The following is a 113,244-nucleotide window of genomic DNA, read 5'->3' as shown; positions in this document are numbered from 1 at the left end:
TGCCGGCGCAGCGGCATGACGGTCAGCGTGCGGGCCGGACCGGGCCCGTGCGGGTGGAACTGGGCGATGGCGGTGCCGTAGACGACGGCGAGGGCGGCCATGAGGCGTTCGCCGGGCTCCCATGTGGACAGTGCCATGTCGGACACGATGCCGCCGTCGGCGTTGGCCGATCTCACCATGTCGTGGAACCGGCGGCGGGCGTCGGCCCGGACCTTGTTGATCAGCGCGGTGTACAGGTCGACCTCGGTGTTGCCGGCGTAGAACGAGGTCTGCAGCTGGACGCCGTAGCCGGTGAAGATGGTGTGGGCGGCGCCGGCCCATTCGACGTGCACCGGGACCCAGCCGCTCTGCATCAGCTTGGCCACGTCGCTGCCGGACAGGTCGGTGGTGAACAGCGACCGCGGCCGGACGCCCGCCTGAGCCCGCACGGCCGTGCCCATGGCCAGGAACTCCTCGCCGCCGCCCAGCCCGTTGGTGCTCAGCCGGATGTCGACGACGCCGTCGGCGCCGAGGGCCTTGGCTTCCTCGCGCAGCCGGGCCAGGGCGGTGGCGTAGCCGGTGTTCAGGGCGTCCAGGAAGGGCTGGGCGATGTTGCCGATGTTGTAGCTCGGCGCGTACGTCTGGTAGCGCGGCACCATGCTCTGGACGACGCAGCCCATCACCTCGCCGACCGGCTCCAGGCCGACGGCCTTGATGCCGGCCGCCGAGGAGGCGGACAGCAGCGAGGTCCGCACGCCGGAACGCGCGGCTCGGGCCAGTCGTTCGACGGCGGCCGGGGGCAACCCGTGCATCGTTGACCTCCTCGTCTACCCACCATCGTGTCACTGCCGGGCGTGAGGGCAACGTGATCCAGCAGACTGACGCGATGCTGATCGTGTCGGATGTCCTTGTTGCGCTGGTCGCCCTGATTCACGTCTACATCCTGGTCCTGGAGATGTTCCTCTGGACGGCGCCGCGGACCCGGGCCGCCTTCGGCGTGTCGGCCGAGCTGGCCGAGCAGACCAAGGCCCTGGCGGCCAACCAGGGCCTCTACAACGGCTTCCTGGCCGCCGGCCTGATCTGGGGGCTGATCGGCAGCCGGCCGGCGGAGATCTTCTTCCTGGCCTGCGTGATCGTGGCCGGCATCTACGGCGCGATCACCGCCACCAGGCGCATCCTGTTCGTGCAGGTGCTGCCGGGGGCACTGGCCCTGCTGTTCGTTCTGCTGGCCGGTTGACCTCGTTCGGCGCTGGCACACCCGGCCCGCTCCGGCGATACTGCCGGAACACGATGAGGGGGTGGCGGGGCGTTGCTGGTGCGGCCGGCGCAGTGGGCCATCCGCCGGCTGCCGCCCGGCCTGATCGCCTTCACCCTGCTGGTCGAGCTGGTGGCGGTGGTGCTGCCGTTCCTCTTACCCGGGCGGCCCCCGACCAGCGGCGACTGGCTGCGCTTCGGGGTGCTGCTGGTGGTCGGGGTGGCGCAGGCCGAGCTGTCCCGGCGCACCGAGCGGCAGCGCCGCTTCCTGGCCAGCACTGTGCACGTGAACATGACCTCGGTGTGGCTGTTCGCCGGGGCGGTGGACCTGCCGATGGGGCTGGCGGTCGCCCTGACGGTGCTGGTCTTCGGCCACCTGTGGGAACGGATCTGGCGGCAGCTGGAGAGCCGGCCCGCGCACCGGGTGATCTACACCGCCACCACGGCGGTGCTGTCGGTGCTGCCGGTGCGGCCGGTGATCTCCGCGGCGACCGCCGGGCTGCCGTTCCTCGACCCTGACCTGCGCCGCCTGGTCGCCATCATGGCGGCCATGGCCGTGTTCTTCGCGACCAACAGCGTGCTGGTGACGATCGCGCTGAAACTGCGCTATCCGGACCTGACCGTCCGCGAGCTGTTCGGCGGCTGGGACGTCAACGCCCTGGAGCTGGCCACGCTGTGCCTGGGCGCCCTGACCGCGATCGTGCTGATGGCCCACGTCTATCTGGTGCCGCTGGTGGTGCTGCCGATCGTGGTGCTGCACCGGGGTGTCCTGATGCGACAGTTCCAGGAGGCGGCCACCACCGACCACAAGACGGGCGTGCTCAACTCGGTGGCCTGGCACGACGCCGCCGCCCGGGAACTGGACCGGGGCGCCGAGTTCGGCGTGCTGATGATCGACCTGGACCACTTCAAGCGGATCAACGACACGCACGGGCACCTGGTGGGCGACACGGTGCTGCGCGAGGTCGCGGACACCGTGTGCGACCAGGTCCGCGAGGTGGACGCGGTGGGCCGGTTCGGCGGCGAGGAGTTCGTGGTGCTGTTACCGGGGGCCGCGCTGCCAGATGCGATCCGGGTGGCAGAACGGATCCGGACCGCGATCGCGGACCTGACCGTCTCCGAGGGCAGCGCGGCCGTCTCCGCGCTCTCGGCGTCCATCGGCGTGTCCGTGCACCCGACCGCCGGGGCGGTGCTGGAGCAGGTGTTGCTGGCTGCCGACAACGCCTTGTACGAAGCCAAACGCGGCGGCCGCAACCGCGTGGTCAGCCTGCTCGACCCGGCGTGAGCAGCCCGACCAGCTCGGCCACCAGGCGCGGCGGCCGCTTGCGGTGCACGACGAAGATCTCCCGCGCCGGCTTGGCGCCGGACAGCACCCGCACGGCCAGCCGCTCGCAGTCCACGTCCCCGAGCACGGTCACCGGCACCAGCGAGATGCCCAGGCCGGCCGCGACCAGGGCCAGCGTCACCTCGTAGTCCCGCGTCTCGTACGCCACGTGCGGGCGGATTCCGGCCTGCTCGGCCAAAAACTCCAGGCAGACCCGGTTGGGAATGCCGTGCGCGCCGGAAATCCAGTCCTCGTCCTGGAGATCCCGCAGGGTGATCTTGCCGTCGGCCTTGGGGTGACCGGCCGGCAGCACCACCCGCAGCGGGTCGGCCAGCAGCCGGCTGCGGTGCAAACCGTTGTCCGGCGGCAGAGTTCCGCCCGGATATCGGTGCGTGATCAGCACGTCCAGGTCGCGCGAGGTGACCAGGCCGTAGCCGTCGGGCGGCTCCATGTCCACGAGGGACAGACGGGCCCGCGGGTGCCGTTCCCGCAGCGCGGCAAGGGCTTCCGGCACGAGCACCTTGCCGGCCGAGGAGAAGGTGCCGATGGCCAAGGACTCCGGCTCGGCCTCGATGGCGGCCCGCACGGCCCGTTCGGCGTCGCGCAGCTCCCCGAGCACGCGTTCGCCGTGTCGCAACAGGACCTCGCCCTGTCTGGTCAGGGTGACGCCGGTCGGGCCGCGCTCCACCAGCCGGCAGCCCAGTTCCCGTTCCAGCTTGGCCAGTTGCTGCGACAGCGCCGACGGTGTGAACGCCAGCCGGGCGGCCGCCGCGGTGATCGAGCCGGCGTGGCCGATCTCCACCAGCACACGCAGCCGGGCCGGGTCGAGCATTAAGCGCTCCTAAAGTCGGCTCTGAAATCCTCGCTGGCGATTATGGCCCCGGCGGGTCAGGGTAGCGACATGACTACGTTCGCTGGCCTGCCGACCGCCGCCGACGTCACCACCGCGGCCAAGACGATCCGCCCCCACGCGCGGCGCACGCCGATCATGCGGGTCTCCCGGCACGGCCGGCCGATGCTGCTGAAGCTCGAACATCTCCAGCTCAGTGGCTCGTTCAAACTGCGCGGCGCGGTCAACGCCCTGTCCCGGGGCGAGCGGCCGGCTCGGGTTGTCACGGCCTCGGGCGGCAATCACGGGCTGGCCGTGGCCACCGCCGCACGGCTGCTCGACGTCCCGGCGACGGTGTACGTGCCGGAGTCGGCGCCCGAGTCCAAGACCCGCCGGATCGAGGCCGCCGGGGCCAAGCTGGTCCGGCATGGGGCGACCTACGCCGAGGCCGCGAAGGCGGCCATGGGTGCGGTGACGGGACAAGAGCGCTACTTGCCGGCCTACGACCACCCGGACGTGATCGCCGGTCAGGGCACCATGGGCGCCGAAATCGTCGCCGACGTGCCCGAGGTGGACGCCGTGTTCGTCGCCGTCGGCGGTGGCGGGCTGGCCGCCGGCACCGCGCTGTCGATCGGCGACCGGACAACCGTCGCGGTGGAACCGGAGGGCTGCAACGCCTTGCAGGCCGCACTGGCCGCCGGCCGGCCCGTGGACACCGAGGTGCGCAACTCCGTCGCGTCCTCCGCCCTCGGCGCGACCCGGGTCGGCGACCTGCCGTTCGCCATCCTCAACTCGCCGCGCACCCGGTCCGTCCTGGTCAGCGACCCGGAAATCATTGCCGCACAAGAACTTCTGTGGGAGGAGTATCGACTGGCGGTCGAGCCCGCGGCCGCGGCGCCGCTCGCGGCCTGGCTCGCCGACCGGGTGCCGGCGCAGTTGCCGTGCATCGTGCTGTGCGGCGCCAACAGCGCGTGGACTACTGCACCGTGACCGTCACGGTGAAGCTCTGCAAGGACTTGCAGCTCATGCCGCCCGGCGGCGTCGAGGGGCATACCGGCCGGCTGGCCGTGAGCTTGGCGGTTCCCTTGTGCCGAGCCACGAAGTCGGCCTGGGTGCCGCTGATCGGCGGCGAACCGGTCAACAGCAGCACGTCCACCGCGTCGGAGTCGCTGACGATGGCCGACCAGTGGCCCTTGCCGTCGTCCGGCAGCTTCACGGAGAACTTCGAGCCGACCATCGCGCAGACGCTGTGACCGTTGTCCGCCATGGAGATCTCCCCCGGCGGCTGGCAGGCGGCGGGGGTCTGGGCCGGCGGTGACCCTGGCTGCACACGCGAGCCACAGCCGGCGACGAAAATCGCTGAAACCGCTAGAACCACAAAGGCTGCTCGCATGTCTCCAGGACGATGCGAGCAGCCTCGGTGGTTGCATCAGGCAGCGGTTGCGGCTACTTGAGCGTTCCAGCCGTCAGACCGGCCTGCACCTGCCGCTGGAAGATGACGTACACCACCAGCATCGGCAGCATGGCGATCGTCATGCCGGCGAACAGGCCCGACCAGTCGGACTTGTAGCCCTGGGCGACGGCCAGGTTGAGCAGGCCCTCCGCGAGCACCGAGTGGTCGGTGTCGAAGCTGGACTGCGGCTGCAGCAGCACCAGCGGCAGCAAGTACTGGTTCCACTGGCCGATCACGTTGAAGATGCCGATGCTGATCAGGCCCGGGCGGGCCATCGGCAGCATCACCTTGGCGAACAGCGTCCCGTGCCCCGCCCCGTCCAGCAGCCCGGCCTCGGCGATCTCGGTGGGCAGCGTGCGGAAGAAGGAGTGCAGGAAGAACACGGTGAACGGCAGCGAGAACGCCACGTACACCAGGATCAGCCCCAGGTAGGAGTTGAGCCCGAGGTACGGCCCGATCACCGGGATGTTGCCCATGTTGCCGACGATCTTGAACAGCGGCACCAGGGCCAGGAAGATCGGCAGCGTCAGGCCGGCGACAAACGCGTAGTAGATGACGCGGTTGCCCGGGAACGAGTAGCGCGCCAGCACGTAGGCCGCCATCGAGCCGACCACCATGGTGATGGTGACGCCGCCGGCCAGCACGATCACCGTGTTCAGGAAGAACGTGCCGATGTGGCCGGTGGTCCAGGCCCGGGCGAAGTTGTCCCACTGCGGCGACGCCGGCAGCGTCCACGGGCTGGTCAGGATCTCCTTGTCCGTCTTGAACGAGGACATCACCGCCCACAGCAGCGGCAGCACCACCATCGCCGCCCACAGCAGCAGGAAGCCCTGGGAGAAGAAGTTCACCACGCCGAACTGCCCGCGTGGCGGCTTCGCCGCCGGCTCGGGCCCCGGTTCGTCCGCGGTGGCCGGCACGGTGGCCATGGCCGCGATTGCCCTTGGCATGTGTCAGCCTCCCTCAGAACTCGATGCGGTCGCGTCGGGTGATCCGCAGCTGCACGATGGCCAACAGCAGCGAGAACACCGCCAGCGCCACACCCATGGAGCAGGCAAGACCGAACTTGCCCTGGGTGAACGCGGTCCGGTACAGCACGTTGGAGATCAGCTCGCTGGCGTGGTTGGGACCGCCGCCGCCCGACTCCGGGGTCAGACCGGTGACCAGGGCGAAGCCGTCCAGCGCGATGAAGCCCAGGTACACCCAGGCCACCGAGATGTTCTCCCACAGCAGCGGCAGCGTGATGCGGAAGAACGTCGGCCCCCGGCTGGCCCCGTCCAGCAGCGCCGCCTCGTAGATCTCCTTCGGGATCGACTGCATGGCCGCCGAGAACAGCACCATGTAGAAGCCGACCCCGCTCCACACCATCACCGCGAGCAGGCACCACAGCACCAGCGTCGGGCTGTTGAACCACTGCACCGGCTGGTTCGGGTCCACCAGGCCGACCGCGATCAGCAGCGCGTTGAGCAGGCCGCGCCCGTCGGTGCGGAACACCGCCTGGAACAGCACCACGATGATGGCGACCGAGAGCACCTGGGGGAAGAACAGCACGATCTTGTACACGCCGGAGCCGCGGACACCTCTGATGCCCGCGCTGTCCCCGCGCCCACCGACGTTGAGCATGAACGCGAGGAACAGCGCGAGCAGGATCGTCACCAGCGGCATCAGCAGCAACAGGAACGCGTTGTGCAGGATCGCGCTCAGGAAAATGTCGTCCTGGAAGATCCGCACGTAGTTGTCGATGCCGATGAAGTTCTGGGTGTCGGTCAGGCCGCCCCAGTCGGTGAACGAGTAGAAGATCGTCTGCACGAAGGGCGAGACGACGTACACCACGTACAGCACGACCGGGACGACCAGGAAGCCCGCGACGAAGGGCAGACGGCGAAATTTCATCAGTTACTTGTCCCGGTGGAACTTCTCGATGGAGCTGTCGGCGGCGACCTTGTCCGCGGCCGCCTGGACCTTGTCGATCCACTGGTCGGCGGTGAACCGGCCGGCCATCAGCTCGCCGGTGGCCGCCTGCCACTCGTTGATCAGGGTCGGGTACCAGTCGGTGACCGAGCGGTAGGTCACCAGGTTCGTGCCGGCCGCCTGCACGGCCTTGTTGGCCGAGGTCAGCGCGGTCGAGGTGGTCACGCTGTCGGCGGAGCCCTTGACGATGGACAGCGAGCTGGTGACCTTGGCGAAGTTGGTGGCCGCGTCCTTGCTCAGCATCACCCGCAGGAACTCCAGGCCGCCGGCCTGGTTCTTGGCCTTCGCCGGCACCACGAACGGCTCGCCGGCCTCGGCCCGCAGCGTGCCGTAGGGCAGCTTGTCCGAGGAGGTGAGGTCGGGCATCGGGATCAGGGTCAGCTCGGTGCCCTGGGGGATGGTCTTGCGCATCTCGTTCTCGAACCAGCTGCCGACCGGGATGAAGGCGGCCTTGCCGTCCAGGAACGCCTGCTGCGACTCGATGTGCGTCATGCCCTCGGCGCCGGGCAGCACCCAGCCGTTGTGCACCATCTCCAGCACCGCGTTGAGCGAGGCCTTGACCGCGTCCACCCGCCAGGCGTTGGGCTTGAGGTTGTCGATGTCGATCAGGACCTGGTTGCCGCCGGCCTTGCCGATCCAGTCCATGATCGGCACGCCCTGGTAGTACGGGTACTTGCCAGCGTGCACCCACGGCGCGATGCCGGCGGCCTTGATCTGCGGGGCCAGCGTCTTGAACTCGTCCCAGGTCTTGGGCGGGGTCCAGCCCTTGGCGTCGAACAGCTTCTTGTTGTACCAGATGCCGTACACCGTGTAGCTGTAGTTGAGCAGGTACACCTTGTTGTTGTACGTGCCGATGTTCAGCACGCCCGGCAGCAGCGTGTCGCGGACCTTCACGTTCGGGTCGTCGTAGCTGGGGGCGTCCAGCAGCTGCCCGAGGTCGGTCAGCGCGTTGCTGTTGACCAGCGTGCCGGGCTTGATCTGGTTGTCACCGGAGTCGTCGATCACGTCCGGCGGGGTGCCGTTGGCGAAGCGGGGCTGGAGCTGGTCGGAGATCTTCTGGGTGGTGGACAGCGCGGCCTTCGACTTGGGGAACGCCTTGGTGTACAGGTTGAGGTCGTACTGGGCGTAGTCCTTGCCGAAGCCGCCGTCGAAGAGGACCACGTCCAGCGGGGCGTCTTCGACCACGCCGAACGGGTTGGTCGTGCTCTTGGCCCCGGTCTGGGCGGGACCGGTGCCCCCGCCACCGGCGCAGGCGCTGAGCACGCCGGCCGCGGGGCCGGCCAGCACCGCCAGGGCCGCGGCACGCTGCAGCAGCTGGCGACGTGAGAATTCGGAACCCGATGGGTTTGGCATTGGATCTTCCCCCTGCTGGTCAGGTGGACGGTTGTCCCTGGTTGAACCGGCCCCGACCCGGTCCAGACCAGTGACCGTAACGCTCCTCACACTTCGACGGGAGGACCTTCCGGCGGTGACCTACACATCGTGACGCTCTCGTGTCCGATGGTCTCTCGACGCGTCCGTTCGGCGGATGAAGCGAACGTTTGCGACTTTTTCGTCGCGGGAGGGCGGTCCGTGCGTGTTGGATGGGGTGCATGGAGTCGGACGAGGAGTGGATCGCACGGCTGCGGCGCACGGCCCTTCGGGACGCCGAGGAGATCGCGCCCAGACCGTCCTTCCCCGTGTTCGGCCTGTCCGAACCGGAGCTCGGGCTCGGCGTGCTCACGTCGCTGTCCGACTCCTCGGCCGAGGAGATCACCCTCGCCTACGGCGACCCGCTGGCCCAGGGCGGCCCGCACCTGTCGATCAACACCGCGCTGCCGGTCGACGACGAGACTGCCGGGGCGCTGCGCCGGATGCTCGACGACGAGCACAACCGGATCGTCGACCACGCCGGCGTCGAGGACCCCGACGACGGTGAGCCCGCGGAGCTGTCCGACACCATCACCACCGTCGACGGGGTCGAGCTGACCGGGCCCATCTACCGGGAGGGTCCGCTGTGGACCGCCCGGTTCACCGTCTCCGACGTCGTCGTCACCGTCGTCGCCCGCGGCGTCGCCCCCACCTCGCTGCGCCTGGCCACCGTCGGCGACCTGCGGCCGTACCTCGAACGGCGCGGCGAGTGGATCGCCCGCCTCATCGAGGCCCACCGCCGCCGTCCCACACCCGACCTGCCCGCCGCCGCCGGCCTCGACGTGTACCGCTCCCTGATCGGAGAACTCCTCGGCTTTCAGTCCCGGCACCGCCTCGCCGCCCGCGAGGGCCGCCTGCCCCGCCGCCGTGTCGGCGACGGCCGCCTCTACGGGCCCATGTGGCAACGCGCCGTGCGGGAACTCGAACGCTCCGGCCGCCTCAGCCGCGAGGCCGCCAACCGCACCGTCACCTCCATGGTCAACCAGCTCACCCGCCTCGCCGAGCGCGCCGACTGGTTCGCCGACACCCGTCTCGCCGACCTCGCCGTCGACGAGACCATCCGCTACGCCGTCCTCGGTCAGCCCGTCTCCAGCCGCGACGCCCAGCTGGCGTGGGAACGGGTCACCCTGGACGGCCGTCCCGAGGACACCAAGGTGTGGCTGGAGACCTGGGACAAGTGGGCCACAGCCTGATTCGGTGAAGCCCGAGGACATCGCCGAGACCGCCTGGACCCGGTATCGGTGGCGCAAGGTCAACACCGTGCACGACCAGGCCACCGAGTGCGCCGGCGAGGTCAGGCACCACACGTACCGGTTCTACATGCCGGATTCGCCACGGTACGAACGATGTGTGGGGCTGGGCTGGTGTTCCCGGTGCCGGCGGTGGCAGGCGACCATGGTGCACGTGCCGCGTGCGGTCGACCTGCCGGATCCCTTGGCCGGTCTCGACCCCGACCAACGCGACCGGCTCCGTCGCAGTGAGTACGCCCTCGTGCGCCACCTGGACCGTGTCGACCGCCGCAACGCCAAGCCCTGACCAGCGAACGTCACCACTGCGGAATCCCGGGGACACTCGCCCACACCGACGGCCCGAGGCGACCGCCCGACTCCAAACCCCCACCCACCCGGGGGCCGGCCCCGCTGCCAGTCTACCCGCGGCGGCGTCTAGATGATCTTGTGCGAGGTCGGCCTGTGGACAGGTTGGCCCCTGTGGACAAGGCGGTCCACCAGGTCCAACACCGGGGCGCCGCCATCTTCGTCCTGAATCTGGTCACGGAGTTGACGGCTGCGGGTGCGGTAGGACGGATTGTCGATGGCCGCGCGGATGGCGGCGGCCAGGCGGTCGACGGTCAGCTTCGGCAACCGGATCGAAGCCGGGGAGGCGCCCAGCTGCACCAGGCGGCGGCCCCAGAAGTGCTGGTCGACGATGACGGGAGTGGTCACGGCGGGCACACCGGCCCAGAGGCCGGCGGCGGTGGTGCCGGCGCCGCCGTGGTGGACGAGGGTGGCCATCTGGGGAAAGAGCCAGTCGAAGTCGACGTTGCCGATGCCGAGCACGTCGTCGCCGGAGACGGGCAGGCCGGAGACGACGGCCCGGACGCCGGCCTTGCGGGCGGCGGCGACGGTGAGCTCGATGAGACGGTCGGAGCGACTCAAAGCGCCGCTGCCGTAACCGAAGTAGACGGGAGGCTCGCCGGAGTCGAGGAAGTCTCGCAACTCGGCCGTGGGCTCCCAGTCGGGTTGCAGCGGCGGCCACCAGTAACCGGCGATGTCGAGCCCGGGGCGCCAGTCGGACGGTCGGGCAACGACGTGCTGACTGAAGCCGTAGAGGATGGGCCAACGCTGTTCGTGCTGTTCCCGGCGGATGGCGCTCAGACTCGTCGGAGCGAGACCCAGGTCGCGCCGAAGGTCGTTGAGCCCGGCCAGGAAGATCCGCTCGCCCTGCATGGCGATCGTGTGGACGAGGCGGTTGCCCCAGCGCCCCAGCGACGGCATGGGCAGCGGGGCGGGCGGGAAGTCGCCGGTCGGGGCGGTCGGCAGCAGGAACAGGCCGGCGGTCGGAATCCCCAGCCCCAGGCCCACGTGATACGCGGGCAGCGCCGCGCCGAAGCCGGTGAGCAGGAGGTCGGCGTCCTCGGTGGCCTCGACCAGCGCCGGACCGACCTCGCGCAGGCCCTCGACCAGGGTCGGGATGATGCCCTTGCGCGTACGGCGCGAATGCCCCTTGTCGAAGTACTGCTGGAATTCCTCGCTCTGCGCCCCGGCCTCCGGATCGCCGGGCAGCGGCCGGAACTCCAGACCGGCGTTGGCGACAAGATCCGCGTACGGCGCCTGGGCGGCGATCACCACCCGATGGCCGGCCCGTCGCAGACGTGGCCCGAGGCCGCAGAACGGCGCGACATCCCCCTGGGTGCCTAACGCGGCGATGACCACAGTGCTCATGGTTCCCCCTTGCTGGTAGCCAAATCGAAGATCGTGACGATTTCCTCGCAGTAGCCGATCACGTCGAATTCCTTGTCACGCGAGAGAAGCAGCACCGCGCCGTCGATGGACTGCCGCAGCGCGGTGGCCATCGGCACGATCGGGAAGTCGCGGAACTCCCCGGTCCGCTGCCCGAGATCGAGAATCGCCGCCGGGTCGAGGGCGGCGAGGTCCTCGGCCGGCGGGTTGGCCGTGATCGAATCGAACATCACCTGGTCCAGCCGTTTGCCCTCGGGCGAGCGGTAGCTGGTCCACATGCTGAGCATGGCCAGCGCGTTGTTGGGCCGGCTCGCGATGGACGCGCCGTTGGCACGGGTGTAGGCCGCCAATTTGCCCTGGGCGGTGGACTCGGCCTGGATGGGCGGCACCATGTCCAGCGCCCCGGCCAGGAACACCTCCAGCACCAACGACTTCACCAGCTCGTCCTTGCCGGCGAAGTGGTACAGCACCACGCTCTTGGCCACCCCGGCCCGCTCGGCGATCTTGCTCAGCGAAGCCTGCGGGTAGCCGACCTCCGCGACCAGGTCGATCGCGCACGCCACCAACTGCGTCCGCCTCGCCTGCTCGGTGAAGGTCCGACCGCTCGATTCATCTTTCGACCGCACGGTCAGATCATAGATCGAGCGGTCGAGAGCCGCAATCGCCTTGCCGCCACCGTCCCACCGCAGTACCGTTCGTTCAGAATGTTCTGAACGATGCGAATAGCGAGAACAATGTCCCCGGAAGAGGCGGAGCTGGTCGATCGGCTCGGACTGCTCATGGAGACCCTGGGCGCGCCGCGCACGATGGGGCGGATCTATGGGTGGCTGATGGTCTGCGACCCGCCGCACCAGTCGCTGACGGAGCTGGCGGCGGAGCTCAACGCGAGCAAGGCGTCGATCAGCACGATGATCCGGCCGATGCAGGAGGGCGGCCTGGTCGAGCGGCTGCCGTCGGCGGCCCGGCAGCACTACTACCGGCTCGCCCCGGGCGGCTTCACCCGCCTGCTCCAGGTCCAGTTCGGCCGGATGCAGGCCGGCGTGGACGCGGCCGAGTTCGGGTTGTCGGTGATCGGCGAGGACCGCCCGGAGCAGCGCGAGCGGCTGAAGGACTTCGGGGATTTCTGCCGATTCTCGGCGACGGAGGTCGCCAGCGACTTCATCCGGCGGTGGGACAACTACCGCGCGGCGAACAGGGGTGAGCGATGAAGACCGGCCGGGTCGACCTCAGAGACGTGCAGTCCACGATGCTGGTGACGCTGTACCTCAGGGCGTTGGAGAGCCGCGACGCCAACCCGATTCTCGGCGACCGGTTCGCGGCCGATGCGGTGCGGCGGATCGACTACGACTGGACGAGGCTGAGCAAACGGTCGGTCACCAACAGCCGGTACGGGGTCGCGCTGCGCGGCCGGCAGCTCGACGACTGGGCCGCCGACTTCCTCAGCCGTCACCCGGACGCCACGGTGCTGCACATGGCGTGCGGCCTGGACAGCCGGGCCTTTCGGCTCGACCCGCCGGCCGGGGTGCGCTGGTTCGACGTCGACCTGCCCGACGTGATCGAGCTGCGCCGCAAGCTCTACGACGAGTCCGGCAACTACCGGATGATCGCCTCCTCGGTCACGGACAGCGCATGGCTGGACGAGATCCCCACCGACAAGCCGGGGCTGATCATCGCCGAGGGCCTGCTGATGTACCTGCGCGAGAACGAGGTGCGGGAGCTGCTCAAGCGGCTCACCGACCACTTCCCCAGCGGCGAGCTGATCTTCGACGGGGTGGCGCCGTGGATGGCCAAGGCCACGCAGCTGCTGAAGAAGAACTTCGGCCGCTGGTACGGCGACTACCCGGCGTACTGGACGCCGATGCGCGACGAGTCGGACGTGGAGCGCTGGAACCCACGGCTGCGCCTGCGCGAACACGTCGCCCTCGTGTCGCGGTACGAGCGGATCCCCGACCCGGGCCTGCGCCGGATGTACGGGCTGGGCTCTCGGTTCGGGTGGTTCCGCAACTTCCTGCGGGTGTTCCGCGCGGAGTTCTGAGCCACCAACTCATGCGGGGAAGGACGCCTTACCTGCATTGGGGTGGATCTCAGTCGAGGTGGAAGACCTCGTCGAGGGGCTTCATGGCCTCGTCGGGGCGGGAACCGTCCAGGGCGACGAAGAACTCGGCCATCTCGGCCTGCCAGCGGGCGTTGACCTCGCGGGCCTCCATGCCGGCGCGGGCGGCGTCGAAGTCGTCGGTCTCCAGGTAGCCGACGAGCAGGCCGTCGGGGGCGAGGAACAGGGAGTAGTTGCCCCAGCCGGTTTCCCGCAGGGCGTCGCGCATCTCGGGCCAGACGGAGGCGTGCCGTTCGCGGTACTCGTCGAGGCGGTCGGGCCGCACCCGCAGCAGGAAGCAGATCCGGCGCATCAGCGGGTCCCGGTGATGGTGGCGCTGGCCAGCACGACGTCGTCCCGGTACAGCACGACGGCCTGACCGGGGGCAACGCCACGAAGGGGTTCCCGCAGGGTGACCTGTACGGAGCCGTCGACGACCTCGGCGACGGCGGGGGCGATGCCGCCGTGGGCCCGAACCTGGGCGGTGCACTCCACCAGGCCGTCCCAGTCGACGTGGACGACCGGTTGGGCGGCCTCGATCCCGGTGACAGCAAGCTTTTCGGCCGAGCCGACGCGGACGGTGCCGCTGACCGGCTCCAGGGCCAGCACGTAGCGGGGCCGGCCGTCGGGGGCGGGGGCGTCGATGCCGAGCCCGTGCCGCTGCCCGACGGTGAAGCCGTGCACGCCGGTGTGCCGACCCAGCACGGCGCCGGTCTCGGCGTCGACCAGGTCGCCGGCCTGCTCGCCGAGCCGCTTGGTGAGGAACGACCGGGTGTCGCCGTCGGGGATGAAGCAGATGTCGTGGCTGTCGGGCTTGGCCGCGACGGCCAGGCCGCGCTCGGCGGCCTCGACGCGGACCTGCTCCTTGACGGTGTCGCCGAGCGGGAACATGGCATGCGCCAACTGATCCTCGGTCAGCGAGGCCAGCACGTAGGACTGGTCCTTGCCGTCGTCGACGGACCGGCGCAGCTCCGGCCGGCCGTCCACAGTGGACAGCTGGGCGTAGTGCCCGGTGCAGACGGCGTCGAAGCCGAGCGCGATGGCCTTGTCCAGCAGGGCCTCGAACTTGATCTTCTCGTTGCACCGCAGGCACGGGTTGGGCGTGCGCCCGGCCGCGTACTCGGCGACGAAGTCCTCGATCACGTCCTCGGTGAAGCGCTCGGCGAAATCCCAGACGTAGAAGGGAATTCCGAGCACGTCGGCGGCCCGCCGGGCGTCGTTGGCGTCCTCAAGGGTGCAGCAGCCGCGGGCCCCGGTGCGCAGCGTGCCGGGCTTGGCCGACAGCGCCAGGTGCACGCCGACCACCTCATGTCCGGCCTCGACCGCCCGCGCCGCGGCCACGGCGGAGTCCACGCCGCCGCTCATCGCCGCCAGTACCCGCATGCTCACATCCTCACCCTGGAAGCCGACCGCCGTCGCAGACCGGCGATGCCGGCGTTGCGGGCCCGTTCCACCGCCGGCCCGATCGCCTCGGCCAGCGCGGCGACGTCCTCGGCGGTCGACGTGTGGCCGAGCGAGAACCGCAGCGAGCCGCGGGCGGCCGCGGGCTCGACGCCCATGGCCAGCAGCACGTGGCTGGGCTGCGCGACGCCGGCCGTGCAGGCGGAGCCGGTGGAGCACTCGATGCCCTTGGCGTCCAACAACATCAGCAGGCTGTCGCCCTCGCAGCCGGGGAACGTGAAGTGCGCGTTGCCGGGCAGCCGGTCCACCGGATCGCCGTTCAGCACGGCGTCCGGCACGGCCTTGCGCACGGCGGCGACCAGCTCGTCCCGCAGCGCCCGCACCCGCGCCGAGTCATCCTCGACGGAAGCCCGCACCGCGGCGGCCAGGCCGACGATCGCCGGCACGTTCAACGTCCCCGAGTGCACGTCGCGTTCCTGCCCACCGCCGTGCAGCAGGGGCGTGCACTTGACGTCCCGCCTGAGCAGCAGGGCTCCGATCCCGTACGGGCCGCCGAGCTTGTGGCCGGTCAGCGTCAGCGCGGACGCCCCGGACTCGGCGAAGTTCACCGGCACCGACCCGACCGCCTGCACGGCGTCGGTGTGCAGCGGCACGCCCGCCGCGGCGGCGACCTCGGCCAGCTCGCGGATCGGGTTGACGGTGCCGACCTCGTTGTTGGCCCACATGACCGTCACCAGACCGACACTGTCGTCCAAAGCGTCCGACAGCACCTCAGAAGTGACCCGGCCGCCGGAGTCGACCTCCAGCCAGCCCACGGTGTCCTCGCCGAGCCACTGCACGGCGTCCAGCACCGCGTGGTGCTCCACGGTCGAGGCCAGCACGCGCGGCTTGTCCCGAGCCCAGTAGATGCCCTTGACGGCCAGGTTGTCGCTCTCCGTGCCGCCGGCGGTGAAGATCACCTCGGACGGGCGGGCCCCCAGCGCGTCGGCGATGTCCTCCCGGGCCTCCTCGACGGCACGCCGGGCCCGGCGGCCGGAGGTGTGCAGCGACGAGGCGTTGCCCAGGGTGGACAACGCCTCGGTCATCGCCGCCACTGCCTGCGGGAGCATGGGAGTGGTGGCGGCATGGTCGAGATAAGCCATCGCAGGGCTAAGGGTAGCCCGTCCGCGTGACGGTTCACGAATGGCTTGCAGCCCGACGGCTCAACACCAGCGCCCCGAACAGGGTGCACGCGGCCAGCACGGCGTTGAGCGGCGACCAGCCCAGCGTCGGCCCCAGCTGTGCCACCAGCACGCCGCCCAGCCCCACGAACAGGGACTGCCCGAACAGGTCGGACAGCTGCAGCGCGGCCGAGTTGAAGCCGCGGTCCTCCTCCGGCGACAGCTTCAGCACCAGCACCGACACGCTGGACACGGCCAGCCCCATGCCCATGCCGGCGAACACCCAGGCCGCCGCGGCCAGCCACGGCGGCCCCCACACGGGTGCGACGAACGTCACCAGCACCAGCCCCAGCGTGATCAGCAGGAAGCCCCGCCGCATCAGCAGCGGCCGGGCCAGGTCCGGGTGCCGCCCCTGCCACCAGGACGCGGCCGACCAGCCCAGCGCCGAGATGGTCAGCGGCACGCCGGCCAGCGCCGGCGAGAAGCCGTGCACCTGCTGCAACACCAGCGGCAGGAAGATCTGGCTGCCGAAGAACGCGCCGGACAGCAGGCTGCGGGCCAGGATCACGCTGGGCAGGCCGGCCCGCACGACCAGGGTGCCCTTGGGCAGCAGCACCCGCAGCGCCGGCACCACCACGGCCAGGCCCACCAGCACGACGACCAGGCCGACCAGGTCCGGGTGGTCGCCGGCCCAGCTCAGCACGGCCAGCCCGACCGCGGCGGCCACGGCGGCCAGCGGCAGGCCGCGGCGGCGTTGGCCGGTCTCCGAGGGCACGAACGCCGGCAGCCGGCGCAGCACGATCACCACCAGCGCCCAGCCGATCAGCACCAGCGGGGCCAGCCCCAGGAAGATCCACCGCCAGTTCAGGTACTGGGTGACCAGGCCGGCGATCGTCGGCCCGACCAGCGACGGCACGACCCAGGCGGCGGACAGCGCGCCGAACGCGACCGGCCGGTCCCGCTCCGGGAACACCATCGCGATCATCACGTACAGCGCGACGACCTGGGCCCCGCCGCCGATGCCCTGCAACGCGCGGCCGACCAGCAGCTGCGCCATCTCCTGCGAGGTGCCGGCGACCACCAGGCCCAGCGCGAACAGCAGCGGGCCGATCATCAGCACCGCCGCCGGCCCGCGGCGGTCGCACAACCGGCCGCCCAGCACGTTCCCGACCACCTCGGTGGCCAGGAACATGGTGAACGGCCAGGAGTACAGCGATTCCCCGTGCAGGTCGTGCACGAGCGTGGGCAACGCCGTGCTCACACCCATCTGCTCGAACGCGGCCAGCGTCACCAACAACAACAAGCCAGTAGTGGCTGCTCGACGATCCGGCGCCCACAGCGCGCTCGGCTTCCTCGCCGTCCCCTCCGCAACACTCACCTTGATACTGTGCAACCTCAGGCGCGCTGGAAGTCCAGTTCTTTGTGCAAAGCAACTGTCGTTCCGAGCGCTTCGGCCACGTCGGCCTCGGCAATGAGAGCCAGATCACGCCGGTTGTCGGCGCGGCCGGGGGCGATCTCGGGCAGCACGTGCACCTCGACGACCAGGCCGCGCAGCCGCAGCACCCGGCGCATCGCGGTGACCAGGTCCTCGGTGCCGACGAACGCCGCTGGACGGGCGGTCGTGCCGTCGGCCACGCGGTAGCGCAGCGCCACCGGGCGGACCGGCACACCGGCGTCCAGGGCGGCCTGGAACAGCGCCGGGCGGAACCGGCCGGAGGAGATGCCGCACCAGGTGGTGCCCTCCGGGTTGGTGCCGATGGCCAGGCCGTTGCGCAGCGCCTCGCCCAGCTCCGACACCGTCTCCGGCAGCCTGGTCAGCCGCTCCCGGTCGATGAACACCGAGCCGGCGGCGGAGATCAGCTTGCCCAGCAGCGGCCAGCCCTTGATGTCGAGCTTGGCCACCATGGCCATCGGCTGCACGGCGTTGAGCGTCAGCGAGTCCAGCCAGGACACGTGGTTGCTGACCACCAGCACACCACGGCCGGGCGTGGCCTGGAACCTGGCGTCACCGTGCACCTCGACACGCACCCCGAAGGCCCGCACCAGGCTGGCGAACCAGCGACGGATCGCGTGCCGGGTGTTGGACCGCAGCACCGGCTTGGCCACCACGATCAGCAGGCCGCTGAGCAGCACCACAAGCGCGGTCAGCACCCGCAGCATCACCCGAACGATCGACACCCGGCGGAACGTGCCGCCGGTGACGCAGCTCGTGTCGCACGGGGAGTTCGGCATCCACGCGTGCGCGCTCATGCGGTCTGCCCCAGGAAGAACTTGAGGTAGCGCTGGTCGACCCGGTCCATGGACAGCAGCACGAACAGGTCGGCGACGCCGAAGTCCGGGTCGTGGGCGGGGCGGCCGCAGACCCAGGTGCCCAGCCGCAGGTAGCCCTTGAGCAGCGGCGGCAGCACCGTGCGCGACGGTGCCTCGACCGACTCCGGGTTCCACGGGTTGAGCGGCGTGACCCGGAACTCCTCGGGCGAGAGGTGCTTGGCCGCGACGGCGTTCCACACGCCCGCGGCGTACGAGCCGCCGTCGGCCAACGGCACGGAGGCGCAGCCGGCCAGCCACTTGTGGCCGGACAGCAGCATGTAGCGGGCGATGCCGGCCCAGACCAGGCCGACCACCGAGCCGTTGCGGTGGTCCGGGTGCACGCAGGAGCGGCCGGTCTCGACCAGCGCCGGGCGCAGGTCGGAAAGATTGCGGAGATCGAACTCGGTCTCGCTGTAGAGGCCGCCGTCGGCGTACTCCGGCGGCAGCATCCGATACGTGCCGACGATCTCGCCGGTCTCGTCCTCACGGACGACCAGGTGATCGCAACGGTCGTCGAACTCGTCGGCGTCGACGCCCTCGGCGATGGAATGCAGGGTGGCGCCCATTTCCTCGGCGAACACCAGGTGCCGCAGCCGCTGGGCGGCCCGCACCTCCTCGTTGTCGCGTGCCACGAGCAGCGAGTAACGGGGCGTGCCCGGAGCCGTTTCCGGGCTGCTGACCAGCAGTTGCGACCGCGTCATGGCATCTGGTCTACCCGGCGTGACCCGTACTGCGAAGGGTATGTCCGTTTACGCGAAAATGACGCTTGAGCTAATTGCCGGCCGACGTGAATTTAGCGTTAAGTGGATATGAATCACGGGGGTCTGGGGGCTGTCCCCCAGATATAACAACGGGCGACGTGGTCCGCGCTTTCCGCGGACACACGTCGCCCGAGCTCGTCCGGTGCCCATGTTAATGGGAACCGCCCCCGTACTCAAAAACGGTCAGCCCTTGCGCTTCTGCACTTCCTCGGTGAGCTGCGGCGCGACCTTGAACAGGTCGCCGACCACACCGAAGTCGGCGATCTCGAAGATCGGCGCCTCCGCGTCCTTGTTGACCGCGATGATCGTCTTCGAGGTCTGCATGCCGGCCCGGTGCTGGATGGCGCCGGAGATGCCCAGCGCGATGTACAGCTGCGGGGACACCGTCTTGCCGGTCTGGCCGACCTGGAACTGGTGCGGGTAGTAGCCGGAGTCCACCGCCGCGCGGGATGCGCCGACCGCGCCGCCCAGGGCGTCGGCCAGGGCCTCGACCACGGCGAAGTTCTCCGCGCTGGCCACACCGCGGCCACCGGAGACGACCACCGAGGCCTCGGTCAGCTCGGGGCGGTCGCCACCGGCCAGCGGCTCACGGCCGGTGATGGTGACGACGGCGCTGCCGGCCGGCACCGCCACGGTCTCCTCGGCCGCCGCGCCCTCGGCGTTCTCGGCCTCGACCGCGCCCGGACGCAGCGAGATCACCGGCACGCCCTTGGTGGCCTGCGCCTTGACGTTGTACGCGCCGCCGAAGATGGACTGGCCGACGGTGCCGTCGCCGTTGACCTCGGTGGCGTCGACCAGCACGCCGGAGCCGACGCGGATGGCCAGCCGGCCGGCGATCTCCTTGCCGCGGGCGGTCGCGGCGACCAGGACGGCCGCCGGGGCGGCCGAGCCGACCAGCGCGGCCAGCACGTCCACCTCGGGGGTGACCAGCTGGTTGGCGGCGTCGTCGGACTCGGCGACGTACACCTTGGCGGCGCCGTGCGCGGCCAGGGCGTCCTTCAGCTTGGCCGCGGTGCCGGGGGCGCCGACGACGACCGCGCTGGCCTCGCCGAGGCGGCGGCCCGCGGTGAGCAGCTCGTGGGTGACCTTCTTGACCTCGCCGTCGACGTGGTCGACGAGGACCAGGACCTCTGCCATGTCTGTTTCCTCCTCGTCAGTTCGTCAGATCAGCTTCTGGCCGACGAGGTACTCGGCGACCTTCGTGCCGCCGTCGCCCTCGTCCTCGACGCGCTGGCCGGCCGAGCGCGGCGGCTTCGGCGCGGACTCCAGCACCTTGCTCCAGGAGCCTTCGATGCCCAGCTCAGCGGCGTCGACGCCGAGGTCGGCCACGGTCAGCGTGGTCACCGGCTTCTTCTTGGCCGCCATGATGCCCTTGAACGAGGGGTAGCGCGGCTCGTTGATCTTCTCGTTGACGCTGATCACCGCGGGCAGCGCGGCGGTCAGGTGCAGCACGCCTTCGTCGGTCTCACGCTCGACCTTGACGCTGGAGCCGTCCACCTCGACCTTGCGGGCGTGGGTCAGCGCCGGCAGGCCCAGCAGCTCGGCGACCATCGCCGGCACCGCGCCGACGCGGCCGTCGGTGGCCTCGTTGCCGGCCAGCACCAGGTCGACGCCCTCGATCGTGCCGACGGCCTTAGCCAGCACCTTGGCGGTGGCGATCGCGTCCGAGCCGTGCAGCGCCTCGTCGCTGACGTGGACGGCCTTGTCGGCGCCCATGGACAGCGCCTTGCGGATGGCGTCGGTGGCGCGGTCCGGGCCGACGCTGACGACGGTGACCTCGCCGCCGTGCGCGGACTGGAGCTGCAGCGCTTCTTCGACGGCGCGCTCGTTGATCTCGTCGAGCACCGCGTCAGCCGACTCCCGGTCCAGGGTGTGGTCGGAGTCGGCGAGCTTGCGCTCGGAGTAGGTGTCAGGCACCTGCTTGACCAGGACGACGATGTTCATCGGTCTCCTTCGACCTCCTGAGCGCTGGGGTGTTCAACCACCAGAATGTTACCGGCGGGTAGCACAGGCGCAAACGCGGGCAAGCACTCCGGTGGCGTGAGAGTTCTCACGCGCATCCTCGCACTACACGGGCACGCGTGGGCACCGACGGTGCGGCCGATTGGTCGTCACCCATATGCAGGCATGCGTCAGCCCGGATAGCCTGCTGGCCCATGAGGCGTCGTGTAGCCGTCGTGACCGACTCCAGCGCCTGTCTGCCGCCGCAACTGGCCACTACATCGGGAGTGGCCGTTGTTCAGTTACAGCTTCAGGTGGGAGATCGGTTCGACGAGGAGGCGTGGGTCGCGCCAGAGGATTTGATCAAGGCCATGCAGGCCGGGAGCTCGGTGTCCACCTCGCCCCCGGATCCCGGCGCGTTCTTCTGGACCTACCAGGACGCCGCCGCGCAGGGCGTGGACGCAGTGGTGTCGCTGCACATCTCGGAGAAGTTGTCGCAGACCTGCGAGGTGGCCAGACAGGCGGCCGCCCAGGCCAGCGTGCCGGTGCACGTCGTGGACACCTCGGCGATAAGCATGAGTCTCGGCTACGCCGCGCTGGCCGCCGCTCAGGCCGCCGGGGCCGGCTGGGACGTTCGACAGGTGATCGCCGCCGCCCAGCGGCGATACTCCACCGGCACCGAGCTGATCTACGTGGACACCCTGGAGTACCTGCGCAAGGGTGGGCGGATCGGGGCCGCGCAGGCGCTGCTGGGCACCGCCCTGTCGATGAAGCCCCTGCTGACCGTGAAGAACGGCCAGGTGGCGCCGTCCGGCCGCGCGATGGGCACCGACCGTGCCATCAAGAAGCTGGTCGACGCCGCCGTGAAGCGGGCTGGCAACGACCAGGTCGACGTGGCCGTGCAGCACTACGGCCCGGACGAGCGGGCCGTCACCCTGCTGGACACCCTCAAGAAGCGGATCCCCCGCGCCCGCAACTTCGTGCTCACCCAGGCCAGCTCCGCGGTCTTCGCGCACCTCGGCCCGGGAGCGATCGGCGTGACGGTGTCGCCGGTCTAGGCGCCAGGCATTACCCTCCCGGGGAATTCGGTGCCACGGGGGGAATCTGTAATGCGCACACGTGTGCTCGGTCTTGTTCTGGCACTGGCAGCTCTGGGGGGCTGTCAGTCCACGCCGTCGGCCTCGGAGCCGACGCCGACGACAACGACGTCGTGGACTCCGACGCCCTCGCCCGTGATCACACCGAGGCCCCACGCCGGCACGCCGCACAAGACGGTTCTCCTCCGCCCGGTGGTGGCCACCCCCGCCGCGGGCGGCTCCGGGACGCCGATCACGGATTTCGATCGAGCCCTCAATGTCCGCCGGGCTCCAGGCATCAACTACGACCCCGCCGCGCGGCAGGCCGCCCTCGCCGGCACCGACTGCACCAAGCGGACCCGCTCAACGGACACGATCTCCAGGCCCTGCCGCTTGCCGCGTGCAACGACTATGGCCTGGTGTACCTGCTCGCGCAGGCGCTCCTGGATGGCAAGTCGATCGACCACGCCGGCTACCAGCACGTCTCCGGCGACGAGTGGAACCTCATCCTGACGTTCACACCCGAGGGCCTGAAGACCTGGACCGCCTACTGCACGTCCCACCCCTCCGAACTCGCGCTCGTGGTGGACGGCCACGTCCAGGTCAACATCCCGGTCACCAACACGATGGACCACGACATCAAGGTCTTCTGCACCGGGCAACAGGCCCGCGACCTGGCCGCCATGATCAACAACCACTGAGTCAGCGGTTGTCGATGACCGCCGCCACCTGCCGGGCGTCGTCCTCCTTGCCGAAGGTGAACTCGAGCGTGCCGGCGGTATTCGCGTCCAACCCCGTCGCGGCCACCGTCTCGCCGTCGAACAGCATCATCAGCAGCACGTTCGCGTTCTTCGGCGCGGTGTCGACCATGATCTTCCCGCCGGCCGGGGTGAGGGTGACCGTCACGTCCCAGCGGTCCGGCAACGGGCCGCCCGGGCCGTAGGTGGCGTTGGCGATCATGCTGCCGTCGAGCAGGACCCGGTCGAGCAGCTCCATGAACTCCGTGCCGCCGCAGGTGGCCAGCGGCAGGTTCGGATCGTCCTTGCCCTGCAACGGGTCGGCGTGGTCGCAGTCCAGGCTGGCCGCCGCCCGTTCCTGGGCCGCCCGGTCCGAGACCAGCGCCGGGTCCTGGCGGATCTGCGCGGCCGACTTCGGGTCGCGGGCCGGGTTCGGGTTGGACGTGGCCGGGATGTTCACGGCGTCGTGGTTGGCGTCGTGGATCTGCATCCGGAACCGCACCGTGTGATGCGGGGTGCTGGCGTCCGGCTTCGGCGTGGTCCGCGGCGGCGGCGTGGTCGTCCGCACCGGTTTTCGGGACGTGGTCGTGGCTGTCGTCGTGGACTCGGCGCTCGGGCTCGGGCCGCCCTGGCAGCCCGCGACGACAACCATCGCGGCAATGATCAACAACAGTCGGACACGCATGGCGAATCCCCCTTGTGAGGCGTTTCGCCGCGGTGGTCCGGGCCGTTACTCAGGTGGCGACCCAGTACCGCCGAATGCCGTCGCCCCGGAACTCCAGCTCGCCCCCGTTGGCCTCGATCACCTTCCGCGAGGCCACGTTGTCCTCGTCGCACGTGATCAACACCTGGGCCAGCCTCCGCTCTCTGGCCTTCGGCAGCACCGCCGCCAGCATCGCCGTGGCGTGCCCCTGCCGCCGGGCCGTCGGCCGCACGTCGTAGCCCACGTGGCCGCCTTTCTTGCGCAGGCTCTCCGTCAGCTCGTGCCGCAGCGCGATCCGGCCCAGGTAGGTCGTGCCCTCGCACCACCACCAGGTCGTGCCCCGAACCTTTCCCGGCGGTGGCGTCCGGACCGCCTTCGCGTTCAGGTCCGCCGCGTAGGCCTCGAACCCCTCCGCCGTCTCCCAGCGGCCGTCCCGGATCTCGTCGCCCACCATCGACTGGTCATGCTCCTGCCCGCGCCCCTCGGCCTGGAACTCCCGCATCGCCTCGACGAACGAGGCCCGCAGCTCGACTCCCGGCAGCACCAGACGTGGCATGCGCACCAGTGCAGCAGGACGATGGCGGCCATGCATCCGAATAACAGCGAGGCCATCTTCGACTGCCGGCCGAACCTGCTGGTCGACAGCGTCGCCGCCAGCCTGCGGTTCTACGTCCAGGTGCTGGGCTTCCGGGCGGGGTGGCGGTGGTCGGACGCCGAGGGCCGGTTCCTGATCGACGACGAGCCCGACCAGCCCGGGACGGCGATCGTGGGCCGGGACGCGGTGCAGATCATCCTGACCCAGAAGCCCGGGGAGCACACCACCTGGCTGCACCTCGACGTGCACACCGCCGACCAGGTCGACGCCCTGTTCCAGGAGTGGACCGACCGCGGCGCGCGGGTGGCGGAGCCGCCGGTGGTGCGGCCGTGGGGCAACTACGAGATGCGCCTGCACGATCCCGACGGCAACGTGCTCCGGGTCAGCGCGCCGGCTACCGGCAGGTAGGGTTCGCGGGGTGACAGCCGAGCCGCTGCCCCTGACCGGGGAACGAACAGTCCCGGGCATCCCGGAGGAGAACTACTGGTTCCGCCGGCACGAGGCGGCCTACCTGGCCCTGGCCCCGCACTGCGCGGGGGCGACGGTGCTGGAGGCGGGGTGCGGCGAAGGCTACGGCGCGGACCTGCTGGCGGGGGTGGCTCGCCGAGTGCTGGCGCTGGACTACGACCGGTTGACGGCGGAGCACGTGCGCCGGACCTACCCCAGGGTGCACACGGTCCGGGGCAACCTGGCGACGCTGCCGCTGGCCGACGCGACGGTGGACGTGGTGGCGAATCTCCAGGTGATCGAGCACCTGTGGGACCAGCACGGCTTCCTGGTCGAGTGCCGGCGGGTGCTGCGGCCGGGCGGGCGGCTGTTGGTGACGACACCGAACCGGATCACGTTCTCACCGGGGCGGGACACGCCGCTGAATCCGTTCCACACCAGGGAACTCGCACCGTCCGAATTGGACGAACTGCTGCGGGAGGCCGGGTTCGAGGTGGCGAGCCTGGCAGGGCTGCGACACGGGCCGGGCATCGACGAGACGATCATCGAGCGGCAGGTCGAGGTGGTGCTGGGCGACGGCGGCTGGCCGGATGACCTGCTGACCGAGGTGACAGCGGTGACGGCGGACGACTTCGTGATCACCGGGGACGACGTGGACGGCAGCCTGGACCTGGTCGCGGTGGCGGTGAAGCGGTGACCGAGGAGGGGACCTTCTGCCTGGTGGTGCACAGCCACCTGCCCTGGCTGGCCCACCACGGCTCCTGGCCGGTCGGCGAGGAATGGCTCTACCAGGCCTGGGCGCACTCCTACCTGCCGGTGGTGGACCTGCTGGAACGCTATGCGGCGCAAGGAAAGCACGACGTGCTGACGCTGGGCGTCACGCCGGTGCTGGCGGCGCAGCTGGACGATCCCTACTGCCTGCGAGCCTTCCACGACTGGCTGGGCAACTGGCAGCTGCGGGCGGACTTCGCGGCGACCCGGTGGACAGATCCGCTGCTGAAGGACCTCGCGGCGGCGGAGCACCGGGCGTCGGCCAAGGCACTGAACGACTTCGAAACCAAGTGGCGGCACGGGTTCTCGCCGGTGCTGCGCCGGCTGGTCGACTCCGGTGTGATCGAACTGCTCGGCGGCCCGGCGACACATCCCTTCCAGCCGCTGCTGGACGAGCGGATCCGCCGGTTCGCGCTGAACACCGGGCTGGCCGACACCGAGCACCGCATCGGCACGCGCCCAGCGGGCATCTGGGCCCCGGAGTGCGGCTATTCCCCTGGCATGGAACAGGGTTACGCCGAGGCCGGCGTGCAACGGTTCCTTGTGGACGGTCCGGCCCTGCACGGCGACACCTCGGCCGCGCACCCGGTCGGCGACAGCGACGTGGTCTGCTTCGGCCGGGACCTTGAGGTGACGTACCGGGTCTGGTCACCGAAGGCCGGCTACCCGGGCGACGCCGTCTACCGTGACTTCCACACCTACGACCACCCGTCCGGCCTGAAGCCGTCGCGGGTCACCGGAAAGAACGTGCCGCCGGAGCAGAAACGGCCGTACGAGCCCGAATTGGCGGCCGTCGCCGTGCAGAAGCACGCCGCCGACTTCGTGGACACGGTGGTGCGCAGGCTGCGTTCGCTGCCGAAGCCGGGCCTGGTGGTCGCCGCCTACGACACCGAGCTGTTCGGGCACTGGTGGCACGAAGGGCCGGCGTGGCTGGACGCGGTGCTGACGGCGTTGCCGGAAGCCGGCGTCCGGGTGACCACGCTGCGGGGCGCTCTGGAGGCCGGGCACCTGGGCGCACCGGTGGAGCTGCCGGCGTCGTCCTGGGGGTCGGGCAAGGACTGGCGGGTCTGGGACGGCGAGCAGGTGCAGGACATGGTCGACGCCAACGCCCGGTTGCAGCGGACCCTGCTGGACACGTTACGCCCCAGCGATGTCCGCGACCCGGTGGCCGACCAGCTGCTGCGAGAGGCGCTGCTGGCGCTGTCCAGCGACTGGGCGTTCATGGTCACCAAGGACTCGGCGGCCGACTACGCCCGGCACCGCGCGTCAAGCCATGCCGACGGGTTTTCCCACCTGGCGGACCTGATTCGCCTTGGCGCACGGGACAAAGCGGTCGATGTCGCCGCCGAGCTGCGCGTTCGGGACGGCTTGTTCGGGACTCTAGACGCAAGAGGGTGTTGACAACCCGACGTCGCCGCTAGGTTCACCGTTCGTGTCGAATCCCGCACGTACGGTTCTGATCGCCGCCCTCGTCGCGGCGACGCTGCCCGCCACCGGAGCGGCCGCGGTCGCCGTGACGCCCATGACCCCGTTGCAGCACACCGCGGTCCAGCCCGCGCCGCTGCCCACCGACCAGTGCCTGGCCCAGCTCAAGACGCACTGCTACTCGCCGCAGCAGCTACAGGCCGCCTACGACGTGAACCCCTTGTATGCCAAGGGAATCACCGGCAAGGGCCGGACGATCGTGATCGTCGACTCGTTCGGCTCGCCGACCGTCCAGCACGACCTGGAGGTGTTCGACAAGCAGTTCGGGCTGCCCGACACCCCGGTCGAGGTGCTCGAGTGGGGCGAGGTGCCGCCGTTCGACCCGACGAACGCCGACCAGAACGGCTGGGCCGGCGAGAGCACGCTGGACGTCGAGGCCGCGCACGCCGTCGCCCCCGGCGCGAAGATCGTGCTGGTCGAGACCGGGATCGCCGAGACCGACGGCCCGGTCGGCGTGCCGGAGATGATGAGCGCGGTCAACCACCTGGTCAACGCCGGCGAGGGCGATGTCGTGTCGATGAGCTGGGGCACCGGCGAGCGGCACTTCCCCGGCTACGACGTCGGCGACTACACCTCGCTGACCACGCTGCGCTACGCCTTCCAGAACGCCGCCAGGCACGGCGTGACGTTGGCCGCCAGCTCCGGCGACGGCGGCGGCGCGAAGGCCGGCACCGGCGGGTTCTGGCCCTCGTCCGACCCGCTCGTCACGGCCATCGGCGGCACCCACCTCGACCTGGACAACTCGGGCAAGCGGCTGTCCCCCGACAGCGCCTGGACCGGCAGCGGCGGCTACGTCTCGCAGGTCTTCGACCGGCCCGCCTACCAGAACAGCGTCAAGTCCGTGGTCGGCGCCAAGCGCGGCACCCCCGACGTCAGCATGGACGCCGACCCCGACGGCGGCCTGTGGATCTACTCCAGCTACGACCCGAAGGCCCCCGGCTGGTGGCTCGGCGGCGGCACCAGTCAGGCCTCGCCGCTGTTCGCCGGTGTGGTGGCACTGGCCGACCAGGCCATCGGACACCGGCTCGGCCAGATCGACAACGACCTCTACCGGCTGAACGCGCAGCACGCCAAGGGCATCGTGGACGTCACCGCCGGCAACACGGGCAGCACCGGATACCCGGCCGGTCCGGGCTACGACCAGGCCACTGGCGTCGGCACCCTCGACGCGGCCAAGTTCATCGCCGAGTTGCGCTGAGGAGGCCCACCCATGTCCAGAGTCTCGCGTGTCGCACTGGTGGCCGCGCTGGCCGTCGCCGTGCTGCCGGTCAGCGGCCCGGTCGCCGCCGCGATCACCGTCGCCCCGCTGAAGCCGTTGGCCGACGTCGGTTTCCAGCCGGCGCCGCTGCCCACCAGCGAATGCGTGGCCAAGTTCCAGACGCACTGCTACTCGCCGGCCCAGCTGCGGTCGGCATATGACCTCGATCCCTTGCACAGCAAGGGAATCACCGGCAAGGGTCGGACCATCGTGCTGCTGGAGGCGTTCGGCTCGCCGACCGTGCAGCACGACCTGGACGTGTTCGACAAGCAGTTCGGGCTGCCCGACACGCAGGTCGACGTGTTCAAGTGGGGCAACGTCCCGCCGTTCGACCCGACCAATGACGACCAGGTCGGCTGGGCTCAGGAGACCGCGCTCGACGTCGAGGCCGCGCACACGGTCGCCCCCGGCGCGAAGATCGTGGTCGCCGAGACCGCCGTGGACCAGACCAATGACGGCGTCGGCGTGCCGGAGATGATGAGCGCGCTGAACCATCTGGTGAACCAGGGCGGCGTCGACGCCGTGTCGATGAGCTGGGGCGCCCGGGAGGCGCACTTCCCCGGCTACGACCTCGGCGACTACACCGCGCTGACCAGCCTGCGCTACGCCTTCCAGAACGCCGTCAACCACGGCGCCACCCTCGCCGCCAGCTCCGGCGACGGCGGCGGCATCCCGAACGTCGGCGGCTTCTGGCCGGCCTCCGACCCGCTCGTCACGGCCGTCGGCGGCACCCACCTCAACCTGGACGACGCCGGCAAGCGGCTGACCGTGGACAGCGCCTGGATCGGCAGCGGCGGCTACCGGTCGAAGGTGTTCCAGCGCCCCGCGTACCAGAACGGGGTGAAGTCGGTGGTCGGCGCGACCCGTGGCACGCCGGACATCAGCCTCGACGCCGATCCCGACGGCGGCCTGTGGATCTACACCAGCTTCGCGCCGGCCCAGACCGGCTGGTGGCCCGGCGGCGGCACCAGCCAGTCGGCTCCGATGTTCGCCGGCCTGGTCACCCTGGCCGCCCAGGCCGCGGGGCACCGGTTCGGCGTGATCGACAACGACATCTACCGCCTCTACGCCGAACACGCCCGCGGCCTGGTCGACATCACCGTCGGCAACACCGCCGACACCGCCGCCACGCCCGAGTCCACCGGTTTCGACGCCGTGCCCGGCTATGACCAGGCCACCGGCGTCGGCACCGTGGACGCCGCGAAGTTCGTCGCCGACCTGGTCCACCTGCACTAGAACACGTTTCAACGACGTGCGCCGCGGTTCCGGGGCTACCGCCGAGTAGCCCCGGGGCCGGGCATGGCAGGATCACCAGGTCATGCGGATCCTGATGCTGTCCTGGGAGTACCCGCCGGTCGTGGTCGGCGGGCTGGGCCGGCACGTCCACGCGCTGGCCCGCAAACTCGGCGAGCAGGGCCACGACGTGGTGGTGCTGTGCCGGCAGCCCACTGGCAGCGACGCGAGCACCAACCCGACCTCGGACTTCGCGTCCGACGGGGTGCGGGTGATCAGGATCGCCGAGGACCCGCCGCACCTGGTGTTCGAGCGCGACCTGGTGGCGTGGACGCTGGCCATGGGGCACGGCATGGTGCGCGAGGGCCTGCGGCTGCTGCGCAGCTGGCAGCCGGACGTCGTGCACGCCCACGACTGGCTGGTGACCCATCCGGCCGTGGCGCTGAGCGAGACGGCCGGGGTGCCGCTGGTGGCCACCATCCACGCCACCGAGGCCGGCCGGCACAGCGGCTGGCTGTCGCAGCCGCTGAACCAGCAGGTGCACTCCGTGGAGTGGTGGCTGGCCAACCGGGCCGACAGCCTGATCACCTGCTCCGCCGCGATGCGGGCCGAGGTGACGCACCTGTTCGACGTCGATCCCGACACGATCACCGTGCTGCACAACGGGATCGAGCCCCGACGCTGGCGGGTCCGGCCCGCCGACGTCGCCGCCGCCCGTGACCGGCACGGCTCGCCGAACGCGCCGCTGCTGCTGTTCTTCGGCCGCCTGGAGTGGGAGAAGGGCGTCCAGGACCTGATCGCTGGCCTGGCCCGGATCCGCCGCAGCCACCCCGGCGCGAGGCTGGTCGTGGCCGGCACCGGCAGCCACGACCAGTGGCTTGCCGACCAGGCCCGCAAACACCGGGTGCTGCGGGCCGTCGAGTTCGCCGGCCACCTCTCCGACCGTGAACTGGCGGCCGTGCTCGCCGCCGCCGACGCCGTCGTGCTGCCCAGCCGCTACGAGCCCTTCGGCATCGTCGCCCTGGAGGCCGCCGCCGCCGGCACTCCCCTGGTCGCCTCCACCGCCGGCGGCCTCGGCGAGGTCGTCGTGGACGGCAAGACCGGCTCCTCGTTCGCCCCCGCCGACGTCGACGGCCTCACCGCCGCCGTCCGCGGCGTCCTCAACGACCCCGACGCCGCCCAGCGCCGCGCCCGCGCCGCCAAGGCCCGCCTGGGCACCGACTTCGACTGGGGCCGCATCGCCGAGGGCACCGTGGCCGTCTACACCGCAGCCGAGATCCGCGACCACGGCGTCCTCGCCCGCCCCAAGATCGCCACCGGCAACGCCTTTCACTAAAAACCGCGAGTCCCGCTCTCGGGCAACTGAATGTCGAGTTCCGGCAGTCCGAAACTCGACACATGGTTGCCTGAGCGCGGGACTCGCGAGTTTTAGGGGGTGTCGGTCAGGGCCTGCTTCAACGCTTCGTCGGCCTTGCGGGCCATGTCGGCGACGGCGGCGCGGCGGTCGGCGTCGGCGTCGTAGTCGGCCCGGCGGTCGCGGACGACGCGGGCGGGGGTGCCGACGGCGATGGCGTAGTCGGGGATGTCGCCACGGGCGACGGCGTGGGCGCCGAGCACGCAGCCGCGGCCGATGCGGGTGCCCCGCAGCACGGTGGTCTTCACGCCGAGCCAGCAGTCGGGACCGATCCGCACCGGTGTCTTGACGATGCCCTGGTCCTTGATGGGCATGGTGATGTCGGCCACCACATGATCGAAGTCGCAGACGTAGACCCAGTCGGCGACCAGGGTGGCCGCGCCGATCTCGACGTCCAGGTAGCAGTTGACGGTGTTGTCCTTGCCGAACACGACCTTGTCGCCGATGCGCAGCGAGCCCTCGTGGCAGCGGATCGAGTTGCCGTCGCCGATGTGCACCCAGCGGCCGACCTCGAGCCGGCCGTAGCCGGGCCGGCAGTGCAGCTCCACGTTCTTGCCCAGGAACACCATGCCCCGCAGCACCACGTGCGGGTTGGCCAGCCGGAACTTGAACAGCCGCCAGTACCGCACGAGGTACCACGGTGTGTAGGCCCGGTTGCGCAGCATCCACCGCAGCGACGCCATGGTGAGGAAGCGGGCCTGCTCGGGGTCGCGCCTTCGGGCGCGGCGCCGCGAAGCCAGCGATGCGCCCCACATGCTCGTCATAGGCTGCACACTATGACGCCGCTGATCATCGACACCGACCCGGGCATCGACGACGCCTTCGCCATCGCGCTGACCGCCGCCAGCCCCGAGGTCGACCTGCTCGCGGTGACCACCGTCTTCGGCAACGTGGGCCTGGAGAACACGACCGCCAACGCGTTGCGGCTGCTGGAGCTGTGCGGACGCCCGGACGTGCCGGTGGCAGCCGGGGCGGACCGGCCGCTGGTGCACCCGACCCCGCACCGCGCCAGCGAGGTGCACGGCGGCGACGGCTTGTCCGGGGCGGCGGACACGCTGCCCAAGGCGTCCAAGGACGTCGACGGCCGGCACGCCGTGGCGCTGATGGCGGACCTGCTGCGCACGGCCACCGAGCCGGTCACGATCGCCCCGATCGGACCGATGACCAACGTCGCCCTGCTGCTGGCGCTGCACCCGGAGCTGAAGCCGAAGATCGGCCGCATCGTGGCGATGGGCGGCAGCGCCAAGGGCGGCAACACGACCGCGGCGGCCGAGTTCAACATCTGGAGCGACCCCGAGGCCGCGCACCGCGTGCTGGCCGAGGAGGACGTGCCGACCGTGCTGGTGCCGCTGGACCTGACCCACCGCTGCGCAGTCGACGCCACGTGGCTGGAGCGTCTGGCCGCCGGCGGCACGGTGGCTCGCGGCCTGCACGCTCTCACACCGTCCTACCGGGCCACCTACCGACGCGTGCTCGGCATCGACGGCATGGTGCTGCACGACGCGATCGCCCTGGCCGAGGCCATCTCGCCCGGCATCCTGCGCACCACTGCCTGCCCGGTCGAGGTCGACACCTCGCACGGCCCCGGCCGCGGGGCGACGATCGTCGACCAGCGCCGAGGCCGGAACTCGCATCGGCGGCTCGTGGACGTGGCCCTCGATGCCGACGTCACCGAGCTCGGGGAGTTCGTGCTCAGTCGCGTCCTGCGCTGAGGGCCAGGTCCAACGCCGCCGCGCAGTGCAGCGTGGTGGTCGGGAACACCGGCACGTCCAGGTGTTCCTGGCTCACGCTGAGCTCCAACTCGGTGCAGCCGAGCACGATGCCCTCGGCGTCCAGGCCCCGGGCGATGGCCAGCAGCTCGTCCCGGGACGACGCCTCGACCCGCCCGACGCACAGCTCGTCGTAGATGATCCGCTGCACAGCGGCCCGCCCGGCTTCGTCCGGGACCACCGTCTCGACCCCGTGCGCGGCCAGCCGGTCGCGGTAGAAGGCCTGCTCCATCGTGTACTTGGTGGCCAGCAGCCCGACCCGGGTCAGGCCGGCCTCCAGCACCGCGGCGGCGGTGACGTCCCCGAGATGCAGCACGGGGATCGTCACCGCCGCGGCGACCTGGTCGTAGACCTTGTGCATGGTGTTGGTGGCAATGAGCGCGAACGCCGCGCCCGCCGCCTCCAGCGACCGAGCCTCCTGCGCCAGTGCCTCGCCGGCCGCGGCCCAGTCGCCGTCGGCCTGCATCCGCTCGATCGGCGCGAAGTCCACGGTCGCGACCCGCAGCCGGGCCGAGTGCAGCCCGCCGAGACGGTCCCGCACGCCCTCGTTGAGCAGCCGCAGGTACTGCGCCGTCGACTCCCAGCTCATGCCGCCGATGACCCCGATGAGTTCCATCACGGCAGGTAGTACATCGGGTTGGGCAGCTTGACCGGCCGCTCGGCGTGGCCGCCGTTGAGGTCGCTGAACTGGTCCCCCAGGTTGAGCACGATGTCGTTGCCCTGGGACTCGATGTACGCCCTGGTCAACGACTTGTACTGGGTCGTGGTGCAGGTCGGCGCGCACGAGGACAGGTAAGCCGGCCACTGGCCCTCGGGCTTGAGGAACGCGCCGGCCGGCGCCGGGTAGCCGTCCTTGGCCAGGTCGGCCAGGGTGGCCGCGCGCTGGTGCTCGGGCCGGCCGGTGAGGAAGAAGACCTGCACGCCGTGCTGGAAGGCCCACTGGGCCAGCTCCAGCGTCGGCTTGATGGCCGGGAACTGCCCATTGTTGATCCACTGCTCGGCGACGGCCGGGTTGTAGGCGAACTGCTGCGCCACCTCGTAGCCGAACGTGGTCTCGGACGTGTCGTCCACGTCCAGCACGATCGCCGGGTGCTGGACCCGCTGGGCGAGCCGGCGGGCCAGGAACGACTTGCCGTCGGCCACGGCCTGCGCCGTCTGCCGGGCCCACTGCCCGGTCGGCGACGGTTGGTGCACGCCGTTCGCGTCCACGGTGTCGCCGTAGTAGGCCTTCACGTCGTTCTCGACCTGGCCGATGTTGGCCGGCTCACGGCCGAAGTCGGGGGACTGCCGCGAGCCGAGGGCAACGCCCCCGCCCGCGAGCAGTCCCACCGCCACGACCACCAGCGCGGTGTTCGCCCACCTGGCCACGGGACTCCAATCACAGGGTGCAACGAAGTCCCGAACCTACCCCGGCTACTGGGCGTTGGTCCCCGCGACCATCGGCTTGATCTGCAACGGCGTCTGGTTGGGCACGTGGGCCGAGCAGCCCTGCACGCCGCCGGACAGCGGCACGAACACGGCGGCGGTGTTGTTCGGCGGGTAGACCCGCAGTCCCCGCACGCTCACCGGCTTGCACTGCGACGCGTCGTACACGCCGACGTTGGCGACGCTCAGCGCGGCCGAGGCGGCCTGGCCGGGCTGCAGCGTGATCGTCGGCGCGCTCGCCGACACCCGGGTGGCCGGGTCGCCGACCTGGTGCCCGTCGTCACCGGCCACAAAGGACACACCGGGGTAGGCCGCGATGGTGCACGGCTTGGCGCCGGCGTTGGTGAACACGATCGGGATGAACTGGTGCCCGGCGCCCGCGTTGCCGTCGCCGGCGGTGACCTTCAGGTTGGCGCTGATGCACTGGCCGTTGGCCGCGCTCGCACCGCCGGAGCCGTCGCCGCCCGCGCCGGACGCGGTGTTCGTGCCGGTGTCCGTGCTGCTGGTGGCCGGCGCGGAGCTGGCCGTGCTGGTGGCCGTCGTCGACGAGGGCGTGGTCGAGGTGTTGGACGACGCGTTGGTGGAGCTCGGGCTGCCGCAGGCCGCGGTGAGCAGTCCCACCGCCATCACGCCCGCGACCGCCACGATGCCGAAAGACCTGGTCATGGACTTCGCCTCCAGTCGCACTCAGCGTTTCGAGTACCCGATCAGAGGACGTGTGACACCTCAGGTGGTTGCGTGCGCCCGGCAGAGCACCGCCGTCGGGGTGTGACCGATCCTCGTCAGCACGACGGTCGCCTCGGCGTCACCGGCCAGCTTCAATCGGGGCCGCAGCGTGTTCGGGTCAACGTTAAGCCCTCGGACGAGGATCTCCAGTCGCCCGATCCGGTGGCGTCGCAGCACCGCGCGCAGCGCCTTCTCACTGTAGTGGCCGTGCTCGATCACCTGGAAGGCCCGGATTCCCGGCGGCGGCGTGTCGCCGGTCAGGTAGGCGATGTGCGGGTCCAGCTGGGTCAGACCGTGCCGGGCCGCGTAGTGGCGGACAAGACCGGCTCGCACCACCGCCCCGTCCGGGTCCACGATCCAGGCGCCGACGGCCGTGACCGGGCAGTCGTCCGGCTCGTCGAAGGTGATCGTCCACTCGGGACCGTTCGTGCGCAGAACCGTTGCCCGTCTTGCCGTCGTGGCCAGCGACCCGGTCCACAGACAGGCCTCTCGCACCTGGCCGTCCAGTGAGACCAGCTCGATCTCGTCGGCCCAGGGCGCGGCGTCGAAGTCCATGCCCGGCGAGCACTTCACGGCCAGCTCCCGGCCGCGGTAGGCGTCGACGAGGTCGTCCAGCGGCGGCACCAGGTCGGCGGCGCGCCACTTGCGCTGCCCCGAGGTGTCCCGCCGCGCCGGGTCGGCGACCACGACCGTGTTCGCAGTGGACGGTCGCAAGGCGTCTGCTCGAATCAGCAGCGGATCGACACCGGCGACGGATGCGTTGTGGCGGGCCATCTTCAGCCGCACAGCGTCCACATCGGACCCAACGCACCGATTGGCCACCCTGGCCACCACGGTCAGGTCGGCGCCGATCGAGCACGTCACGTCGTGCACGTCGCGGTCACGCAGCCGCCGGGCCCGGTGTTCGGCCACGAGCGACGGCGTCGCCTGTTGCAGGGCGGCGTCGGTGAACAGCCATTCGTCCACACCGGACAGTTTGGCCACGGACTTTCGGCGCAGCACAGCCGTTTCCAGCACGGCGGCGGCGAAATCCGGCACGATCTTGCGGGCCGTGGCCACGTCGGCCAGGCGCGAGGCGGCGGTCAGGGGCAGCGCGCCGACCTCGGCCAGCGCGGCCCGACCCGCCGCCGACGTCAGGAAAGCGACGTCGGCGGCGGAGAACTCATACCCCACCCGGCTTGGTCCCGGTCACCAGCACGTTGTAGAACAGCTCCCGCGGCATCACCTTGGACAGCAGGTTCTCGTCCAGCCAGGACAGCCGCTGCCAGGTCTTGTAGGCGAACATCGCCCAGCCCCAGCCCAGCTTCTCACGCGGCACCGCCGCCTCAAAGGTGCGCACCGGCCAACCGAACAGCGCCGCCGACAGCTCCTCGGTGACCGCCTTGACGTTGCGGGCGCCGGCGGCCCGGGCGGTGCGCTCCAGCTCCAGCGGATCGAACGTGTGAATGTCGACGACCGCCTCCAGGGCCGCCGCGCGGGAGGACTCGTCCAGTTCCTCCTGCGGCCGCCGCCACGAGTTCAGCGGCTCGAACTTGGTCACGTTGGTGGTCAGCCACCAGGTGATCTGCCCGAGCTTGCGGGCGTAGAAGTCGCCGATCTTGGTCGGCTCGCCGGCGAACACGAAGCGCCCGCCCGGCTTGAGCACCCGCAGCACCTCGGCCAGCGCGGCCTGCACGTCCGGAATGTGGTGCAGCACCGCGTGCCCCACCACCAGGTCGAAGGTGTTGTCCTCGTACGGGATGCGCTCGGCGTCGGCGACCCGGCCGTCCACGTCCAGGCCCAGGTTCTCGGCGTTGCGCAGCGCCACCTGCACCATGCCCGGCGACAGGTCGGTCACCGAGCCCTTCTGGGCCACCCCGCCCTGCATCAGGTTCAGCAGGAAGAACCCGGTGCCGCTGCCCAGCTCCAGCGCTCGGCCGTAGGGCCAGCCGCGGTCGCCGGCCACCATCCGGAACCGGTCGGTGGCGTAGTCGATGCAGCGCTGGTCGTAGGAGATGGACCACTTCTCGTCGTAGGTGCCCGCCTCCCAGTCGTGGTAGAGCACGTTGGCCAGCTTGGGGTCGTCCCAGGCGGCCTGCACCTGCTCCTCGGTGGCGTGCGGGTTGGGGGCCGGGTCCTGCACGTCACTTGCCACTGAACTTCGCCTTCCCCGGGCCGTTCTCGATGAATGACTGCATGCCGGCCGCCTGGTCCTCGGTGGCGAACAGGGCCGCGAACAGGTGGCTCTCCAGCTTCAGGCCGCTGGCCAGGTCCCCGTCCAGGCCGCCGTCGATGGCCGCCTTGGCCGCCGCCAGCGCCCGGGCCGGGCCCTCGGCGAACTGGGACGCCCAGCGCTTGGCCGCCTCGAACACGTCGTCCGGCGCGACGACCTCGTCCACCATGCCGATGGCCAGCGCCTCGTCGGCGGCCACGAACCGGCCGGTGTAGATCAGGTCCTTGGCCTTGCTCGGGCCGACCAGCCGGGCCAGCCGCTGGGTGCCGCCCATGCCCGGGATGATGCCGAGCAGGATCTCCGGCTGGCCCACCTTGGCGTTGTCGCCGGCGATCCGGCGGTCGCAGCACAGGGCCAGCTCGAAGCCGCCGCCCAGGGCGTAGCCGGTGATCGCGGCCACCGTGGGCTTGGGGATCTCGGCCACCGCGCCGACCGCCGAGGACAGCTGCTGGGCCCGCTCGGCCATCTCGACGTAGGAGAGCGTGGCCATCTCCTTGATGTCCGCGCCGGCCGCGAACACCTTCTGCCCGCCGTAGACGATCACCGCGCGCACGTCCTCGCGCCGCGACGCCTCGGCCGAGGCGGCCCGGATCTCCTCCTGGACCTGCATGTTCAGCGCGTTCATCGGCGGCCGCTCCAGGCGGATGACCCCGATCCCGCCGTCCACCTCTAGCCGGACGAACTCAGCCATCTGTCCTCCTCGACTCCAGGCCTCGCAGGCTACCCGCCGGTAGCACCCCACGTTTGGAAAGGACCATTCCTCTCGTTCAACGCGCGGAAACGCGCTTTCACGCACCAGAGCCGGTGCGGCGGCGGGCGAAGTAGCGGTCGCCGACCTTGTCCAGCTCCAGGTCCTGGCCGAAGGCCGCGGACAGGTTCGGGGCGGTGATCACGTCGTCGACCAGGCCCTGGGCCACGATGCCGCCCTCGCGCAGCAGCAGCGCGTGGGTGAAGCCCGGCGGGATCTCCTCGACGTGGTGGGTGACCAGCACCATCGCCGGCGCGTCCGGGTCGAAGGCGAACTCCGACAGGCGGGCCACCAGGTCCTCGCGGCCGCCCAGGTCCAGGCCGGCCGCCGGCTCGTCCAGCAGCAGCATCTCGGGGTCGGTCATCAGGGCCCGGGAGATCAGCGTGCGCTTGCGCTCGCCCTCCGACAGCGTGCCGAACATGCGGTCGGCCAGGTGCTTGATGCCCAGCGCGGCCAGCAGCTCCTCGGCCCGGCCGGTGTCCATGCTGTCGTACTGCTCACGCCAGCGGCCGATGACGCCGTAGCCCGCGCTGACGACGACGTCCACCACCTTCTCCTCGGGCGGCACCCGGCCGGCCAGCGCGGCCGAGCAGACGCCGATGCGGGTGCGCAGCTCGAACACGTCGGTGCGGCCCAGCTTCTCGCCGAGCACGTGCACCGCCCCCGTGGTCGGGTGCATCTCGGCGCCGGCCAGGCGCAGCAGGGTGGTCTTGCCGGCCCCGTTCGGGCCCAGCACCACCCACCGCTCGTCCAGCTCGACCCGCCAGTCGATGCCGCGCACCAGGGTGGTCCTGCCGCGCCGCACGCTGACCTTCTCCATCGCCACGACGAGATCGACATCCGCACTGATCGGCTCGGTCACCGGTCCATTGTTCACAACCCACCCGTCGTGGCCTGGCACCGGGGCACCCGGTCGGGGAAGATCGCGATGTGGTTGCCAACCCTGCCCCGGACCCGATGATGCTGGCCGGACGCCCCTTCCCCCTCGGGTCGCACCCCGAGGCCGGCGGGGTGCGCTTCGCCGTCGCCTCCTCCACGGCCGAGGCGGTGGAGGTGTGCTTGGTCGACAACGGGCAGGAGAAGCGCGTTGAGCTCACGGAACGCACCTTCGGGGTGTGGCACGGCGTGGTGCACGGCGTGCTGCCCGGACAGCAGTACGGCTACCGCGTGCACGGTCCGTACGATCCGGCACGTGGCCTTCGCCACAATCCGGCCAAGCTGCTGGTCGACCCCTACGCGAAACGCATCACCGGCGGTCTGACCAACCTCGAGGCGGCGCTGGGCTACGTCGACAACGCTACGACCGGGCCGGCCTCCACGGTGGATTCGCTGGGCAGCGTGCCGCTGTCGGTCGTCACCTCGCCCGGCGGGCCGGACACCGGCGTGAAGCCCGAGGTGCCGTTCGAGGAGTCCGTGTTCTACGAGCTGCACGTGCGCGGCTACACCAAGCGGCACCGCGACGTGCCCGAGCACCTGCGGGGCACCTACCTGGGGCTGGCCCATCCGTCCGTGGTCGAGCACCTGGTGCGGCTGGGCGTCACCGCCGTCGAGCTGATGCCCGTACACACCTTTGTGGACGAGCCGTCGCTGATGACCGCCGACCGCCACAACTACTGGGGATACTCGCCGCTCGGCTTCTTCGCCCCCTACGCCGGCTACGCCAGCGAGCCCGGGCGCGAGGTCGAGGAGTTCCGCACCATGGTGGCGTCGCTGCACGCCGCCGGCATCGAGGTCGTCGTCGACGTGGTGTTCAACCACACCTGCGAGTCCGGCTTCGAGGGGCCCACGCTGAGCTTCCGCGGTCTGGACGCCCCGGCGTACTACGCGCACGGCGACGGCGGCCGGGGGCTGGACATCACCGGCTGCGGCAACACCTTGGACGCCGGGTCGCCGACCGTGGTGCGGCTGGTCACCGACTCCCTGCGGTACTGGGCCGGTGAGCTGGGCGTGGACGGCTTCCGCTTCGACCTCGCCTCCGTGCTGGGGCGGCCCGGGGCCGGTCCGTTCGATCCCAACGCCGCGCTGCTGACCGCCATCGCCTGCGACCCGCTGCTGGCCAGCTGCAAGCTGATCGCCGAGCCCTGGGACGCCACCGGCGACGGCTACCGGGTCGGCGCGTTCGGCGTGCAGTGGGCCGAGTGGAACGGGCGCTACCGGGACACCGTCCGCGACTTCTGGCGCGGGGCCGTGGGCGTGCGCGATCTCGCCTACCGGCTGACCGGCTCCAGCGACCTCTACTCCGACGACGGCCGGCGGCCGTGGGCGTCGATCAACTTCATCACCGCGCACGACGGTTTCACCCTGCGCGACATGGTCTCGTACAACGACAAGCACAACGAGACCAACGGCGAGGACAACCGGGACGGCACCAACGACAACCGGTCCTGGAACTGCGGGGCCGAGGGCGAGACGTCCGAACCCGACGTGCTCGCGCTGCGGGCCCGCCAGGCCCGCAACCTCATGTCCAGCCTGCTGCTGTCCATGGGCACCCCCATGATCACCGCCGGCGACGAGATGTGGCGGACCCAGGACGGCAACAACAACGCGTACAACCAGGACAACGAGATGTCCTGGGTGGACTGGGACCTGTCCGCCGACGCCTCCTCGCTGCTCGAGTTCACCGGACGGCTCGTGGCGCTGCGGGCCGCCTCCCCCGCGCTGCGGCAGCCCCAGTTCTTCGACGGCCGCATCACTCCCAGCGGCGAGCCCGACCTGGTGTGGCTGCGCCCCGACGGGGCCGAGATGGCCGAGACCGACTGGTTCGACGACGACCGCCGCACCCTCGGCGTCTGGATCGACGGCGCCAACTGCCTGTCCCGCACCAAATCCGGCGAGCTCGTCTCCGACCATTCGTGGCTCATCGTCCTGCACGCCGGCGGCGACCCCTGCGCCTTCACTCTGCCCCCGGCCGAGTTCGGCCCGCTGTTCGAGCCCATGCTGGACAGCGGAACCCCTGATGGCACCCCGGTCGACCAGACCCCTTTGGCCTCGGGCAGCCAGATCCAGCTCCCCGGCCGCACCACGTTGCTGCTTCGGGCACCCCGCAACAGCAAGTGACCGGGGTCAGCTCAGCCGCACCGGGAGGGTGTGGAGCCGGCTGCCCATGATCGATCCCGGTGCGCTGTGGCGTAAGGCTTTGAGCGGCGTGGTGAGCCGGGCGTGCGGGTAGGCGTCACGGACGGTCTCGGCCAACGCCCGGAGTTCGAGCCGGGCCAGTTGGGAGCCCAGGCAGTAATGCGGGCCGGCGCCGAAGGTGAGGTCACTGACAGCGTTGATCCCCCGAATGTCGATGAGCACCGGGGAATTGGCCGGCAGCCGGACACCGGCCAGATCGACCTCGACCGTTGTGAAGCGCCAAAGCGTGAACGGCGCCGGCGGATGCTCGCGGAGAGTTTCCCGCACCAGTTCGTCATTGTCGCGGGGCGCTGCGGGATCGCCGAGCAGGCGGGCCAGCAGGAAGCCCACCGTCAGATCAGTCGTGAGCTGTCCGGCGAACAGCAGCGTGAAAACCTGGTATTCGAGGTCCTTCCGTGTGCTGTCCGGCGGCATGCGCCGGGCCAGTTCGGCCGCCAGTCCGTCGGCGTTCTCCAACGCGGCTTGGGCCAAAGTGGCAAAGGCCGCCATGGCTCGGCCCACGTTGGCCGGGTAGTCGACGTGCATCAGCCGGCAGGCGCTCATCACCGTGTCCACCTGGTCGTCCGGAATGCCGAGCAGGTCGCACAGGATCGTCAGCGGATACCTCGTGGTGAAGTCCTCGACCAGGTCGACCTCACCCGGCCCTAAGCGGGCCAGGAGCCGTTCTGCCCTGGCCTTCATCCGTGGGTAGGCCGCCTGCATCCTCGCCGCGCTGAACAACGGCGCCAGTGCGCGCCGCAGGCGTGCGTGCGGCTCGCCGTCCAGCGTCGTCACCGACATCTGCTCCGCCGCACTCGGCTCCAGGCCCGCCGTGGCCCGATTCCAACTCGGCGGGGCCAGCGCCGGGTCCTTGGCGAAGCGCCCGTCGGCCAGGACCTCTCGGGCCAGGTCGGCCTCCGTGACGATCCACATCGGCCCACCCGCCGGGGCCTGCGTCCGGACCACGACGCCGGCCTCTCCCAGCCTCGGATCGGGGGCGTTGGCTTCGGTGGAGAACGGGCAGCTGACCGTGGGGGCGTCCGACATCGGCAGGCCTTCCTCGTATCGGGATGCCTCCGACATTAACTGCGTAACGCAGCTACTGCAAGACGCAGAGACTGTTCGACGCAGTAGGCTGTCGTGATGGCGGAGTCGCACGAAGTCCTTCGGGCCATTGCCCGGTGGCAGATCCCGGTCATCCAGCTGAACGGCATGATCGCCGAGCACCTGGGCCTGAACTGGACCGATCTCCAGGCCCTTTACGTGCTGGCCAACCAGGGGCCCGCCACCGCCGGCGAGCTCGCCCGGCGCGTCACCCTCACCAGTGGCTCCGCCTCACGGATGATCGAACGCCTCGTCCAGGCCGGCTACGTCCGCCGCGTGCCCGACCCCCACGACCGCCGCCGCGTCCTCATCGAGCCCGACCCCGAGGCCGTCCACCGCGTCGGCAGCCTCTACGAACGCCTCAACGCCAGCCACCTCCGCGACCTCTCCCACCTCGACGACACCGAGCTCTCGGCCCTGCTCCGCTTCATCACCGCCGCCACCGAGCGAACCGAGGAGGAGATCCAGCGCTTCCCCCAGTGACTCCCCGCACTCGGCCCGCCATGGGAGCCTGAGCGGCGTGTCGGACAGCGAGGATGCTCGGAGGTTCTTGGCTTCGCTCCAGGTCGGCGACGTCTGTTCGGGCACCGTCACGTCGGTCGCCCGTCACCGCCAGTGGGCGGTGACTCTCGACGACTTCCCCACGCGCCCGCTGGGGATGGTCGGCCGTTGGAGCAGAGCTGGTCTCCGTCTCCGAAGGTGGCGGTCGGCGACCGCGTCACCGCCGGAGTCGTCGCCGTCGACATGGACCGCGAGGAGGCTCGGCTGTCGCTTGCCCCGGCCGAGAACCCGAAACTGTGGGCTTTTCTCAGCCGACGCCGTCCTGGCGAGGTTCTGTCCGGCGTGGTCGCGGCCATCGAACGGTTCGGCGTGTTCGTGGCGCTGGATGACGGTCCCAGCCACCCGCTGTTTCCCGGCGTCGGCTTCATCACGATCCCCGAGCTGTCCTGGGGCCGCATCGACTCCGCCGCTGATGTCGTCCAAGTCGGGCAGCGGATCGCGTGCGAGTTCCTCCAGTTCGACACGTACAACGGCGAGGCCCACCTGTCCCTGCGGGCATTGCGGCCCGACCCGTTCCAGGCCTTCGCCGAAACCGTCGCCGTAGGCCAGACCTTGCGCGGGCCGGTCACGAAGCTGGTTCCTTTCGGCGTGTTCGTCCGCGTTGCCGACGGCATGGCAGGGCTGGTCCACAGCAAAGAGCTGACCTCGCCCACCGACGACGTCCTGCGGATCGGTGACGAGATCACGGTGGCGGTCACCGAAATCGACCGAGCGCAACGTCGACTGGCCCTGTCTCAGCGGCCGGCACGCCCAGACACCACCACAAGCCGACACTCACATTCCGCCACCCCGGGCACCCACAGCCCCACCCACCCTGGGGGCTGACCCCGTTTCAGCCTATCGGCGGTACCCCGAAGTTGACCTTGAACGGGGACAGCCTGTGGACAACCGGGAAAGCTGCCCACAGGCTGTGGATGGATCAGAGTTGGCCCAGGTAGAAGGGCACTCCCTGGTCGTCGACGCAGTCCGAGGTGATGCCGTAGGGCATCTGCACGGGGTCGGTGGCGGTGCCGCCTGCGGAGCGGACGCGGGCGACGGCGGCGGAGACGTCGGTGACGACGTACATGGGCAGGACGGCGGCCTCAGCGTGACCGCCCTGCAGGCCGAAGCCGAGGGCGGGGCCCTGGACCTGCCAGCCGTCGGCGACGCGGCCGGGGGTGAAGGTCCAGCCGAAGACGGAGCCGTAGAACGCCCGGGCGGAGGCGGAATCGCGGACGTGCATGGTGAAGTAGACGATCTCGCCCTGAGCGAAGGTGGACGGCTGCGGCCCGGGCGAGGAGAGGTGCAGGGCGAAGGGCAGGCCCTGGTTGTCGACGCACTGGGCGCTGAGACCGTACGGCTCCTCGACGGCATCGCCGGCAGTGCCACCGGCGGCCCGGACGCGGGCGATGGCGGCGTCCATGTCGGTGACGGCGTGGCTGAGGAAGGTGGTGCGCCGGGAATCCGACCACAGCCCGAGGTGCTGCCCCAGCCCCTCGACGCGTCGGTGGTCGGCGGAGATCCGCCAACCCAGGACGGAACCGTAGAAGGCGGCGGCACGGGCGGCGTCGGGCGACCACAGGGACGCGTAGACGACATCGCCCTGAACGGCGGTGACAGGCATAGAACCTCCAGACATGGGACGGACAAATGCGGCCTCGAGCAGGGCACGCAGACCGGCGGCGAACCGCGGGTCGGGATCGACGGGAACCACCGGCTCGAGCAGGTCCTCGAACGGATCGGTCATCGGGTGCCCTCCTCACGGCTCTGGTAGTGGGCCCGAAAAGCGCCGCGGGCCCGGACGAGCAGGGCCTCGGTGGCGTGCACGGTCCGCCCGAGGCAGCGAGCGACCTCGGGCACGGGCAGGCCGTCGAGATAGCGCAGGGTGAGCACCGACCGGTGCGGGGCGGACAGCGAAGCCAGAACCTCCCGAGCCAGCAAGGCATCCAGCCGCTCATCCCACGGGTCCTCGGGCTCGCAGGCGAGTCCGCCGAGGACGCGGAGGCCACGGCGTTCGCGTTCGGCCCGCCGCCAGTGGTCGACGAGCTTGTGCCGGGCGATGCCGATCAGCCAACTAGTGCTGACCTCGGTCGCCTTGCCGCGACGGCAGGAATCCATGGCCGCCAGGAAGACCTCGGTGGTGAGGTCCTCGGCCACCGGCCGCTGCCCGCAGCGGGCCAGCAGGTAGCCGTAGACCTGGGGCAGCGCCTGTTCGTACAGGTCGAGCAGGGTGAGCCCCGGGTCCGGCCGCACCCCGGACGGTTGGTTCATGCCTACTCATCGTTCCGGCTCCCCGAACTCCGACGGAAAAAACCACCCTTCACGGGGAGCGACCATTCGCGTACAGCCAGCGCACGATGCTGGCGCCCTCTGACACGATGACGCCATGCAGCAGCCGTGGGGCACCGACCCCGAGCTTCGCGACCAGCTGGTCTCGCGGTTCGTGGAGTGGGCCGAGCACCGCCGGGCGCAGCCGGTGGAGCACGTCGAGGACGCCATCCTGGCGCTGGACTGGAGCAGCCTCGGCCCGAACGACAGCGCCTTCCGCTGGACGGTCCGCGACGTCGAGCGGTTCCTGCTGGAGTACCTGCCGGACCGGCTGAACCTGCCGGAGACGGTGTGCGCGAGCGGGGCGCCGACGCTGGGCCTGCTGGTGGAGTTCCTGGCCGCCAGGGGCATGTTGTCGCCGGACAGCGACCATCCGGACGACATCGTCGAGCGGTGCGAGGGGGTGTTGGAGGCGGCGGAGCACCGGTCGTCCTACGACGTGCGGGCCAAGGCGCTGATGCACCACGTGCGCGGCGACGAGGAACTGACGTTCGCCGAGCTGGTGTCCCGGGTGCGCACGATGCCGGCCGACGAGGTGGCCAAGGCGCTGGTGGGGATCGAGCGGCGCACAGTGGGCCCGCTGCGGCTGCCAAACGAGCGGGAGCAGTGGTTCGCGGCGGAGCGGGCGCCGGTGTTCGTGTGGTTCGCGCAGCTGCGGCAGGCGTGCGGCGAGGACGGCATCGAGCTGGTGGACAAGCGCGAGCTGCCGGCGGAGCTCGCGCTGGTGCTCGGCGTGGACGCCACGGAGCTGCCGCGGGTGCTGGCGTGGGCGCTGGCGGCTGGTGCCGTGCGGCGGTTGAAGGGCCGCCTGGTGCAGGTGGCGGCGTGGCGCAAGGTCGAGAAGCATTCGCTGAACCTGATCCGCAAGGTCTTCGAGGCGCACCCGAAGCTGCCCGGCCGCAGCCTGGTGCAGCTGAGCGTCGAACTGGTGCAGGCGGCGGTGGCGCGCCGGTCGCTGGACCTGGCCGAGTTGCCGGTGTCCAGCGAGGTCGTGGACTTCCTGATGGACAGCGGCCTGATGTTCGCGCTGGGCAGCGAGGCCCGGCTGACGGCCTGCGGCATGCCGATCCTGGTGGACCTGGCCGAGCGCAACGGGCTGCTGGTGCGGGTGCTGCCGGATCCGTTGTGGGCCACGGTGGACGAGCTGATCGACGCCGTCGCGGCGGCCGGCGACGAGTGGGCCGAGGACGTGCGGGAGTGGAGCCTCGGCGAGCCGGACCAGCACAACCCGCGCGCGTTGATCAGCCGCATCGCGACCCCGGACCGGCCGACAGCCGAGGTGATGGTGGCGATCCGGACCTGCGGCGAGGTGTTCGGCGACCGGGCCACGGTGCCGCCGGTGCGGCTGCTGCTGGGCGGCCCGCACGACGGCCCGGCGCTGCTGTGGTTGTTGCGGCACAAGGCGTTGGACGAGGGCGACGTGCCGGCGGTGCGGGTCGCGGACGCGAATGTCGTTGAGCTGTCGGGACTGTTGGACGCCGGCGGGGTGTCGCGGGTGCTGGACGCGGTGGCCGAGCACGGCGACACGGCCCAGACCATCGAGTTCCTGAACCTGGTGTGGCGGTCGGATCATCCCAGGACGTGCGAGGTGCTGCTGGTGACGGCCGAGCACTACGGCGACGAGACGGTGGCCGCCCACGCCCGGAAACTGGCCGAGCGCCACCGCGGCTGGCACACCCGCGGCTAACCCGAACCCCCGCGAGTCCCGCTCTGGAGCAACCGAAAAGCAGGTTCCGGCATTGTCCGAAACCTGCTTTTCGGTTGTCTGAGAACGGGACTCGCGGGGAGGTGGGAAGCGTCGGTGATCGACAGAATTTCACCAGGTGGAAGCGGGTGCCGGGCCCTGGCCGGACATGCCAACATGGAGACATGATTCGGCGGCGAACGACTTGGTCAGACCTCGTGGTCGACCTCGTTCGCGTGGCGTCCTGCGGGTGTACCGGGACGCGACGCAGCCGCTGATCGCCCACGTCACAAGCGAGCCGCCGGCCCGTCGCGTACGCACACGCCCGTCCCAGCGCCGCGACACCTGGAGTAGCCGTGACCCTCGCCTTCGACCTCGACGTCCATCCCGACCTCGACCAACCGCTGCTGCGGGACCTGATCCAGCCCGACCGTCCGCTGTGGACGCCGTCGCAGCTACGGGACCTGACCAGCACGTTGGCCACGGAGCTGACCACGCCGCTGCTGGGCGTGCTGCGGTTCGAGGAGCAGCAGCGCTGGTGGGCACGGCTGGCGCTGACCGGCGGCGTGGAGGTCTGGCTGCTGTCGTGGCTGCCGGGACAGGGCACGCATCCGCACGACCACGGCGGCGCGGCGGGCTCGTTCACGGTGCTCAAGGGCGAACTGACCGAGGACTACCGCTACCCCGGCGGCCCGATCCGGAGCATGCGGCGCGAACTGGGCGCCGCCGTCGGCTTCAGCGGCGGCCGGGCCCATCAGGTGCGTAACTTGGGTGTCGCCCCGGCGGCGAGCGTGCACGCCTACTCGCCGCCGCTGCTGCCGACCCGCGAATACGCCAGCCTGGAGGACGTGAAGTGACCGTCGACGACTACCTCGACCAGGCCCGCGCCGAGTTGGAGCGGGTGACCCCGGCCGAGGCCGACCGGTTGCGCCGCGAGGGTGCGCTGCTGGTCGACATCCGTCCCATCGCCGACCGGGCCGCCGAGGGCGAGATCCCCGGCTCGGTGCCGGTGGAACGGATCCACCTGGAGTGGCGGCTGGACCCGAGCAGCGACCACCGGCTGCCGCAGGTCGACCGGGACACGAAGGTGATCGTGCTCTGCAACGAGGGCTACGCGTCCAGTCTGGCCGCGCGGGATCTGCACCGCCTGGGCCTGAAGACGGCGACCGACCTGGAGGGCGGCTTCCGGGCGTGGGCGGCGGCCGGGCTGCCGGTGGTGGCCGGCGGCCGGCCGGCGGTGCCGTAGCGGCATCACGGCGGGCGGTCGTGGCCGAGCAGCGGACAGCTGTCCCTACTGCGGACGGTCTTCCTCGGAGAAGCGGTTGTCCCGGATGGTGCTGCCGTAGGCCGGCGGGTAGCCGTACTTGCGGAGCTTGGCGTCGTTGGCCTCGGAGGCGTAGCTGAGCGAGTAGTACAGGCCGACGATCAGGCCTAGGGCCAGCGCCATCAGGATGATGTAGAGCGGCCCGCCGAACTGGGACAGCACCGCGAACAGGATCGCCAGCGGGATGAGCAGCCGTAGGAAGGTGCGCAACAGGTGGCGGACCAGCCAGGTCTTGCTGATCACGTCCTTGAGCACCCACTCGCGGTAGCCCTGCGGCAGACGTCCGCCGAGGGAGTACCACAGCCACAGTGCGGGGTTGGGACGCTTGACGGCCATGGGTGAACTTTAGGCGCGTTCGACCGGTCGGCCGGAACCGCCCGGTAGGGGGTAGCGTCTGTAGGTTTCGTGCCCCGTGTACGCCCCTGGACGGTGCTGGCCATCGCCGCGCTGATCGTCGTCGCCGCGCTGGAGCGCGCCCCGGCGCCGGTCCTGGTGGCGCTGCCGGGCCTGCTGGTGGGTGCCCTGATCGGGCTGGCGGCGATGCAGCTGGGGGTACTGGCCGGCGGCCTGGCCCTGCGACCGAGGATGCCTCGCGTTGTGATCGGCGTGGGGCCTCGGCTACGCGACTGGTCGTCCCCCGGTCGGACGATCACACTACGGGCGGTGCCGATCATGCTGTCGGTGACGATCGGCCCGGGCCGGGCCCCGGTGCGGCCCCGGGTGTGGGGCACCTACCTGGTGTCGACGATCTTCGGCCTGGCCGTGACGGCCACGCTGATCGTGGTCGAGTCGGGCCCGTTCTGGCTGGGCGCGGCGGTCGGCTGCACGGCGGCGGTGATCTACGTGCTGCTGCCGCGCCGGGACACGGCCGTGACCTCGACGGGCTGGGTGCTGCTGCACTATCTGCGGCTGGATCCCCGGGAGGCGGCCGAGATCGACGCGGCGCCACTGGTCGCGGCGGTGACCAGGGCGGTGCAGGCCGGCGACCTGCCGGCGGCGCAGGCGGCGTGCGACGCGCTGGCCGAGATCCAGCCGGACGGCCAGTCGTCGACCATGGCCCGGGTGATCGTGCTGGAGGCGCACGGCCGCTACGCCGAAGCGTTGCAGCTGGTGCTGGGCATGCTCACCGAGCCGGGACTGCCGGAGCGGGACTTCGCGCTGATCTCCGCCGGGCTGGCCGGACTGGCCGCGGCGGCGGTGGAGGCGGAGCAGCTGGAGCCGGAGCTGGGCCTGGGCTGGGCCGAGCGGGCCATCACCGACGCCGAGCAGCTGGCCTACCCCTCGTACAAGCTGAACGGGGCCAAGGCGCTGGTGGAAGTGTTGCGCGGCAACGTGTCCGTGGCGATCACCCTGGCCAACACGGCCATCGAGCTGGGTAACGACGCCCTGGGCCGGGCCGACGACCTGGCCACGCTGGCCCGGGCCCACATGGCCGCCGGCGACAACGCCACCGCCCGGCTGACCCTGGTCGAGGCCGAGCGCATCGCGCCCTGGTGGCCCCGGGTCGCCCGCATCCGCGCCCGCCTCGACATCTCCTGAACGCATGTGAGTGGCCCACTTGACCTCAGGAGCCAAGTGAGCCACTCAGGTAGCTGAAAAAAGCGGCCCACCTGACCGGAGCCAGGTGGGCCGCTGACGGTGAGCGCGCTGCTCAGGTGCCGGGGATGGTCGGCGGTGCCGGCACGCCACCGGGCGGGGCGGGCAGACCACCGGGCGGGGTTGGCAGGCCACCGGGCACGGGCAGCTTGATCGGCAGGCAGTTGTCGGTGTTGAACTTGGTGATCGCGGTGCCGATCGCGGTCGTCGCGGCGGTGATGCCGGCCGGGTCCGGCGGCGTCTTGAGCACGGCGGCGAGCAGGCCGAACAGCGCCGCGCCCATGCCCTGCAGATCGTTGAGGCAGGCCTGCGGATCCTGGATCCGGGCCGGCGCGGCGGGCAGCTGGAGGCAGCCGGCCTTCTGCAGCGCGACCAGCTCATTGATCATGTCACCGACGATGCCCTGCACCTTGGCGGTGTCCGGCGGCGTGGCGGCGATGGCGGCCATGAAGTTCGACATCGACGTGGTCAACGCCTTGACTTCGGGGGTGTCGGCGGTGCACGCGGCGCGAGGCGCCGGCGGCGCGGACCGGGACACGGGGGCCGCGGAGGCTGTGCCTACGGTGGCGGCGACCATCGCCAGTGCCGGCACGACGACCAGCAGTTTCCTGAGCATGAATGACGTCCTCTCCTGCTTTCCCTCCAACCAGGAGAACACGAGGGGAATTCGGCACGCGCCAATTCCACCCGCGGCTGGTTGAACACGAAAAACGTGCAGCCGGATCCGACCGTATCCGGGTGATGCGTCAGCACCGGGCCCTGCGAACACAGTAAGCACGTTTCGCCCGGTAGGGCCCGCTGAGCGGCGGTGATTCACCAATACGAGCGAGATCACGAGTGGCGGTCGGCGACCGGATCTATATTCCGCAGAGGGGGCCTCGTGAGTAAGGAGCGCTCGACCATGCCGATCGCCATTACCGGCGCGACCGGGCTGCTGGGCACCCGGTTGCTGGAGATCCTCGCGGAACGGCACGACTCGGTGATCCTGCTGAGTCGTCCCGGCGGCATTCCGGCCCGCGAGCGGATCGTGCGCTACCTGCGCGCCAGCGGCCGCCCGGAGGAGGCGATCGCCGCGATCGCCGCCCGCCTGCGCACGGTGGTGGTGGAGCTGGAGCGGCCGATGCTGGGCCTGACCCAGCAGCGGTTCCGGGCGCTGGCCGACGAGCTGGACGAGATCTGGCACTGCGCGGCGTCCATCGACCTCAACTCCGACCCGCAGCGGCTGCACCTGACCAACACGGTCGGCACGCGGCGGATCATCGAGCTGGCCGAGGCGGGCGCCCGCCGGCCGATGCTGCACCACGTGAGCAGCATCGGGGTGGCCGGCCGCAAGCCGGTCGGCCGGATCTACGAGGCCGACCTGGACGACTCGTACGGCTTCACCACCCGCTACGAGGAGTCCAAGTTCCAGGCCGAGGTCGCGGTCCGGGAGTGGTCGGCCCGCACCGGCCGGCCCGCGGTCGTGCACCGCCCCTCGGTGCTGGTCACCGACCAGCGGCCGCACCCGCACCTGCCCACCCACCCGCTGCTGACCGGCATGCAGCTGACCCGCAAGCTGGTCAACACCCTGGCGATGACCGGCGAGAGCCGGGAGCGGCTGGTCGTGCGCATCCCCGGCGACCCGCACGCGCTGATCAACATGCTGCCGGTGGAGGAGGCGGCGCGGCTGATGGTGGAGGTCGCCGACCGGCCGCCGGTGTCCCGAGTGGACACCTATCACATCGTGCATCCCCGGGACGTCCAGGTTTCCCTGATCGCCGACGTCTTCGAGGAGCTGTTCGAGGACGTCCTGCCGATCACCTGGCGGTTCGTGCCGAGCGCCCCGCAGCAGCCGGCGCCGTGGGAGTCGATGGTCTACCAGACGATGGGCACGTTCATGCCGTTCATGTCCTACCGGCGGCGGTTCGACGACCTGGGCCTGCGCCACCTGGGCCTGACCGGCGACTTCACCCCGCCGGTGGACCGCGACTACCTCATGCGCACCTTCGGCAGCGAGCGCTACACCCTCACCGCCTAGCACCCCCGCCTCCCCGGGCCCACCCGCCCGCGCACCCACCCAAATTTTTGCCACATGTGGACCACATTCGACTTCTGGAGTCGAATGTGGTCCACATGTGGTTTCAAGGGGGTGGTTAGAGGGCGAGTTGGTCGAGGAGGTGGTCGCCGAGGGCGGCGGGGGTGGGGTGGGTCCAGACGGCGGTGGCCGGGATCTTCAGGGCCAGGTCGGCCTCCAGCTGGTTGCGGAGTTGCAGTGCCGTCAGGGAGTCGAAGCCGAGGTTGGTCAGCGGCACGTCGGCCTCGACGCTGGCCGAGCTGAGTCCGAGGATGACTCGGATCTGGTCGGCCAGGTAGCCGATCATGAACTTGCGGCGGTCCTCCTCCGGCAGGGCGGCCAGCTCGGCGCGCACCTTGCCGCCGGAGGCGGGGGTGTCGCCCTGGGCCGACCGGGGCATGGCGGCGAAGAACGACGACTCCATGGCCGAGGGCAGCATGCCGAACCACTGGTCGGCCTCGAAGGCGAAGACGCCGGTGCGCACGCGTTCGTGGTCGAGCAGGGTGGTCAGCGCGTCGACACCGTCCTTTGTCGACAAAGTGCTGAATCCACGATCCTTGAAGCCGGTGGCCCGGCCGGCCTCGCCCCAGGCGCCCCAGTTCACCGACAGCGCCGGCAGCCCACGGTGGTGCCGCCACTGGGCGAACGCGTCCAGCCAGGCGTTGGCGGCGGCGTAGTTGGCCTGCCCGGGGTTGCCGAACATGGAGGCGCCAGAGGAGAACAGCACGAACCAGTCCAGGTCATGACCGGCCGACGCCTCGTGCAGGTGCCAGGCGCCGTCGACCTTGGGCCGCCAGACCTGCTCCACCCGGGAGCGGTCGAGGTTGAGCACCATGCCGTCGTCGAGCACGGCGGCGGCGTGCAGGATGCCCCTCAGTCGGAACGGACCGCAGGCCTCGACGAGACGCGAAGCCGTGTCGCCCGTGGACACGTCACCGCGGACCACCTCGACCTGGGTGCCAGCGGCGCGGAGCCCGGCGATGACCTCCTCGGTGTGCACGGAAGGAGTGGACCGGCCGTTCAGCACGAGCCGGCCGGCGCCCAGGCCGCCGAGCCACTTGGCCATCTCCAGGCCCAGCCCGCCGAGACCACCGGTGATCACGTAGGCACCGTCGGAATGAGCGATGGGCACGATGCCTTCGGGCACCACAGCCACCGCCGACCCGGTCTCCGGCACGGTCAGCACGAGTTTGCCGACGTGCTTGGCCGCAGCCATCAGCCGGAACGCGTCGGCGGCCTGGTCCAACGGGAACTCCATGCGCGGCAACGCGTCCAGCCGGCCGGCGGTGAGCTCCTCGGCCACCTCGCCCAACAGCGTGCGGGCCAGGTCGGGCTTGGTGCGCAGCACCAGGTCCAGGTCGACGCTGCTGACGGTGATGTTGCGCTTGAACGGGGACATGCCGAGCTTGGTGTCGGCGTAGATGTCCCGCTTGCCGAGCTCGATGAACCGGCCGCCCACGGACAGCACGTCCAGGCCGGCGCGCAGGGCCGGCCCGGCCAGGGAGTTCAGCACGACGTCGACGCCGCGGCCGTCGGTGGCGGCCATGGTCTGCGGCACGAAGTCGAGCGACCGCGAGTCCATCACGTGCTCGATGCCGAGTTCCCTCAGGTAGGCGCGTTTCTCCGAGCTGCCGGCGGTGGCCAGGATCTCCGCGCCGCGGCTGCGAGCGATGGCGATGGCGGCCAGGCCGAGGCCGCCGGTGGCGGAGTGGATCAGCACCCGCTCGCCGGGGTTGAGCCGGGCCAGGTGCACCAGTGAGTACCAGGCCGTCAGGTACACGGCCGGCACCACGGCGGCCTCGGCCGCGGTCATGCCCACGGGGATCGCGGCGACCAGGTCGGCCGGCGTGGTCACGTAGGTCGCGAACGAGCCGTTGGCCAGCGTGAACACCCGGTCGCCGGGCTGCAATCCAGTCACGCCGGGACCGACCCGGCTGACGATGCCGGCGCAGTCGCCGCCGAGCGGCGGCTGTGAGCCGTCCGACGTCGGGTAGAGACCCATGGCCAGCAGCACGTCACGGAAGTTCAGCGCGCCGGCCAGGACCTGGATCTCCACCTCGCCGGCCGCCGGCTCCCGCCGTGGCCGCACGACAAGGCCCATGGTGTCGAGATTCCCCGGCCGGGCCAGGTCGAGCGCGAAGCCATCGCATCCATAGTGGACGGTACGACGTGGCCGGAACTGCCAGGTGCCGTCGTGCAGCGGGGCCTTCACCAGCCGGGCCGCGAGGCGCTCCCCACCGCGCCAGGCGACCTCGTCCTCGGGCGCGTCGGCGAGAAGTTCCCGCGCCAGCACGGAAGCCGAATCGTCGGCGGACGGATCGAGGTCGACGAGGGTGAGGCGGAGCTCGGCGTGCTCGTAGCCGGCGACGCGGCCGATGCCGCGCAGGGCCGCCTGCGCGAGGTTGATGTCCTCGTCGGTGGTCACCGCCTGTCCGCCCTGCGTGACGACCCACAGCCGCGCGTCGCCGGCCTCGCGGATCACGTCGATCAGGTCGACGACCTGGTCCATACCGTCGGCATTCGACGGCAGCACGACAACTCCGGTGACCGGTCCGTCGGACGGCACCAGCGCGGCCAGGTCCGAGGCCAGCGGTCCGTCGCCGATGATCCGCCAGTTCCCCTCAGGCGCGGCGGCCTCCGGCAGCGGCGCGGACTGCCAGGTGATCTCGTGGAACAGCGGGTCCAGCCGACGCGGCCCGAGCTCCCGCTCCGGCGACACGAGTCGGATGTCTTGCGCCTCAACAAGAACCGTGCCATCGGCGTCCAGCAGACGGATCCAGCCCAGGGCCGAGGAGCCGTCGCTCTCGTCGAGCACGGCCTGCCCCTCGCACCACACGCCGCGAGCCGGATCGCCGAACACCCGCAGCGATGCCACGTCGGCCGGTAGCAGCCGGGGCGCACCGGCCGGGCGGCCCTTGATCCGCGCGGCCCCCAGCGCTTGCAGGCAGGTGTCGAAAAGCACCGGGTGGAACCGGAAACCCCGGGCGCTGGCCCGAGCGGCGGCCGGCACCTTGACCTTGCCCAGCACGGTGCCGCCGTCCACGTCCTCGACGCGCAGCTCGGTCAGGCCGGCGAAGGCGGGCCCGTGGAAGTAGCCGTCGGCCCGCAGGCCGGCGTAGAACTCGGGCAGGTCCTCGACAACCGTGTGCGCGGCAACGAGTTCCGGCAGCACGGTCGGGGCCATCGGCGTCCGCGACTCGATCCGCCGGACCTCGCCGCTGGCGTGGGTGACCCAGTTCAGGCCGTCCTCGGTGCTGGTCAGCACGGCCACCGAGGCCCGGTCCGGCGCGAGCGAAGTGAGCACGGTGGACACTTCGACGTGCTCGCCCAGCGGCAGCAGCCGGTCGAACCGCAGGTCCGAGACGTCCACCAGCTCAGCCGGCACGCCGAAGTACTCGGAGCCGGCGGCCAGCACCATCTCGCTGAAACCCGCGCCCGGCAACACGATCGCGTCGTCCACGGCGTGATCGGCCAGCCACGGCAGCACGGCCGTGCCCAGATCGGCCTGCCACACGTGGCGGCCGTCGCCCTCGGGCAGCTTGACGTGCACACCCAGCAGCGGATGGGTGTCCGCGCCGCCGGCAACCTGCTGGTCCGGATGCGGCAGCGGCAGGTCGATCCAGTGCCGCTTGCGGTCCCAGGTCAGTGTCGGCACGTCGACCAGCCGGCCCTGCCCGTAGGCCCGGGACCAGTCGATCGGGGTGCCGGCGCAGTACAGGGCGCCGAGCTGGATGCCGAAGAAGTCCGACGAGCAGTCACGCTTGATGCTCGGCAGCACAACGGCTTCCGGCAGCGTCTCACTCATCGGGTAGGTCGTGACGGGGTGCGGCGACACCTCCACGAACACGCCGTAGCCGTCCTCGCCGGCGGCCTGCACGGCGTTGGCGAACCGCACCTGGTTGCGCAGGTTCGCGGCCCAGTACTCGGCGTCGAACCGGAACTCGGCCCGGGCGTCCTCCAGCACCGTCGAGTACACGGGAACGTTGGGCGGCAACGGCTTCAGGCCGGCCAGCTCGGTCCGGATCTCGTCCAGCAGCGGGTCCATGTGGGTGGAGTGGGCGGCGATGTCCACGGCCACCAGCCGGGCCATCTGCCCCTGCTCCTGCCACACCGAGACCAGCCGCTCCACCTCGGCGGTGTCGCCGGAGACCACAGTGGACCGTGGCGAGGACTGCACGGCGACGGTGACGGAAGTGCCGGCCAGGTCCAGGTCCTCGGCCGGCAGGTCGACCGACGCCATGGTGCCCAGGCCGGAGGCCCGCTTCATCAGCGCCGACCGGCGGCAGATCACCAGCACGCCGTCGGCCAGCGACAGCCCGCCGGCCACGACCGCGGCGGCGGTCTCCCCCATCGAGTGCCCGATCACGGCGGCCGGCTCGACGCCGACGGACCGCCACATCCTTGCCAGGCCGACCTGCATCGCGAACAGGGTGGGCTGGATCTTGTCGATCTCGGCCGACATCTCCGGCGCGCACATCACGTCGGTCACCGAGAAGCCGGCCTCGGCCAGCACCAGCGGCTCGATCTCGGCGATGGCCGCGGCGAACTCGGGCTCCTCGGCCAGCAGCCGGCGGCCCATGCCGTGCCACTGCGAGCCCTGGCCGGAGAACACCCAGACGCTGCCCTTGGCGGCGGCGGTCCTGGCGGTGGTGCAGGTGACCTGCGGCTGCGGCTCGCCGTCGGCGAAGCCCTCCAGGCAGGTGGCCAACTCGTCGACTGACCGGGCCGTCACGGCGAGCCGGGCCAGGTTGTGCGAGCGGCGGACGGCGTGCGTGTGTGCGACGTCGGCGAGCGCAACGTACCCAGAGGAATCGACACTGTCGCGCAACCATTCCGCCAGCCGGCTGGCGGCGGTGCCCAGCACCTCGAACGAAGTGGCGGACAGCGGGACCATCGTCGGGCGGCCGGTCTCCGGTGTTCGCCCCGATGTTCGCATCGAGGAAATATGGGCGGGAGCCTGCTCGACGATCACGTGCGAGTTCGTGCCGCCGACGCCGAAGGAGGAGACGGCGGCCATCCGGGGCGCGTCCGACACCGGCCACGGCGTGACCTCGGTCGGCACGAAGAACCTGGTGTCCTCGGGGTGGATCTGCGGGTTCCAGCCGGTGAAGTTCAGCGTCGGCGGGACCACACCGTGCCGCAGGCTGAGCACGGTCTTGATCAGACCGGAGACGCCGGCGGCGGCCTCGGTGTGACCGAGGTTGGACTTCACGCCGCCGAGCGCGCAGCGGTCCCGGCCGGCGCCGTAGACCGTGCGCATCGAGTCGAACTCGATCGGGTCGCCGACCGGCGTGCCGGCACCGTGGGTCTCGATCAGGCCCAGCAGCCCCGGGTCCACTCCGGACTTCTCCACGGCCTCGAAGAACAACGCCCGCTGCGCGTCGGCGGACGGCGCGGTCAGGCCCTGCGAGCGGCCGTCCTGGTTGACGGCGGTCGCGCGGATCACCGCCAGCACCTCGTCGCCGTCGGCCTCGGCGTCGACCAGCCGCTTGAGCACGACCATGCCCGCGCCCTCGCCGCGGACGAAGCCGTCGGCCCCGGCGTCGAACGGGTGGCAGCGGCCGGTCGGCGACAGCATGCCCCACTTCGAGTAGCTGATCGGCGTCTCCGGATTGATCATCAGGTTGATGCCGGAGGCCAGCGCCAGGTCGGACTCGTCGGCGGCCAGGCTCTGGCAGGCCAGGTGCAGCGCCACCAGCGAGGACGAGCAGGCGGTGTCCACCGCGACGCTGGGGCCGTTCAGCCCGAGCAGGTAGGAGATCCGGCCGACCGCGGTGGAGTGGCCGTTGCCGGTCATCATGTACGCGTCGATGTCCTCGTACCGGCCGGCCAGCCGGCCGATGTACTCGGAGTGGCACATGCCGGCGAACACGCCGGTGCGGCTGCCGGCCAGCTCCCGTGGCGGCAGCCCGGCCCGCTCCAGCGCCTCCCAGGCCAGCTCGATCATCAGCCGGTGCTGCGGGTCCATCGTCGTCGCCTCACGCGGCGAGATGCCGAAGAACGAGGCGTCGAAGCCGGTGATGTCGTCGAAGTAGCCGGCCCAGCGGGAGGTGCACCGGCCGGGCACGTCCACGTCCGGGTCGTAGAAGGCGTCCACGTCCCAGCGGCCGTGCGGGCCCTCGCGGATGACGTCGCGGCCCTGCACGAGCAGTTGCCAGAAACGCTCCGGTGAATCGATCCCACCCGGGTACCTACAGGACATGCCGATGACGGCAATCGGTTCACGCGCGAGCTCCACCACGCCGGTCACTCCCTACCAGGAATTGGCACGACCGGCCGTGGCGAATAAAGCGAATCCAATTCGGACGGCCATGCGTTGTCCGTTCAGCCGAGCATGAGCCGAGGTTGCGCGCGCAACAACCGCAACTTGCCAAGATCACCCGACAGGGGGCCGGTCAGCGCAGGTCAACTTGCGGGAAACCGGTCCCGGACGGACAGTGGGCGTCGTGGGAACACAGAACTCCACGCTGTATGTGGCCGACGTGCGCAAGGCGTTCGGTCGCCGGCAGGTGCTCGACCGCGTGGACTTCACCCTGGAGCGTGGCGAGCTGGCCGGAATCGTCGGTGAAAACGGCGCCGGCAAGACCACTCTGCTCCGAATTCTGGCCGGCGAACTGAAACCGGACCACGGATGGGTCATACCGCGAGGTAGGCTCGGTTACTGCCCGCAACGAACCGTGCTGAACGACTCGCTGACCGTCGCCCAGCACCTGCGCTACTTCCAGCGGGCTTACCAGCTCGACGACCTGCACCGGGCCCACGAGCTGGTGGAGCGGCTGAACTTCACCCAGTACCGGGCCAGCCGGGTCAGGGCCCTGTCCGGGGGCACCCGGCAGAAGCTGAACCTGGTCATCGCGCTGATGCACGACCCGTCGGTGGTGCTGCTGGACGAGCCGTACCAGGGCTTCGACTGGGAGACCTACCTGCACTTCTGGGAGCTGGCCGGGCAGCTGCGCGACGCCGGCCGGTCGCTGCTGGTGATCTCCCACCTCAGCCACGACATCGACCGCCTGGACACCGGGTACCGGCTGGCCAACGGGGTCGTCACACCGATGCCAGTGGAGGCGCACGCTCGATGAGCATCGGCCGCAGGTTCTACCGCACGGCGACCGGGTTCGAGCTGATCGAGCACGCCCGCAACCGGCTGGCGATCGTGATGGTCGGCGTGTTTATCCCGGTCTGGATCACGCTGATCCGGTTCATGATGCCGGACCGGCCGCTGCCCTTCCGCTACCGCGGCACCGGCGAGCAGCTGCTGCTCAACGGGCAGCATCTGACCTTCGTCTCCGGCGGGCTGAACGCGGCCACCCTGATCGTAGGGTTCCTCATGTTCAGCGTGACCCACCGGTCGGGGCCGTTCGACCGGCGGCTGGTCGCGGCCGGATATCCCCGCCCGCACCTGCTGGCGGCCAAGGTGACGGCGCTGTTCGCCAGCTCGGTGATCGTCGGCGTCTACACCACGGCGGTGGTGTGCTTCTACTGGCGGCCCGAGCAGCTGTGGCTGTTCGGGCTGGCCATGTTCACCTCGGCGCTGACCTACGGCGGCATCGGCATCGTGCTGGGCACGGTGCTGCGCGGCGAGCTGGAGGGCATGTTCGCCATCATCATGATCAGCCTGATCGACGTCGGCCTGGAGTCGCCGGTGGTCAACGCCGGCTCGGACAACGACCTGGTGCGCTTCCTGCCGATGTACGGCTCGATGCAGGCCGGCGTCGGCGCCGGGTTCACCAGGTCGGTGCCGTGGGACCAGATGGCCGCGGTGCCGACGTGGTGGGCGTCCTGCGCACTGGTCGGCCTGGTGGCCTTCCACGTGCGGACCCGGGTCTACACCCGATCGGGTCGTGCGGTGACCGCGGACATGGTCGCCTCGGTGCCGATCCCCCGGCCGGCCGCGCCCGGCGAGGCCGTGCACGTCACGGTGCGGGTGTGCGGGGAGTCCTGCGTGGCCACCGATCACATGCCGCTGTACCAGGGGCTGGCCGTGCTGGCGGCGCTGTCCGCGGAGCAGGCCGCCGACCGGGCCGACCAGAACGTCTACCCGCTGAGCATCAAGCGGGGCTGAGCTCGGGCGGGCGTCTCCTCGCACCAGGGAAGCGAGGAGCCGCCCGCCCGTGTTTTTGCCGCGCGTTCCGCGCGGGAGCGAGGTCGCTCGAACCCGGTGCCTTCCCTGGCCGGATTTCGATCGCCCGCATCCGGCTTGGATGGTGGGTTGCGCCGGGTGGCGGCCGATCGAAATCCGGCTGCGGTCCAGGCACCGGCGCGACCTCGCGTAGGTTGCCGGGTTAGGCGAGGATCACTCGGCCTAGTTCGGCGGGGGTGGCCAGGAGCTCGTGGTGCGGGAGGACGCGGACCGTGTAGCCGACCGCGCCGACGTGGGGCAGGGCCAGCTCGGCCTGGTACGAGCCGTCGGCATCGGGGGCCATGGTCGCGGTGACCACCTGGGAGAGTTCACCCGAATCGGCGACACGGCCGAGGACGGCCTGCACCTCGACGTCCGAGGGGGACAGCCCGTTCAGGTCGACCCGGGCCCGGACGGTGACCGGCTGGCCGACCACCGGGGCCTGCGCGCCGTTGACCGACAGGTCGGTGTAGGTCACCTGCACCCGGTTCCAGGCGGCGCGGATGCGGGCCTTGTAGACGGCCAGCTCCTTGGCCCCCTGGAACGAGTTGGCCCGCACCGCGGTCGCCGACGAGCCGGCCGGCGCGTAGTAGGTCTCGACGTACTCCTTGACCATGCGGTCGGCCTGCAGCTGCGGGCCCATCTCGGTCAGCGTGTGCCGGACCAGCGACATCCAGCGGGTCGGCACGCCGTCCGCGCCACAGTCGTAGAACAGCGGCGCGACCTGGGCCTGGACCAGCTCGTAGAGGGCGGCCGCCTCCAGGTCGTCGCGGCGGTTGGGGTCGGGCACGCCGTCGGCGGTGGGGATGGCCCAGCCGTTCTTGCCGTCGTAGAACTCGTCCCACCAACCGTCCCGGATGGACAGGTTCAGGCCGCCGTTCAGGGCCGCCTTCATGCCCGAGGTGCCGCAGGCCTCCAGCGGCCGCATCGGGTTGTTCAGCCAGACGTCGCAGCCCCAGTACAGGTAGCGGGCCATCGACATGTCGTAGTCGGGCAGGAACACGATGCGATGCCGCACGCCGGCGTCGTCGGCGAACTTGACCACCTGCTGGATCAGCGCCTTGCCGCCGTCGTCGGCCGGGTGCGACTTGCCGGCCACCACCAGCTGCACCGGCCGCTCCGGGTGCAGCAGCAGGGCCCGCAGCCGCTCCGGGTCGCGCAGCATCAGGGTCAGCCGCTTGTACGTCGGCACGCGGCGGGCGAAGCCGACCGTGAGCACGTCCGGGTCGAACACCGACTCGGTCCAGCCCAGCTCCAGGGCCGACGCCCCGCGCTGCAGCCACGAGACGCGGACCCGGCGGCGGACCTCGTCCACCAGCTTGGCCCGCAGGCCGCAGCGCAGCTCCCACAGCACGGAGTCGGTCAGCTGCTCGGGCTCCAGCGTGGTCATCTCCGGGGCGGCCCAGGTGTGGCCGTGCACGCCGTTGGTGACCGAGCCGATCGGCACCTCGTCGGCGTCGAAGCCCTGCCACAGGCCGCCGAACATGCCCCGGCTGACCTCGCCGTGCAGGCGGGACACGCCGTTGGCCCGCTGGGCCAGCCGCAGGCCCATGTGGGCCATGTTGAACAGGCCCGGGTTCTCCTCGGCGCCCAGCGCCAGCACCCGCTCGATCGGCACGCCCGGCAGCAGCCGGTCGCCGCCGAAGTAGTGCTGCACCAGGTCCACCGGGAAGCGGTCGATGCCGGCCGGGACCGGGGTGTGGGTGGTGAACACGGTGCCGGCCCGGATCGCGCCCAGCGCCTGGTCGAACTCCAGGCCCTGGCCGGTGACCAGCTCGCGGATGCGCTCCAGGCCGAGGAAGCCGGCGTGGCCCTCGTTGGTGTGGAACACCTCGGGCTGGTGCGTGCCGGTCAGCTCGCAGTACACCCGGACCGCCCGCACGCCGCCGATGCCGGCCAGGATCTCCTGCCGGATGCGGTGGTCCTGGTCGCCGCCGTAGAGCCGGTCGGTGACGCCGCGCAGGTCGTCGTCGTTCTCGTCGACGTTGGAGTCGAGCAGCAGCAGCGGCACCCGGCCGACCTGGGCCTTCCAGATCCGCGCGTGCAGGGTGCGGTCGCCGGGCACCCGCACCCGCACCTGGACCGGCGTGCCGGCGGCGTCGGTCACCAGCTCCAGCGGCAGCCCGCGGGGGTCGAGCACCGGGTAGTGCTCCTCCTGCCAGCCGTCCAGCGACAGCGACTGGCGGAAGTAGCCGGAGCGGTAGAGCAGGCCGACGCCGATCAGCGGCACGCCCAGGTCCGAAGCGGCCTTGAGGTGGTCGCCGGCCAGCACGCCCAGGCCGCCCGAGTAGTTGGGCAGCGCCTCGGTGACGCCGAACTCCATCGAGAAGTAGCCGATGGTCGCCGGCAGCTCCGTCTGCTCGCCCTGGCGCTGGTACCAGCGCGGAGCGGTGAGGTACTGGTCCAGGTCGTCGGCGGTGGACCGCAGCCGGGCCAGGAAGGCCTCGTCGGCGGCCAGCCGCTCCAGGTGCGACGCCGGGATGTCGCGCAGCAGGGCCAGCGGGTCGTTGCCGGCGCGCTGCCACGCCTGCGGGTCGACCGCGGCGAACAGCTCCTGTGTCGGCGGGTGCCACGTCCAGCGCAGGTTGGTCGCCAGGCGGCCGAGCGCGGCGAGCGGCTCGGGCAGACTGGCGCGGACGGTGAACCGGCGGAGAGCTCTCACAGCGCGCGACCCTATAACCGCCCCCCGGCGTCACTGCAACTTTCCAGACCATTCTGCAAATATTTGCAGTGCTTATGGCGCCGCCTTCGGCGTCGCGGCTCGGCCCCCGGGTAGCCGATGCCTCGCACTCTTCTGAGCTGGGCATGGCCACCAGTGGTGAGATCACTAGAAGCTCTGCCGGCGGCGGTCGACGTGGCCCGCCGAACATGAAGAGTTCTCCAAGCTGGGCCTGGTGATCAAGCCCGGCGCCGGTTCTCGATCACCGGCGCGGGGATCCGAGGTCACAAAGGATCACCCGGTGGTTTAGGACCGGGCCGACCAAGGCACACTATGGACGGGTGGCGGCGACCTAGGGGCGTGGGCGATGAGTGGACGTTTGGGCATCGACGACATCACCCCGGTGGTCAGTTGCGGCCGGTATGCCGCGAAAGCCGTTGTGGGCGAACACATTCCGGTCGGCGCGACGGTGTGGCGGGAGGGCCACGACGCGGTCGCCGCGACGGTGACGTGGAAGGGCCCCAACGACAAGGTGGCCCGGCAGACCCGAATGGTCGAGTACGGCATCGGCCTGGACCGCTTCGCCGCGACCGTGGTGCCCGACGCCGAGGGCGCGTGGACGTTCCGGATCGACGCCTGGAGCGACCCGTGGGCCACCTGGCGCTCGGCGGTGGAGAAGAAACTGGCCGCCGGCCAGGGATCCGCCGAGCTGGCCAACGACCTGGAGCTCGGCGCGCGGCTGGTCGAACGGGTGGGCAAGCGCCCGGATCGCCGTAACGACAAGGACTTGCTACTCGGAGTGGCCGCCGGGTTGCGCGACGGTGAACGGCCGCTGCCGGACCGGGTCGGCCCGGCGCTGGCCGCCGAGATCGACACGATCATGCGCGAGTTCCCGGTGCGAGAACTGCTCACCCGGGGCAAGGTCAACAAGATCTGGGTGGACCGGCCGCGGGCGCTGTACGGCTCCTGGTACGAGTTCTTCCCCCGTTCCACCGGCGGCTGGGACGAGACCGGCAAGCCGGTGCACGGCACGTTCGTCACCGCCGCCCGCGAGTTGGACCGGGTCGCGGAGATGGGCTTCGACGTGGTCTACCTGCCGCCGATCCACCCGGTCGGGCGGGTGAACCGCAAGGGCCCCAACAACACCCTGACCGCCGGTCCGGACGATGTGGGCTCGCCGTGGGCGATCGGCTCGGTCGACGGCGGTCACGACGCGGTGGCCCCGGAGCTGGGCACGCTGGCCGACTTCAAGGGTTTCGTGCACCGGGCCGACGAGCTGGGTCTGGAGGTGGCGCTGGACTTCGCGTTGCAGTGCGCGCCGGACCACCCGTGGGTGGCCGAGCACCCGGAGTGGTTCACCACGCTGCCGGACGGCACGATCGCCTACGCGGAGAACCCGCCCAAGAAGTACCAGGACATCTACCCGCTCAACTTCGACAACGAGCCGCGCAGCCTGTACGCGGAGATCAACCGGGTGATCACGCACTGGATCGAGCTGGGGGTGCGGATCTTCCGGGTGGACAACCCGCACACCAAGCCGCCGGACTTCTGGCACTGGCTGATCTGGGAGGTCAAGCGGCGCTATCCGGACGTGCTGTTCCTGGCCGAGGCGTTCACCCGCCCGGCGCGGCAGTACGGTCTGGCCAAGCTCGGCTTCACCCAGTCCTACACCTACTTCACGTGGCGCACCGGCAAGCAGGAGCTGATCGACTTCATGGTCGACTGGCTGGCGCACGCCGACGAGGGCCGGCCCAACCTGTTCGTGAACACCCCGGACATCCTGCACGAGTCGTTGCAGCACGGCGGGCCGTCGATGTTCGCCACCCGGGCCGCGCTGGCCGCGACGCTGTCGCCGACCTGGGGCGTGTACTCGGGTTACGAGCTCTACGAGCACGAGCCGGTGCGGCAGGGCTCGGAGGAGTATCTGGACTCGGAGAAGTACCAGCTGCGGCCGCGTGACTATCACACGGCGCTGTTGGACGGCCGGTCGTTGGAGCCGTGGCTGGCCAAGCTGAACCAGGTCCGCAAGGCGCATCCGGCGTTGCGGCAGTTGCGCGGTCTGCATTTCCACCACGTCGACAACGACGCCCTGATCGCCTACAGCAAGACGGACCCGGCCACCGGGGACACCGTTCTTGTTGTGGTCACTCTCGACCCGAACAACGCCCAACAGGGCACGCTCTGGTTGGATCTGCCCGAGCTGGGCTTGGACTGGCACGAGCGGATCTCCGCTCACGACGAGGTCACGGGCGACACCTGGGACTGGGGTCAGGCCAATTTCGTCCGACTCGAGCCCTGGCGTGCCGTCGCGCACGTCATCAGTATTCATCGCAAGTAGCCGACCAGCACGAATAACGCGACTCCGCCCGGGGTAGTCCCCCGTGGCGGGGCTAGCCGACCATGGACGAGGGGTGGTGGCGACGATGCCGGACGCTCCCCAGCCCGGGACTGTCGAGACCCTGGGGAACGAGTTCACCGAGGACGGCCACCTCGTTGAGCCGAGCAGCGACGACTTCGGCACGGCCAGACTGGCGCCCAAGGAACCCGAGTGGTACAAGAGCGCCGTCTTCTACGAGGTGCTGGTGCGCGCCTTCGCCGACTCCAACGGCGACGGCACCGGGGACCTGCGCGGTCTGGCCGAGAAGCTGGACTACCTGGAATGGCTGGGCGTGGACTGCCTGTGGCTGCCCCCGTTCTACGCCTCCCCGCTGCGCGACGGCGGGTACGACATCAGCGACTTCCGCCAGGTGCTGCCCGAGTTCGGCACCGTCGACGACTTCGTCTACCTGCTCGACCAGGCCCACCGGCGGGGCATCCGGGTGATCACCGATCTGGTGCTCAACCACACCTCGGACGCGCACGCCTGGTTCCAGGCCTCCCGCACCGACCCGCAGGGCCCCTACGGCGACTTCTACGTGTGGAGCGACGACGACTCCCGCTACGCCGACGCGCGCATCATCTTCGTGGACACCGAGACGTCCAACTGGACCTTCGACCCGGTGCGCGGCCAGTTCTACTGGCACCGCTTCTTCAGCCACCAGCCGGACCTCAACTACGAGAACCCCGAGGTCCAGGAGGCGATGATCGACGTCCTGCGGTTCTGGCTGGACCTGGGCATCGACGGCTTCCGGCTGGACGCCGTGCCCTACCTCTTCGAGGAGGAGGGCACCAACTGCGAGAACCTGCCGCGCACGCACGAGTTCCTGCGCCGCTGCCGCAAGGTGGTGGACGTGGAGTACCCGGGGCGGGTGCTGCTGGCCGAGGCCAACCAGTGGCCGGCCGACGTGGTGGAGTACTTCGGCGACCCGGACGCCGGCGGCGACGAGTGCCACATGGCCTTCCACTTCCCGCTGATGCCGCGGCTGTTCATGGCGGTGCGCCGGGAGTCCCGGTTCCCGATCTCGGAGATCCTCGCCCAGACCCCGGAGATCCCCTCCGGCGCCCAGTGGGGCATCTTCCTGCGCAACCACGACGAGTTGACGCTGGAGATGGTCACCGACGAGGAACGCGACTACATGTACGCGGAGTACGCCAAGGACCCGCGGATGAAGGCCAACATCGGCATCCGCCGCCGGCTGGCCCCCTTGTTGGACAACGACCGCAACCAGCAGGAGCTGTTCACCGCGATGCTGCTGTCGCTGCCGGGCTCGCCGGTGCTGTACTACGGCGACGAGATCGGCATGGGCGACAACATCTGGCTGGGCGACCGGGACGCGGTGCGCACCCCGATGCAGTGGACCCCGGACCGCAACGCCGGCTTCTCCCGCTGCGACCCCAACCGGATCTACCTGCCGGTGATCGCCGACGCCACCTACGGCTACCAGGGCATCAACGTCGAGGCGCAGATCAACAACACCTCCTCGCTGCTGAACTGGACCCGCCGCATGCTCGAAGTCCGCTCCGCGCACAAGGGCTTCGGCTTTGGCACGTTCACCGAGCTGGGTTCGTCCAACCCGTCGATGCTGTCCTATCTGCGGCGCTGGAACGACGACGTGCTGCTGTGCGTGAACAACCTGTCCCGGTTCCCGCAGCCGGTGGAGCTCGACCTGTCGGAATACCGCGGGCTGGTGCCGCTGGAGCTGACCGGCGGGGTGCGGTTCCCGGCCATCGGCGAGCTGCCGTACCTGCTGACGCTGCCGGGGCATGGCTTCTACTGGTTCCAACTGGTGCCGGAGACCGAGGGCGGGGAGGCACCGTGACCGAACTGAGCCCACTGGCCGACGCCCTGCTGGAGTGGCTGCCGCGGCAGCGCTGGTTCGGCGGCAAGAACCGGGATCTGTCCGAGATCTCCACCCGGGACGCCGTCACGCTGCTGGACGGGGACCCGAAGCTGGTGCACGCCGTGCTGAGCACTCCTGACGGGGAGTACCAGCTGCTGGTCGGCCGCCGCCGGGAGTTGCCCGAGCACCTCGGGCACGCCAGGATCGGCGAGGTGGACGGGCACGTCTACTACGAGGCGGTGTACGACACCGAGCTGATGGGCCACCTGTTGACGCTGATCGCCCAGGACACCTGGACCGACGGCATCCACTTCGCGCCCGAGCCCGGCGCCGTGGTCGTGCCCAACCAGCGGGCCAAGCCGGTCAGCGCCGAGCAGTCCAACACCTCGGTGGTCTACGGCGGCGACTACATCCTCAAGCTGTTCCGCCGCGTGGTGGCCGGCCCGAACCCGGATCTCCAGCTGCACCGCGCGTTGCAGGCGGTCGGCTCCAGGCACATCGCCCGGCCGCTGGGCGCGATCACCGACGAGTTCGTGGTGCTGGGCATCCTGCAGGAGTTCCTGCAGGGCGCGGTCGAGGGCTGGGCGATGGCCACCGCCTCGGTGCGGGACCTGATGGCCGAGGCCGACCTGCACGCGGCCGAGGTCGGCGGGGACTTCGCCGGCGAGGCGTTCCGGCTCGGGCAGTCGGTGGCCGAGGTGCACGCCGACCTGCGCAAGGCCCTGGGCAGCGGGCAGGAGGGGCCGGAGCGGCTGTACGAGGCCGTGCAGGCCATGCACCGCCGGCTGGACGCCGTGCTGGCCGAGGTGCCGGAGCTGGCGCCGTACGAGTCGGCCTTACGAGCCGTGTTCGAGCAGGCGCGTAGCGGGCGGTCGCTGGTCGACGTGCAGTTCATCCACGGCGACCTGCACCTGGGCCAGGTGCTGCGGACCGCGACCGGCTGGAAGCTGATCGACTTCGAGGGCGAGCCGGCGGCGCCGCTGGCCGAGCGCAACGCCCTGCGCTCGCCGCTGCGGGACGTGGCCGGCATGCTGCGGTCGTTCGACTACGCCGCGCAGCAGCTGTTGGTCGGCCAGAAGGGAATTGACCAGTCGGCCGACCACCAGCTGGAGGTGCGGGCCCGGGAGTGGACCGCACGCAACCGCGAGGCGTTCTGCGATGGTTACGCGGAGGTCGGCGACGACCCCCGCGCGCAGGGGCCGCTGCTACGCGCGCTGGAACTGGACAAAGCCGTGTACGAGGTCGCCTACGAGCACGGGAACCGGCCGGACTGGCTGACCGTGCCGCTGGCGTCCATCGCGAGGATCACCGCCGGAGAGGACTGACAGTCGTGACGAGCATCGCACCGGCCAAGGACGAGGTGGACCGGCTGCTCGGGGGTGCGCACCACGATCCGCACTCCATCCTGGGGGCGCACCCGCACCCCGGCGGCACCGTGATGCGGGCGCTGCGCATCGGCGCCCGCTCGGTGTCGGTGCTCGTCGGCGACAAGCGGTTCGAGCTGGACCCGGTCGAGGGTGGCCTGTTCGCCGGTCTGGTGCCGGAGCCGCCGAGCGACTACCGGTACGAGGTCGACTACGGCGACGGCAACGTCGTGCTGGCCGACGACCCGTACCGCTGGCTACCCACCGTCGGCGAGCTGGACCTGCACCTGATCGGCGAGGGCCGGCACGAGCGGCTGTGGGAGGTGCTGGGCGCGCATCCGCACCGCTACGACACCCCCGGCGGGCCGGTGGACGGCACGTCGTTCGCGGTGTGGGCCCCGACCGCGCAGGGCGTGCGGGTGTGCGGCGACTTCGACGGCTGGGACGGCCGCGGCACGCCGATGCGCTCGCTGGGCGGGTCCGGCGTGTGGGAGCTGTTCCTGCCGGAGGTGCCGCGGGGCACCAAGTACAAGTTCCGGCTGCTGGGCAAGGACGGGGCGTGGCACGAGAAGGCCGACCCGATGGCCTTCGCCACCGAGGTCCCGCCGGCCACCGCGTCCGTGGTGTACGAGTCCTCCTACGAGTGGTCCGACGAGGGCTGGCTGGCCGAGCGTGAGGCCAGCGACTGGTCCAAGCGCCCGATCAGCGCCTACGAGGTGCACATCGGCTCGTGGCGGCAGGGCCTGAACTACCGGGAGCTGGCCGAGCAGCTGGCCGACTACGTGGTGGAGACCGGCTTCACCCACGTCGAGCTGCTGCCGGTGGCCGGGCACCCGTTCGCCGGGTCGTGGGGCTACCAGGTCACCTCGTACTACGCCCCGACGCCGCGCTTCGGCACCCCCGACGAGTTCCGGCACTTCGTGGACCACCTGCACCAGCGGGGCATCGGCGTGATCGTGGACTGGGTGCCGGCGCACTTCCCGCGCGACGAGTGGGCGCTGGCCCGGTTCGACGGCAGCCCGCTGTACGAGCACGCCGACCCGCGCCGGGGCGAGCAGCCCGACTGGGGCACCTACGTGTTCGACTTCGGGCGCAACGAGGTCCGCAACTTCCTGGTGGCCAACGCCCTGTACTGGATCGAGGAGTTCCACGTCGACGGGCTGCGGGTCGACGCCGTGGCCTCGATGCTGTACCTGGACTACTCGCGGCCCGAGGGGCAGTGGTTGCCCAATGTGCACGGCGGCCGGGAGAACCTGGACGCCGTGCAGTTCCTGCAGGAGCTCAACGCCACCGTGTACCGGCGGCACCCCGGCATCATGATGATCGCCGAGGAGTCCACCGCATGGCCCGGCGTCACCCGGCCGACCCATCTGGGCGGGCTGGGTTTCGGCTTCAAGTGGAACATGGGCTGGATGCACGACACGCTCCGGTACCTGTCGCACGATCCGGTGCACCGCTCGTACCACCACAACGAGATGACCTTCTCGCTGATGTACGCGTGGAGCGAGAACTTCGTGCTGCCGCTGTCGCACGACGAGGTGGTGCACGGCAAGGGCTCGCTGTGGGGCCGGATGCCCGGCGACAACTGGAACAAGGCGGCCGGGCTGCGTTCGCTGCTGGCCTTCATGTGGGCCCACCCGGGCAAGCAGCTGCTGTTCATGGGCGGCGAGTTCGGGCAGATCGACGAGTGGTCGGAGAAGCGGTCGCTGGACTGGCCGCTGCTGGACGAGCCGCTGCACGCCGGGGTCAAGCGGCTGGTCGGCGATCTCAACGCGGCCTACCGGGAGTCGCCGGCACTGTACACATTGGACACTTCGCCGGACGGCTTCTCCTGGATCGACGCCAACGACTCGGCCGGCAACGTGCTGTCCTTCCTGCGTCAGGGCGAGGACGGCTCGATGCTGGCCTGTGTGGCCAACTTCTCCGGCTCGCCGCACCAGGACTACCGGATCGGCCTGCCGTCCACCGGCCACTGGCGCGAGGTCGTCAACACCGACGCGGAGGCGTACGGCGGCTCCGGCTGGGGCAACCAGGGCGAGATCGTCGCCGGGGCCAAGCCCTGGCACGGCCGCCCGGCCTCAGCGGTGGTGCAGCTGCCGCCGGCCGGCGTGATCTGGCTGGCCCCCGAGGCCTGACAGTCTGGGTGTCTCCAAGACCCACAAACCCAGGTCGTAGAGGTCTTCAACCGCCACAAACCCAGTAGCCGGGAGCTGGGTTTGTGGCGGTTGAAGACCCGGACCGGTGGGGTTTGGTGGTCTTGGAGACACACAAACGGCCCGAGACCTGGCTCCTGGGACCAGGTTTCGGGCCGTTTCGGGTGAACGGGAACGGGTCAGCCGACCTTCTGGATCAGCGCGTGGCGGATCAGGAACTTGCCCTGCTCGTGGACCTTGTTGAAGGCGTCGTTGTCGAGCAGCACGCAGCTGCCGGAGGTGGACGTCACCGGGACGGTGATGGACTGGTTGTTGTCCAGGTTGGTCACCTTGAGCATGGTGCCCTTGGGGAACTGGTTGCTGGACGCGGAGACGCCGGGCTGGCCGGACGTGGTCACCGTGGAGCCCTTGCACACCTGGTTGGCCGCGGTGCCGGTGGCCGTGCCGGAGCCGGTGTTGGTGTCGGTCGGGTTGGCGGTCGTGGTGTCGGTCGGGGCGGCGGTGTCGGTGCCGCCGTTGCCGTTGCCGCAGCCGTTGTTGCCGCCGTTGTTCATGCCGCCATTGCCCATGCCGTTGCCCATACCGTTGTCGGTCGTGGTCGCCGGGGGCGCGGTGGTGTCGGTGCCCATGCCGCCACCGTTGTAACCGCCCATGTTCCCGTTGCCCATGCCGTTGTCGGTGGTGGTGGTCGGCGGGGCGGTGGTGGTGTCGGTGCCCATGCCACCGTTACCCATACCGTTGCCGTTGCCCATACCGTTGTTGCCGCCGTTGTTCATGCCGCCGTTGCCCATGCCGTTGCCCATACCGTTGTCGGTCGTGGTCGCCGGGGGCGTGTTCGTGTCGGTGGCCGTCGGACAGCCGTTGCCGGAACCGTTTCCGTTCTGATCGCAGCCGGCTGCCTTGAGCCGCTGCTCGATCTGGGCCACCACGGCCTCACGGTTCTTGATGCGCGCGGCGGACTGGGCGTCAGGGTGCGCCTTCTGCTGCGCGATGAAGTTCAGGTTGTTCTGCAGCGCGGTCTGCAACCCGTTGCAGTTCTCGCCGCTGCCCTTCTTGCTCGCGTCGGCCGAGGCGGTGACGTTGTTGGTGCAGCCGGCCGCCTGCCGGCGCTGCTGGATCTGGTCGACCACGGCCTGGCGGTTGGCGATGTTGGCCGCGGACACCGCGGTGGGGTTGGCCTTCTGCTGCGCGATGAAGTTCAGGTTGTTCTGCAAAGCCTGGTCGAGGCCCTGACAGTTCTCGGTCGCCGCGTGGCTGGTGCCCGAGATGATCGCGAATCCACCTCCCAGCACGACGGCGACGCCCAGCACCGCAGCCGTGCCGAGGATCATGGCACGTTTGCGACTGGGACTCATATCGGCAATCCAGGACATTGCGGCGTCTCCTGTCGTCGTTATGGTCTGAACCACGTTCGCAGGAGTACTACCGACGAAACCGTCGAACGGTTCATCTCCCGGTACCATCCGTTCACGTGCATGAGATCGCGGTCTTCAGCGGCAGCGCCCATCCCGAACTCGCGTCCGACATCTGCGCGCACCTCGGTGTTCCACTACGCCCGGTGCGGGTCGAACGGTTCGCCAACGACTGCGTCGAGGTTCAGCTCCAGGCCAACTGCCGGGAGCGGGACGTGTTCCTGATCCAGCCACTGGTGCCCCCGACCCAGGAGAACCTGGTCGAGCTCCTGCTGATGCTGGACGCCGCGCGCGGCGCCTCGGCCGCCCGCACCACGGTGGTGATGACGCACTACGCGTACGCGCGCAGTGACAAGAAGGACATGCCCCGCGTCTCGATCGGCGGCCGGCTGGTGGCCGACCTGCTGGTGACCGCCGGGGCCAGCCGGGTGCTGACCATGACCCTGCACTCGCCGCAGGTCCACGGCTTCTTCAGCGTCCCGGTGGACCACCTGCACGCGCTGCGGGAGCTGGCCGCCCACTTCCGCGGCTACGACCTGGCCAACGCCGTGGTGGTCTCCCCCGACCTGGGCAACGCCAAGCCGGCGGCCGCGTTCGCCCGGCTGTTGGGCGTGGGCGTGGCCGCCGGGGCCAAGCAGCGCTTCTCCGACGACCGGGTCAGCATCAGCTCGATCATCGGCGAGGTGGCCGGCAAGGACGTGATCGTGCTGGACGACGAGATCGCCCGCGGCAGCACCGTGGTCGAGCTGGTCGAGCGGCTGCACGAGCTGGGCGTGGCCTCGATCCGGGTGGCCTGCACGCACGGCCTGTTCGCCGACGGCGCGATCAAGCGCATCGGCGACCTGCCCGGCGTGAAGGAGATCGTCTGCACCGACACCGTGCCGATCCCGCCGCAGAAGCGCACCCCCAAGCTGACCGTGCTGTCCATCGCGCCGGCGATGGCCGAGGCGATCCGGCGAATCCACAACGGAGAGTCGGTCAGCGCCCTGTTCGACGCCTAGTTACGGGGGTTAACCGGTTACCCGGCGCGGCCGCCGGTCCGTACGCTCGGTCACGTGATGGGGAGCCTGCACGCGCTGCTGCTGCGCCCGCTGGGCGAAGCTCGGACGTGGCGGGCCACCCTGCACCTGCTCGGCGGCGTCTACTGGGCCGCGGCCAACATGATCGTGCTGGTGCTCGGCGTGACCGTGACGCTGGCCCCGATCCCGGCGCTGATCGCGCTCGGCCACGTGCTCGGCTCGGTCGGCTTCGACACCCCGGCCGCCGGCTGGCTGGTGATCGTGCTGCTGCTGATGATCGTGCCGGCCGGGGTGCTGGGTTTCATGGGCACCGCGTACGCGCTGGAGGGCTGCGCGCGGCTGGAGATCAGTTGGTACCGCTCGGTGCACGGCATCGACATCCCGCTGTCGCTCCAGCTGCCGCCGCCGCGCGGGCCGCTGCTGCCGCTGTTCGCCAAGCTGGCCCGCAACCTGCTGCTCTGGCGGCTGATGGCCTACCAGGTGGTGCGGCTCCCGGTGGCGCTGTTCGCCGGCGCGCTGACCGCGTTCGCCTGGGTGTTCCCGCTGACGGTGGTGATCGTCGCCGGGTACTTCTTCATCGGCTTCACGGTGGCCTCGCTGACCAGGCCGGGTATGAACTCCGGTCGCGCGTGGGACAGCGCGCCGGTGATGCTGCTGGCCCTGCTGGTGCCGATCGTGCCGTACCTGGTGCGCTGGATGTTCAGCTGGCACACCGCGCTGGCCCGCCGGTACCTGGGCCAGTTGTCGGCCGACCAGCTCGCGGCCCGGGTGTACGAGGTGGAGCAGCGCCGTGAGGACGCCATGGCCGCGGCCGAGACCGAGCGCCGGCGCATCGAGCGGGACCTGCACGACGGCGCGCAGCAGCAGCTGGTGGCGCTGGCGATGCTGTTGGGCCGGGCCAAGCGCAAGTACGACACCGACCCCGAGGCCACCCGGGCGCTGCTGGAGGAGGCCCACCGCGGCGCCAAGGAGGCGATCGTCGAGCTGCGCGAGCTGACCCGGGGGCTGAGCCCGCCGGTGCTGGCCGACCGCGGCCTGGACGCGGCGCTGTCCGCGCTGGCCGCCCGCTCCCAGGTGCCGGTGTCCATCGACTACGAGATGGAGCGGCGGGCCGGCCGCACCGCCGAGTCCATCGCCTACTTCATGATCGCCGAGTCGTTGACCAACATCGTCAAGCACGCGCGGGCCTCCCGGGCCTGGGTGGTCGTGCGGCGGGCCGGGGCGCTGCTGCGGGTGGAGGTCGGCGACGACGGCGTCGGCGGGGCCGTCCTGGCCGGCGGCTCCGGGCTGACCGGCCTGGCCGACCGGGCCGCCGGTGTGGACGGCACCCTGACCGTGACCAGCCCGGCCGGTGGGCCGACGACAGTGAGCCTGGAGCTGCCGTGCGAATCGTGATTGCCGAGGACGCCGTGCTGCTGCGGCACGGCCTGACCCTGCTGCTGGCCGAGAACGGCCACGAGGTCGTGGACGCCGTGGACGACGGCGAGAAGCTGCTGCGGACCGTCGCCGAGAACCGGCCCGACGTGGCCGTGGTCGACGTGCGGATGCCGCCCACGCACAGCGACGAGGGGCTGCGGGCCGCCCTGGTGATCCGCCAGCAGTGGCCGGCCACCGGGGTGCTGGTGCTGTCCCAGTACGTCGAGGAGCGCTATGCCTCCGACCTGATCACCGGCGAGCTCAACGGCGTCGGCTACCTGCTCAAGGACCGGGTCGCCGACGTGGAGGAGTTCCTGTCGGCGCTGGACCGGGTGGGAGCCGGCGGCACCGTGTTCGACCCCGAGGTGGTGTCGCAGATCCTGGCCCGCAGCCGGCGGCAGGACCCCCTGGCCGCCCTGACGCCCCGGGAGCGGGAGGCCTTCAGCCTGATGGCCGAGGGGCGGTCCAACTCCGGCATCGCCGAGGGGCTGGTGATCACCGAGGGCGCGGTGGAGAAGTACGTGGCCAGCATCTTCCACAAGCTCGGGCTGCCCAAGACCAGCACCGAGCACCGCCGCGTGCTGGCCGTGCTGCGCTACCTGGACAGCTGAGTTACCAGGGGCTCTGCGACCGCAGCAGGTCGAGCAGGGTCCTCGCGAACGCCGCCTCGTCGTTGACACCCGGCAGCGGGACGTAACCGAAGTGGTTGCCGGGAAAGATCACCATCGGCGCCTTGATCACGTCGGCGACGGCCTCGGCGGTGCGGAACGGGATCGTGCCCACGACCTGCTTGCCCGCCGCCATCACCACCTTGACCTCGCCGTCCCGGATCGCGGAGAGGTCGGGCCGCCAGCCGAGGTAGGTGCCCATCTTGGTGTCCACCTGGAACTGCCCGCCGGCGGCCACCAGCATCGCCTCGGGCACCGGGCCGAGCACGCCGGTCAGCCGCATGAACCGGACGCCGGAGTCGGGCTGGCCGACCAGATCGTCGAACTGCTGGAGCAGCTCGTCCGCGTCGGGCAGCAGCGAGACCATCGGCGGCTCGTGGGCGATGAGCAGGCCGACCCGCTCCGGATGCCGCGCCACCAGGTCGAGGGCCGCCAGCGCGCCGGCGCTGCTGGCGAAGACCGCCGCCTTCTTCGCGCCGAGATCGGCCAGCACCTGGGCCGCCTCGTCCGCGCGCTCGGCGGGCCCGCCTTCGCGCTGCGTGTATGTGACCACTGTGTACTGCTCGGCGAGGATGTCCAACACCGCGTCGTAGCTGTCCCCGTTGCCGCCGCCCCCGTGCATCAGCAGCAGCAAGGGACCGTCGCCGCGAGTCTTCATGTCCATCATGACCCCCCTTGTTGGACAACAGTACTCGGCGTCGTCGGGCAGACTGGGCGAGTGCGTGGATCTGTTCGGCGGTCCGGCGGCGTGCTCGCCGCCCTGCTGGCCGTGCTCGCGGTGGCCGGCTGCACCAGCGTGGCCGGCGTCGCCGAACCCGAGACCGCCGACCCCGTGCTCGTCGGCGACGGCGTGGCCCCGACCTTCGTGCAGGGCACCGACAACGGCACCACCGACCGGATCGCCGCCTCCACCATCACCGACGTGCAGGCGTTCTGGAAACAGAACTTCCCCGCTGTGTTCACCAAGCAGTGGCGGGACGTCACCGGCGGCGTCTACTCCGTCGACACCACCTCCGACAAGGGCAAGGCCCCGCCGTGCGCCGACAACGCGTCCGACATCGAGGGCAACGCCTTCTACTGTCCCGCCAAGGATTCCGTGGCCTGGGACCGGTCCGCGCTGCTGCCCGTGCTGCGCGACCAGTTCGGCGACGCCGCCGTGGTTGTCGTGCTGGCCCACGAGATGGGCCATGCCGTGCAGAACCGGACCGCGCCCACCCCCGACATGGAACGGGCCGATCCCGACCGGTATCCGACGATCCTCATCGAGACCATGGCCGACTGCTACTCCGGCGCCTTCGTCCGGTCCGTCGTCGACGGCAAGGCCCCGGACCTGCGGATCAACGCCAAGCAACTGGACAAGGCCATCGCCGCGCTGGCCACCTTCCGCGACCCCGTCGGCACCGGCGCCGACGACGAGGGCGCGCACGGCGACGCCTTCGACCGCGTGTCCGCCTTCCAGGACGGCTACCAGCAGGGGCCCAAGCTGTGCGCCGGCATGACCGTCGACAACCGGCAGTTCACCCAGCGGGCCTTCAGCAACCTCGGCGACAAGCAGCGCGGCGGCAACCTCCCGCTGCCCGAACTCGTCAACTCCCTCGTCCCCGACCTCAACACCTACTTCGGCCAGCTCTTCGGTCCCAAGTGGTCCCAGCCCAAGCTCACCCAAACCGACAACGCCGCCTCCTGCCCCGGTGGGGATCAGGGGCCCGTGGCCTACTGTCCGGCCACCAAGACCGTGCTCCTGGCCACCAAGGGCACCCTGGCCACCCTGGTGTCCAACATCGGCGACTACGCCGCCGGCACCCTCATCGCCACCCGCTACGCGTTGGCCGCCCTGTCCTCCCTCGGGCAGCCCGTCGACACCCCCGCCGCCGGCAAGGCCGCCGTCTGCCTCGCCGGCGCCTACACCTCGTCGGTCCTCACCGGCCGGCGGCCCGGTCTCCAGCTCTCCCCCGGCGACCTCGACAAGGCCGTCGGCGTGCTCCTGTCGTACGACTACGGCTCCCGCGGCACCGCCGGCACCGGCATCCCCATCGGCTTCGACCGCGTCCTGGCCTTCCGCTCCGGCTTCACCACCGGCACCAAGGCCTGCGGCGTCTGACTTCCGTGTCCGTTTTCATCAAGACCGGTCCCGTTGCTGTTGCCTAACGTCCTCGGCATGACACCTCAGTTCGCCGTCATCGGTCTGGTCGTCGACGACATGGCCAAGACCCTCGCCTTCTACCGCCGGCTCGGTCTGGACATCCCCGCCTCCGCCGACTCCGAGCCCCACGTCGCCGCTTCGCTTCCCGGCGGCCTGCAGATCATGTGGGACACCGTCGACACCGTGCGCTCCTTCGACCCCACCTGGGCCCCGCCCACCGGCTCTCCCCGGGCCGGCCTCGCCTTCCGCTGCCCCACCCCGTCCGACGTCGACCGCCTCTACCGCGAGCTGGCCGACTTCGGTCACAAGGAGCCGTGGGACGCCTTCTGGGGCCAGCGCTACGCCGTCCTCCACGACCCCGACGGCACCGGCGTGGACCTGTTCTGCCCGTTGGAGGGTTGAGGTCAGGTGGTCTGCGCCCGCCTCGTGAGCAGGGTGGACACTCGGTAGCTGGCGTAGAGCGAAGCCACGAGCGTCACCACCAGCAACGCGCCGAGGGCGAGGACGCCGCCGTCCACCGCCGGCGCGGGCGGGCCGCCGGCCTGGGTGCGGGCCGAGCCCGTCAGGAACGGCACGATGGTCAGCACGGCCAGGCCCAACACCGTCTCCACGGCCACGACCGTCGGGAAATGCCGCAGTGTCAAGGCAAAGCCCCGGCCGAGATCCCCCTCGGCATGGGCCCGGGCGATACGCGGCGTGAGCGCGAGCTGGTTGTAGGCGCCGGCCGCGACCATGGCGGCCACGATGATCAGCTTCACCAGCAGGAACCGGCCATAGGTGGTGGTGAACAGCTGGCCGACCGTGCCCACGTGCCGCCAGGCGAGCCAGACGCCGGAGGCCACCACCGCGCCGACCGAGACCAGGGCCACCGAACTGAACCGCTGCCACATCCGCGCCCAGCACAGCCCGGCCCGCTCGCCGAACCCTCGGGCGCGACCCACCACCGCCAGCCCGAACAGGCCGCCGAGCCAGGCGCAGGCGCCGAGGATGTGGACCTGCGTGAGCCAGCTGTTCAGCTGCGTGTCGACGGTCTGCCCCGCCCAGGTCGTCGGCAGCGCCAGCACCACCGTCCCGAGCACCGCCAGCGGGAGCACCGTGGCCGTGACCAGGGTCGGCCGATCCCAGACGAACAACGTGAGCAGCGCGATCGCCGCCAGCGCGTAGCAGATGTTCTGGATCAGGGTGAGCGTCCCCGACGACACCCAGGCCCCGTGTGGGCCCGGCACGGTGAGGAACGACCAGATCCGGCTCGGGGCCAACGCCTCGCCGAACGTCACCCCCTTGACGCCTCGGGCCACCCGGCCCGCCAGCTGGAGGTAGGCCGCCACCAGCAGCAACGGTCCGCACCAGGCCAGTAATCGCACCGTCGCCCGGTGCGCCGCCCCTCGGTCAGCGACATCCACATCGGACCTCAGCACCGGGCGAACCACCGCCAGGTACACCAGCGCCCCGCCGATCACCGCCGCCAGCGCGGCGAAGTACGCCACCTCGCTGACCACCCGCCACCAGGCCGGCATCGCCGCCTCGGCCGGGGCCGCCGCCATCACAAGAAGGGTCACAAGCCGGTTAGGTTAGGCTTAGCTAAATCACTGGCGCAAGTGCCGGCCGGCCATCACCCAGCACCGACTCCGTCGGGCTGCCCCGGCCGTCACCGCACGTCGACCTGGACCAAGTAGGGGCCGTACTCGTTCTCCGGGTCGTAGGCGCGCAGTCCCGCCGAGCACAGGATTCCGATGATCGCCGCCTGCATGTGTCGCTTCACCGCACCGGAGTGGATCAGGCTGGGATCGTTCGCCCGATGCGGCAGGGTCATCGCCGCGGCGTTGAGGGCCTGCTCGTCCACGTCCCCCACCGGCAGTCCCAACGCGGCCCTGACCAGGCTTTGATCGGGGCACCATTGCACGAACACGCCGCCGCCGTCCGTCTCCTCCGCCCGGTCCACGGCAACCTCGGCACCGGCGACCTGCTCGTCATCAGCGGAATGTCGCCGCGCCGGCAACCCGGCCCGCCTCAGCTCGGCACAGACGCGGTCCGCGAGTTCGTCCCGTCGGGTGAGCACCTCGTCGGACGCGATTCGGATGCCGAAGTCTGACGGGCCGAAGTCGAACGGATCGGCCGAGTCGGCCATGGTTGTCTCCATGTCGGGTAGCTGTCGGCCACCGGCTGGTGCTGTGTCAGGACGCTCGCATCCGCGTGAGGGACACGCCGGCCAGCGCCTTCACCTCTCGTGACAAGTGGGCCTGGTCGGCGTAGCCGGCGTTGGCGGCCACCTCGGCGGGCGGCATGCCGCCGGTGGCCAGCGCCAGCGCGTGTTCCATCCGCAGCACCCGGGCCAGCGTCTTGGGTCCGTAGCCGAAGGCGGCCAGGCTCCTTCGCAGCAGCTGCCGCTCGCTGAGGCCGACCTCATGCGCCACAACGGAAATCGCGCGCCCGGCGCGGAGTCCGGCGACCACCGCGGCGGTGATCGGGTCGACCTCGATACGCGGCCGGGCGATGTCGAGCAGCGCCGCCGTACGGTCGGACGCCCCGGAAACCCGGGCCGTCAGGCCGTCAACCAAACGCTGCGGCCAGATGTGGTCCAGCCGGACCCGGCTGTCCCGCAGCTCGTGGGCCGGCACGCCGAACACCGACGGCCCGGTGCCCGGCATGAACCTCAGCCCCGCGTAGACCCGGCCGGCCGGGCTGGTCATCTCCTGCGCGACGGTGTCGGGTCCGGCGACCAGCAGGTGGCCGTCGGACCAGATCAGGTCCAGGCAGCCGTCGGGCAGGATGCGGTGCGTCTGCGGCTCGTCCACCACCCGACTCCACGCCACCGCCCCGGCCAGACCCGTTGCCCATTCCCGATACACCACCGTCACTCCCGCGAAGTTGCCTTGCCCCAAGCCTTCCGCGCGTCCTCACCCAACACGAGGCGCACGCCCATCCCCGGCAGGGACGGCAATGCCGCCCAGTGGGTGACCTGCTCGTCACTGGGACGGCCGTAGGGCAGCCGGACGACGCCGTCCGAGTCCACGAAGCAGTCGCGGTGCTCCGTCCCGTCCTCGCTGACGTAGTGCCTGGCGAAACGCATCGGCAGCACGATCCAGAAGTCCTCGCCAGGCCCGGTTCCGTCCTCGGGCGGGTAGGTCCCCGACGTCGCCCCCGCCACCGGCATGCCGTCCCCCGGCAGCCCGTCGCGCACGTCCACCCACTCCACCACCACGTCCATGCCCGCTCCTCCTCGTCGAAGGCCAGCATGCCACCGCGGTCTGACAGTTTCAGGCCGTCCACGTCGACGGAGTTGGTAGACAGAGGCAGTGAACCGCTACTACCACCTCTGCTTCGTCGTGCGGGACATCGAGCGGGCGACCGCGGATCTCACGCGCACGCTGGGCGTGACCTGGAGTCCGGTCCGGTCCGGCACGCTCGGGGACTGGAACTACAGCATCGTGTTCTCCGTCGAAGGACCGCCGTTCTTCGAGGTGATCCAGGGCGATGCCGGCAGTCCGTGGGACGCGGCCGAGGGTTCGCGCTTCGACCACATCGGCTACTGGTCCGGGGACGTCACGCGGGACAAGCAGCTCCTGGCGACCCGGGGCGCGCCGGTCGAGTTCGACTCGTGCCCCTACGGCCGTTCGTTCACCTACCACCGCCTGGACAGCATCGGCGCGCGAGTCGAGTTGGTCGATGTCACGGCACAGGAGGGATTTCTCGCCACCTGGGCTCCAGGTGCGACTCCGATGCCGGTGCTCGATCTCGACGAGCTGTGACCTGATGGGCCAAACAGGCTGAGCGATGCTCGCGTGCCGCCGGGGGAAAGCCTTTGGCTCAGCCAGCCGGTTGGCACAACCCGCTACACGCCAACAGAAACCCCGCTCAGGTCGCCACGATCTTGGCGCCGGGGATGGTGAGGACGCCGCCGGACTGGTCGACGTTGGTCACGGTGACGTTCTCGAAGGTGACCTCGGACGGCGTGATCAGCGGCGGGCTGGTGGCGGTGTAGTCGATGGGCAGCCGGATCGGGATCGGGCCGAGGTTGACGACGGCGGTGCCCTTGATCTCGGCGGTGAGCATGGTGACCACGCCGCCGCCGGAGGTGGTGAGGGTGGAGGTGCTGCCGGGGGCGGCGGTGGTGACGATCTTGTGGCCGCCGCCGTTGTCGGCGGTCTGCACGAGGTTCTTGATGTCCACCTCGGTGGCGGTGAACTTGAGGACCTTGATGGTCTTGGCGCCGACGGTCGTGCTGACGACGCCGAGGTACTTGAGGCCGGCCATCTTGATGGAGGGCGATGCCAGCGTCCACACCCGCGTCCCCGCCGGCAGGGCGGGCGGGGACGGGGTGACGGTGGTGGTGCTGGTCGTCGCCGAGGTGGAGCCGGTGGTGGTGCTGGTGGCCGTCGCGCTGCTCGACGACGACGGCGACGTGGTCGAGGTGGGCGCGACGGTGGTCGTGGTGCTGGTGGCCGGGGCGGACGGCGTGGTCACCGAGGTCGTGGCCGGCGACGGGTCGGCGAGGGCAGGGGTGGGCGCGCCGACGCCGTGCACGGTCAGGGCGGCGAGCAGCACGAGGGCGACGGCGGCGGGCGGCACGGCCTTGGCGGCCTTGCGCTTGCGGACCTTGGGGGTCCACGCCATCGCCAGGGCGGAGCCGATCATGCCGAGCAGCGTGCCAGCGATGAAGCCGCCGAGATTGGTGGTGACCAGGGCGACCAGCGCCAGGATCAGCGCCGCGATGCCGGCGGCCAGCCGGAACTGCGGGCGCAGCCACATGCTCAGCGCGCAGACCACCAGCAGGGTGCCGATCAACGCGCCGGACAGGCCGCCGACGGTCTGGATGGACAGCGCCATGGCGCCGAGCTGGAACGAGGCGAACGGCGGGAAGATGATGATCAGTCCGGACAGCAGCAGGAACAGGCCTGCCCAGAACGGACGGCTGCGCCGCCATCGGCCGAACGCGCGCCACGCCCTGCCGACTACGGAACCGGCCACGTGCGAACTCCCTTCCAAGCACGACTGCGGCAGCACCCGGGGGACAGTGCTGCCGCAGTCGCAGGTGATCGAACTACTTGATGCACTGGTTGTTGCCGGAGGCGATACGCAGGCTCATGCCCTTGAAGGCGATGGTCTGCGCCGAGGTGCCCCAGGCAACCTGCTTCAGGTTGTCGATCGTGATGTGGCTGGCCTGCATGCCGAAGTCGCCCGGCCGGCCCTGCACGCCGATCGGACCGCCGCTGACCTGGCTGGCGTCCACGCCGATCTCGGGGTTGGTCAGCGTGAAGTCGCCGTCCACCTGCGCGACGTCGACGAGCATGTTCTCGGCGTGCATGCCCTTGCCGCCGTCGGCCGTGATCCGCAGCGTGAGGTCGCCGAGGATGGGCATGTTCGGCATGAACACCGACTGGCAGAAGTTGTCCAGATCGGCGCTCTTGAAGGCGTTCTCCGCCACCGGGTGCAGCGCGTTCGGGCTGGCCGCGACCCCGCCGAACTGGACGAATCCGGTGCCGTCGAGGTGGCTCGAGGTCACCTCGAAGCTGCTGCCGGACACCGCGAACGACGCGGCGAACGCGCCCTGGGACACACCGACGAGCAGGCCACCGGCCAGCACGCCGCCCACCGCGAACGTGCCGGCGAAGCGCAGCCACCGGGTGCGGCCCCGGACGGGCTCGACCGCGGGTTCGACCTCGTCGCCGAACTCGACGTCGTCGGCTTCGCGCATGGCTTTCTCCCTTCCAACAGGCGAAGTACCCGTCGGTAACTTCGTGACGAGACTCACGCGCTACAGTGGCCAGCACAAGCGATCGGTGCCCGCTGGAGCAGAATTCACCCCCCAGAGTGAGATATTTTCACGTTCCGATCACGGCTGAAACGCGTCGCCAACCGCCGGACAGACGGGCCACTACGCCAGTAGGGTGCTCGCGGCGAAGCAAAAGGCGGCAAGGGGAAACACGGGAATGAGCACGGCAGGTCGACGTCTCGGGTCGACGGTTTTCGCTTTGGTGGCCGCGATCGCGCTGCTGAGCAACTGCTCGGCGAAGGTGGCCGGCACGGCGTCCCCGCTGGGGCAGCTGGATCCCGGCTCGGCCGGCGGAATGCCGGTCAACACCGGCCAGTCGGGCCCGCGCCCGGGCGTGCCGGACGCGACGCTGCCGGTGGTCAACACCGACCACGGTGAGATGGACCGGTTGGCGGTCAACACCATCTCCGACGTGGACGACTACTGGACCGACCAGCTGCCCAAGGTGTTCGGGCGCCAGTTCCAGCCGGCCGCCACGCTCACCTCCTACGACTCCGACGGCGCCAACGTGCGGGTCTGCGCGGGCCGGGAGAACACGGCGGGCGTGGTCAACGCCTTCTACTGCAACCTGGACAACAGCGTGTCCTGGGATCGCGGCGAACTGCTGCCGACGCTGGTGCAGAACTTCGGCCCGCTGGCGGTGACGATGGTGCTGGCCCACGAGATGGGCCACGCGATCCAGACCCAGCTGGGCCCGTTGTCCGGCGTGAACAACGCGACGCCCAGCATTGTCCTTGAGCAACAAGCGGATTGTTATGCCGGTTCCTTCATGCGCTCCGTCGCCGAGGGCAAGGCAAAGCATTTCCAGATGTCCACCGGCGACGGCCTGAACAAGGTGTTGGCCACCACCTTCTTCGTGCGCGACGACCCGGGCAGCTCCTTCAAGGGCAAGTCGGCCCACGGCAACGCCTTCGACCGGGTCTTCGCCTTCCAGACCGGCTTCACCGACGGCCCCAAGCGCTGCGCCCAGATCGACGTCAACGAGATCAACAGCCGGATCACCGAGACGGCCTTCCGCAACGACGAGGACGCCAGCCAGAACGGCAACGTGCCGATCACCGTGGCCAACCTCCAGATCGTGGCCAAGGCCCTGGGCGACGTGTTCGCCAAGGCGGCGCCGCCGAAGCTGGTGACCCCGCTGGCCACGTGCGCCGACGCCAAGACCACCTCGCCGACCGCCTACTGCCCGGCCACCGACACCGTCTCGATGGACGTGGCCAAGCTGAAGGTGATCGGCACGCCCACCAAGAAGGGCGGCGGCATCGGCGACTTCGCCGCCTTCGGCGAGGTGGCCAGCCGATACGTGCTGTCCGTGCAGAAGGCGGCCAACCTGCCGCTGGACGACGCCAACACCGGCCTGCGCACCGCCTGCCTGGTCGGCTCCTGGGGCGCATCCATGAAAAAGGAGACCGACCAGCTGGTGCTCAGCGCCGGCGACCTGGACGAGGCGGTGGCCGAGCTGCTGGCCCCGAACAGCCTGATCGCGGCCGACGTCAACGGGAAGCCGGCCGCGTCGGGCTTCGCCCGGGTGGAGGCGTTCCGGATCGGTTTCCTCCAGGGCGCCGGCACCTGCACGCAGCAGTTCGGGAACTGATCAGGCCGAGGCGTTCCAGTCCCACTCGCGGGCCAGCCGGATCAGCTCCGAGCGCCGCCGGCTGCCCAGCTTCTCCCGGATGTTCTCTAGGTGCCGGTTGACGGTGCGGACGGCGACGCCGAGCTCCTCGGCGATCTCCCGGTTGTCGTAGCCGCGGGCCAGGCAGCCCAGCACCTCGCGCTCCCGGCTGGTCAGCGCCGAGCGGTGCTGGAACTCGCCGACCAGCCGGGCGGCGAGCTCGGGCGGCAGCACCGGGCCGTCCAGCACGGCCAGCACCGCGGCGGTGAGCTCGGCGGTGGTCGCCGATTTGCTCACGTAGCCGTGCGCGCCGGCCTTCAGCGCGGCCAGCACCTCGCCCGGTGAGGCCTGGGACAGCACGAGCACTCTGGCCTGGGGTCGGACGCGGGCCAGATGCTCGATCAGGTCCATGCCCTGTTCGTCGCCTAGTCGCAGGTCCACCAGCACCACGTGGACGAGTTCCACGTCGAGCACGCGGCAGGCCATGGCCTGGTTGTCGGCCTCGCCGACCACGGTCAGGCCGGGGTGCTGGTCCAGGCTGGCCCGGATGCCGGCCCTGGTCACGGGGTGGTCCTCGACCACGAGGACACGAACGGTCGAGGTCATCGGTGCTGTTGTCACGGTCCACTCCTCAGTTCCAGCCGCACCTCGGTCCCCCGACCGGGGCGGCTCCGGATGGTGACGCTGCCGCCCAGCCGCTCCAGCCGGGCGCGGACGCTGACCGAGAGCCCGAGCCGGCCGGAGGCGGTCAGGTCGGACTCGTGGTACTCGAAGCCGACGCCGTCGTCCCGCACGTCGACCGTGATGACGGCGCCGTCGTCCAGCACCGAGATCCAGACGTGCTCGGCCGAGGCGTGCTTGACCACGTTGCCGAGCAGTTCGTTGACCGCGGCCGCCAGCTCGGTGGCGACCTCGGCCGGCACCGAGATGTGGCCGCTGTCGACCAGCCGGACCGGCCACTGGTGGTAGCCGCCGGCCACCTCGGCGATGGCCTCGACCAGGGACCGGGCACCGGCCGGAGTGCTGTCCTGCTCGGCCAGCACCAGCCGGCGCAGGCTGGCCTCCTGCCGGCCCACGTCGGCCATCAGGCCCCGCAGCTCGGCCCGGGTGACGTTGCCGCGGTCGGCGAGGTCGCCGCCGAGCTTGCGGATCTGGCCGAGGCGCTGCAGCACGTCGTCGTGGATGTGGGCGGCGATCCGCTCCCGTTCCCGCAGGCCGGCCACCACGGCCCGGCCCTCGGCCAGCCGCAGCGAGACCCGCTCGAACTGGCTGGTGGCGATGCCGACCGCGCCGCCGAGCACGACGTAGGCCAGCGCGCTGCCGACCAGGCTCAGCTGGTCCAGGAAGCCGGCGTCGAACAGCGAGGAGCCGTTGAGGTAGTAGCTCACCGGCAGGCACAACGCGACGGCGACGCCGGCGAACACGCCGCCCCGCACGCCGTGGACGGTGGCCCAGGCGGCGATCGCGGCCATCGGATAGGCCCCGGCGAAGGTGGGGTGATCGGTCAGCAGCTGGCCCTGCGGCCCGATCCAGCCGGAGACCAGCAGCACCAGGATCGCCAGCAGCAGGTCCACGGCCAGCACGCGGTCGGTGCGGCGCACGGCGGCCACGGTCAGCCAGGCGGTCCAGCCCAGCATCGCGCCCAGGGTCAGCACGGCCAGCGCGACCCGCTGCTCCAGCACCTGCCCGCTGAGCAGCGCGACGACGGCGGTCCACCCGACGGTGAGCCACCGGAAACTGAGAATCAGCAGCATCGGCGCGGGGTGGGCCCGCGTCACGCCACCGTCGGCCATGCGACGACCCCCATCGCCGGTTTTCCTACCTACTCTGGAGCATCGAGCCCTACCGTGGATACACGTGAGGACGGGGGAACTTACCGACATAGTCGGCGTCCAGGTTGCTTGGTGGCAACTCGGATTTCGTGGCCGCCGGGACGTGCTGGGGCGGGCCAGGTACGGCGGAACCGGTTTGGGCGACGAAGTCGGTCGCGCCTGGGCGATGCAGGTCCTGCTCGCGCCCTGGTGGTGGCGGGCCGCCCGGGCGGCCGCGGCGGCCGGCGCCGCGCTGCTGGTGGTGGTCATCGCGGAGACCGGCCTGCTGACCGAGATCCGCGACGCCACCGTGGCCGTGCTGTTCACGGTGCTGTTGGCGTTCGCCGTGACGGCGGTGATCACTTGGCGGCAGACCCGATGGGCCCGGGTGATCGCCGGGCCGGCCGGCGAGCACGCCCGGCCGGAGTCGGTGGTGATACGCAAGTTGCAACTGACCGTGGCGGTCCTGCTGGCCGTCGCCGCCCTGGCGCTGTTCCTGCAGTCCGCCGCCGTGACGACCGCCGACGACGTGAACTGCCGGATCCAGCCGACCGACCCCCGCTTCTACGCGATGGCCAAGAACAGCGGGGTCGCCGCCGCCGGCGTCGGCCTGTGTGCCATGGACTACCCCGTCACCGAGAAGGACGGCACCGCCTGGATCAAGGAGGCCAACGGCACCTACCTGTACTGGTTCCCGGTTCTCGGCGCGGACATCTCGATGCCTCCGGCCATGCGCGACGCCTGGCTGCGGTACCACGACACGCTCGGCCAGCCGGTGGACTCCGACCGGCTGGACGGCGACGCCACCTACATCAACTTCGCCCGGGGATACATTCTGGAACGCCCCGACCAGCCGCCGGACGTCGAACCCGGCCGGTACCAGCCGGTGGCCAAGCCCGAAGCCTGCACGGATCCGAGCCGGCCGTGCATCACGAGCGCGAGCCAGCAGCCCGACGGGACCATCCAGCTGACCTGGCGATACCCGACCAGGGCCGACGCGTTCAACGTCAGCTACTGGGTGATCGGCCAGCGCGGCACCACCAGCTACGAGACGGCGGCCCCGCACTTCGTCCTGCCTGACCCAGTGCCCGGCGTGACCTACGGCTTCCGGGTGCAGGCCTGTCAGAAGCACTTCCTGGCCCGGTCGACCTGCACCCGGAACTCCAACTCGGTGGCCGTGACCACCACCCGTTAGAACAGGGCGCTGGCCAGGTTGCGGCGGGCGGCGGCGACCCGGGGGTCGTCGCTCGGGAACAGCTCGAACAGGCCGACCAGGTGCTGGCGCACCCGGTCCCGGTCCTCGCCGAAGGTGCGGCGCACGGTGTCCACCAGTCGGGTGAAAGCGGCCTCCACCTGGTTGGCGGCGATCTGCGCGTCGGCGGCGGTCAGCTGGGCCTCGACGTTGTCCGGGTCGCTGTCGGCGGCGGCCACCGAGGACGGGTCGGCGGCCTCGGCCCGGGCGGTGAAGCGGACCTGGGCCAGCGCGGCCTTGGCGTCGGCGTTGGCCGGCTCGGCGTCGAGGATCTCCTGGTAAGCGGCCTCGGCGGCGTCGTAGTCACCCTGCTCGAAGGCGTCCTCGGCAGCGGTGAACCGCGGGTCCTCGGGCTCCTCGTACGGCTCGCCGGCGGTGGCGCCCTGCTCGGCCACCCGGATGCCGGGCAGCTTGTCGCGCAGCGCGTCCAGCAGGGAGTCCAGCCACTTGCGGATCTCCGGCTCGGGCAGCGCGCCGGCGAAGGCGTCGATCGGCTGGCCGCCCGCGATGGCCACGATGGTCGGGATGGACTGCACGCCGAACAGCTGAGCGATGCGCGGGTTGGTGTCCACGTCGACGGTGGCCAGCACCCAAGAGCCGCCGGCGGCCTGGGCCAGCCGCTCCAGCACCGGGGACAGCTGCTTGCACGGCCCGCACCACTCGGCCCACAGGTCCACGATCACCGGGACCTGCATGGACCGCTCGACCACGTCGGTCTGGAAGCTGGCCTCGGTGACGGCGAAAACGAAGTCGCCGGCGGGCTGTTCGCCGCCGCCGGCGGGGGCCGCGGACGGGGCCGGCTGCCGGCTCACCGCGTCGGCCTTCGCCTTCAGACCGGACAGGTCGACGGCGCCGGACAGCGCCGCGGACAGAGCTGCGCTCTGGCGGGGATTTGGCCTTGTCACGGTTCCATCCTGGCACGAACCGGGCGACGGTTGCCCACGAGTCCGGCTGACAGGACACTGTCCACACATTGTGACCGGTCGGGACACAGGGGGTGGCCATGGTCGCCGGTGGCGAGGACGTCCCCGCCCGGTTGGAGCGGCTGCCCGCCTCCGCCTGGCACCTGCGGGTTCGCTGGCTGATCGGCGCGGTCACCTTCTTCGAGGGCTTCGACCAGCTGGCCATCGCGTACACGCTGCCGTCGCTGAGCGCCGAGTGGGGCCTGAGCGGCGGTCAGCAGGCGCTGGCCATCACCAGCGGCTCGGTCGGCATGCTGCTCGGCGCGCTGGTGTCGGGGGTGCTGGCCGACCGGGTCGGCCGGGTCAACGTGGTGGTGATCTCGCTGGCGGTGACCGCCCTGTCCTGCGTGGGGCTGGCCATCTCGCCGGGCTACGTGTCCTTCGTGGCGCTGCGCTTCGTGCAGGGACTGGGCATCGGCGGCGAGGTGCCGGCGGCCGCGACCTACATCGGCGAGCTGGCCCAGTCCGAGCAGCGTGGCCGTTTCGTGCTGCTGTACGAACTGGTGTTCCCGGCCGGCCTGACCGCGGTGGCGGTGGTGGCCGCGTGGGTCGTGCCGGCGCTCGGCTGGCGCTGGGTGTACGGCATCGGGGTGCTGCCCGCTCTGTTGGTCGGGCCGATCCTGCGCTGGGTGCCCGAGTCGCCGCGCTGGCTGGCCGCCTCCGGACGGGGCGAGCGGGCCATGGGCGTGATGGAGCGGATCGAACGGGCCGTGCAGCGCTCCACTGGCCGGCCGCTGCCGCCGGTCGTGGCCATCACCCGGGCCCCCTCGGTGCGCCGCCGCTACCTGCGGCGCACCGTGATCGTCGGCCTGCTGTGGCTGCTTAGCTACTTCGCCAACTACGGCATCGCCACCTGGCTGCCGACCATCTACACCAGTGCTTTCGACTTACCGGTGTCGACGGCGCTGGCGTACAGCGTGGCGACCTCGGTGGCCGGGCTGATCGGCGCCGTGGCCGTGGCCCTGCTGGTCGACCGCATCGGCCGGCGCGCCTGCCTGGCCGGCGGCAGCGCCCTGGCCGCGGTGACCTTCGGCGTCCTGGCCCTGCTGGGCGCGAACTCCGCCCTGGAGCTGCTGGTGTTGTCGGCCGTCGGCGCGCTCTTCGTGTTCGGCGTCAACCTCGGGCTGTATCTCTACGCCCCCGAGCTCTATCCCACGCCCATGCGTGCCGCCGGGGCCAGCCTCGGCGGTGTGTGGAACCGCCTGGGCGTGATCGCCGGCCCGCTGGTGGTCGGGGCGTTCGCCGCCGGCCTCGGCCTGCCCTCGGCGTTCCTCGTGCTCGGCGTGGCCATGCTGGCCGCCGCCGTCACCGCCTTCCTGTCCGAGGAGACCCGCGGCCGCACCCTGGAGGAAATCTCCCCCTGAACCCCGCGAGTCCCACAGTGTCAAGCCCCGAGTGCTTGGAAAGGACCATTCCTCTCGTCCAACGTCAGGAATGGTCCTTTCACTCAGCATCAGGCGTAGGTGCCGTGGCCCTCGACGACCAGGCCGTCGCGGAGGCGGAGCACCTCGCTGACCTCGCCGCCGGCCTGGTTCCGATAGTTGATCACCAGCACCGCCACGCCGGCCCGCACGCCGAGCACCTCGAAATGGAGGTCGGGGATCCGGCGCAGGCCCTCGGCGTAGTACGCCCGCAGCGCCGGCTTGCCGTGCAGGACGCCGGACTCGTCGCCGGTGAACGAGGCCACCAGCGGCGAGCTCCACTCGACGTCGTCGGCGAAATGCGCCAGGAGCCGGTCGAGATCGTGCGCGTTCCACGCCTCGACCCACTCGGTCGCGAACCTCTCGGCGAACTGCCGCTCCACGGTCACTCCTCCGCGATCGCGGCCAGGTCCAGGGCCATCGGGTGCGGCTTGATCACGCCGACGCCGGCGGCGACGATCCGGCGCAGGAAACCGGTCATCAGCACAGCCAGCCGCTCGGTGCCGGCGTTGCCGAGCACCTGCCACGGCAGCTCGGCGGCGTCGTCGGTGCGGGTCTCGACGTCGTGCCGGGCGCGGGAGCCGTCGGCGGTGATGCGGTTCTCCTTGTCCAGCAGCCCACGTTCGCGCAGCCGGCGCTGGGCGGCGGCCCAGTCGTCGAGGTTCCAGCCGCGCCAGTGCTCCCAGCCCTCCTGGTCGGCGGTGTCCCGGTCAGCGGCGAACGCGACGAGCGTCTCGACGGGATCGAGGCCGGCGGCCACCAGCGCGGAGACATGGCCGTCGCCACGGGACTCACGCAGGATGGTGGTGGCGTGCCACAGCACCAGATGCGGCGGGTCAGGCCACGGCAGCGCCACGTTGGCGGCGGCCAGCGGCCGGCCGCCGATCGGGGTGGCGAGCGCGGCCCGCTGGGCCAGCTGCGAGGCCTCGATCATGTCGTCGCTCAGGACGTCGTCCCCGAGGATCGCCCGCAGACCGGCGTCCACACCAGCCAGCCGGGCTTCCAGGAACTGCTCAGGAGTGGCGATGGTCCACGCGGTCGGGATGGACCGGGCGACCCGTTCCAGCTTGAAGTTGTAGAAGATGGCGGCGATGATCTCCGGCGACACCGGGCCGAGCGGGGCGGCCCGCAGCCCGAAGTAGCCCATCCAGCCGCCGCGACAGCCCAGCGCGTCGGTCGCGGCCCGCGCCTCCGGCGCGAAATAGGTGACGCCGTGGTAGGGCTCGTACAGCTTCCACATCCGCCGCGCGCTCATGACAGATAGCTCTCCACCCGTTCCACCTTCGCGTGTAGCTGATCAGTGTGTCCGGGGCGGATATCCGCCTTGAGCACCAGCGAAACCCTCGGCGCGTGCGCCTGCACGGCCCGCACGGCCCGCTTGACCACGTCCATCAGCTCGTCCCAGTCATCGCCTTCGATGGTGGTGAACATGCTGGTGGTCTCGTTGGGCAGCCCGGACTCCCGGACCACCCGCACGGCGTCGGCGACCGCCTCCGCGACGCTGTCGGACTCGCCACCGAGCGGCGACACACTGAACGCGACCAGCATCGGCCCTCCCTGTCATGGATGCCGGTCAGTCAACCCGCAACGCGGCGGTCCGGCAACAAGCCGTGATCACCGCCGCCCGAACTGCTAGCGTCGACAGCCATGGCCAACCAACCGTTGCCGTTCGACCCGATCGCCCGCGCCGCGGGCACCTGGGAGGAGCGGGTCGGCCCGTCCGGGGCGATGGCAGCGGTCACCAGCGTGATGCGGGTGCAGCAGATCCTCCAGTCCACGGTGGACGCGGCGCTGCGGCCGCACGGGCTGACCTTCGCCCGGTTCGAGGCATTGGTGCTGTTGACGTTCTCGCGACGGGGCAGCCTGCCGATGCGGGTGATGGGCGAACGGCTGCAGCTGCACCCGACCAGCGTCACCAACATCGTGGACCGACTGGAGGCCGACGGTCTGGTCAAGCGGACCCCGCACCCGTCGGACCGGCGCACCACCCTGGTGGAGATCAGCGCGGCCGGCCGCGAGCTGTGCGAGACGGCGACCAAGGCGGTGGTCGAGGTCAACCTCGGCCTGCGCGGGCTGACCGACCGGCAGACCGAGCAGCTGACCGACCTGCTGGCCAAGGTGCGCAAGGCCGCCGGCGACTTCGGCGACTGATTTCGCCGGTTCGCGGGGCAACCTCACATATGCCGCCCACGTCTCCTTAGCACAGAAGCAATTCACTACCTGTCGGGGGACAAACCATGGTGAAGAAGAGCACGCTGGTCGGCGCGGTCGTGGCGGTCGGGGCCGTGGGGGCCCTGCTGGCGCCGACGGCAATGGCGACCACCGCCACCACCACCGCGCCGGCCAGCACCACGACCACCGCGCCGACGACCACGACCGCGCCGGCCGAGAACCCGTTGTGGATCAAGGTGACGCCGCAGTCCGCCCGTGTCGGCGACACGGTGCACGTCGACGTCCGCTGCTGGGCGCCGTCGCTGCCCTCCACCTCGGCGCTCGACATCGCCCGGCACGGCACGACGCTCAGCGGCAGCAGCGACAAGGACGAGGTGCTGCGCTTCGACGCCACCGTGCAGAACGTGCCGGCCGGCGTCTACAAGGTCGGCGTGGACTGCCTTGACGGCCCGAACATGACCTCGACCGGCAAGGCGACGGCCACGTTCACCGTGCTGCCCAAGGGCCAGGTGACCAAGAAGCCGGTGGGCGCGCCGCAGACCGGCGGCGGCTTCACCGCCACGCGGCTCGTCGGCTGAGGTCAGTTGACGGCTGGGGTCAGTTGATCGCGACCGCCCGCTCGGCCAGCCGGCCGGTGCGGGAGGCCCAGCGCTCGAACACCACCGAGCCGAACGGCGGGATACTGGCCACCAGGGCCCACACCGTGGTGCGGTTGTCCCAGCCCAGCGCCCGCCGGGCCAGCAGCGACAGCACCACGTAGGCGATGAACACCACGCCGTGCACCGAGCCGAAGATGTGCACGCCGATGGCGTTGCCCATGGCGTACTTGAAGAACATGCCGATCAGCAGGCCGGCCCAGGAGATCGCCTCGGCCACCGCCACGGCGCGGAACCGCCCGGATGGGGTCTCGAACATGGCACCCAGTGTGGGGCGTGAGCGGGCTCACGCCCCACGCGGGGTTGCGAGGCCGCGCCGATGCCTGGAGCCGCGGGCCGGGAAAATCGCCCTCTGACAGACCTCGCCTCAAACAGCCCGCGATTTTTCCGGCCAAGGCGAAGGCATCGGCTCAGCGCGACCGAGCCGCGCGCGGAACGCGCGCCATGTTAACTGTCCTCCCAGCTGAAGACTCGGGATGCCGCGAATCCCACCACGATGGTGAAGGCGACCAGCACCGCCGAGGGCGTGGCCAGCGCCTCGATTCCCTTGCCCCGCACCAGAACATCGACCATGCCGTCGTTGAGATGCCGTAGCGGCAGCACTTCCGAGACGGTCTGCAGCCACTGCGGGGCGTTCTGCAGCGGGAAGAACGTGCCGGACAGGAAGGCCATCGGCAGCACGATCACGTTGGTGATGCCGGTCGCCGCCTCCTCGGACTTGGCGATGGAGCCGACCAGCCCGCCGATGGCGAAGAACGACAGCGAGCCCAGGATCAGCAGCGGCAGGGCCAGCCACCACTGGCCGGCCAGCTTCAGGCCGAACACCGGCGTCATCGCCACTGCGACGAACAGGATCGCCTGCAGCACCGAGGTTCCGATGGTCACCAGCAGCCGGGACGAGATCACCGTGCCGGTGCCGACCGGGGCCAGCCGGATGCGCCGCAGCACCTGCTTCTTGCGCCAGTTCACCAGGGTCAGCGACGAGCCGAAGATCGCCGAGGTGGCCAGGCCCCAGGACAGGATGCCCGGCGTGAGGTACTGGATCGGGGTCAGCGAGGAGTCCTCCACCTGCTGCGAGTCCAGGTTGACCACCGGCGGCTTGCCGCTGGCCCGCACGTTCACGGCGTCCACGACCGAGCGGATCACCGCCTGCACCGTGCCGGCCTGCACGCTGTCGCTGGCCGCGTAGCGGAGCTGGACATCGTTGCCCCGCACGGAGATCGCCGCCGGCACGTCGCCGTTCCTCACGGCCTGAACGCCCTGGTCGAACGAGTCGACCCGCTGGAAGTCCACGATGCCGGTGCTGCCCAGCGCGGTGAGCACCGGGCCGTCGCCGACCACGTCGATCTTGGTCTTGTTGGACGAGCCGCCGCCGAAGATCAGGCCGAAGATCACCAGGAACATCAGCGGCATCAGGAAGGTGAAGAACAGCGCCACCCGTTCACGGAAGAAGCCCTTGAACATGGCCACCGACAGGCTCTTGAACGCTGTCATGATGCCGCCTCCACGGTAAAGAGCATGTCGGCGGTCATGCCCGGTACTCCCTTCCGGTCAGCTCAAGGAACACGTCCTCCAGCGTCGCCCCGCGGACCTGAAGTCCCTCCAGCGCGCCCCGTTCGGCCAATGTGGACAGCAGTTTGGCCGGGTTCCGGGTGGACAGTCGCAGCGAGACCTCGTCGTCGCTGGCCTCATCCACGCCGGCCAGAGTTTTGGCCTCCGCCAACGGAATGATGCCCCGCTCGATCATCACGTGGGTCGGCGCGTCCAGACCGCGCACCAGCGTCGCCGGCGCGTCCATGGCCAGGATCTTGCCCTTGTCCATGATGGCCGTGCGGTCGCAGAGGATCTCCGCCTCGTCCAGGTAGTGCGTGGTGTAGACGATCGTCTTGCCGCGCTCCTGGATGGCCCGCAGCACGTCCCACAGGTTGCGCCGGGCCTGCGGGTCCAGCGCCGCCGTCGGCTCGTCCAGGAACACGATGTCCGGGTCGTGGGCCAGCGCGCAGGCGATCGACAGCCGCTGCCGCTGCCCGCCCGACAGCTTGTTCTCCCGGGTGTTCGCCTTGTCGGCCAGGCCGACCAGCTCCAGCATGTCCGCCGCCGTGCCCGTGCTCACCCCGTACAGCGAGGCGAACGTCTCCAGCTGCTCGCGGGCCGTCAGCTTCTCGAAGAACGACGACGCCTGCAGCTGCACCCCGATCCGCGGCAGCAGCTTCGTGTTGCGCGGCCACGGGTTCTCCCCGAACAGCCGCACGCTGCCCTCGTCGGGCTTGCGCAGCCCCTCGATGATCTCCAGCGTGGTCGTCTTGCCCGCCCCGTTGGGACCGAGAATCCCGAAGAACTCCCCCTCGCCGACGGTGAACGACACCCCGTCGACCGCCCACAGGTCGCCGTACCGCTTGCGCAGCCCCTCGGCGACGATCGTGCTCCCCTTGCTCATGGCCGGAACGGTAAGTGCCCCGGGATGCCCCGGCGCGCTTTCCACACAAGACCGGAGATTTGTCAGGGTCCCCATTAGACCGATCGGGTGCACCCTCCAGGAAGAGCTGGGACAGCACCCCACGATGCGCTATCGGTTGAGGACAGCACGTAGACCATTCGAACGGCAGGTTCCATGTCAGGCAGACGTGTCGCGCTGCTCATCGTGACCGACACCTATCTCGACGTCAGCTTCCGAGCCTTGCGGGCGCCGCAGGCGGACGGCACTGCGCTGGCCGAGGTGCTCAGCGACCCGCAGATCGGCGGCTTCACCGTCGAGACGCTGGTCAACCGGCCGGCCGACGAGGTGAAGCGGCGCGTACACCGGCTGTTCAGGGAAGCCGGCCGCGACGACACAGTGCTGTGCTACGTGTCCGGGCACGGCATCAAGGACGAGCCCGGACGGCTGCACCTGGCCACCACCGACACGGAACGGGACGCGATCGCCATCACCGCACTCGCCGCCACCCAACTCAGAGAGATGATCGACTCCAGCCGGGCCCGACAAACCGTGCTCTGGTTGGACTGCTGCTACTCCGGGGCGTTTCCCGCCGGTCGGTCGGCGAAATCGGGGGATACCGTTGACGTTGTCGACCAACTGGCCGCGCACTCGGGCCGCGGTTGCGCCGTGATGACCGCGTCCACCGCCATCCAGTACTCATTCGAGGGCGACGCCGACCCCCGCGCCACCGGCCCCACCCGGTCCTCCGTGTTCACTGCCGCCATCGTCCAAGGTCTGCGCACCGGAGCCGCCGACCTCAACTCCGACGGCATCATCGACGCCAGCGAGCTCTACCAGTACGTGTACGACGAGGTTAAGCGCAGCACCCCCGAGCAGACACCGACACGCAACGATCAGGTGGTCGGCGACCTGCACATCGCCCGATCCAATCGCGGCCTACCGCTGGATCCGAGCCTGCCGCTGGATATCCGGCAGAGCCTGAGCAGCGCCAGCCCTCGAATCAGAGCGGCAGGCATCGTGGATCTGGCCGAGCTGGCCGACGACGGCAACAAGGTCGCTCGGGACACGTTGACCCGATTGGTTGGTCACGGCGACCAGCACCTGGCACAGCTCGCACGATATGTCCTGAACCGTACTCCATCCGCAGCTGCCCGAACGGCGACTCCGAAACCGGATGAGCCGCGGCAGAACTCTCAGGTGATGAGCACCGACGACTGGCCGATCCAGCCGCTTCGGGGCGATCCGCCGCTGACGTTGTTCAGAGGCAAGCGGGTTATCGAGCTGCCGCAGAGCATTGAGGTGGACCGATTCGGCCAACCGGACGGCAACCTGACTTACGCCGCTGGCACGCCTTTCCCGCAGCGCTCGCTGGTGCCGGAGTGGGTGGCACGGCCATACCACGTGTATCGGCTTGAACAACCCGTGCAGGCCCTGACCGGCGCGGCCATACCGTGGTTCGGGCAGCCGGGTGGTGGCACCGCTTATCTGTTGCCCAAGTCCGTCAAGGAATTGTTGTCGGACGGCACACTGGTCGAGGTCCGGCCAGGCACGCCGCCTCCGACAGGACAGTGAGGCGGGCTGGTCGCCGGATTGCCGGAGACCAACCCGCCTCGGTCACTCACGAAGCCGCCGCCACGTCCTTCGCGAGCGTTCTGGACGTGCTCAGCCCAGCGCGATGCTGAACACGTGGAAAGTGCCGCCCTGGATGGTGCCCGGCAGGGTGATGCTCTTGACCTGCTTGCCGGCCTGCAGGGCGATGGGGGCGGTGGCGAAGAGGAAGACGTTGAGCTGCTGGGAGGTGCCGCCGCCGGCATTGCGGTACGGCATGGAGACGACGGTCCGGTTCCCGTACGCCACCGGCGCGCCGCCACCGCCCAGGGCCCAGTCGGACAAGCCGACGGAGGCGGTCTGGGTGGTGCCGTCGGTGTAGGTGACGGTCAGGTTGCCGGAGGCGTTGCCGTTGCCGGCGCTGCCGAGCAGGGACAGCTGGGTGGCCCCGGCCGGCCCGTCGACGTTGATGGTCTGGCCGCCGGCGTTGACGTTGTCGAGCTCGCCGACGGGGACGTTGGGCCACACGAACTTCAGCCCGTCGGAGTCGGTGACGGTCGAGCCGGGGTTCACGCCCTTGGCGGCCAGGGCGTTGCGGGAGTAGCTCCAGCCGCCGCCGTCGTAGTTGCCGATCTGCTGGTTGTCGTCGGGTGAGGTGCCGACGTTGTTGTAGGTGGCCCGGAGACTGCCGGGCTGGGCCACCAGCACGGCCAGGGTGGAGCCGTTGATGGCGGTTCCGTTGGCGGTGTAGGAGATCGGGATGTTGTAGGTCTGCTCGGCGGTGCCGGCCGCGACCGAGATCGTCACCGGAGCGCTGGCCTTACCACCGGGATCGGTGGTGAGGTCACCGGAGGACGGGGTGATGGTCAGCCCGGCCGGCGCGGTGGCGGTCCAGTGGACCTTGCTGCCCTGCCCGGAGAGGTCCTGCACGCCGACGTTGGCGGTGGCGGTGCCGCCGCCCGGCGCGACGACCCGGGACGGATCGACGAAGGTGCTCTGGTTGACGGCCCCGTCGGTGAACGACGGCGGCGCGTCGGCGTGGTCCGCGCCCCAACTGGTGTTCGGCGTGGACGACAGCGAGAAGTCCAGCGTGCCACCGGTGTTGACGAACGACTCGGGCAGCCACGGCTTGGTCCACGCCTGGCCGTTGAGCTTCAGCGAACTGATGTACGGCGTCGAGGTGGACGCGCCCGGGGCGTTGATGGTGATCTTCTGGCCGCCCGGCCGGGTGATCACGGCGCTGGTGAACTCCGGCGTGTTGAGGGTCATCTCGGCGCGGCCCGGGATCTCCGGGTACATGCCCAGCGAGGCCCACACGTACCAGGACGACATCTCACCCAGGTCGTCGTTGCCGACCAGGCCGTTGGGCCCGGCCTTCCAGATCTGCTGGCGGATCTGGTTGACCAGCGCCTGCGCCTTGTAGGGCTGCCCGCTGAAGTCGTAGATCCACGGCGTCTCCAGCGTGGGCTCGTTGCCCAGGAACGCGTGCGGGTCGCTGGGGCCGGCGTTGAGCTTGGTGAAGAAGTCGTCCAGCCGCTTGTTCACGGCGTCGTCGCCGCCCAGCGCGGTGATCAGGCCGCTGTAGTTGTACGGCACCATCCACGTGTACTGCGAGCCGTTGCCCTCGGTGTAGCCGCCGGGGTCGGCCGGGTTGAACGGGCTGCCGAACGAGCCGTTGGCGCTGCGCGGCTGGAGGTAGCCGGTGGCCGGGTTGTACAGGTTCTGCCAGTTCTGGGCCCGCTTGATGAAGGTGTTGTACGTGGCCGAGTCGCCGAGCCGGCGGGCCAGCTGCGCGATGGAGAAGTCGGCGCTGGTGTACTCCAGGGTGTCGGAGGCGACGCCGGGCACGTAGCCGAGCTTCAGGTAGTTGGCCAGGCCGGGCCGCTCGTCGTAGCCGACGGTCGGCTGGGTCGCGCCCCGCTCCATCAGCAGCAGCGCCTGGTTGGCGTCGAAGTTCTTGGCCCCGAAGGCATACGCCGTGGACACGATGATGTGGTACGGGTCGCCGTTCATCACGCCGGTGTAGTCGTTGGCGACCGTCCAGCGGTCCCAGGACCCGCCCTGCGCGGCGAACTGCACCATCGAGTTGGCGATGTCCGAGGTCTCGTTCGGCGCCAGCAGAGCCAGTAGCTGGGTCTCGGATCTGTAGATGTCCCAACCCGAGAAGTTGGTGTATATCGCGTGTCCCTTGGCGGCCTTGTGGATCTGGCCGTCGAAGCCCGGGTACTGCCCGTCCGAGTCGGAGAACACGTTGGGCTGCAACAGGGAGTGGTACAGCGCGGTGTAGAAGATGGTCTTCTGGTCGTTGGTCCCGCCGGTCACCGCGATCTGGTTGAGCCGGCTGTTCCACGCCGCCCGGGCCGCCGCGGAGACCTGGTCGAAGGTTTTGTTCGGGTTCTCCGCCTTGATGTTGCCCTTGGCCCCGTCGACCGACACGAAGGAGACGCCGACCTTCACGTTGACGGTCGGGGACTTCGTGTTGTCGAAGGTGACGTACGCGCCGCTGCCGGGCCCGGAAACCGTGGTGTCCTGGGGCTTCACCGACTGCGACTTGACGTCGGCCTTGGCCTTGGCCGCCGTGGGGTCGGCCGTGTTGGGGGCGCTGGTCACCGGGGCCTTGGGCTCGGACATGCCGCGCTCGGTGTCCTTGCCGGGCGTGACGGCGCCGTTGTGCCAGGTGCCGGTGCTGGCGAAGTTCTGGTCGAACTGGGCGTAGAAGTACACCCGGTAGTGGTCGCTGGCCCCGCAGAAGTGGCCGCTGGCCGCGTAGCCGCTGATGTAGTTCTTGCCGATGGTGACCGAGGCGTCGTCGGTGCCCATGATCGAGCCGGAGACGTTGACCAGCAGCGTGGACGTCGGCCCGACCGGCCAGGTGAAGCGGCCGGCGCCGGTGCGCTGGGTGGTGCTCAGCTCCACCTTGGCCCCGTTGTCCAGGTTCACCCCGTAGGAGCCGGCGGTCACCTTCTCGTTGCTGTGCGAGAAGGTGGAGATGTACTTCATCGGGTTGGCCGCGGGCGAGTCGGTGATGTCGCCGACCACCGGCATGAACGGGATGTCCTGGTAGGTGTCACAGCCCGCGCCGGACAGGTGGGTCAGGCTGAAGCCCTTGATCCGGTTGTCCTGGTAGTAGTACCCGCCGTGCTGGAGGGTGACGGTGTCCGGGCTCCACTGCACCATGCCGAACGGCACGTCCGCGCCCGGGTAGGTGTTGGCGGCCCCGCCGCCGGTGCCCATGTCGGCGTCACCGGGCTGGGTTCCGATGTAGGGATCAACCCACTGGGCAAGATCCTGGGCCTTCGGCGTGGGCGCGGCCGTCGCGGCGGTGGCCATGAACGGCGACACCACCATCGCCAGCGCCGTGCCGATCACGGCCGCGGCGCGCCAGCGCCGTCTCGGGACTCCGAACATCTTGGCGGTCGCCTCCCGTGGCTCGAACGCACGTTCGTCGAGCGGCAGGCGTGACAACCTTGTCGCGACGCCCGGCAGGTCCGCTCGACCCGGGGCAACACTGCGGAGCGTGTTGGTTCTGCGTCAAGACGTCATCTGCCAGCCTGTCTGCTTCCGGACAACGACATGCCGCCGTATGCAGCAACAACGGACATTAACAGTGTGAACAGCGAAAACGGGCCGGATGACGGTGCGCCCCGCTCTTTGTTCTTGACCGGTTCACAACCATTGACAAGCCGTGTGTGGATCCGGTGAGATCGCGCCATCATGACAACGTTGTCGAGCCTCGGTCCACGACGGGTCCGCCGCGCCACCATGAGCGACGTGGCGAGGCTGGCCGGGGTCAGCATCAAAACGGTCTCCCGGGTGGTCAACGACGAGCCGGGAGTGCATCCCGCCACCGCCGAGCGCGTGCTGGCGGCCATCGACCAACTCGGGTTCCGCCGCAACCTGGGCGCCCGCAACCTGCGCCGCGGTTCGTCCACCGGCACCATCGGCATGGTCCTGGAGGACGTCGGCAACCCCTTCTACTCCGGCATCACCCGGGCCGTCGAGGAAGTCGCGCGACAGTACGGCCGACAGGTGCTGACCGGCTCGTCCGACGAGGACCCGGGCCGCGAGCGCGAGCTGGCCCTGGAGTTCTGCGCCCGCCGGGTGGACGGCATGCTCGTGGTGCCGGCCGGCATGCAGCACGGTTACCTGGTGCCGGAGATGCGCGCCGGCATGCCGGTGGTGTTCCTGGACCGGCCGGCCGGCGACGTCGTCGCCGACACCGTGCTGGTGGACAACATCGGCGGCACCGTGCTCGCCGTGCGCCACCTGGCCGCGCACGGCCACAACCGCATCGCCTTCCTCGGCGACGCCCCGGACATCTTCACCGCCAACGAGCGGCTGCGCGGCTTCCGCGAGGGCTGCGTGCGCGCCGGCATCCGCTACGACGAGGACCTGGTGGCGATGGGCCCGCACGACGAGCGGGGCATCGCCGAGGTGCTGCGCCGCATCGGCGAGCACCGCCAGCCGGCCACCGCCGTGGTCGCCGGCAACAACCGGATCACCGTGCACTTGTTGCGGGTGCTGGCCGGCAGACCCAACCGCCCCGCCCTGGTCGGCTTCGACGACTTCGAGCTGGCCGACCTGATCGACCCGCCGGTGACAGTGATCGCGCACGACGCGAGCGCTATCGGCAAGGCCGCCGCCGAACTGCTGTTCTCCCGCCTCGACGGGGACACCTCCCCGCCGCGGCGGGTCGTGCTACCGGTGCGTTTGGTACCCCGTGGATCAGGAGAAATGCGACCGTGAGTGATGTTTTGCGGCCCGTCCGGTTGGCCGCCAACCAGCCCCGGCAGTTCTACCGGGGCGGCGCGGCGATCGCCGAGCTGCGCGGCCTGGCGGCCACCGCCGACTTCGGCCCCGAGGACTGGGTCGGTTCGATCACCACCCAGTTCGGCAAGCAGGCGGGTCTGTCGCCGCTGCCCGACGGCACTCTGCTGCGGGACGCGGTGGCGGCCGACCCGACCGCCTGGCTGGGGGCGGAGCACGTCGCCGAGTACGGGGCGGACACGGCGTTACTGGTGAAGCTGCTGGACGCGGGCCAGCGGCTGCCGGTGCACTACCACCCGACCGACGCGTTCGCGGCCGACCACCTGAACTGCCGGCACGGCAAGACCGAGGCCTGGATCGTGGTCGGCACCACCGGCCCGAACCCAACCGTCCACATCGGATTCAAGGCCGACGCCGACCCGGCCGTGGTCGACAACTGGGTGACCACTCAGGACCGCAAGGCCATGCTGGACGCGCTGAACACAGTGCCGGTCAAGGCCGGCGACACGGTGTTCATCCCGGCCGGCCTGCCGCACGCCATCGGCGAGGGCGTGTTCATCGTCGAGCTCCAGCAGCCGACCGACTTCTCCATCACCATCGAGTGGCAGGGCTTCCTGGACGGGCCGGACTCCTGGCACCTGGGTCTCGGCCAGGCCACCGCGTTGCGGGCGCTGGACTTCTCCGGCTGGGACGCGGGCCGGCTGGACACGATCGTCAAGCACACCGCCGAGCGCCGCGAGCCGGTCGTGGACCTGTTGCCCAACAGCGACTTCTTCCGCGCCCAGCGGCTGCACGCCGACTCCGCGGTCGAGCTGGCCCCGTCCTTCGCCGTGCTGGTCGCGTTGGAGGGCGAGGGCCGGCTGCACGTCGAGGGCGGCGACCCGATCGCCGTGCGGCGCGGGGACACGTTCGTGGTGCCCCACTCGGCCGGATCGTCCAAGTTGGACGGTGGAGTGGTCGCCGTCCGGTGTCTACCCCCGGAGGTGCGCACGTGAGCACGCCGCTGCTGGAGGCGAAGTCGCTCGTCAAGCACTACGGCAGCGTCGAAGCGCTGCGTGGGGCCTCGTTCGCGGTGTCCGCGGGCGAGGTCGTCTCGCTGATCGGCGACAACGGCGCCGGCAAGTCCACGTTCATCAAGTGCCTGTCCGGCGCGGAGCAGCCCGACTCGGGCCAGATCCTGTTGGACGGCAAGGAGATCCACCTGGACTCGCCGACCGTCGCCCGCTCGCTGGGCATCGAGACGGTGTACCAGGACCTGGCCGTCGCGCCCGACCTGGACCCGGCGGCCAACCTGTACCTGGGCCGGGAGATCAAGCGCAAGGGCCTGCTCGGCGCGCTCGGCATGCTGGACAAGGCCGAGATGCGCCGGCGGGCCAGTGAGGAGTTCTCCCGGCTGGGCGTCACGCTGCAGAGCGTGGACGTGCCGATCGGGGCACTGTCCGGCGGGCAGCGGCAGAGCGTGGCCGTGGCCCGGTCGGTGGTGTGGGCCAGCAAGGTCGTGTTCATGGACGAGCCGACCGCCGCGCTCGGCGTGGTGCAGCGGGAGCGGGTGCTGGACGTGATCCGCAAGGTCCGGGACCAGGGCATCGGCGTGGTGCTGATCAGCCACAACATGCCCGAGGTGCTGTCGGTGTCGGACCGCGTCGAGGTGCTGCGGCTGGGCAAGCGGGTGGCCCGGTTCAAGGCGTCCGAGGCGTCGTTGGAGGACCTCGTCGGCGCGATGACCGGCGCGCTGATGCAGGAGGACGCATCGTGAGCACAGTGACCGAACAAGCCCCGAAGCAGGAGCAGCGCTCGCTGGCCAAGCGGTTGGCCGGCGCGAACACGCTGTGGATCGGGCTGGTCCTGCTGGCGGTGATCGTCGTGTTCGGCGCCATCAACCCGACCGGGGTCCTGAACCTGTTCAACTTCCAGCAGCTGCTGATCGAGACCGCGGTGCTGCTGGTCTTGTCGGTCGGCATGACGTTCGTGATCGTCACGTCCGGTATCGACCTGTCCGTCGGCTCGGTGCTGGTCTTCTCCGGCGTCACGTCGGCCCTGACCATGAACGCGATGTGCGGCGGCGACTCCACCAACGGCGGCTGGGGTGTGGTCATCGTCGGCGGCATCGTCGCGATCGTCAGCGGCTGCGCGTGGGGTGTACTCAACGGGCTACTCATCGCTAAGGCCAAGATCCCGCCGCTGATCGTGACGCTCGGCTCGTTCGGCGCCGCGCTCGGCGCCGCCGAGCTGCTCACCGGCGGTTCCGACGTGCGCAGCGTGCCGGACACCCTGCGGGACTCGCTGGGCTTCGGCACCCTGCTCGGCGGAGTCCCGACCATGGTGATCTTCGCGGCGCTGGTGACCGCGATCGGCGCCTGGCTGCTGAGCACCACTCGCTTCGGCCGCTACACGTACGCCATCGGTTCGAACGAGGTGGCCGCGCAGCGCACCGGCATCAGCGTGACCCGGCACCTGGTGCTGGTGTACGTGCTGGCCGGCGGCCTGTCCGGGCTGGCCGGCTTCATGTCGCTGGCCCACTTCACCACCACCACGTTGACCAGCCACAGCACGGACAACCTGAACGCGATCGCCGGCGTGGTGCTCGGTGGCACCAGTGTCTTCGGTGGCGTGGGGTCGGTCATCGGCACGGTGATCGGCGTTTTCATCCCGGCGGTGCTCAGCAAGGGCCTCACCATCATCCAGGTGAACCAGTTCTGGCAGCCCATCGCGGTCGCGATCGTGCTGGTGGCGGCCGTCTGGTTCGACCAGACCCGCCGCAAGGCACGCAACCAGCGCTGACTGGCAAGGAAAGGTCTATCAACGATGACAGACACCAGAAGGATCACCGGCCTCGCCGCGCTGGCGGCCGTGTCGCTGCTCGCCACGGCGTGCGCCGGGCAGGTCGGACAGTCCTCCGGATCGTCCTCTTCGGACAACAAGAGCCTGGTGCTGATCCCGGGCATCACCGCCGAGCCGTTCTACATCTCCATGCAGTGCGGGGCCGAGGCCGAGGCGAAGGCCAAGGGCTACACCATCAAGACCCAGGCCCCGCAGAAGTTCGACCCGGCCGACCAGACGCCGATCGTCACCGGCGTGCTGGCCAACAAGCCGGCGGCGGTGCTGATCGCGCCCACCGACGACAAGGCCATGGCCGCTCCGATGAAGCAGCTCAAGGACGCGGGCGTGAAGGTCGTCGAGGTCGACACCTCCTTGCAGGACACCTCCATCTCGGCGTCGTCCATCTCCTCCAACAATGAGCAGGGCGGCAAACTGGCCGCCGACACGCTCGCCAAGCTCGTCGGTGACAAGAAGGGCTCGGTGCTGGTGCTCAACACCACCGCCGGCACCTCCACCACCGACGCTCGGGAGAAGGGCTTCAAGGAGGAGATCGCCAAGTACCCGAACCTCAGCTACGTCGGGCAGCAGTACACCGACAACGACGCCGCCCAGTCGGCGTCCAAGGTGACGGCGACCCTGTCCAGCACGCCCGACCTGATCGGCATCTTCGCCACCAACCTGAACACCGGCGAGGGCGCGGCCACCGGTCTGCGCACCGCCGGCAAGACCGGCGCGGTCAACCTGGTCGGCTTCGACGCCAGCCCCAAGGAGGTCAGCGACCTCAAGGACGGCAGCTTCCAGGCGCTGATCGCCCAGGACCCGGCGACCATCGGCAAGGACGGCGTGGACCAGGCGGTCGCCTCGCTGACCGGCGGTTCGGTGACCCGCAACATCGCCACCGACCTGGTGTCGATCACCAAGGACAACATGGACCAGCAGTCCAAGTACTTCTACAAGTCCAGCTGCTCCTGACCCAGGTGGCTTTCAGCTGAACAGTCCCGGTGAGGGGTCGGATTCCGGCCCCTCACCGGCTATTTTCCCTCTGTGCTGACCAAGCTGCTGCTGACCGGCGCGCTGGTGCTGGGTGTGAACCCGCCGGCCGCTCCCGTCGAGGTGCTGGCCCCGGGGGTCGAGGTCTGGTCCGTGACGCTGGGCCAGGGCACCGGCCACAACAGCTGGACCGTCACCGTGGCCGTGCCGAGCTCCAGCCAGGACCCGGATGCCCCGCCGGCGGCCCTGGGCACCCAGGATCATGCGCAGGCCCTGGTGCAAGCCTTGTCCGCCAAGGGTTTCGCCGCCCGGGCCGAGGAAGTCGACTGGCCGGCGTTCGCGGATTCGCCGCGCGGGGCGCTGGGCTGGCGGGTTCGGGTCGGGTCGTTCTCCTCGCAGGCCGCGGCCGCTTCGACCGCAGCTGCGATGAAGGCGGCGGGCTTCACCGTCACCACCGAGTGGACCGGCCAGGACGGCCCGCAGTCGCAGGGCCCGGAGCACGTCAAGGTCGCCGTCGTCGACCCACGGCGGTTCACCGGCCAGGTCGTCGCCACCCACGGCCCGTCGGCCACCGGCCGCCGCACCACCTCGTCGCTGGCCGCCGCGGCCGGGGCGCTGGTCGGCGTGAACGGCGGGTTCTTCGTCATCGACCCGGCCGACGGCATCCCGGGTGAGGCCGCGGGGCTCGGCGTCTACGACGGCCAACTCCAGAGCGAGGCCACCGACGGCCGGGTCGAACTGGCCCTCGGTCAGCGGCCGTCGATCGGCAGCCTGCGGACCCAGGTCACCGTGAACGGCATGACCGTCAACGGCGTCAACCGAAAGCCCGGCATCATCCGCAACTGCGGCGAGCCCGGCGACCAGCCGACGTCCAAGCCGTTGCACGACACCACCTGCGCCAATCCCAACGAGCTGGTGCTGTTCACGCCCCAACTCGGCACGTCGACGCCCGCCGGCGATGGCGTGCAGGCCGTGCTCGACGCACACGGCGTTGTGACGGCGTTGCAGCCCCGGGGTGGGGATGTGCCGGCGAATGGCCATGTGCTGCAAGGCATCGGGACCGGGGCCGCGTGGCTTTCCGCCCACGCCCAGCCCGGTGCCAAGCTGCGCCTCGACTCTCGGGTCGTGGACCAGCGCGGGCGAACCGTTCAAGCCCAAGGGGTTCTGAACGGCGGCCCGTGGCTGGTGCGCGACGGCCGCGTGTCGGTGGATGCCGTGGCCGACGGCGTTTCCCACCCCGGCGATCCCTCGTACCTCTACGGCTGGGCCATCAAGCGCAACCCCCGCACCATGGTCGGCCTCGACCGCTCGGGGCGTCTGATCATCGTGACCGTGGACGGCCGGCAGCCCGGCTACAGCGAGGGATTCTCCGTGCTGGAAGGCGCTCGGATGCTCGCCGGCCTGGGTGCGGTCCAGGCCATGAACCTCGACGGCGGCGGCTCAACTGCCATGGCTGTCAACGGAAAGCTCGTCACCTCCCCGTCCGACGCCACCGGCGAACGCCCCATCGGCGACGCCCTCCTCATCCTCCCCCACTAACCCCCGCGAGTCCCGCTTAGCGTCACACCGAAATGCGGTTGTGGGCAGAAACTCTTCTGCCCACAACCCGGCACTCAGCTTCCCCAACGTCACCGGCGACCGAAGGTTGGGCTGGAGCAGGGTGCCGCTCGCGACCAGGATCCCCAGCCCCGACCAGCGAGGGGCCAGGTGGGCGAATAGCGCCACCGCGTGCCACAGCGGGCCGGGTCGCACCTGGGTCGACAGCCAGATCGCCGCCACGAGCAGAATTGTGGTGGTCGCCGCGGTCAGGAGTGTCGCGTAACCCCTTGTCACGCCGGGCGCCAGCACGAGTTGATCGGAATCGTTCACATCTGACCGGGCCCACACCCCTTTTGTTCGCTTCCGGGTCACTGACCAGCACCGGAACGGCCGCGAAACCTGCTGCCCCGACAAGGGAAAGCCCGTGCCCGCCCCGGTACGCACACGGGCTTCCGCAGCATCAACACGCCGATTGTCCACAGTGGACTGGCGTGCCCGAAACCTACATTCGGTGTGTCTGAAGCGTGAGTCACGGGGTCTGCCGGGGTGCTAGCGGCGGGATTTGGTGGCGGTGCGGGCGGCCTTGTGGGCGCGGTCGGCGGCCTCGCCGGCCTTCTTGGCGGCGGCCCGGGCCCGCCGCACCGAACCGGATCCCTTGGGCTCCAACGCTTTCAGGCTCGCCTCCAGCGCCGTCAGCAGGTCCCCCGAGCCGTTGGGCTGGATCGGCACCTCTGGCCGGATCACCTCGTTGCCGGCGGCCTTGGCCTCGATCAGCTCGTCCAGGGCCTCGCGGTACGCGTCGGCGTGCTCGGCCGGATCGAAGTCCCGGGTCAGGCAGTCGATCAACGCGGTGGCGGCCTTGAGCTCCGGCAGCCGGACGTCCACGTCCTCGTCCAGGAAGGGAAAGTCCGGGGTGCGGATCTCGTTGGGCCACACCATCGTCTCCAGCACGAGCACGCCGTCGCGGACCCGCACCACGCCCATGGTCTCCCGCTGCCGGAAGGCCACCTTGATCACCGCGACCTTGCCCGACCGGCGCAGCGCCTCGGCGAACAGGACGTACGGGCGGACGCCGTTGGTGTCGGGCTCCAGGTAGTAGCCGCGGGACAGGCACAGCGAGTCGATCTGCTCGGGCGGGGCGAAGGCGTGCACGGCGATGGTGCGCAGCGTCGGCACCGGCAGCGTGGCCAGATCCTCGTCGGTGATCAGCACGACGTCCCCGCCGCCGGTCTCCGCGGCCCGCCCCACCTCGGCCGCCGGCACCTCGGCGCCGTCGATCTCACAGTGCCGGGTCAGCCGGATCCGTCCGCCGTCGACGGCGTGCACCTGGCGCAGCCCGAGCCCATGCTCCTCAGTCGCCTTGTACGCCTTGACGGGAATGCTCACGAGCCCGAATCCGATGCTGCCCTTCCAGAAGCTGCGCACAGTCGACCCCTCCTCGACGGCTGGCCACGTCAACAACGGCGGGGGAAGCACCTCGGTGGCGCTCGAAAACGCTTGCGGTCCAGGGTAATCGGCGAAAACGACGGCGTTGCTGCTACGAACGGGTGTCGCCGTCGGCGAGACTTTCCAGCAGCGGCAAGGACTCGTCGAGAGCATCCGCCGTAGCGTCGGCGGCGTCGGACGCAGCACACAGTACTTCGGCCAGCGCAGTCACCGCCGCCGACAGGTCGATGACCCCTGCGCCACCTGCCGGGCCACCATCCGCGTGACGGGCCAGGTTGCCCAGCGCGACCGCCAGTTGCCGCTGGGCCCGCGCCAGCACCGGCACGATCGCCTGCACGTCGTCCATGCCGTTGAACTCGGCCCCGGCCAACTCGGCCGCGCACGACTTGAGGTGGGCTGCCGCCACCGTCGCGGGCAGGATCGGAGCACTGGTCACCCGCGACATCCTGCCACCGCCGGTTGGATCAAGCTCGCCGACTCACCGACACCACCCCCGCCACCAGACCGGTCCACCACCACCCACCCAGCGCCATTCGCACCAGCAAACGCCACATGTGCGCCACAGTCGACTCCCAGAGCTACATGTGGACCACATGTGGCGAAAAAAGGGAGGGGCGGGGTCAGGGGGTGGAGAGGCCGGCGATGAGGTCGTCGGCGGCGGCGTAGGGGTCGACTTCGCCGGCGGCGACGCGTTTGGCCAGCTGGCTCAGGGCGGTGCCGCCGCGAAGGTCGCCGATGCGGGAACGCAGGTGGGCCAACGCGATGGCCTCGACCTCGGCGGCGGCGCGGGCCTGTCGGCGCTGCTCCAGCTCACCCCGGTCGACCAGCCACTGGTGGTGCTTGTCGATGGCCTCCACCAGCTCGTCCAGGCCCTCGCCCTGAGCGGCGACGGCCCGCACCACTGGTGGCCGCCAGCTGGGGCCGAGCCGTTCGCGGCGGGCCAGCGACAGTCCGTGCTTGAGCTCCCGGACGGTCCGATCGGCGCCGTCCCGGTCGGCCTTGTTCACCACGAAAACGTCGGCGATCTCCAGGATGCCGGCCTTGGCCGCCTGGATGCCGTCGCCCATGCCCGGCGCGACCAGCACCAGCGTGGTGTCGGCCAGCCCGGCCACCTCGACCTCGGACTGCCCGACGCCGACGGTCTCGATCAGCACCACGTCGCAGCCGGCGGCGTCGAGCACCCGCAGCGCCTGCGGCGTGGCCCAGGACAGCCCGCCGAGATGCCCGCGGCTGGCCATCGACCGGATGAACACGCCGGCGTCGGTGGCGTGCTCCTGCATCCGCACCCGGTCGCCGAGCAGCGCCCCGCCGGAGAACGGCGAGGACGGGTCCACGGCCAGCACGCCGACGCGAAGTTCCTTGCGCCGCAACGCGGTCACCAGCTGGGAGGTCATCGTCGACTTGCCGACGCCGGGCGCGCCGGTGAGGCCGACCACCCACGCCCGGCCGGTGTGCGGGCCGAGCGCGGCGGCCACTTCCCGCAGGTGCGGGCTGGCGTCCTCGACGAGCGAGATCAGCCGCGCGACCGCCCGCGGCTCGCCCGACCTGGCCCGAGAGACCAGGTCGGGCACGTCGACGGTTCGGGTCACTAGTTCTTGGGCACGCGAACGATCAACGCGTCACCCTGGCCGCCGCCACCGCACAGCGCGGCCGCGCCGACCCCGCCGCCGCGGCGCTTGAGCTCCAGCGCCAGGTGCAGCGCGATACGGGCGCCGGACATGCCGATCGGGTGACCCAGCGCGATGGCGCCGCCGTTCACGTTGACCTTGTCCTCGGACAGGCCGAGCTTGCGGGCCGACACCACGCCGACCGCGGCGAAGGCCTCGTTGATCTCGACCAGGTCCAGGTCGGCCGGGTCGATGCCCTCCTTGGCGCAGGCCTTGCGAATGGCGTTGGACGGCTGCTCGTGCAGGCTGGCGTCGGGGCCGGCGACCACGCCGTGCGCGCCGATCTCGGCCAGCCAGCTCAGGCCCAGCTCCTCGGCCTTGGCCTTGCTCATCACCACGACCGCGGCGGCGCCGTCGGAGATCTGCGAGGCGGAGCCGGCGGTGATGGTGCCGTCGGAGGCGAACGCCGGCCGCAGCTTGGCCAGCGTCTCCACGGTGGTGTCGCCGCGCACGCCCTCGTCGGTGCTGAACAGCACCGGGTCGCCCTTGCGCTGCGGGATCGCCACCGGCACGACCTCGTCGTCGAAGACGCCGTTGCGGGCCGCCTCGGCCGCGCGCTGGTGCGAGCGGGCCGAGAACGCGTCCTGCTCCTCGCGGGTCAGGCCGTAGCGGGAGTTGTACTTCTCGGTGGACGAGCCCATCGCGACCTGGTCGAACGCGCAGAACAGGCCGTCGTAGGCCATGTGGTCCTGCAGCGTGACGTCGCCGTACTTGAAGCCGGCACGGGACTTGGGCAGCAGGTGCGGGGCCTGGGTCATGGACTCCTGGCCGCCGGCCACCACGATGTCGAACTCGCCGGCCCGGATCAGCTGGTCGGCCAGGGCGATCGCGTCGATGCCGGACAGGCACACCTTGTTGATGGTCAGCGCGGGCACGTCCATCGGGATGCCGGCGGCCACCGCGGCCTGCCGGGCCGGGATCTGGCCGGCGCCCGCGGTCAGAACCTGACCCATGATCACGTATTCGACCTGGTCGGGTCGGACCCCGGCTCGTTCCAGCGCGCCCTTGATGGCGACGCCACCGAGTTGGGCTCCGGAGAAGTCCTTGAGCGAGCCGAGCAGTCGTCCCATCGGGGTGCGGGCCCCCGCGACGATGACGGAACCGGACACGACAGCCTCCAGCGGCGATGCGGGCGGTTGGTCTTGTGGACCATACCGGCCGGTAGCTTTGCGCGCGGCTGTGAGTAGCCGCACAACCAGCATGACTAGTGATAACGGGATTTGAGGCTACTACCCTGCGGTGGCATGACTCTGCGCGCTGAACTGGGCGACCTCGTGACCGCCATCGACCACGTCGGCATCGCGGTGCCGGACCTGGACGCCGCGATCGCCTTCCACCGGGAGACCTTCGGGCTCGAAGTCGCCCACGAGGAGGTCAACGAGGAGCAGGGCGTGCGGGAGGCGATGCTGCGGGCCCCCGGCGACACCACGGGCGCGGCCATCCAGCTGCTCGCGCCGTCGCGGCCGGACTCCACCATCGCCAAGTTCCTCGACCGCAGCGGTCCTGGCCTGCAGCAGCTGGCGCTGCGGGTGACCGATGTGGACGCCGCCTGCGACGCGTTGCGGGCCAAGGGACTGCGGGTGCTGTTCGAGAAGCCCAAGCGCGGCACCTCCGACAGCCGGGTGAACTTCGTGCACCCCAAGGACGCCGGCGGCGTGCTGGTCGAGCTGGTGCAGCCGGCCGAGGGGCATTGATTCAGAAACCCCTGACCCGTAACCGATTCAGAGCAGCCCGGACCGCATCGCCGCCGCCACGGCGTGCGGCCGGTTGCGCAGGCCCAGGCGACGTTGCAGCATCTCGATCACGTTCTTCACGGCGCGTTCGCTGATGCCGAGCCGGCGGCCGATCTGCCCGGAGTCCAAGCCCTCGGCCAGCAGCCGCACCACGTCCAGCTCGCGGTCGGCCATGCCCGAGGCGACCAGACCCCGTGGCCGCAGCACGTCCCGCTGCACCTGGGCGATCTGGCCCAGCAGCTGCCCGAGCAGCGTCGGCGGCAGCTGGCCCTGGCCGGCCGCGGCGGCGAACACCGCGCGGGCCAGTCGCTCGGGCGTGGCGGCCGCGATCGGCAGCACGCCGACCACGCCCCGTTCCACCAACGGCAGCACGTCCACGTCACGTAGCTGACTGGTCACCAGCACGACCCTGGTCGGCTCCGTCTCGGCGACGCGGCGGAGCAGGGCCAGCGTGCGGCCGCTGACCGCGGGCACGCACACCACCAGCACGTCCGGCCGCGGCCGCTGGCCGTGGCGCACGACCGTGAGGTCGGGGCGGCCGTCGAGACAGCCGAGCACCCCGCCGAGCGTGATCGGATCCTCGGCGTGGGCCGCGACCACCAGTCGATTCACGGAAATCACCTCGACGGCGAGCGTAGGCAGCGAACTCGCCGGCCCGGCCGGCGCTGACCCGATCATTCCGCGACCGGCCTGGAATTCCGTGGCCCGGCGGTCGAAAGGGAAAGGCGAACATCCCACCCGATCGGGTGGACTCACGGAGCGCCGGCGCCCAGGGCGAGAGCGTCGGCGATGAAGGCCAGCTCCCGTTCCATCGTCACCCGGCCGGGATCGGGCTCGGTCTCGTGGCGGGCCACCGAGTGCTGGTAGCTGACCGCCAGCGCCAGCAGCTCGGCCGCGCTGTCCACGTCGGCCTCGCACTGGACCTCGCTGCCGGCCGCCATGATCACCTTGCGGATCAGCGCGACCAGGTGCCGGAACCGGCCCTGCAACGCGTCCCGAACGGTGTGGTGGGTGTCGGCCTCGCGGTAGAGCAGGCTGCTCAGCACCAGCGACTCCTGCCGGCGGCGGTCCAGCTCGGCCAGCAGCCGGCGCAGGCTGCCGGCCACGTCGTCGGCCACGACCACCCCGGACAGGTCGAGGCGCTCGTCGGGCAACCGCTCGACGAGCGCCACAAGGAGATCCGGCTTGCGTTTGAAGTAGTAGTGCACGAGCCCCTTGGGCACGCCGGCCCGCTCGGCGATCCTGGAGGTGGGGGTGGCCTCGAACCCGGTCTCGGCGAACAGTTCCTCCGCCGCCGTCAGGATTCGTTCCCTGGCCGGCATCTCCGCCACCCGCACCTCACCACATCGTCAGTGTGATCCAGCCAGTCCGCGGTGCGCGGACGTCGCCACCGGCAGGGCCACCGCGCCCGCGAGCACGGTCAGCACGCCGCCGATCCAGGAGACCCAGGACGCGCCGGACATCGCGGTGTAGCCCATCACCCAGGGTGCCACGAACAGCAGCACGCCGAGGACGATCTGCACCCACTCGCCGGCCACCAGGCTGGGGGACGCCAGCGACCACAGCCCGTCGAGCACGACGAGCACGCCGAGGACGATCATCGTCCACGCCGCGGCCGCGGAGGTCGTCACCACGATCGGCGAGAGCGCCACCAGCGCACCGATCACGACCTCGGTCCAGTCCTGCCACCTAGTCCATGACTTGGCCATTTGAACCCCTCCACATCCTCGTGGGATGCACTGATCATGCGCCTTGATTGGCCGGCCGGTCAAGAACTGTGACCGCGTAGACATCTGGTCTCCGACCTGCGACTACCTCGAACTGTCAGGGCCGCGTCGTACCGTGCCGTATGCGGAAAATCGTGTTCTCGCTGTCGACGTCCCTGGACGGCTTCTTCGAGGGGCCGGACCGCGAGATCGACTGGTCCCTCGCCGACGACGAGCTGCTGGCCCACATGAACGACCAGTTCCGGGACGCGAGCGCGTTCCTGACCGGCCGCATCACCCACGAGCTGATGGCCGCGGCCTGGTCGGGTGTCGCCGACGACCCGGACGCGACGCCGCTGATGGCCGATTTCGCCTCGATCTGGGTGCCGAAGCCGAAATACGTCTTCTCCCGGACCGTCGACCACGCCGAGTGCAACGCCACCGTCAAACGGGAGGTGGTCGTCGAGGAGATCCGGGAACTGCAGCGGCAGCCCGGCGGGGACATGGTGGTCGGCGGCCCCGATCTGGCCCGGACCTTCCGCGACCTGGACCTGATCGACGAGTACTGGATCTAC

At 70.5% G+C, this 113,244-nt stretch carries 109 protein-coding genes (2 of these 109 running past the window's edge); 50 read left to right on the top strand and 59 right to left on the bottom strand.

The window, feature by feature from the left end:
* A protein-coding gene (locus JJ691_RS45720) for a heavy metal-binding domain-containing protein (RefSeq protein ID WP_211765632.1) crosses the window boundary here: on the bottom strand, positions 1 to 791 show its 5' portion. The gene continues 10 nt to the left of window position 1, outside the view; only the first 791 of its 801 coding nucleotides appear in the window; the start codon lies at positions 789 to 791; the stop codon falls past the left edge of the window.
* 74 nt (positions 792 to 865) lie between these two features.
* Here JJ691_RS45720 and JJ691_RS45715 point away from each other — a divergent pair, with 74 nt between their 5' ends.
* Positions 866 to 1,216 carry a DUF1304 domain-containing protein gene (locus tag JJ691_RS45715; RefSeq protein WP_211765631.1) on the top strand — a complete coding sequence of 117 codons (351 nt, stop codon included), beginning with the start codon at positions 866 to 868 and terminating at the stop codon, positions 1,214 to 1,216.
* A 78-nt stretch (positions 1,217 to 1,294) separates the two neighbouring features.
* Positions 1,295 to 2,518, top strand: a complete 1,224-nt coding sequence (locus JJ691_RS45710; RefSeq protein ID WP_211772147.1) for a GGDEF domain-containing protein — start codon at positions 1,295 to 1,297, stop codon at positions 2,516 to 2,518.
* Here JJ691_RS45710 and JJ691_RS45705 read toward each other — a convergent pair.
* Positions 2,496 to 3,389, bottom strand: coding sequence for a LysR family transcriptional regulator (locus JJ691_RS45705; RefSeq protein ID WP_211765630.1), 894 nt, complete (start codon positions 3,387 to 3,389; stop codon positions 2,496 to 2,498). The two genes, JJ691_RS45710 and JJ691_RS45705, sit on opposite strands and share 23 nt — an antisense overlap.
* Before the next feature lie 69 nt (positions 3,390 to 3,458).
* On the opposite strand from JJ691_RS45705, the gene JJ691_RS45700 reads away from it, so the two are divergent.
* Positions 3,459 to 4,376, top strand: a complete 918-nt coding sequence (locus JJ691_RS45700; RefSeq protein WP_211765629.1) for a serine/threonine dehydratase — start codon at positions 3,459 to 3,461, stop codon at positions 4,374 to 4,376.
* Here the strand turns inward: JJ691_RS45700 and JJ691_RS45695 are convergent.
* From JJ691_RS45695 to ngcE, 4 genes are all read right to left on the bottom strand, one after another.
* Positions 4,363 to 4,653 carry a hypothetical protein gene (locus tag JJ691_RS45695; protein ID WP_211765628.1) on the bottom strand — a complete coding sequence of 97 codons (291 nt, stop codon included), beginning with the start codon at positions 4,651 to 4,653 and terminating at the stop codon, positions 4,363 to 4,365. The genes JJ691_RS45700 and JJ691_RS45695 overlap by 14 nt on opposite strands.
* 179 nt (positions 4,654 to 4,832) lie before the next feature.
* On the bottom strand, positions 4,833 to 5,786 hold the full coding sequence (locus JJ691_RS45690; protein WP_249227451.1) for a carbohydrate ABC transporter permease: 954 nt from the start codon (positions 5,784 to 5,786) through the stop codon (positions 4,833 to 4,835).
* Between the two features lie 13 nt (positions 5,787 to 5,799).
* Positions 5,800 to 6,729, bottom strand: a complete 930-nt coding sequence (locus JJ691_RS45685) for a carbohydrate ABC transporter permease (protein WP_211765627.1) — start codon at positions 6,727 to 6,729, stop codon at positions 5,800 to 5,802.
* Between the two features lie 3 nt (positions 6,730 to 6,732).
* A complete protein-coding gene (gene ngcE / locus JJ691_RS45680; protein ID WP_211765626.1) occupies positions 6,733 to 8,160 on the bottom strand; it encodes an N-acetylglucosamine/diacetylchitobiose ABC transporter substrate-binding protein in 1,428 nt (475 codons plus the stop codon).
* A gap of 239 nt (positions 8,161 to 8,399) precedes the next feature.
* Between ngcE and JJ691_RS45675 the strand changes: the two genes are divergently transcribed.
* Positions 8,400 to 9,410: a hypothetical protein gene (locus JJ691_RS45675; protein WP_211765625.1), complete on the top strand. Its 1,011-nt coding sequence runs from the start codon at positions 8,400 to 8,402 to the stop codon at positions 9,408 to 9,410.
* 4 nt (positions 9,411 to 9,414) lie between these two features.
* Positions 9,415 to 9,753 carry a hypothetical protein gene (locus JJ691_RS45670; RefSeq protein WP_211765624.1) on the top strand — a complete coding sequence of 113 codons (339 nt, stop codon included), beginning with the start codon at positions 9,415 to 9,417 and terminating at the stop codon, positions 9,751 to 9,753.
* Positions 9,754 to 9,881: 128 nt separating this feature from the next.
* Here JJ691_RS45670 and JJ691_RS45665 read toward each other — a convergent pair whose 3' ends face one another.
* Entirely contained in the window at positions 9,882 to 11,159 is a 1,278-nt protein-coding gene (locus JJ691_RS45665; protein WP_211765623.1) for a glycosyltransferase, read from the bottom strand.
* Positions 11,156 to 11,803: a TetR/AcrR family transcriptional regulator gene (locus JJ691_RS45660; RefSeq protein ID WP_211765622.1), complete on the bottom strand. Its 648-nt coding sequence runs from the start codon at positions 11,801 to 11,803 to the stop codon at positions 11,156 to 11,158. Before JJ691_RS45660 ends, JJ691_RS45665 begins: the two co-directional genes overlap by 4 nt.
* 108 nt (positions 11,804 to 11,911) lie before the next feature.
* Here JJ691_RS45660 and JJ691_RS45655 point away from each other — a divergent pair, with 108 nt between their 5' ends.
* Together JJ691_RS45655 and JJ691_RS45650 are read left to right on the top strand one after the other, a co-directional pair.
* Positions 11,912 to 12,385 carry a GbsR/MarR family transcriptional regulator gene (locus tag JJ691_RS45655; protein ID WP_211765621.1) on the top strand — a complete coding sequence of 158 codons (474 nt, stop codon included), beginning with the start codon at positions 11,912 to 11,914 and terminating at the stop codon, positions 12,383 to 12,385.
* A complete protein-coding gene (locus JJ691_RS45650) occupies positions 12,382 to 13,212 on the top strand; it encodes a class I SAM-dependent methyltransferase (RefSeq protein WP_211765620.1) in 831 nt (276 codons plus the stop codon). The genes JJ691_RS45655 and JJ691_RS45650 overlap by 4 nt, the downstream gene beginning before the upstream one ends.
* A gap of 49 nt (positions 13,213 to 13,261) precedes the next feature.
* Here the strand turns inward: JJ691_RS45650 and JJ691_RS45645 are convergent, their stop codons facing one another.
* From JJ691_RS45645 to JJ691_RS45610, 8 genes are all read right to left on the bottom strand, one after another.
* Positions 13,262 to 13,582 carry an L-rhamnose mutarotase gene (locus tag JJ691_RS45645; protein ID WP_211765619.1) on the bottom strand — a complete coding sequence of 107 codons (321 nt, stop codon included), beginning with the start codon at positions 13,580 to 13,582 and terminating at the stop codon, positions 13,262 to 13,264.
* Positions 13,582 to 14,652, bottom strand: a complete 1,071-nt coding sequence (gene mnmA / locus JJ691_RS45640) for a tRNA 2-thiouridine(34) synthase MnmA (RefSeq protein WP_211772145.1) — start codon at positions 14,650 to 14,652, stop codon at positions 13,582 to 13,584. The genes JJ691_RS45645 and mnmA overlap by 1 nt, the downstream gene beginning before the upstream one ends.
* 2 nt (positions 14,653 to 14,654) lie before the next feature.
* A complete protein-coding gene (locus tag JJ691_RS45635; protein WP_211765618.1) occupies positions 14,655 to 15,812 on the bottom strand; it encodes a cysteine desulfurase family protein in 1,158 nt (385 codons plus the stop codon).
* A 34-nt stretch (positions 15,813 to 15,846) separates the two neighbouring features.
* A complete protein-coding gene (locus JJ691_RS45630) occupies positions 15,847 to 17,208 on the bottom strand; it encodes an MFS transporter (protein WP_211765617.1) in 1,362 nt (453 codons plus the stop codon).
* A gap of 17 nt (positions 17,209 to 17,225) precedes the next feature.
* Entirely contained in the window at positions 17,226 to 18,080 is an 855-nt protein-coding gene (locus tag JJ691_RS45625) for a lysophospholipid acyltransferase family protein (protein WP_211765616.1), read from the bottom strand.
* Entirely contained in the window at positions 18,077 to 18,841 is a 765-nt protein-coding gene (locus JJ691_RS45620; RefSeq protein WP_211765615.1) for a GNAT family N-acetyltransferase, read from the bottom strand. Before JJ691_RS45620 ends, JJ691_RS45625 begins: the two co-directional genes overlap by 4 nt.
* A gap of 243 nt (positions 18,842 to 19,084) precedes the next feature.
* Positions 19,085 to 20,038, bottom strand: a complete 954-nt coding sequence (locus tag JJ691_RS45615) for an electron transfer flavoprotein subunit alpha/FixB family protein (protein ID WP_211765614.1) — start codon at positions 20,036 to 20,038, stop codon at positions 19,085 to 19,087.
* A gap of 24 nt (positions 20,039 to 20,062) precedes the next feature.
* Positions 20,063 to 20,845, bottom strand: coding sequence for an electron transfer flavoprotein subunit beta/FixA family protein (locus JJ691_RS45610; protein ID WP_211765613.1), 783 nt, complete (start codon positions 20,843 to 20,845; stop codon positions 20,063 to 20,065).
* 212 nt (positions 20,846 to 21,057) lie between these two features.
* On the opposite strand from JJ691_RS45610, the gene JJ691_RS45605 reads away from it, so the two are divergent.
* Positions 21,058 to 21,900, top strand: coding sequence for a DegV family protein (locus JJ691_RS45605; RefSeq protein ID WP_211765612.1), 843 nt, complete (start codon positions 21,058 to 21,060; stop codon positions 21,898 to 21,900).
* A 104-nt stretch (positions 21,901 to 22,004) separates the two neighbouring features.
* Here JJ691_RS45605 and JJ691_RS45600 read toward each other — a convergent pair whose 3' ends face one another.
* Complete coding sequence (locus JJ691_RS45600) at positions 22,005 to 22,175, bottom strand: hypothetical protein (protein ID WP_211765611.1); 171 nt, start codon at positions 22,173 to 22,175, stop codon at positions 22,005 to 22,007.
* Between the two features lie 162 nt (positions 22,176 to 22,337).
* Here JJ691_RS45600 and JJ691_RS45595 point away from each other — a divergent pair, with 162 nt between their 5' ends.
* Positions 22,338 to 22,619, top strand: a complete 282-nt coding sequence (locus JJ691_RS45595) for a hypothetical protein (protein ID WP_211765610.1) — start codon at positions 22,338 to 22,340, stop codon at positions 22,617 to 22,619.
* Between the two features lies 1 nt (position 22,620).
* On the opposite strand, the gene JJ691_RS45590 is transcribed toward JJ691_RS45595, so the two are convergent.
* Together JJ691_RS45590 and JJ691_RS45585 are read right to left on the bottom strand one after the other, a co-directional pair.
* Entirely contained in the window at positions 22,621 to 23,340 is a 720-nt protein-coding gene (locus JJ691_RS45590; protein ID WP_211765609.1) for a hypothetical protein, read from the bottom strand.
* A gap of 49 nt (positions 23,341 to 23,389) precedes the next feature.
* Positions 23,390 to 23,914 carry a GNAT family N-acetyltransferase gene (locus tag JJ691_RS45585; RefSeq protein ID WP_211765608.1) on the bottom strand — a complete coding sequence of 175 codons (525 nt, stop codon included), beginning with the start codon at positions 23,912 to 23,914 and terminating at the stop codon, positions 23,390 to 23,392.
* Between the two features lie 30 nt (positions 23,915 to 23,944).
* On the opposite strand from JJ691_RS45585, the gene JJ691_RS45580 reads away from it, so the two are divergent.
* The 6 genes from JJ691_RS45580 (at position 23,945) to JJ691_RS45555 (ending at position 30,483) form a co-directional block, all read left to right on the top strand.
* Positions 23,945 to 24,361 (top strand): VOC family protein, encoded by a 417-nt coding sequence (locus tag JJ691_RS45580; RefSeq protein ID WP_211765607.1) that lies wholly within the window; start codon positions 23,945 to 23,947, stop codon positions 24,359 to 24,361.
* 10 nt (positions 24,362 to 24,371) lie between these two features.
* Entirely contained in the window at positions 24,372 to 25,097 is a 726-nt protein-coding gene (locus JJ691_RS45575; protein ID WP_211765606.1) for a class I SAM-dependent methyltransferase, read from the top strand.
* Positions 25,094 to 26,572, top strand: a complete 1,479-nt coding sequence (locus tag JJ691_RS45570; protein WP_211765605.1) for a 1,4-alpha-glucan branching protein domain-containing protein — start codon at positions 25,094 to 25,096, stop codon at positions 26,570 to 26,572. Before JJ691_RS45575 ends, JJ691_RS45570 begins: the two co-directional genes overlap by 4 nt.
* A gap of 31 nt (positions 26,573 to 26,603) precedes the next feature.
* On the top strand, positions 26,604 to 27,854 hold the full coding sequence (locus JJ691_RS45565) for a S53 family peptidase (RefSeq protein ID WP_211765604.1): 1,251 nt from the start codon (positions 26,604 to 26,606) through the stop codon (positions 27,852 to 27,854).
* Positions 27,855 to 27,866: 12 nt separating this feature from the next.
* The gene (locus tag JJ691_RS45560) at positions 27,867 to 29,150 is read left to right on the top strand and encodes a S53 family peptidase (RefSeq protein ID WP_211765603.1); all 1,284 of its coding nucleotides are present in this window, start codon (positions 27,867 to 27,869) and stop codon (positions 29,148 to 29,150) included.
* Between the two features lie 82 nt (positions 29,151 to 29,232).
* Complete coding sequence (locus JJ691_RS45555; protein ID WP_211765602.1) at positions 29,233 to 30,483, top strand: glycosyltransferase family 4 protein; 1,251 nt, start codon at positions 29,233 to 29,235, stop codon at positions 30,481 to 30,483.
* 92 nt (positions 30,484 to 30,575) lie between these two features.
* On the opposite strand, the gene JJ691_RS45550 is transcribed toward JJ691_RS45555, so the two are convergent.
* Positions 30,576 to 31,325, bottom strand: a complete 750-nt coding sequence (locus JJ691_RS45550; RefSeq protein ID WP_211765601.1) for an acyltransferase — start codon at positions 31,323 to 31,325, stop codon at positions 30,576 to 30,578.
* A 12-nt stretch (positions 31,326 to 31,337) separates the two neighbouring features.
* Between JJ691_RS45550 and JJ691_RS45545 the strand changes: the two genes are divergently transcribed.
* On the top strand, positions 31,338 to 32,273 hold the full coding sequence (locus tag JJ691_RS45545) for a nucleoside hydrolase (protein WP_211765600.1): 936 nt from the start codon (positions 31,338 to 31,340) through the stop codon (positions 32,271 to 32,273).
* On the opposite strand, the gene JJ691_RS45540 is transcribed toward JJ691_RS45545, so the two are convergent.
* The 7 genes from JJ691_RS45540 to JJ691_RS45510 form a co-directional block, all read right to left on the bottom strand.
* Positions 32,254 to 32,946: an aspartate/glutamate racemase family protein gene (locus tag JJ691_RS45540; RefSeq protein WP_211765599.1), complete on the bottom strand. Its 693-nt coding sequence runs from the start codon at positions 32,944 to 32,946 to the stop codon at positions 32,254 to 32,256. The genes JJ691_RS45545 and JJ691_RS45540 overlap by 20 nt on opposite strands.
* Complete coding sequence (locus tag JJ691_RS45535) at positions 32,946 to 33,698, bottom strand: HAD family acid phosphatase (protein ID WP_249227450.1); 753 nt, start codon at positions 33,696 to 33,698, stop codon at positions 32,946 to 32,948. Before JJ691_RS45535 ends, JJ691_RS45540 begins: the two co-directional genes overlap by 1 nt.
* Positions 33,699 to 33,743: 45 nt before the next feature.
* Complete coding sequence (locus JJ691_RS45530; protein ID WP_211765598.1) at positions 33,744 to 34,421, bottom strand: DUF4232 domain-containing protein; 678 nt, start codon at positions 34,419 to 34,421, stop codon at positions 33,744 to 33,746.
* 60 nt (positions 34,422 to 34,481) lie between these two features.
* Entirely contained in the window at positions 34,482 to 35,654 is a 1,173-nt protein-coding gene (locus JJ691_RS45525; protein ID WP_211765597.1) for a THUMP-like domain-containing protein, read from the bottom strand.
* Complete coding sequence (locus tag JJ691_RS45520) at positions 35,644 to 36,615, bottom strand: class I SAM-dependent methyltransferase (RefSeq protein WP_249227449.1); 972 nt, start codon at positions 36,613 to 36,615, stop codon at positions 35,644 to 35,646. The genes JJ691_RS45525 and JJ691_RS45520 overlap by 11 nt, the downstream gene beginning before the upstream one ends.
* Positions 36,605 to 37,384 carry an enoyl-CoA hydratase/isomerase family protein gene (locus tag JJ691_RS45515; protein WP_211765596.1) on the bottom strand — a complete coding sequence of 260 codons (780 nt, stop codon included), beginning with the start codon at positions 37,382 to 37,384 and terminating at the stop codon, positions 36,605 to 36,607. The genes JJ691_RS45520 and JJ691_RS45515 overlap by 11 nt, the downstream gene beginning before the upstream one ends.
* 97 nt (positions 37,385 to 37,481) lie before the next feature.
* Positions 37,482 to 38,261: an ABC transporter ATP-binding protein gene (locus tag JJ691_RS45510; RefSeq protein WP_211772142.1), complete on the bottom strand. Its 780-nt coding sequence runs from the start codon at positions 38,259 to 38,261 to the stop codon at positions 37,482 to 37,484.
* 110 nt (positions 38,262 to 38,371) lie between these two features.
* Here JJ691_RS45510 and glgX point away from each other — a divergent pair, with 110 nt between their 5' ends.
* Positions 38,372 to 40,498: a glycogen debranching protein GlgX gene (gene glgX, locus JJ691_RS45505; protein WP_442912565.1), complete on the top strand. Its 2,127-nt coding sequence runs from the start codon at positions 38,372 to 38,374 to the stop codon at positions 40,496 to 40,498.
* 6 nt (positions 40,499 to 40,504) lie between these two features.
* Here the strand turns inward: glgX and JJ691_RS45500 are convergent, their stop codons facing one another.
* Positions 40,505 to 41,602: a cytochrome P450 gene (locus JJ691_RS45500; RefSeq protein WP_211765595.1), complete on the bottom strand. Its 1,098-nt coding sequence runs from the start codon at positions 41,600 to 41,602 to the stop codon at positions 40,505 to 40,507.
* Positions 41,603 to 41,698: 96 nt separating this feature from the next.
* Between JJ691_RS45500 and JJ691_RS45495 the strand changes: the two genes are divergently transcribed.
* Positions 41,699 to 42,142 (top strand): MarR family winged helix-turn-helix transcriptional regulator, encoded by a 444-nt coding sequence (locus JJ691_RS45495; protein ID WP_211765594.1) that lies wholly within the window; start codon positions 41,699 to 41,701, stop codon positions 42,140 to 42,142.
* 216 nt (positions 42,143 to 42,358) lie between these two features.
* Complete coding sequence (locus JJ691_RS45490) at positions 42,359 to 43,045, top strand: S1 RNA-binding domain-containing protein (RefSeq protein WP_211765593.1); 687 nt, start codon at positions 42,359 to 42,361, stop codon at positions 43,043 to 43,045.
* A 94-nt stretch (positions 43,046 to 43,139) separates the two neighbouring features.
* On the opposite strand, the gene JJ691_RS45485 is transcribed toward JJ691_RS45490, so the two are convergent.
* Entirely contained in the window at positions 43,140 to 43,823 is a 684-nt protein-coding gene (locus tag JJ691_RS45485) for a VOC family protein (RefSeq protein WP_211765592.1), read from the bottom strand.
* Between the two features lie 119 nt (positions 43,824 to 43,942).
* Entirely contained in the window at positions 43,943 to 44,470 is a 528-nt protein-coding gene (locus tag JJ691_RS45480) for an RNA polymerase sigma factor (protein WP_211765591.1), read from the bottom strand.
* 115 nt (positions 44,471 to 44,585) lie between these two features.
* Between JJ691_RS45480 and JJ691_RS45475 the strand changes: the two genes are divergently transcribed.
* From JJ691_RS45475 to JJ691_RS45465, 3 genes are all read left to right on the top strand, one after another.
* Positions 44,586 to 46,214: a hypothetical protein gene (locus JJ691_RS45475; RefSeq protein WP_211765590.1), complete on the top strand. Its 1,629-nt coding sequence runs from the start codon at positions 44,586 to 44,588 to the stop codon at positions 46,212 to 46,214.
* 353 nt (positions 46,215 to 46,567) lie between these two features.
* Positions 46,568 to 47,068 carry a cysteine dioxygenase gene (locus JJ691_RS45470; RefSeq protein WP_211765589.1) on the top strand — a complete coding sequence of 167 codons (501 nt, stop codon included), beginning with the start codon at positions 46,568 to 46,570 and terminating at the stop codon, positions 47,066 to 47,068.
* Positions 47,065 to 47,457, top strand: a complete 393-nt coding sequence (locus JJ691_RS45465) for a rhodanese-like domain-containing protein (RefSeq protein ID WP_211765588.1) — start codon at positions 47,065 to 47,067, stop codon at positions 47,455 to 47,457. Before JJ691_RS45470 ends, JJ691_RS45465 begins: the two co-directional genes overlap by 4 nt.
* Positions 47,458 to 47,502: 45 nt before the next feature.
* On the opposite strand, the gene JJ691_RS45460 is transcribed toward JJ691_RS45465, so the two are convergent.
* The gene (locus JJ691_RS45460; protein WP_211765587.1) at positions 47,503 to 47,871 is read right to left on the bottom strand and encodes a DUF5313 family protein; all 369 of its coding nucleotides are present in this window, start codon (positions 47,869 to 47,871) and stop codon (positions 47,503 to 47,505) included.
* 69 nt (positions 47,872 to 47,940) lie between these two features.
* Here JJ691_RS45460 and JJ691_RS45455 point away from each other — a divergent pair, with 69 nt between their 5' ends.
* Complete coding sequence (locus JJ691_RS45455; RefSeq protein ID WP_211765586.1) at positions 47,941 to 49,074, top strand: hypothetical protein; 1,134 nt, start codon at positions 47,941 to 47,943, stop codon at positions 49,072 to 49,074.
* Positions 49,075 to 49,186: 112 nt separating this feature from the next.
* Here JJ691_RS45455 and JJ691_RS45450 read toward each other — a convergent pair whose 3' ends face one another.
* Positions 49,187 to 49,747: a hypothetical protein gene (locus JJ691_RS45450; protein WP_211765585.1), complete on the bottom strand. Its 561-nt coding sequence runs from the start codon at positions 49,745 to 49,747 to the stop codon at positions 49,187 to 49,189.
* 285 nt (positions 49,748 to 50,032) lie between these two features.
* Between JJ691_RS45450 and JJ691_RS45445 the strand changes: the two genes are divergently transcribed.
* On the top strand, positions 50,033 to 51,148 hold the full coding sequence (locus JJ691_RS45445) for an SDR family oxidoreductase (RefSeq protein WP_211765584.1): 1,116 nt from the start codon (positions 50,033 to 50,035) through the stop codon (positions 51,146 to 51,148).
* A 115-nt stretch (positions 51,149 to 51,263) separates the two neighbouring features.
* On the opposite strand, the gene JJ691_RS45440 is transcribed toward JJ691_RS45445, so the two are convergent.
* The gene (locus JJ691_RS45440; RefSeq protein WP_211765583.1) at positions 51,264 to 57,425 is read right to left on the bottom strand and encodes a type I polyketide synthase; all 6,162 of its coding nucleotides are present in this window, start codon (positions 57,423 to 57,425) and stop codon (positions 51,264 to 51,266) included.
* Positions 57,426 to 57,630: 205 nt separating this feature from the next.
* Between JJ691_RS45440 and JJ691_RS45435 the strand changes: the two genes are divergently transcribed.
* The gene (locus JJ691_RS45435; protein ID WP_249227448.1) at positions 57,631 to 58,263 is read left to right on the top strand and encodes an ABC transporter ATP-binding protein; all 633 of its coding nucleotides are present in this window, start codon (positions 57,631 to 57,633) and stop codon (positions 58,261 to 58,263) included.
* Positions 58,260 to 59,246: an ABC transporter permease gene (locus tag JJ691_RS45430; protein WP_211765582.1), complete on the top strand. Its 987-nt coding sequence runs from the start codon at positions 58,260 to 58,262 to the stop codon at positions 59,244 to 59,246. Before JJ691_RS45435 ends, JJ691_RS45430 begins: the two co-directional genes overlap by 4 nt.
* Before the next feature lie 220 nt (positions 59,247 to 59,466).
* Here the strand turns inward: JJ691_RS45430 and glgP are convergent, their stop codons facing one another.
* Positions 59,467 to 61,965 (bottom strand): alpha-glucan family phosphorylase, encoded by a 2,499-nt coding sequence (gene glgP, locus JJ691_RS45425; RefSeq protein WP_211765581.1) that lies wholly within the window; start codon positions 61,963 to 61,965, stop codon positions 59,467 to 59,469.
* Between the two features lie 364 nt (positions 61,966 to 62,329).
* Between glgP and JJ691_RS45420 the strand changes: the two genes are divergently transcribed.
* From JJ691_RS45420 to glgB, 4 genes are all read left to right on the top strand, one after another.
* Complete coding sequence (locus JJ691_RS45420; RefSeq protein ID WP_211765580.1) at positions 62,330 to 64,300, top strand: maltotransferase domain-containing protein; 1,971 nt, start codon at positions 62,330 to 62,332, stop codon at positions 64,298 to 64,300.
* Between the two features lie 85 nt (positions 64,301 to 64,385).
* A complete protein-coding gene (gene treS, locus JJ691_RS45415; protein ID WP_211765579.1) occupies positions 64,386 to 66,161 on the top strand; it encodes a maltose alpha-D-glucosyltransferase in 1,776 nt (591 codons plus the stop codon).
* Positions 66,158 to 67,507 carry a maltokinase N-terminal cap-like domain-containing protein gene (locus tag JJ691_RS45410; RefSeq protein ID WP_211765578.1) on the top strand — a complete coding sequence of 450 codons (1,350 nt, stop codon included), beginning with the start codon at positions 66,158 to 66,160 and terminating at the stop codon, positions 67,505 to 67,507. The genes treS and JJ691_RS45410 overlap by 4 nt, the downstream gene beginning before the upstream one ends.
* 5 nt (positions 67,508 to 67,512) lie before the next feature.
* Positions 67,513 to 69,681, top strand: a complete 2,169-nt coding sequence (gene glgB, locus JJ691_RS45405; protein ID WP_249227447.1) for a 1,4-alpha-glucan branching protein GlgB — start codon at positions 67,513 to 67,515, stop codon at positions 69,679 to 69,681.
* Positions 69,682 to 69,878: 197 nt separating this feature from the next.
* On the opposite strand, the gene JJ691_RS53220 is transcribed toward glgB, so the two are convergent.
* Positions 69,879 to 71,030, bottom strand: a complete 1,152-nt coding sequence (locus JJ691_RS53220) for a hypothetical protein (protein WP_211765577.1) — start codon at positions 71,028 to 71,030, stop codon at positions 69,879 to 69,881.
* 140 nt (positions 71,031 to 71,170) lie between these two features.
* Between JJ691_RS53220 and JJ691_RS45395 the strand changes: the two genes are divergently transcribed.
* Genes JJ691_RS45395 through JJ691_RS45385 form a run of 3 tightly spaced genes read left to right on the top strand, consistent with a single transcriptional unit; the run spans position 71,171 to position 74,157 of the window.
* Complete coding sequence (locus JJ691_RS45395; protein WP_211765576.1) at positions 71,171 to 72,112, top strand: ribose-phosphate diphosphokinase; 942 nt, start codon at positions 71,171 to 71,173, stop codon at positions 72,110 to 72,112.
* Positions 72,113 to 72,169: 57 nt separating this feature from the next.
* On the top strand, positions 72,170 to 73,525 hold the full coding sequence (locus tag JJ691_RS52755; protein ID WP_249228349.1) for a sensor histidine kinase: 1,356 nt from the start codon (positions 72,170 to 72,172) through the stop codon (positions 73,523 to 73,525).
* Entirely contained in the window at positions 73,513 to 74,157 is a 645-nt protein-coding gene (locus JJ691_RS45385) for a response regulator (protein WP_211765575.1), read from the top strand. Before JJ691_RS52755 ends, JJ691_RS45385 begins: the two co-directional genes overlap by 13 nt.
* Before the next feature lies 1 nt (position 74,158).
* Here the strand turns inward: JJ691_RS45385 and JJ691_RS45380 are convergent, their stop codons facing one another.
* Complete coding sequence (locus JJ691_RS45380; protein ID WP_249227446.1) at positions 74,159 to 74,878, bottom strand: alpha/beta fold hydrolase; 720 nt, start codon at positions 74,876 to 74,878, stop codon at positions 74,159 to 74,161.
* Positions 74,879 to 74,932: 54 nt separating this feature from the next.
* On the opposite strand from JJ691_RS45380, the gene JJ691_RS45375 reads away from it, so the two are divergent.
* Both JJ691_RS45375 and JJ691_RS45370 read left to right on the top strand, forming a co-directional pair.
* Positions 74,933 to 76,315: a neutral zinc metallopeptidase gene (locus tag JJ691_RS45375; protein ID WP_249227445.1), complete on the top strand. Its 1,383-nt coding sequence runs from the start codon at positions 74,933 to 74,935 to the stop codon at positions 76,313 to 76,315.
* Positions 76,316 to 76,372: 57 nt separating this feature from the next.
* The gene (locus tag JJ691_RS45370; protein ID WP_211765572.1) at positions 76,373 to 76,759 is read left to right on the top strand and encodes a VOC family protein; all 387 of its coding nucleotides are present in this window, start codon (positions 76,373 to 76,375) and stop codon (positions 76,757 to 76,759) included.
* 2 nt (positions 76,760 to 76,761) lie between these two features.
* Here the strand turns inward: JJ691_RS45370 and JJ691_RS45365 are convergent, their stop codons facing one another.
* The 4 genes from JJ691_RS45365 to JJ691_RS45350 all read right to left on the bottom strand — a co-directional run bounded on the left by JJ691_RS45365 (position 76,762) and on the right by JJ691_RS45350 (position 79,565).
* Positions 76,762 to 77,916, bottom strand: a complete 1,155-nt coding sequence (locus tag JJ691_RS45365; protein ID WP_211765571.1) for a copper resistance D family protein — start codon at positions 77,914 to 77,916, stop codon at positions 76,762 to 76,764.
* Between the two features lie 89 nt (positions 77,917 to 78,005).
* Positions 78,006 to 78,485 (bottom strand): hypothetical protein, encoded by a 480-nt coding sequence (locus tag JJ691_RS45360; protein WP_211765570.1) that lies wholly within the window; start codon positions 78,483 to 78,485, stop codon positions 78,006 to 78,008.
* A gap of 46 nt (positions 78,486 to 78,531) precedes the next feature.
* A complete protein-coding gene (locus JJ691_RS45355) occupies positions 78,532 to 79,215 on the bottom strand; it encodes a helix-turn-helix transcriptional regulator (RefSeq protein ID WP_249227444.1) in 684 nt (227 codons plus the stop codon).
* Positions 79,212 to 79,565: an AQJ64_40280 family protein gene (locus tag JJ691_RS45350; protein WP_211765569.1), complete on the bottom strand. Its 354-nt coding sequence runs from the start codon at positions 79,563 to 79,565 to the stop codon at positions 79,212 to 79,214. Before JJ691_RS45350 ends, JJ691_RS45355 begins: the two co-directional genes overlap by 4 nt.
* A gap of 88 nt (positions 79,566 to 79,653) precedes the next feature.
* Here JJ691_RS45350 and JJ691_RS45345 point away from each other — a divergent pair, with 88 nt between their 5' ends.
* Entirely contained in the window at positions 79,654 to 80,106 is a 453-nt protein-coding gene (locus JJ691_RS45345; protein ID WP_211765568.1) for a VOC family protein, read from the top strand.
* A gap of 106 nt (positions 80,107 to 80,212) precedes the next feature.
* On the opposite strand, the gene JJ691_RS45340 is transcribed toward JJ691_RS45345, so the two are convergent.
* Entirely contained in the window at positions 80,213 to 81,325 is a 1,113-nt protein-coding gene (locus JJ691_RS45340; protein WP_211765567.1) for a DUF6114 domain-containing protein, read from the bottom strand.
* Positions 81,326 to 81,398: 73 nt separating this feature from the next.
* Positions 81,399 to 82,052 carry a DUF6230 family protein gene (locus tag JJ691_RS45335; protein WP_211765566.1) on the bottom strand — a complete coding sequence of 218 codons (654 nt, stop codon included), beginning with the start codon at positions 82,050 to 82,052 and terminating at the stop codon, positions 81,399 to 81,401.
* Positions 82,053 to 82,287: 235 nt separating this feature from the next.
* Here JJ691_RS45335 and JJ691_RS45330 point away from each other — a divergent pair, with 235 nt between their 5' ends.
* Positions 82,288 to 83,724 carry a neutral zinc metallopeptidase gene (locus JJ691_RS45330; RefSeq protein ID WP_211765565.1) on the top strand — a complete coding sequence of 479 codons (1,437 nt, stop codon included), beginning with the start codon at positions 82,288 to 82,290 and terminating at the stop codon, positions 83,722 to 83,724.
* Here JJ691_RS45330 and JJ691_RS45325 read toward each other — a convergent pair whose 3' ends face one another.
* A complete protein-coding gene (locus JJ691_RS45325) occupies positions 83,725 to 84,363 on the bottom strand; it encodes a response regulator transcription factor (protein WP_211765564.1) in 639 nt (212 codons plus the stop codon).
* On the bottom strand, positions 84,360 to 85,535 hold the full coding sequence (locus JJ691_RS45320; RefSeq protein WP_211765563.1) for a sensor histidine kinase: 1,176 nt from the start codon (positions 85,533 to 85,535) through the stop codon (positions 84,360 to 84,362). The genes JJ691_RS45325 and JJ691_RS45320 overlap by 4 nt, the downstream gene beginning before the upstream one ends.
* Positions 85,536 to 85,710: 175 nt before the next feature.
* Between JJ691_RS45320 and JJ691_RS45315 the strand changes: the two genes are divergently transcribed.
* Positions 85,711 to 86,748 (top strand): fibronectin type III domain-containing protein, encoded by a 1,038-nt coding sequence (locus JJ691_RS45315; protein WP_211765562.1) that lies wholly within the window; start codon positions 85,711 to 85,713, stop codon positions 86,746 to 86,748.
* On the opposite strand, the gene JJ691_RS45310 is transcribed toward JJ691_RS45315, so the two are convergent.
* Positions 86,745 to 87,710 (bottom strand): tetratricopeptide repeat protein, encoded by a 966-nt coding sequence (locus JJ691_RS45310; RefSeq protein ID WP_249227443.1) that lies wholly within the window; start codon positions 87,708 to 87,710, stop codon positions 86,745 to 86,747. The two genes, JJ691_RS45315 and JJ691_RS45310, sit on opposite strands and share 4 nt — an antisense overlap.
* Positions 87,711 to 87,808: 98 nt before the next feature.
* Here JJ691_RS45310 and JJ691_RS45305 point away from each other — a divergent pair, with 98 nt between their 5' ends.
* Positions 87,809 to 89,131 carry an MFS transporter gene (locus JJ691_RS45305; protein ID WP_211765561.1) on the top strand — a complete coding sequence of 441 codons (1,323 nt, stop codon included), beginning with the start codon at positions 87,809 to 87,811 and terminating at the stop codon, positions 89,129 to 89,131.
* A gap of 89 nt (positions 89,132 to 89,220) precedes the next feature.
* Here the strand turns inward: JJ691_RS45305 and JJ691_RS45300 are convergent, their stop codons facing one another.
* Genes JJ691_RS45300 through JJ691_RS45290 form a run of 3 tightly spaced genes read right to left on the bottom strand, consistent with a single transcriptional unit; the run spans position 89,221 to position 90,736 of the window.
* The gene (locus JJ691_RS45300) at positions 89,221 to 89,571 is read right to left on the bottom strand and encodes a nuclear transport factor 2 family protein (RefSeq protein ID WP_211765560.1); all 351 of its coding nucleotides are present in this window, start codon (positions 89,569 to 89,571) and stop codon (positions 89,221 to 89,223) included.
* A gap of 2 nt (positions 89,572 to 89,573) precedes the next feature.
* Positions 89,574 to 90,443 carry an SCO6745 family protein gene (locus JJ691_RS45295; protein WP_211765559.1) on the bottom strand — a complete coding sequence of 290 codons (870 nt, stop codon included), beginning with the start codon at positions 90,441 to 90,443 and terminating at the stop codon, positions 89,574 to 89,576.
* Entirely contained in the window at positions 90,440 to 90,736 is a 297-nt protein-coding gene (locus JJ691_RS45290) for an MTH1187 family thiamine-binding protein (protein WP_211765558.1), read from the bottom strand. Before JJ691_RS45290 ends, JJ691_RS45295 begins: the two co-directional genes overlap by 4 nt.
* 99 nt (positions 90,737 to 90,835) lie before the next feature.
* Between JJ691_RS45290 and JJ691_RS45285 the strand changes: the two genes are divergently transcribed.
* Together JJ691_RS45285 and JJ691_RS45280 are read left to right on the top strand one after the other, a co-directional pair.
* Positions 90,836 to 91,339 (top strand): MarR family winged helix-turn-helix transcriptional regulator, encoded by a 504-nt coding sequence (locus tag JJ691_RS45285; protein ID WP_211765557.1) that lies wholly within the window; start codon positions 90,836 to 90,838, stop codon positions 91,337 to 91,339.
* An 86-nt stretch (positions 91,340 to 91,425) separates the two neighbouring features.
* On the top strand, positions 91,426 to 91,938 hold the full coding sequence (locus tag JJ691_RS45280) for a hypothetical protein (protein WP_211765556.1): 513 nt from the start codon (positions 91,426 to 91,428) through the stop codon (positions 91,936 to 91,938).
* 19 nt (positions 91,939 to 91,957) lie between these two features.
* Here JJ691_RS45280 and JJ691_RS45275 read toward each other — a convergent pair whose 3' ends face one another.
* The 3 genes from JJ691_RS45275 to JJ691_RS45265 form a co-directional block, all read right to left on the bottom strand.
* On the bottom strand, positions 91,958 to 92,275 hold the full coding sequence (locus JJ691_RS45275) for a DUF3817 domain-containing protein (RefSeq protein WP_211765555.1): 318 nt from the start codon (positions 92,273 to 92,275) through the stop codon (positions 91,958 to 91,960).
* Positions 92,276 to 92,463: 188 nt separating this feature from the next.
* On the bottom strand, positions 92,464 to 93,510 hold the full coding sequence (locus tag JJ691_RS45270) for an ABC transporter permease (protein ID WP_211765554.1): 1,047 nt from the start codon (positions 93,508 to 93,510) through the stop codon (positions 92,464 to 92,466).
* A gap of 34 nt (positions 93,511 to 93,544) precedes the next feature.
* Positions 93,545 to 94,453 carry an ABC transporter ATP-binding protein gene (locus JJ691_RS45265; RefSeq protein WP_211765553.1) on the bottom strand — a complete coding sequence of 303 codons (909 nt, stop codon included), beginning with the start codon at positions 94,451 to 94,453 and terminating at the stop codon, positions 93,545 to 93,547.
* 174 nt (positions 94,454 to 94,627) lie between these two features.
* Here JJ691_RS45265 and JJ691_RS53530 point away from each other — a divergent pair, with 174 nt between their 5' ends.
* Positions 94,628 to 96,025, top strand: a complete 1,398-nt coding sequence (locus tag JJ691_RS53530; protein WP_211765552.1) for a caspase, EACC1-associated type — start codon at positions 94,628 to 94,630, stop codon at positions 96,023 to 96,025.
* Positions 96,026 to 96,115: 90 nt separating this feature from the next.
* Here the strand turns inward: JJ691_RS53530 and JJ691_RS45255 are convergent, their stop codons facing one another.
* Positions 96,116 to 99,409: a GH92 family glycosyl hydrolase gene (locus JJ691_RS45255; RefSeq protein WP_249227442.1), complete on the bottom strand. Its 3,294-nt coding sequence runs from the start codon at positions 99,407 to 99,409 to the stop codon at positions 96,116 to 96,118.
* Positions 99,410 to 99,763: 354 nt separating this feature from the next.
* On the opposite strand from JJ691_RS45255, the gene JJ691_RS45250 reads away from it, so the two are divergent.
* The 6 genes from JJ691_RS45250 (at position 99,764) to JJ691_RS45225 (ending at position 106,117) form a co-directional block, all read left to right on the top strand.
* A complete protein-coding gene (locus tag JJ691_RS45250; protein WP_211772134.1) occupies positions 99,764 to 100,747 on the top strand; it encodes a LacI family DNA-binding transcriptional regulator in 984 nt (327 codons plus the stop codon).
* On the top strand, positions 100,744 to 101,763 hold the full coding sequence (locus JJ691_RS45245) for a class I mannose-6-phosphate isomerase (protein WP_211765551.1): 1,020 nt from the start codon (positions 100,744 to 100,746) through the stop codon (positions 101,761 to 101,763). Before JJ691_RS45250 ends, JJ691_RS45245 begins: the two co-directional genes overlap by 4 nt.
* The gene (locus JJ691_RS45240) at positions 101,760 to 102,524 is read left to right on the top strand and encodes an ATP-binding cassette domain-containing protein (protein ID WP_211765550.1); all 765 of its coding nucleotides are present in this window, start codon (positions 101,760 to 101,762) and stop codon (positions 102,522 to 102,524) included. The genes JJ691_RS45245 and JJ691_RS45240 overlap by 4 nt, the downstream gene beginning before the upstream one ends.
* Positions 102,521 to 103,549 (top strand): ABC transporter permease, encoded by a 1,029-nt coding sequence (locus JJ691_RS45235; RefSeq protein WP_211765549.1) that lies wholly within the window; start codon positions 102,521 to 102,523, stop codon positions 103,547 to 103,549. Before JJ691_RS45240 ends, JJ691_RS45235 begins: the two co-directional genes overlap by 4 nt.
* A gap of 24 nt (positions 103,550 to 103,573) precedes the next feature.
* Entirely contained in the window at positions 103,574 to 104,560 is a 987-nt protein-coding gene (locus JJ691_RS45230; protein WP_211765548.1) for an ABC transporter substrate-binding protein, read from the top strand.
* Positions 104,561 to 104,632: 72 nt separating this feature from the next.
* Positions 104,633 to 106,117, top strand: coding sequence for a phosphodiester glycosidase family protein (locus JJ691_RS45225; protein WP_211765547.1), 1,485 nt, complete (start codon positions 104,633 to 104,635; stop codon positions 106,115 to 106,117).
* A gap of 549 nt (positions 106,118 to 106,666) precedes the next feature.
* Here JJ691_RS45225 and ku read toward each other — a convergent pair.
* The 4 genes from ku to JJ691_RS45205 form a co-directional block, all read right to left on the bottom strand.
* Complete coding sequence (gene ku / locus JJ691_RS45220) at positions 106,667 to 107,542, bottom strand: non-homologous end joining protein Ku (protein ID WP_211765546.1); 876 nt, start codon at positions 107,540 to 107,542, stop codon at positions 106,667 to 106,669.
* Positions 107,543 to 107,654: 112 nt separating this feature from the next.
* Positions 107,655 to 107,999: a hypothetical protein gene (locus tag JJ691_RS45215; RefSeq protein WP_211765545.1), complete on the bottom strand. Its 345-nt coding sequence runs from the start codon at positions 107,997 to 107,999 to the stop codon at positions 107,655 to 107,657.
* A gap of 184 nt (positions 108,000 to 108,183) precedes the next feature.
* Entirely contained in the window at positions 108,184 to 109,152 is a 969-nt protein-coding gene (gene meaB, locus JJ691_RS45210; RefSeq protein WP_211765544.1) for a methylmalonyl Co-A mutase-associated GTPase MeaB, read from the bottom strand.
* Positions 109,152 to 110,339, bottom strand: a complete 1,188-nt coding sequence (locus tag JJ691_RS45205; protein ID WP_211765543.1) for an acetyl-CoA C-acetyltransferase — start codon at positions 110,337 to 110,339, stop codon at positions 109,152 to 109,154. Before JJ691_RS45205 ends, meaB begins: the two co-directional genes overlap by 1 nt.
* A 135-nt stretch (positions 110,340 to 110,474) precedes the next feature.
* Between JJ691_RS45205 and mce the strand changes: the two genes are divergently transcribed.
* Positions 110,475 to 110,924, top strand: a complete 450-nt coding sequence (gene mce, locus JJ691_RS45200; RefSeq protein WP_211765542.1) for a methylmalonyl-CoA epimerase — start codon at positions 110,475 to 110,477, stop codon at positions 110,922 to 110,924.
* A 27-nt stretch (positions 110,925 to 110,951) separates the two neighbouring features.
* On the opposite strand, the gene JJ691_RS45195 is transcribed toward mce, so the two are convergent.
* From JJ691_RS45195 to JJ691_RS45185, 3 genes are all read right to left on the bottom strand, one after another.
* Positions 110,952 to 111,575 (bottom strand): response regulator transcription factor, encoded by a 624-nt coding sequence (locus JJ691_RS45195; protein ID WP_249227441.1) that lies wholly within the window; start codon positions 111,573 to 111,575, stop codon positions 110,952 to 110,954.
* 140 nt (positions 111,576 to 111,715) lie between these two features.
* Positions 111,716 to 112,285 (bottom strand): TetR/AcrR family transcriptional regulator, encoded by a 570-nt coding sequence (locus JJ691_RS45190; protein ID WP_211772133.1) that lies wholly within the window; start codon positions 112,283 to 112,285, stop codon positions 111,716 to 111,718.
* A gap of 27 nt (positions 112,286 to 112,312) precedes the next feature.
* Positions 112,313 to 112,672: an SPW repeat domain-containing protein gene (locus JJ691_RS45185; protein WP_211765540.1), complete on the bottom strand. Its 360-nt coding sequence runs from the start codon at positions 112,670 to 112,672 to the stop codon at positions 112,313 to 112,315.
* A 140-nt stretch (positions 112,673 to 112,812) separates the two neighbouring features.
* Here JJ691_RS45185 and JJ691_RS45180 point away from each other — a divergent pair, with 140 nt between their 5' ends.
* Positions 112,813 to 113,244, top strand: partial view of a dihydrofolate reductase family protein gene (locus tag JJ691_RS45180; RefSeq protein WP_211765539.1) — the 5' portion only. It continues 126 nt past the right edge of the window; only the first 432 of its 558 coding nucleotides appear in the window; its start codon is at positions 112,813 to 112,815; its stop codon lies beyond the right edge, outside the window.

The organism is Kutzneria sp. CA-103260, assembly GCF_018263855.1.
In the GTDB taxonomy this organism is placed as follows: domain Bacteria; phylum Actinomycetota; class Actinomycetes; order Mycobacteriales; family Pseudonocardiaceae; genus Kutzneria.
The sequence above is the reverse complement of the archived record's forward strand: the minus strand, read 5'-3'. Positions and strand labels throughout refer to the sequence as shown.

Coding starts and splice junctions, on each gene's coding strand:
- JJ691_RS45715 (WP_211765631.1), top strand. CDS start 866: ATGCTGATCGTGTCGGATGTCCTTGTTGCGCTGGTCGCCCTGATTCAC.
- JJ691_RS45705 (WP_211765630.1), bottom strand. CDS start 3,389: ATGCTCGACCCGGCCCGGCTGCGTGTGCTGGTGGAGATCGGCCACGCC.
- JJ691_RS45700 (WP_211765629.1), top strand. CDS start 3,459: ATGACTACGTTCGCTGGCCTGCCGACCGCCGCCGACGTCACCACCGCG.
- JJ691_RS45695 (WP_211765628.1), bottom strand. CDS start 4,653: ATGGCGGACAACGGTCACAGCGTCTGCGCGATGGTCGGCTCGAAGTTC.
- JJ691_RS45690 (WP_249227451.1), bottom strand. CDS start 5,786: ATGCCAAGGGCAATCGCGGCCATGGCCACCGTGCCGGCCACCGCGGAC.
- JJ691_RS45685 (WP_211765627.1), bottom strand. CDS start 6,729: ATGAAATTTCGCCGTCTGCCCTTCGTCGCGGGCTTCCTGGTCGTCCCG.
- ngcE (WP_211765626.1), bottom strand. CDS start 8,160: ATGCCAAACCCATCGGGTTCCGAATTCTCACGTCGCCAGCTGCTGCAG.
- JJ691_RS45675 (WP_211765625.1), top strand. CDS start 8,400: ATGGAGTCGGACGAGGAGTGGATCGCACGGCTGCGGCGCACGGCCCTT.
- JJ691_RS45665 (WP_211765623.1), bottom strand. CDS start 11,159: ATGAGCACTGTGGTCATCGCCGCGTTAGGCACCCAGGGGGATGTCGCG.
- JJ691_RS45655 (WP_211765621.1), top strand. CDS start 11,912: ATGTCCCCGGAAGAGGCGGAGCTGGTCGATCGGCTCGGACTGCTCATG.
- JJ691_RS45650 (WP_211765620.1), top strand. CDS start 12,382: ATGAAGACCGGCCGGGTCGACCTCAGAGACGTGCAGTCCACGATGCTG.
- JJ691_RS45645 (WP_211765619.1), bottom strand. CDS start 13,582: ATGCGCCGGATCTGCTTCCTGCTGCGGGTGCGGCCCGACCGCCTCGAC.
- mnmA (WP_211772145.1), bottom strand. CDS start 14,652: ATGCGGGTACTGGCGGCGATGAGCGGCGGCGTGGACTCCGCCGTGGCC.
- JJ691_RS45635 (WP_211765618.1), bottom strand. CDS start 15,812: ATGGCTTATCTCGACCATGCCGCCACCACTCCCATGCTCCCGCAGGCA.
- JJ691_RS45625 (WP_211765616.1), bottom strand. CDS start 18,080: ATGAGCGCGCACGCGTGGATGCCGAACTCCCCGTGCGACACGAGCTGC.
- JJ691_RS45620 (WP_211765615.1), bottom strand. CDS start 18,841: ATGACGCGGTCGCAACTGCTGGTCAGCAGCCCGGAAACGGCTCCGGGC.
- JJ691_RS45615 (WP_211765614.1), bottom strand. CDS start 20,038: ATGGCAGAGGTCCTGGTCCTCGTCGACCACGTCGACGGCGAGGTCAAG.
- JJ691_RS45610 (WP_211765613.1), bottom strand. CDS start 20,845: ATGAACATCGTCGTCCTGGTCAAGCAGGTGCCTGACACCTACTCCGAG.
- JJ691_RS45605 (WP_211765612.1), top strand. CDS start 21,058: ATGAGGCGTCGTGTAGCCGTCGTGACCGACTCCAGCGCCTGTCTGCCG.
- JJ691_RS45590 (WP_211765609.1), bottom strand. CDS start 23,340: ATGCGTGTCCGACTGTTGTTGATCATTGCCGCGATGGTTGTCGTCGCG.
- JJ691_RS45585 (WP_211765608.1), bottom strand. CDS start 23,914: ATGCCACGTCTGGTGCTGCCGGGAGTCGAGCTGCGGGCCTCGTTCGTC.
- JJ691_RS45580 (WP_211765607.1), top strand. CDS start 23,945: ATGCATCCGAATAACAGCGAGGCCATCTTCGACTGCCGGCCGAACCTG.
- JJ691_RS45560 (WP_211765603.1), top strand. CDS start 27,867: ATGTCCAGAGTCTCGCGTGTCGCACTGGTGGCCGCGCTGGCCGTCGCC.
- JJ691_RS45555 (WP_211765602.1), top strand. CDS start 29,233: ATGCGGATCCTGATGCTGTCCTGGGAGTACCCGCCGGTCGTGGTCGGC.
- JJ691_RS45550 (WP_211765601.1), bottom strand. CDS start 31,325: ATGACGAGCATGTGGGGCGCATCGCTGGCTTCGCGGCGCCGCGCCCGA.
- JJ691_RS45545 (WP_211765600.1), top strand. CDS start 31,338: ATGACGCCGCTGATCATCGACACCGACCCGGGCATCGACGACGCCTTC.
- JJ691_RS45540 (WP_211765599.1), bottom strand. CDS start 32,946: ATGGAACTCATCGGGGTCATCGGCGGCATGAGCTGGGAGTCGACGGCG.
- JJ691_RS45530 (WP_211765598.1), bottom strand. CDS start 34,421: ATGACCAGGTCTTTCGGCATCGTGGCGGTCGCGGGCGTGATGGCGGTG.
- JJ691_RS45515 (WP_211765596.1), bottom strand. CDS start 37,384: ATGGCTGAGTTCGTCCGGCTAGAGGTGGACGGCGGGATCGGGGTCATC.
- JJ691_RS45510 (WP_211772142.1), bottom strand. CDS start 38,261: ATGGAGAAGGTCAGCGTGCGGCGCGGCAGGACCACCCTGGTGCGCGGC.
- JJ691_RS45500 (WP_211765595.1), bottom strand. CDS start 41,602: ATGTCGGACGCCCCCACGGTCAGCTGCCCGTTCTCCACCGAAGCCAAC.
- JJ691_RS45495 (WP_211765594.1), top strand. CDS start 41,699: ATGGCGGAGTCGCACGAAGTCCTTCGGGCCATTGCCCGGTGGCAGATC.
- JJ691_RS45485 (WP_211765592.1), bottom strand. CDS start 43,823: ATGCCTGTCACCGCCGTTCAGGGCGATGTCGTCTACGCGTCCCTGTGG.
- JJ691_RS45480 (WP_211765591.1), bottom strand. CDS start 44,470: ATGAACCAACCGTCCGGGGTGCGGCCGGACCCGGGGCTCACCCTGCTC.
- JJ691_RS45475 (WP_211765590.1), top strand. CDS start 44,586: ATGCAGCAGCCGTGGGGCACCGACCCCGAGCTTCGCGACCAGCTGGTC.
- JJ691_RS45460 (WP_211765587.1), bottom strand. CDS start 47,871: ATGGCCGTCAAGCGTCCCAACCCCGCACTGTGGCTGTGGTACTCCCTC.
- JJ691_RS45450 (WP_211765585.1), bottom strand. CDS start 49,747: ATGCTCAGGAAACTGCTGGTCGTCGTGCCGGCACTGGCGATGGTCGCC.
- JJ691_RS45445 (WP_211765584.1), top strand. CDS start 50,033: ATGCCGATCGCCATTACCGGCGCGACCGGGCTGCTGGGCACCCGGTTG.
- JJ691_RS45430 (WP_211765582.1), top strand. CDS start 58,260: ATGAGCATCGGCCGCAGGTTCTACCGCACGGCGACCGGGTTCGAGCTG.
- JJ691_RS45420 (WP_211765580.1), top strand. CDS start 62,330: ATGAGTGGACGTTTGGGCATCGACGACATCACCCCGGTGGTCAGTTGC.
- treS (WP_211765579.1), top strand. CDS start 64,386: ATGCCGGACGCTCCCCAGCCCGGGACTGTCGAGACCCTGGGGAACGAG.
- JJ691_RS53220 (WP_211765577.1), bottom strand. CDS start 71,030: ATGATCCTCGGCACGGCTGCGGTGCTGGGCGTCGCCGTCGTGCTGGGA.
- JJ691_RS52755 (WP_249228349.1), top strand. CDS start 72,170: ATGGGGAGCCTGCACGCGCTGCTGCTGCGCCCGCTGGGCGAAGCTCGG.
- JJ691_RS45380 (WP_249227446.1), bottom strand. CDS start 74,878: ATGGACATGAAGACTCGCGGCGACGGTCCCTTGCTGCTGCTGATGCAC.
- JJ691_RS45370 (WP_211765572.1), top strand. CDS start 76,373: ATGACACCTCAGTTCGCCGTCATCGGTCTGGTCGTCGACGACATGGCC.
- JJ691_RS45360 (WP_211765570.1), bottom strand. CDS start 78,485: ATGGCCGACTCGGCCGATCCGTTCGACTTCGGCCCGTCAGACTTCGGC.
- JJ691_RS45350 (WP_211765569.1), bottom strand. CDS start 79,565: ATGGACGTGGTGGTGGAGTGGGTGGACGTGCGCGACGGGCTGCCGGGG.
- JJ691_RS45335 (WP_211765566.1), bottom strand. CDS start 82,052: ATGCGCGAAGCCGACGACGTCGAGTTCGGCGACGAGGTCGAACCCGCG.
- JJ691_RS45330 (WP_211765565.1), top strand. CDS start 82,288: ATGAGCACGGCAGGTCGACGTCTCGGGTCGACGGTTTTCGCTTTGGTG.
- JJ691_RS45320 (WP_211765563.1), bottom strand. CDS start 85,535: ATGGCCGACGGTGGCGTGACGCGGGCCCACCCCGCGCCGATGCTGCTG.
- JJ691_RS45305 (WP_211765561.1), top strand. CDS start 87,809: ATGGTCGCCGGTGGCGAGGACGTCCCCGCCCGGTTGGAGCGGCTGCCC.
- JJ691_RS45295 (WP_211765559.1), bottom strand. CDS start 90,443: ATGAGCGCGCGGCGGATGTGGAAGCTGTACGAGCCCTACCACGGCGTC.
- JJ691_RS45290 (WP_211765558.1), bottom strand. CDS start 90,736: ATGCTGGTCGCGTTCAGTGTGTCGCCGCTCGGTGGCGAGTCCGACAGC.
- JJ691_RS45285 (WP_211765557.1), top strand. CDS start 90,836: ATGGCCAACCAACCGTTGCCGTTCGACCCGATCGCCCGCGCCGCGGGC.
- JJ691_RS45280 (WP_211765556.1), top strand. CDS start 91,426: ATGGTGAAGAAGAGCACGCTGGTCGGCGCGGTCGTGGCGGTCGGGGCC.
- JJ691_RS45275 (WP_211765555.1), bottom strand. CDS start 92,275: ATGTTCGAGACCCCATCCGGGCGGTTCCGCGCCGTGGCGGTGGCCGAG.
- JJ691_RS45270 (WP_211765554.1), bottom strand. CDS start 93,510: ATGACAGCGTTCAAGAGCCTGTCGGTGGCCATGTTCAAGGGCTTCTTC.
- JJ691_RS45265 (WP_211765553.1), bottom strand. CDS start 94,453: ATGAGCAAGGGGAGCACGATCGTCGCCGAGGGGCTGCGCAAGCGGTAC.
- JJ691_RS53530 (WP_211765552.1), top strand. CDS start 94,628: ATGTCAGGCAGACGTGTCGCGCTGCTCATCGTGACCGACACCTATCTC.
- JJ691_RS45255 (WP_249227442.1), bottom strand. CDS start 99,409: ATGTTCGGAGTCCCGAGACGGCGCTGGCGCGCCGCGGCCGTGATCGGC.
- JJ691_RS45250 (WP_211772134.1), top strand. CDS start 99,764: ATGAGCGACGTGGCGAGGCTGGCCGGGGTCAGCATCAAAACGGTCTCC.
- JJ691_RS45230 (WP_211765548.1), top strand. CDS start 103,574: ATGACAGACACCAGAAGGATCACCGGCCTCGCCGCGCTGGCGGCCGTG.
- mce (WP_211765542.1), top strand. CDS start 110,475: ATGACTCTGCGCGCTGAACTGGGCGACCTCGTGACCGCCATCGACCAC.
- JJ691_RS45190 (WP_211772133.1), bottom strand. CDS start 112,285: ATGCCGGCCAGGGAACGAATCCTGACGGCGGCGGAGGAACTGTTCGCC.
- JJ691_RS45185 (WP_211765540.1), bottom strand. CDS start 112,672: ATGGCCAAGTCATGGACTAGGTGGCAGGACTGGACCGAGGTCGTGATC.